The 115,343-nt window shown below is 47.4% G+C and carries 104 protein-coding genes, 2 tRNA genes and 7 pseudogenes (2 of these 113 cut by a window edge); 60 read left to right on the top strand and 53 right to left on the bottom strand.

From position 1 onward, the window contains the following. The 4 genes from ACWHX8_RS20075 to ACWHX8_RS20060 form a co-directional block, all read left to right on the top strand. Positions 1-163, top strand: partial view of a GNAT family N-acetyltransferase gene (locus ACWHX8_RS20075; RefSeq protein ID WP_447969908.1) — the 3' end only. The gene continues 881 nt to the left of window position 1, outside the view; 163 of the gene's 1,044 nt are visible here — the last part of the coding sequence; its start codon lies off the left edge, out of view; its stop codon occupies positions 161-163. Between the two features lie 46 nt (positions 164-209). Further along, positions 210-1,364 carry a sugar-transfer associated ATP-grasp domain-containing protein gene (locus tag ACWHX8_RS20070; protein ID WP_447969907.1) on the top strand — a complete coding sequence of 385 codons (1,155 nt, stop codon included), beginning with the start codon at positions 210-212 and terminating at the stop codon, positions 1,362-1,364. Between the two features lie 843 nt (positions 1,365-2,207). Further along, complete coding sequence (locus ACWHX8_RS20065) at positions 2,208-3,203, top strand: RluA family pseudouridine synthase (RefSeq protein ID WP_447969906.1); 996 nt, start codon at positions 2,208-2,210, stop codon at positions 3,201-3,203. 33 nt (positions 3,204-3,236) lie between these two features. Further along, complete coding sequence (locus ACWHX8_RS20060) at positions 3,237-3,677, top strand: hypothetical protein (RefSeq protein ID WP_447969905.1); 441 nt, start codon at positions 3,237-3,239, stop codon at positions 3,675-3,677. A 173-nt stretch (positions 3,678-3,850) separates the two neighbouring features. Here the strand turns inward: ACWHX8_RS20060 and ACWHX8_RS20055 are convergent, their stop codons facing one another. The 4 genes from ACWHX8_RS20055 to ACWHX8_RS20040 all read right to left on the bottom strand — a co-directional run bounded on the left by ACWHX8_RS20055 (position 3,851) and on the right by ACWHX8_RS20040 (position 6,690). Continuing rightward, positions 3,851-4,678 (bottom strand): hypothetical protein, encoded by an 828-nt coding sequence (locus ACWHX8_RS20055; RefSeq protein WP_447969904.1) that lies wholly within the window; start codon positions 4,676-4,678, stop codon positions 3,851-3,853. A 408-nt stretch (positions 4,679-5,086) separates the two neighbouring features. Further along, entirely contained in the window at positions 5,087-5,779 is a 693-nt protein-coding gene (locus ACWHX8_RS20050; protein WP_447969903.1) for a YIP1 family protein, read from the bottom strand. 440 nt (positions 5,780-6,219) lie between these two features. Beyond that, on the bottom strand, positions 6,220-6,438 hold the full coding sequence (locus tag ACWHX8_RS20045) for a prevent-host-death protein (RefSeq protein WP_447969902.1): 219 nt from the start codon (positions 6,436-6,438) through the stop codon (positions 6,220-6,222). 6 nt (positions 6,439-6,444) lie between these two features. After that, the gene (locus ACWHX8_RS20040; RefSeq protein WP_447969901.1) at positions 6,445-6,690 is read right to left on the bottom strand and encodes a type II toxin-antitoxin system VapC family toxin; all 246 of its coding nucleotides are present in this window, start codon (positions 6,688-6,690) and stop codon (positions 6,445-6,447) included. Between the two features lie 634 nt (positions 6,691-7,324). On the opposite strand from ACWHX8_RS20040, the gene ACWHX8_RS20035 reads away from it, so the two are divergent. Next, positions 7,325-7,400 (top strand) — tRNA-Arg (locus tag ACWHX8_RS20035). 133 nt (positions 7,401-7,533) lie between these two features. Here ACWHX8_RS20035 and ACWHX8_RS20030 read toward each other — a convergent pair. Next, positions 7,534-8,076: pseudogene (locus ACWHX8_RS20030) on the bottom strand (tyrosine-type recombinase/integrase); the annotation flags it as partial. A gap of 648 nt (positions 8,077-8,724) precedes the next feature. Further along, positions 8,725-9,429 (bottom strand): hypothetical protein, encoded by a 705-nt coding sequence (locus tag ACWHX8_RS20025; RefSeq protein ID WP_447969900.1) that lies wholly within the window; start codon positions 9,427-9,429, stop codon positions 8,725-8,727. A 192-nt stretch (positions 9,430-9,621) separates the two neighbouring features. Here ACWHX8_RS20025 and ACWHX8_RS20020 point away from each other — a divergent pair, with 192 nt between their 5' ends. From ACWHX8_RS20020 to ACWHX8_RS20005, 4 genes are all read left to right on the top strand, one after another. Continuing rightward, the gene (locus ACWHX8_RS20020) at positions 9,622-9,816 is read left to right on the top strand and encodes a helix-turn-helix domain-containing protein (protein WP_447969899.1); all 195 of its coding nucleotides are present in this window, start codon (positions 9,622-9,624) and stop codon (positions 9,814-9,816) included. A 156-nt stretch (positions 9,817-9,972) separates the two neighbouring features. Beyond that, positions 9,973-10,173 (top strand): hypothetical protein, encoded by a 201-nt coding sequence (locus tag ACWHX8_RS20015; protein WP_447969898.1) that lies wholly within the window; start codon positions 9,973-9,975, stop codon positions 10,171-10,173. Positions 10,174-10,201: 28 nt separating this feature from the next. Beyond that, positions 10,202-11,365, top strand: coding sequence for a hypothetical protein (locus ACWHX8_RS20010; RefSeq protein WP_447969897.1), 1,164 nt, complete (start codon positions 10,202-10,204; stop codon positions 11,363-11,365). Between the two features lie 465 nt (positions 11,366-11,830). After that, on the top strand, positions 11,831-12,439 hold the full coding sequence (locus ACWHX8_RS20005; protein WP_447969896.1) for a recombinase family protein: 609 nt from the start codon (positions 11,831-11,833) through the stop codon (positions 12,437-12,439). 365 nt (positions 12,440-12,804) lie between these two features. Here ACWHX8_RS20005 and ACWHX8_RS20000 read toward each other — a convergent pair whose 3' ends face one another. Beyond that, positions 12,805-15,354, bottom strand: a complete 2,550-nt coding sequence (locus tag ACWHX8_RS20000; protein ID WP_447969895.1) for an AAA family ATPase — start codon at positions 15,352-15,354, stop codon at positions 12,805-12,807. A 1,091-nt stretch (positions 15,355-16,445) separates the two neighbouring features. Here ACWHX8_RS20000 and ACWHX8_RS19995 point away from each other — a divergent pair. After that, positions 16,446-17,042 (top strand): hypothetical protein, encoded by a 597-nt coding sequence (locus ACWHX8_RS19995; protein WP_447969894.1) that lies wholly within the window; start codon positions 16,446-16,448, stop codon positions 17,040-17,042. After that, positions 17,032-17,976, top strand: a complete 945-nt coding sequence (locus ACWHX8_RS19990; RefSeq protein ID WP_447969893.1) for a nucleotidyl transferase AbiEii/AbiGii toxin family protein — start codon at positions 17,032-17,034, stop codon at positions 17,974-17,976. Before ACWHX8_RS19995 ends, ACWHX8_RS19990 begins: the two co-directional genes overlap by 11 nt. A gap of 617 nt (positions 17,977-18,593) precedes the next feature. Here the strand turns inward: ACWHX8_RS19990 and ACWHX8_RS19985 are convergent. Beyond that, complete coding sequence (locus tag ACWHX8_RS19985; RefSeq protein ID WP_447969892.1) at positions 18,594-19,010, bottom strand: PIN domain-containing protein; 417 nt, start codon at positions 19,008-19,010, stop codon at positions 18,594-18,596. Further along, a complete protein-coding gene (locus ACWHX8_RS19980) occupies positions 19,007-19,249 on the bottom strand; it encodes a type II toxin-antitoxin system prevent-host-death family antitoxin (RefSeq protein ID WP_447969891.1) in 243 nt (80 codons plus the stop codon). Before ACWHX8_RS19980 ends, ACWHX8_RS19985 begins: the two co-directional genes overlap by 4 nt. Positions 19,250-19,349: 100 nt before the next feature. On the opposite strand from ACWHX8_RS19980, the gene ACWHX8_RS19975 reads away from it, so the two are divergent. Then, positions 19,350-19,769 (top strand): recombinase family protein, encoded by a 420-nt coding sequence (locus ACWHX8_RS19975; RefSeq protein ID WP_447969890.1) that lies wholly within the window; start codon positions 19,350-19,352, stop codon positions 19,767-19,769. 255 nt (positions 19,770-20,024) lie between these two features. On the opposite strand, the gene ACWHX8_RS19970 is transcribed toward ACWHX8_RS19975, so the two are convergent. From ACWHX8_RS19970 to ACWHX8_RS19925, 10 genes and pseudogenes are all read right to left on the bottom strand, one after another. Continuing rightward, complete coding sequence (locus ACWHX8_RS19970) at positions 20,025-22,358, bottom strand: hypothetical protein (RefSeq protein ID WP_447969889.1); 2,334 nt, start codon at positions 22,356-22,358, stop codon at positions 20,025-20,027. Positions 22,359-22,971: 613 nt separating this feature from the next. Beyond that, a complete protein-coding gene (locus ACWHX8_RS19965) occupies positions 22,972-23,277 on the bottom strand; it encodes a type II toxin-antitoxin system RelE/ParE family toxin (protein WP_447969888.1) in 306 nt (101 codons plus the stop codon). Next, positions 23,261-23,545 (bottom strand): ribbon-helix-helix domain-containing protein, encoded by a 285-nt coding sequence (locus ACWHX8_RS19960; RefSeq protein WP_447969887.1) that lies wholly within the window; start codon positions 23,543-23,545, stop codon positions 23,261-23,263. Before ACWHX8_RS19960 ends, ACWHX8_RS19965 begins: the two co-directional genes overlap by 17 nt. A gap of 368 nt (positions 23,546-23,913) precedes the next feature. Further along, positions 23,914-24,203, bottom strand: a pseudogene (locus ACWHX8_RS19955) (type II toxin-antitoxin system RelE/ParE family toxin). A 1-nt stretch (position 24,204) separates the two neighbouring features. Beyond that, positions 24,205-24,456, bottom strand: coding sequence for a type II toxin-antitoxin system ParD family antitoxin (locus ACWHX8_RS19950; protein WP_447969886.1), 252 nt, complete (start codon positions 24,454-24,456; stop codon positions 24,205-24,207). 462 nt (positions 24,457-24,918) lie between these two features. After that, positions 24,919-25,251: a helix-turn-helix domain-containing protein gene (locus ACWHX8_RS19945; protein ID WP_447969885.1), complete on the bottom strand. Its 333-nt coding sequence runs from the start codon at positions 25,249-25,251 to the stop codon at positions 24,919-24,921. Beyond that, positions 25,248-25,613, bottom strand: coding sequence for a type II toxin-antitoxin system RelE/ParE family toxin (locus tag ACWHX8_RS19940; protein ID WP_447969884.1), 366 nt, complete (start codon positions 25,611-25,613; stop codon positions 25,248-25,250). Before ACWHX8_RS19940 ends, ACWHX8_RS19945 begins: the two co-directional genes overlap by 4 nt. A 343-nt stretch (positions 25,614-25,956) precedes the next feature. Then, positions 25,957-26,262: a helix-turn-helix domain-containing protein gene (locus tag ACWHX8_RS19935; RefSeq protein WP_447969883.1), complete on the bottom strand. Its 306-nt coding sequence runs from the start codon at positions 26,260-26,262 to the stop codon at positions 25,957-25,959. Then, complete coding sequence (locus ACWHX8_RS19930; RefSeq protein ID WP_447969882.1) at positions 26,259-26,591, bottom strand: type II toxin-antitoxin system RelE/ParE family toxin; 333 nt, start codon at positions 26,589-26,591, stop codon at positions 26,259-26,261. Before ACWHX8_RS19930 ends, ACWHX8_RS19935 begins: the two co-directional genes overlap by 4 nt. Before the next feature lie 376 nt (positions 26,592-26,967). Next, a complete protein-coding gene (locus ACWHX8_RS19925) occupies positions 26,968-27,639 on the bottom strand; it encodes a hypothetical protein (RefSeq protein WP_447969881.1) in 672 nt (223 codons plus the stop codon). A gap of 466 nt (positions 27,640-28,105) precedes the next feature. On the opposite strand from ACWHX8_RS19925, the gene ACWHX8_RS19920 reads away from it, so the two are divergent. Both ACWHX8_RS19920 and ACWHX8_RS19915 read left to right on the top strand, forming a co-directional pair. After that, a complete protein-coding gene (locus tag ACWHX8_RS19920) occupies positions 28,106-29,035 on the top strand; it encodes an alpha/beta hydrolase (protein ID WP_447969880.1) in 930 nt (309 codons plus the stop codon). A gap of 41 nt (positions 29,036-29,076) precedes the next feature. Continuing rightward, complete coding sequence (locus ACWHX8_RS19915) at positions 29,077-29,283, top strand: type II toxin-antitoxin system VapC family toxin (protein WP_447971937.1); 207 nt, start codon at positions 29,077-29,079, stop codon at positions 29,281-29,283. A gap of 137 nt (positions 29,284-29,420) precedes the next feature. Here ACWHX8_RS19915 and ACWHX8_RS19910 read toward each other — a convergent pair whose 3' ends face one another. From ACWHX8_RS19910 to ACWHX8_RS19900, 3 genes are all read right to left on the bottom strand, one after another. Then, the gene (locus ACWHX8_RS19910) at positions 29,421-30,788 is read right to left on the bottom strand and encodes a hypothetical protein (RefSeq protein WP_447969879.1); all 1,368 of its coding nucleotides are present in this window, start codon (positions 30,786-30,788) and stop codon (positions 29,421-29,423) included. Between the two features lie 51 nt (positions 30,789-30,839). Next, positions 30,840-31,181, bottom strand: coding sequence for a hypothetical protein (locus ACWHX8_RS19905; RefSeq protein WP_447969878.1), 342 nt, complete (start codon positions 31,179-31,181; stop codon positions 30,840-30,842). Between the two features lie 90 nt (positions 31,182-31,271). After that, entirely contained in the window at positions 31,272-32,006 is a 735-nt protein-coding gene (locus ACWHX8_RS19900) for a TenA family transcriptional regulator (RefSeq protein WP_447969877.1), read from the bottom strand. Positions 32,007-32,399: 393 nt separating this feature from the next. Here ACWHX8_RS19900 and ACWHX8_RS19895 point away from each other — a divergent pair, with 393 nt between their 5' ends. Beyond that, positions 32,400-33,395, top strand: a complete 996-nt coding sequence (locus ACWHX8_RS19895; protein ID WP_447969876.1) for a DUF2278 family protein — start codon at positions 32,400-32,402, stop codon at positions 33,393-33,395. Positions 33,396-33,538: 143 nt separating this feature from the next. On the opposite strand, the pseudogene ACWHX8_RS19890 reads toward ACWHX8_RS19895, so the two are convergent. Then, a pseudogene (locus ACWHX8_RS19890) lies at positions 33,539-33,757 on the bottom strand (septal ring lytic transglycosylase RlpA family protein); the annotation flags it as partial. Positions 33,758-34,141: 384 nt separating this feature from the next. On the opposite strand from ACWHX8_RS19890, the gene ACWHX8_RS19885 reads away from it, so the two are divergent. Then, positions 34,142-35,860, top strand: coding sequence for an ArnT family glycosyltransferase (locus ACWHX8_RS19885; RefSeq protein WP_447969875.1), 1,719 nt, complete (start codon positions 34,142-34,144; stop codon positions 35,858-35,860). Here the strand turns inward: ACWHX8_RS19885 and ACWHX8_RS19880 are convergent. From ACWHX8_RS19880 to ACWHX8_RS19855, 6 genes are all read right to left on the bottom strand, one after another. Next, positions 35,839-37,365: a hypothetical protein gene (locus ACWHX8_RS19880; RefSeq protein WP_447969874.1), complete on the bottom strand. Its 1,527-nt coding sequence runs from the start codon at positions 37,363-37,365 to the stop codon at positions 35,839-35,841. The genes ACWHX8_RS19885 and ACWHX8_RS19880 overlap by 22 nt on opposite strands. Then, positions 37,362-37,943: a c-type cytochrome gene (locus tag ACWHX8_RS19875; protein WP_447969873.1), complete on the bottom strand. Its 582-nt coding sequence runs from the start codon at positions 37,941-37,943 to the stop codon at positions 37,362-37,364. The genes ACWHX8_RS19880 and ACWHX8_RS19875 overlap by 4 nt, the downstream gene beginning before the upstream one ends. Then, on the bottom strand, positions 37,930-39,213 hold the full coding sequence (soxC, locus tag ACWHX8_RS19870) for a sulfite dehydrogenase (RefSeq protein ID WP_447969872.1): 1,284 nt from the start codon (positions 39,211-39,213) through the stop codon (positions 37,930-37,932). Before soxC ends, ACWHX8_RS19875 begins: the two co-directional genes overlap by 14 nt. A gap of 469 nt (positions 39,214-39,682) precedes the next feature. Beyond that, positions 39,683-40,906: an HD domain-containing phosphohydrolase gene (locus ACWHX8_RS19865; protein WP_447969871.1), complete on the bottom strand. Its 1,224-nt coding sequence runs from the start codon at positions 40,904-40,906 to the stop codon at positions 39,683-39,685. Positions 40,907-40,920: 14 nt separating this feature from the next. Further along, entirely contained in the window at positions 40,921-42,120 is a 1,200-nt protein-coding gene (locus tag ACWHX8_RS19860; RefSeq protein ID WP_447969870.1) for an HDOD domain-containing protein, read from the bottom strand. Between the two features lie 12 nt (positions 42,121-42,132). After that, positions 42,133-44,622, bottom strand: a complete 2,490-nt coding sequence (locus ACWHX8_RS19855; protein ID WP_447969869.1) for a PAS domain S-box protein — start codon at positions 44,620-44,622, stop codon at positions 42,133-42,135. A gap of 314 nt (positions 44,623-44,936) precedes the next feature. On the opposite strand from ACWHX8_RS19855, the gene ACWHX8_RS19850 reads away from it, so the two are divergent. Further along, entirely contained in the window at positions 44,937-45,731 is a 795-nt protein-coding gene (locus ACWHX8_RS19850; protein ID WP_447969868.1) for a dienelactone hydrolase family protein, read from the top strand. Between the two features lie 160 nt (positions 45,732-45,891). Here ACWHX8_RS19850 and ACWHX8_RS19845 read toward each other — a convergent pair whose 3' ends face one another. Both ACWHX8_RS19845 and ACWHX8_RS19840 read right to left on the bottom strand, forming a co-directional pair. Further along, a complete protein-coding gene (locus tag ACWHX8_RS19845; protein WP_447969867.1) occupies positions 45,892-46,311 on the bottom strand; it encodes an Hsp20/alpha crystallin family protein in 420 nt (139 codons plus the stop codon). A gap of 349 nt (positions 46,312-46,660) precedes the next feature. Continuing rightward, on the bottom strand, positions 46,661-46,813 hold the full coding sequence (locus tag ACWHX8_RS19840) for a hypothetical protein (protein ID WP_447969866.1): 153 nt from the start codon (positions 46,811-46,813) through the stop codon (positions 46,661-46,663). 298 nt (positions 46,814-47,111) lie between these two features. Between ACWHX8_RS19840 and ACWHX8_RS19835 the strand changes: the two genes are divergently transcribed. The 10 genes from ACWHX8_RS19835 (at position 47,112) to ACWHX8_RS19790 (ending at position 60,241) form a co-directional block, all read left to right on the top strand. Then, positions 47,112-48,086 (top strand): AAA family ATPase, encoded by a 975-nt coding sequence (locus ACWHX8_RS19835; protein WP_447969865.1) that lies wholly within the window; start codon positions 47,112-47,114, stop codon positions 48,084-48,086. A 31-nt stretch (positions 48,087-48,117) separates the two neighbouring features. Next, entirely contained in the window at positions 48,118-49,095 is a 978-nt protein-coding gene (locus ACWHX8_RS19830) for a DUF58 domain-containing protein (protein WP_447969864.1), read from the top strand. Between the two features lie 96 nt (positions 49,096-49,191). Continuing rightward, entirely contained in the window at positions 49,192-49,680 is a 489-nt protein-coding gene (locus ACWHX8_RS19825; RefSeq protein ID WP_447969863.1) for a DUF4381 domain-containing protein, read from the top strand. Next, complete coding sequence (locus tag ACWHX8_RS19820; RefSeq protein ID WP_447969862.1) at positions 49,677-50,723, top strand: vWA domain-containing protein; 1,047 nt, start codon at positions 49,677-49,679, stop codon at positions 50,721-50,723. Before ACWHX8_RS19825 ends, ACWHX8_RS19820 begins: the two co-directional genes overlap by 4 nt. Positions 50,724-51,133: 410 nt before the next feature. Beyond that, positions 51,134-53,086, top strand: coding sequence for a VWA domain-containing protein (locus ACWHX8_RS19815; RefSeq protein WP_447969861.1), 1,953 nt, complete (start codon positions 51,134-51,136; stop codon positions 53,084-53,086). Next, the gene (locus tag ACWHX8_RS19810) at positions 53,080-54,918 is read left to right on the top strand and encodes a BatD family protein (RefSeq protein ID WP_447969860.1); all 1,839 of its coding nucleotides are present in this window, start codon (positions 53,080-53,082) and stop codon (positions 54,916-54,918) included. The genes ACWHX8_RS19815 and ACWHX8_RS19810 overlap by 7 nt, the downstream gene beginning before the upstream one ends. Before the next feature lie 140 nt (positions 54,919-55,058). After that, positions 55,059-56,006 carry an ABC transporter ATP-binding protein gene (locus ACWHX8_RS19805; RefSeq protein ID WP_447971936.1) on the top strand — a complete coding sequence of 316 codons (948 nt, stop codon included), beginning with the start codon at positions 55,059-55,061 and terminating at the stop codon, positions 56,004-56,006. Positions 56,007-56,246: 240 nt separating this feature from the next. Then, on the top strand, positions 56,247-56,981 hold the full coding sequence (locus ACWHX8_RS19800) for an ABC transporter permease subunit (protein WP_447969859.1): 735 nt from the start codon (positions 56,247-56,249) through the stop codon (positions 56,979-56,981). A 91-nt stretch (positions 56,982-57,072) separates the two neighbouring features. Then, positions 57,073-59,001: a Gldg family protein gene (locus tag ACWHX8_RS19795; protein WP_447969858.1), complete on the top strand. Its 1,929-nt coding sequence runs from the start codon at positions 57,073-57,075 to the stop codon at positions 58,999-59,001. A gap of 43 nt (positions 59,002-59,044) precedes the next feature. After that, positions 59,045-60,241 (top strand): DUF4340 domain-containing protein, encoded by a 1,197-nt coding sequence (locus ACWHX8_RS19790; protein ID WP_447969857.1) that lies wholly within the window; start codon positions 59,045-59,047, stop codon positions 60,239-60,241. Between the two features lie 112 nt (positions 60,242-60,353). Here the strand turns inward: ACWHX8_RS19790 and ACWHX8_RS19785 are convergent, their stop codons facing one another. Next, entirely contained in the window at positions 60,354-60,689 is a 336-nt protein-coding gene (locus tag ACWHX8_RS19785) for a helix-turn-helix domain-containing protein (RefSeq protein WP_447969856.1), read from the bottom strand. Positions 60,690-60,877: 188 nt separating this feature from the next. On the opposite strand from ACWHX8_RS19785, the gene ACWHX8_RS19780 reads away from it, so the two are divergent. Both ACWHX8_RS19780 and ACWHX8_RS19775 read left to right on the top strand, forming a co-directional pair. Continuing rightward, positions 60,878-61,132, top strand: coding sequence for a type II toxin-antitoxin system ParD family antitoxin (locus ACWHX8_RS19780; RefSeq protein ID WP_447969855.1), 255 nt, complete (start codon positions 60,878-60,880; stop codon positions 61,130-61,132). Then, on the top strand, positions 61,125-61,436 hold the full coding sequence (locus tag ACWHX8_RS19775) for a type II toxin-antitoxin system RelE/ParE family toxin (RefSeq protein ID WP_447969854.1): 312 nt from the start codon (positions 61,125-61,127) through the stop codon (positions 61,434-61,436). Before ACWHX8_RS19780 ends, ACWHX8_RS19775 begins: the two co-directional genes overlap by 8 nt. 624 nt (positions 61,437-62,060) lie before the next feature. On the opposite strand, the gene ACWHX8_RS19770 is transcribed toward ACWHX8_RS19775, so the two are convergent. The 6 genes from ACWHX8_RS19770 to ACWHX8_RS19745 all read right to left on the bottom strand — a co-directional run bounded on the left by ACWHX8_RS19770 (position 62,061) and on the right by ACWHX8_RS19745 (position 66,090). Next, the gene (locus ACWHX8_RS19770; protein ID WP_447969853.1) at positions 62,061-62,960 is read right to left on the bottom strand and encodes a reverse transcriptase family protein; all 900 of its coding nucleotides are present in this window, start codon (positions 62,958-62,960) and stop codon (positions 62,061-62,063) included. Position 62,961: 1 nt separating this feature from the next. Continuing rightward, entirely contained in the window at positions 62,962-63,255 is a 294-nt protein-coding gene (locus ACWHX8_RS19765; RefSeq protein ID WP_447969852.1) for a helix-turn-helix transcriptional regulator, read from the bottom strand. Positions 63,256-63,307: 52 nt separating this feature from the next. After that, entirely contained in the window at positions 63,308-63,712 is a 405-nt protein-coding gene (locus ACWHX8_RS19760; protein WP_447969851.1) for a hypothetical protein, read from the bottom strand. A gap of 718 nt (positions 63,713-64,430) precedes the next feature. Beyond that, positions 64,431-64,814 (bottom strand): IS200/IS605 family transposase, encoded by a 384-nt coding sequence (tnpA, locus tag ACWHX8_RS19755; RefSeq protein ID WP_447969850.1) that lies wholly within the window; start codon positions 64,812-64,814, stop codon positions 64,431-64,433. A 208-nt stretch (positions 64,815-65,022) separates the two neighbouring features. Continuing rightward, positions 65,023-65,424, bottom strand: a complete 402-nt coding sequence (locus ACWHX8_RS19750; protein WP_447969849.1) for a hypothetical protein — start codon at positions 65,422-65,424, stop codon at positions 65,023-65,025. 42 nt (positions 65,425-65,466) lie between these two features. Beyond that, positions 65,467-66,090 carry a hypothetical protein gene (locus tag ACWHX8_RS19745; protein ID WP_447969848.1) on the bottom strand — a complete coding sequence of 208 codons (624 nt, stop codon included), beginning with the start codon at positions 66,088-66,090 and terminating at the stop codon, positions 65,467-65,469. A 95-nt stretch (positions 66,091-66,185) separates the two neighbouring features. Here ACWHX8_RS19745 and ACWHX8_RS19740 point away from each other — a divergent pair. Then, positions 66,186-66,262 (top strand) — tRNA-Met (locus ACWHX8_RS19740). A gap of 129 nt (positions 66,263-66,391) precedes the next feature. Here ACWHX8_RS19740 and ACWHX8_RS19735 read toward each other — a convergent pair. Then, positions 66,392-66,580: pseudogene (locus tag ACWHX8_RS19735) on the bottom strand (methylated-DNA--[protein]-cysteine S-methyltransferase); the annotation flags it as partial. Positions 66,581-67,005: 425 nt separating this feature from the next. Here ACWHX8_RS19735 and ACWHX8_RS19730 point away from each other — a divergent pair. From ACWHX8_RS19730 to ACWHX8_RS19655, 16 genes are all read left to right on the top strand, one after another. Then, positions 67,006-68,778 (top strand): N-acetylglutaminylglutamine amidotransferase, encoded by a 1,773-nt coding sequence (locus ACWHX8_RS19730; protein WP_447969847.1) that lies wholly within the window; start codon positions 67,006-67,008, stop codon positions 68,776-68,778. A gap of 28 nt (positions 68,779-68,806) precedes the next feature. Next, complete coding sequence (ngg, locus tag ACWHX8_RS19725; RefSeq protein WP_447969846.1) at positions 68,807-70,531, top strand: N-acetylglutaminylglutamine synthetase; 1,725 nt, start codon at positions 68,807-68,809, stop codon at positions 70,529-70,531. 35 nt (positions 70,532-70,566) lie between these two features. Then, positions 70,567-71,745, top strand: coding sequence for an osmoprotectant NAGGN system M42 family peptidase (locus ACWHX8_RS19720; protein ID WP_447969845.1), 1,179 nt, complete (start codon positions 70,567-70,569; stop codon positions 71,743-71,745). Positions 71,746-71,839: 94 nt separating this feature from the next. Next, positions 71,840-73,693 carry an OPT family oligopeptide transporter gene (locus ACWHX8_RS19715; RefSeq protein ID WP_447969844.1) on the top strand — a complete coding sequence of 618 codons (1,854 nt, stop codon included), beginning with the start codon at positions 71,840-71,842 and terminating at the stop codon, positions 73,691-73,693. 232 nt (positions 73,694-73,925) lie between these two features. After that, a complete protein-coding gene (locus ACWHX8_RS19710) occupies positions 73,926-76,517 on the top strand; it encodes a sigma 54-interacting transcriptional regulator (RefSeq protein ID WP_447969843.1) in 2,592 nt (863 codons plus the stop codon). Between the two features lie 372 nt (positions 76,518-76,889). Then, positions 76,890-78,017: an efflux RND transporter periplasmic adaptor subunit gene (locus ACWHX8_RS19705; RefSeq protein WP_447969842.1), complete on the top strand. Its 1,128-nt coding sequence runs from the start codon at positions 76,890-76,892 to the stop codon at positions 78,015-78,017. Positions 78,018-78,049: 32 nt separating this feature from the next. After that, a complete protein-coding gene (locus ACWHX8_RS19700) occupies positions 78,050-81,172 on the top strand; it encodes an efflux RND transporter permease subunit (protein WP_447969841.1) in 3,123 nt (1,040 codons plus the stop codon). 167 nt (positions 81,173-81,339) lie between these two features. After that, positions 81,340-82,599, top strand: a complete 1,260-nt coding sequence (locus ACWHX8_RS19695; protein WP_447969840.1) for an RNA polymerase sigma factor — start codon at positions 81,340-81,342, stop codon at positions 82,597-82,599. Positions 82,600-82,803: 204 nt separating this feature from the next. Continuing rightward, entirely contained in the window at positions 82,804-83,160 is a 357-nt protein-coding gene (locus ACWHX8_RS19690) for a YciI family protein (RefSeq protein WP_447969839.1), read from the top strand. 113 nt (positions 83,161-83,273) lie between these two features. After that, positions 83,274-83,660, top strand: coding sequence for a YciI family protein (locus ACWHX8_RS19685; RefSeq protein ID WP_447969838.1), 387 nt, complete (start codon positions 83,274-83,276; stop codon positions 83,658-83,660). Positions 83,661-83,788: 128 nt separating this feature from the next. Further along, positions 83,789-84,229, top strand: coding sequence for a YciI family protein (locus ACWHX8_RS19680; RefSeq protein ID WP_447969837.1), 441 nt, complete (start codon positions 83,789-83,791; stop codon positions 84,227-84,229). 158 nt (positions 84,230-84,387) lie between these two features. Next, positions 84,388-84,855: a VOC family protein gene (locus ACWHX8_RS19675; RefSeq protein ID WP_447969836.1), complete on the top strand. Its 468-nt coding sequence runs from the start codon at positions 84,388-84,390 to the stop codon at positions 84,853-84,855. 102 nt (positions 84,856-84,957) lie between these two features. Further along, positions 84,958-85,557: a DUF1579 domain-containing protein gene (locus tag ACWHX8_RS19670; protein WP_447969835.1), complete on the top strand. Its 600-nt coding sequence runs from the start codon at positions 84,958-84,960 to the stop codon at positions 85,555-85,557. A 117-nt stretch (positions 85,558-85,674) separates the two neighbouring features. After that, on the top strand, positions 85,675-86,568 hold the full coding sequence (locus ACWHX8_RS19665) for an NmrA family NAD(P)-binding protein (protein ID WP_447969834.1): 894 nt from the start codon (positions 85,675-85,677) through the stop codon (positions 86,566-86,568). Between the two features lie 109 nt (positions 86,569-86,677). Continuing rightward, positions 86,678-87,856, top strand: a complete 1,179-nt coding sequence (locus ACWHX8_RS19660) for a WD40/YVTN/BNR-like repeat-containing protein (protein WP_447969833.1) — start codon at positions 86,678-86,680, stop codon at positions 87,854-87,856. After that, positions 87,853-88,149: a MoaD/ThiS family protein gene (locus tag ACWHX8_RS19655; protein ID WP_447969832.1), complete on the top strand. Its 297-nt coding sequence runs from the start codon at positions 87,853-87,855 to the stop codon at positions 88,147-88,149. The genes ACWHX8_RS19660 and ACWHX8_RS19655 overlap by 4 nt, the downstream gene beginning before the upstream one ends. A gap of 87 nt (positions 88,150-88,236) precedes the next feature. Here ACWHX8_RS19655 and ACWHX8_RS19650 read toward each other — a convergent pair whose 3' ends face one another. Then, positions 88,237-88,536: an addiction module antidote protein gene (locus tag ACWHX8_RS19650; protein WP_447971935.1), complete on the bottom strand. Its 300-nt coding sequence runs from the start codon at positions 88,534-88,536 to the stop codon at positions 88,237-88,239. Between the two features lie 544 nt (positions 88,537-89,080). Here ACWHX8_RS19650 and ACWHX8_RS19645 point away from each other — a divergent pair. The 6 genes and pseudogenes from ACWHX8_RS19645 to ACWHX8_RS19620 all read left to right on the top strand — a co-directional run bounded on the left by ACWHX8_RS19645 (position 89,081) and on the right by ACWHX8_RS19620 (position 93,063). After that, positions 89,081-91,231 (top strand): transporter substrate-binding domain-containing protein, encoded by a 2,151-nt coding sequence (locus ACWHX8_RS19645; RefSeq protein WP_447969831.1) that lies wholly within the window; start codon positions 89,081-89,083, stop codon positions 91,229-91,231. Between the two features lie 252 nt (positions 91,232-91,483). Further along, on the top strand, positions 91,484-91,687 hold the full coding sequence (locus ACWHX8_RS19640) for a hypothetical protein (RefSeq protein WP_447969829.1): 204 nt from the start codon (positions 91,484-91,486) through the stop codon (positions 91,685-91,687). After that, positions 91,665-91,996: pseudogene (locus tag ACWHX8_RS19635) on the top strand (type II toxin-antitoxin system PemK/MazF family toxin). Before ACWHX8_RS19640 ends, ACWHX8_RS19635 begins: the two are co-directional and overlap by 23 nt. 112 nt (positions 91,997-92,108) lie before the next feature. Continuing rightward, on the top strand, positions 92,109-92,327 hold the full coding sequence (locus ACWHX8_RS19630; protein ID WP_447969830.1) for a hypothetical protein: 219 nt from the start codon (positions 92,109-92,111) through the stop codon (positions 92,325-92,327). A gap of 232 nt (positions 92,328-92,559) precedes the next feature. Continuing rightward, a complete protein-coding gene (locus ACWHX8_RS19625) occupies positions 92,560-92,763 on the top strand; it encodes a hypothetical protein (RefSeq protein ID WP_447969829.1) in 204 nt (67 codons plus the stop codon). Next, positions 92,741-93,063 (top strand): annotated as a pseudogene (locus ACWHX8_RS19620) (type II toxin-antitoxin system PemK/MazF family toxin). Before ACWHX8_RS19625 ends, ACWHX8_RS19620 begins: the two are co-directional and overlap by 23 nt. A 489-nt stretch (positions 93,064-93,552) precedes the next feature. Here the strand turns inward: ACWHX8_RS19620 and ACWHX8_RS19615 are convergent. Continuing rightward, the gene (locus tag ACWHX8_RS19615) at positions 93,553-94,593 is read right to left on the bottom strand and encodes a hypothetical protein (RefSeq protein ID WP_447969828.1); all 1,041 of its coding nucleotides are present in this window, start codon (positions 94,591-94,593) and stop codon (positions 93,553-93,555) included. A 777-nt stretch (positions 94,594-95,370) separates the two neighbouring features. Here ACWHX8_RS19615 and ACWHX8_RS19610 point away from each other — a divergent pair. Beyond that, positions 95,371-96,030 (top strand): outer membrane protein, encoded by a 660-nt coding sequence (locus ACWHX8_RS19610; protein WP_447969827.1) that lies wholly within the window; start codon positions 95,371-95,373, stop codon positions 96,028-96,030. 11 nt (positions 96,031-96,041) lie between these two features. Beyond that, complete coding sequence (locus tag ACWHX8_RS19605) at positions 96,042-96,746, top strand: Slp family lipoprotein (protein ID WP_447969826.1); 705 nt, start codon at positions 96,042-96,044, stop codon at positions 96,744-96,746. A gap of 233 nt (positions 96,747-96,979) precedes the next feature. Here the strand turns inward: ACWHX8_RS19605 and ACWHX8_RS19600 are convergent, their stop codons facing one another. From ACWHX8_RS19600 to ACWHX8_RS19570, 7 genes and pseudogenes are all read right to left on the bottom strand, one after another. Further along, positions 96,980-97,534 carry a sugar O-acetyltransferase gene (locus tag ACWHX8_RS19600; RefSeq protein ID WP_447969825.1) on the bottom strand — a complete coding sequence of 185 codons (555 nt, stop codon included), beginning with the start codon at positions 97,532-97,534 and terminating at the stop codon, positions 96,980-96,982. Positions 97,535-97,721: 187 nt separating this feature from the next. Beyond that, positions 97,722-98,120 (bottom strand): secondary thiamine-phosphate synthase enzyme YjbQ, encoded by a 399-nt coding sequence (locus ACWHX8_RS19595; RefSeq protein WP_447969824.1) that lies wholly within the window; start codon positions 98,118-98,120, stop codon positions 97,722-97,724. 50 nt (positions 98,121-98,170) lie between these two features. Further along, complete coding sequence (gene mtgA / locus ACWHX8_RS19590; protein WP_447969823.1) at positions 98,171-98,953, bottom strand: monofunctional biosynthetic peptidoglycan transglycosylase; 783 nt, start codon at positions 98,951-98,953, stop codon at positions 98,171-98,173. 575 nt (positions 98,954-99,528) lie between these two features. Next, positions 99,529-100,047, bottom strand: coding sequence for a hypothetical protein (locus ACWHX8_RS19585; RefSeq protein ID WP_447969822.1), 519 nt, complete (start codon positions 100,045-100,047; stop codon positions 99,529-99,531). Between the two features lie 121 nt (positions 100,048-100,168). After that, positions 100,169-101,761, bottom strand: coding sequence for a methyl-accepting chemotaxis protein (locus ACWHX8_RS19580; protein WP_447969821.1), 1,593 nt, complete (start codon positions 101,759-101,761; stop codon positions 100,169-100,171). A gap of 275 nt (positions 101,762-102,036) precedes the next feature. After that, a pseudogene (locus ACWHX8_RS19575) lies at positions 102,037-102,177 on the bottom strand (DUF1015 domain-containing protein); the annotation flags it as partial. A 213-nt stretch (positions 102,178-102,390) separates the two neighbouring features. Next, a complete protein-coding gene (locus ACWHX8_RS19570) occupies positions 102,391-102,798 on the bottom strand; it encodes a hypothetical protein (protein ID WP_447969820.1) in 408 nt (135 codons plus the stop codon). A gap of 466 nt (positions 102,799-103,264) precedes the next feature. On the opposite strand from ACWHX8_RS19570, the gene ACWHX8_RS19565 reads away from it, so the two are divergent. After that, positions 103,265-103,516, top strand: a complete 252-nt coding sequence (locus ACWHX8_RS19565) for a hypothetical protein (RefSeq protein WP_447969819.1) — start codon at positions 103,265-103,267, stop codon at positions 103,514-103,516. A gap of 239 nt (positions 103,517-103,755) precedes the next feature. After that, a complete protein-coding gene (locus tag ACWHX8_RS19560) occupies positions 103,756-105,102 on the top strand; it encodes a hypothetical protein (RefSeq protein ID WP_447969818.1) in 1,347 nt (448 codons plus the stop codon). 83 nt (positions 105,103-105,185) lie between these two features. On the opposite strand, the gene ACWHX8_RS19555 is transcribed toward ACWHX8_RS19560, so the two are convergent. Further along, positions 105,186-106,265 carry an AI-2E family transporter gene (locus ACWHX8_RS19555; protein WP_447969817.1) on the bottom strand — a complete coding sequence of 360 codons (1,080 nt, stop codon included), beginning with the start codon at positions 106,263-106,265 and terminating at the stop codon, positions 105,186-105,188. A 105-nt stretch (positions 106,266-106,370) separates the two neighbouring features. Here ACWHX8_RS19555 and ACWHX8_RS19550 point away from each other — a divergent pair, with 105 nt between their 5' ends. Further along, positions 106,371-107,033, top strand: a complete 663-nt coding sequence (locus tag ACWHX8_RS19550) for a hypothetical protein (protein ID WP_447969816.1) — start codon at positions 106,371-106,373, stop codon at positions 107,031-107,033. A 21-nt stretch (positions 107,034-107,054) separates the two neighbouring features. Here ACWHX8_RS19550 and ACWHX8_RS19545 read toward each other — a convergent pair whose 3' ends face one another. After that, entirely contained in the window at positions 107,055-107,972 is a 918-nt protein-coding gene (locus ACWHX8_RS19545) for an MlaA family lipoprotein (RefSeq protein WP_447969815.1), read from the bottom strand. Between the two features lie 604 nt (positions 107,973-108,576). On the opposite strand from ACWHX8_RS19545, the gene ACWHX8_RS19540 reads away from it, so the two are divergent. Beyond that, a complete protein-coding gene (locus ACWHX8_RS19540) occupies positions 108,577-110,127 on the top strand; it encodes a sigma-70 family RNA polymerase sigma factor (protein ID WP_447969814.1) in 1,551 nt (516 codons plus the stop codon). Between the two features lie 94 nt (positions 110,128-110,221). On the opposite strand, the gene ACWHX8_RS19535 is transcribed toward ACWHX8_RS19540, so the two are convergent. Both ACWHX8_RS19535 and ACWHX8_RS19530 read right to left on the bottom strand, forming a co-directional pair. Beyond that, positions 110,222-110,923 (bottom strand): pentapeptide repeat-containing protein, encoded by a 702-nt coding sequence (locus ACWHX8_RS19535; RefSeq protein ID WP_447969813.1) that lies wholly within the window; start codon positions 110,921-110,923, stop codon positions 110,222-110,224. Between the two features lie 455 nt (positions 110,924-111,378). Then, a complete protein-coding gene (locus ACWHX8_RS19530) occupies positions 111,379-112,740 on the bottom strand; it encodes an HD-GYP domain-containing protein (RefSeq protein ID WP_447969812.1) in 1,362 nt (453 codons plus the stop codon). A gap of 605 nt (positions 112,741-113,345) precedes the next feature. Here ACWHX8_RS19530 and ACWHX8_RS19525 point away from each other — a divergent pair. Next, the gene (locus ACWHX8_RS19525) at positions 113,346-114,035 is read left to right on the top strand and encodes a hypothetical protein (protein ID WP_447969811.1); all 690 of its coding nucleotides are present in this window, start codon (positions 113,346-113,348) and stop codon (positions 114,033-114,035) included. A gap of 385 nt (positions 114,036-114,420) precedes the next feature. After that, complete coding sequence (locus tag ACWHX8_RS19520) at positions 114,421-115,134, top strand: DUF2628 domain-containing protein (protein WP_447969810.1); 714 nt, start codon at positions 114,421-114,423, stop codon at positions 115,132-115,134. Positions 115,135-115,161: 27 nt separating this feature from the next. On the opposite strand, the gene ACWHX8_RS19515 is transcribed toward ACWHX8_RS19520, so the two are convergent. Further along, positions 115,162-115,343, bottom strand: partial view of a hypothetical protein gene (locus ACWHX8_RS19515; RefSeq protein WP_447969809.1) — the 3' portion only. 643 nt of this gene lie beyond the right edge of the window; only the last 182 of its 825 coding nucleotides appear in the window; the start codon falls outside the window, past its right edge; its stop codon occupies positions 115,162-115,164.

Below are 115,343 nucleotides of genomic sequence, written 5' to 3'. Positions count from 1 at the left end.
CGCTTGCGTAGAAACCTATGGGCGTGTGAATGAAGGATGGACCGATAGATGGACCAATGATTTTCGGACGATGTATCACATTAACTATTTTCGTCACATGAGCGTTGTCCTTGCGAAAAATGTCTTTGGAGGAAGGCCGGAAGAAACTTCTGTGCCTGGGTAATTCTTCTGGTCGTGCTTAGGGAAACAATGGATTCACGGAGGTCTGAATGAATTTTTCAGCAATCTTAGCGCGTGCTCGACAGGCAAAGAGTCTAAGTGGGAAAGGGCTTCTTGCTCAAGCGATTGAAATGGCTCGCCTGCATCGGTCTCCTGGGAAGATTGGTCCTTCGGAATACTTTGACTATGGGCTATTCGATGACCAGCGGTTCGACGAGCTCGCAAAACAGGAGTTTATTGGATGGAGTCGTGAATCGTTCATTAATAATACGTTCAATAAAGTTGAATGGGGCGGACTGTCTCTTGACAAGATTGTGTTTTACACGTTTATGGAGGGAGCTGGAATTCCCTATCCTCGTATCCAGGCGATTTTTGATATGCATGGCCGATTTATTAAAGGGATACCAACATTTGCCTCGCAGGACACATTGGCGACCTATCTCAAAAATCAGGATGTCTACCCTATTTTTGTCAAACCAAGTCATGGAAATTTTGGGCGAGGTGCGCACTATCTATCTGCCTATCATTCGGAGGATGAGTCGGTTGTATTTGCCAATGGCACGCAGTCTACCCTCGCTGAATTTATCGGGAGCTTAGAAACCACATTATCCGGCGGGCAAATTTTTCAGGATGTGTTCAAGCCTCACCCTGATCTCGCAAGTCGATGTGGAGCACGATCGTCGACAATGCGTGTCGTGGTGATCATCACAAAGCAAGGTCCTCAGTTATGCCGCGCGGTCTGGAAAATACCAACTGGGAGTAATATTATTGACAATTTTCAACATGGTCGCACAGGGAATTTGTTGGCTTCAGTCGATGTCAAAACCGGCGATGTTTACAGAGTGATTGGTCACGGCGCTGATGGAGAGTTCACCGAGATTTCCATACATCCTGATACCGGGATAGATCTCATGCCGCTGAGGATTCCTGACTGGGCCAAGGCGGAAGATCTGTGTCTTACTGCTGCCCGTCTTCTCCCTGGATTGCGGTTGCTGCATTTTGATGTCGCGATTGCTGACACAGGCCCGCTACTCTTAGAAGTGAACTTCCGCGGAAATTTAGATCTTCTCCAACATGCTTCAGGCAAAGGGTTTTTGTCACCGGAAGTCCATAGAGCGCTTGAAGATCATGCCGTATTTCGTCAAGAAATCGCATCGATCGTTCAACGGACGATGCGAGAACAACAGGGTTCCTCTGGGGCATAAACGGTCCTTTCTTTTTTGTACACCATTTGATTCGTTCAGTACCTGCTGTCTCGCGCTTTCTCTCCATTGCTTGGATAAATAGATCCTGCTTACAAATAGTGTCAGAAGAGCTTTGTCTTAAGAACTTGGCCCATTCCCATTCCCTCATTCATCGTATGCATTTCTTATCGTCCTAGGTTTTTGCTCTCAGCCGGGGTTCGTCCCGGCAGCCGAGGCCCTTTTGTTTCGGCAAAAGGACCCAAAACCATGAACGCCCAGGCCAGGCTCATCGGATGAGCTGAACCCCTATAGCCGTTTCACGGAACGTCCGATGACTGAGGCGTAGTTTGACGTTGTGGCAGTTTTAATAATTAACTGGAAATGAGTTGGATTCGCTATAGTGGTGGGGCGGGCAAACTCGCTGCACTCAAACAAGCCCGCCCAGTATGCGAGGCGTTCACTCAACGGACTCTAGCGAAACCTCATTCTTTCTCACGGAATGCACATGCCTGGTCAAACGCAAGAACACATGTCAACTATATGAAAGAGTCGTGGCACGGCTAGAGCCTGCAGGCGTCAGATCATAGGTACTGAGAAAAAGTTAGAAAGCTAGAGAACGTGGTTATTGTCTGATCATGAAGTGTATTGACGAAGCTTATAGATGACGGATGGAGGCTAGCCTAGTAGAATGCTCTCTAGAATTGTTCTGAAATTTTTTCTGGTGTTTAGAGACAATGGGTAAAGGCAGTCGTGATTCAGCACATTGAGCTTCAGTGATGTTCATAGAAAACACTCTAGAATAAAATGCTTCTGCTCTGATCGTACTACACGAAATGTTGATTTCAGTATTTAAAGGGAATTGTCATGCCGCACGTTGAAACGCGAACGGAAATTATTGTGACTCCTGGCGAGTCAACAAAGCGGCTTGATCATTTTCTTGCCAATCGAGACCCGTATTTCTCACGAACCGCCCTTCAACGTCTGATACTTGAGAGTCATATCACCGTTGATGGGCAAGTAGTCAAACCGAGTCACAAGATCAAGCCGGGTGATCGCATTGTCCTCACCGTTCCCCGGCCGGAACCCATAGATATCCAGCCTGAAAATATTCCCGTCGAAGTGATGTATGAGGATGATTCGTTACTCGTCATTAATAAACCAGCAGGGCTCGTCGTTCATCCTGCCCCCGGGCATTGGAGCGGGACGTTAGTCAATGCGCTATTACATCATATGGTTGAGAGTGAGGGTGGCCTTTCGAATATTGGCGGCAAGGAACGTCCTGGACTTGTCCATCGATTGGATAAAGACACGACCGGAGTGATGGTTGTCGCCAAGCACGATCAGGCGCATCGATCGCTTGCGGCGCAATTCAAACTGCATAACATTAAGCGCGTGTATGAGGCCGTTGTGTGGGGAAAACCCAAGGCCAATCATGGTCGGATTGAACTTGCGATTGGGCGTGACACGAAGGATCGAAAGAAGTTTTCAAGCCGAACGACACGCCCCAAAGCATCATTGACCATGTACCGGGTCCTCGAGCGGTTTGGGAAGTGTGCCAGTTACTTGGAATTAATTCCCGGTACGGGCCGGACGCATCAACTGCGAGTGCATCTCAATTCCTTGAATTGCCCTATTCTCGGCGATGTGACGTACGGTGGGAAAAAAGTGATGGCGGTGGACGACGTCACGGTTCCCCGTGTGATGCTGCATGCCAAGGTCTTGGGCTTTGTTCATCCAACAACCGAAAAAGAATTGCTCTTGCAAGCCCCATTGCCTCTGGATATAGTTGAGGTGATGGAAGGTCTGCGAAACGCCACGGCTTCGGAAGACCGTTGTTCGACTGATCGGATCGATACGTAACGATAGACGATAGAATCAAGGGATGTGTTGAAAATGGAAAAACCGAAAGAACTCGAATCCTCACAAGTTGTAGATATTTTAGGTGAACTCGTAGCCGCACTCGCCACGTTTTCGGCAAAAGTTCCAGCCCAGTCGTTTATGTCGATTCCCGGAGGCATCCGCCCAACGGAAGAGGCCGTGGAGTCGTATGAAGATATTGTCTATCGCTTTCGTGATGGAGCCGGGGCGACCTTTAAGAGTCTGAGCCCTCTTTTCATTGACTCACTGGAAGCGTTTGAAACCGGGAAAGTCTTTAATGCGGTTCCTCCACTTCAGCAAGCGGTGGAACAATTAATCGAGATTCACAAAGACAAAAAAATCGAAACGACGCAAGCCGGGCAGCAACGGATTCAAGATCTCTATCGTCGCCTCCACAAGCTGTTACCGGAAGCCAACAAGCCGGAAGTCGACCTTCCTCCCCCTACCTCCTATTAGTACCCGTTTCTTCTAGCGGTCGATGAAAATCTTCCAGCACTGGCTCTCCCGACTTGTCGCTTGTAGTGGAATGTCTCGCTCGAAACGCGTATCTCGTCACTCGTATTTCGTGGGGGAAATCCTTCAGTTTTTTGCGAGATACGAACGACGATTCACGAGAGACAGTTTTCTCTTCATAACACCAGCCGCTCCAACATCTTCAACGCATTTGATAGGCCAACGTCCTTTCGAAATCGTTCAAACGCGGGAACAATAAGGGCACCCAAATCGGGATCATTCGGATCGAGGGCATCCTGAACGGCATCGAGTTCTTTCTGACTGAGGTGAATGCCTTCGGATCTGGCATAGAGGATAATCGCCAACCGTATCGTGTCATTCCCTAAAAGAGTATGAAGGGTTTGGGCAATTTGAAAAGGAGCCGCCTGTTGAAAAATCACCTTCACCGTGTTCTTCAAAATGACGGGCTGCCGGTCGAGTGTGCCGTTGTCCAGAAGGTCTTTTGTCACGAGCCGGATGCGCTTCGGGACTGTGGAGAGGTCTCGTTTAATGGCAATGATGAGTCGAATGGGAAGCCGTGGCAGCGAACGGATATCTCGGACGGCGGAAAGTGGGAGATTGGGAATAAGGTGAAGCGCCGCCGCCGTCGCATCAGCGACATCGCCGACGAACTGTCCGGTAAGAAGCAGGTCAATAACCTGTTGCGCTTCTGAAGGCTTCAAGCCTGCCGGTAACGGAAGGCGTTTGAGTGCGGCTCGAATGGCTTTGGAGTCGCCAATATCAAATGATGAGATTTTTTTGCTTTTGTCGCCGATTTTTGAGCCGGTTCCTTTAGCCAAAAACATCATGAGGGCCGGGAAATTCAGATCTCGGATAAGCGGCAGGAAATCGGCAGCCTGTTCGCGTGAAATCCGTCCTTCCCGCACTCGATCTTTCAAGCGAAAGCGAAGTTCGGCAAAGCCTTCATCAAGTAAATGGTCAAACCCATCAATTCGTCCAATCATCAGTTCACCTCATTGACAGATTAGGAAAGCCAAGACAGTATTTCAGGTGTATCCTAACGAAATAGCATAGGATTGCAAGAGGTTTCTTGCGAATCCCAAGAGGTATTTAGTCCAGCCATGCAGACGTTCAACATGTGATCACACGCTTTACGGATACGGAAATTATTGAGTGCGGCTCGAATAGATGTTCGTCTGTACGATGCATGTTTCTGCGCTGTACACATGATGTGCATTCGAAAGGGAGGTATTTAGTGTCGCGATAATTGAATCGGCTGTAGGCGTATAAATTCGCAGGCAAGAGAGAGGAGCGGCAGGGCTCCGGCATGGGATGCATGATCGAGACTTTGTTGAGAAAAAAGTGGATCGATCGCTTACGCTTAAAAAACAAACACGTTGCTGCAATCGGCGCTACTTTTCTCCTAATGTCTTTTCCAGTCCAGTCGCAGGTTCTCCGCGCATATTCCCTACTCCATCCAGCTGCATTTTTTCCAATTGTTGGAGATTGCCACCGGCATTTTCTAGCTCGGAAGCCATGCGCCGCACCACAATCTCACTGCTGAGATTCGTTGTGATAAAGAAAACACCTAAAATTCCAAACACGACATATGCTGTTTTTTGAGGGAGACGATGCACTTCGGTGGTGGCCACAATCATGAGGTAAGTCCACCAGGCGATGCCAAGAATCGAGCCGAGATACGGAATCATGCTGGCGACAATGGAAATGGGGTATAAAGCTGAAGCATAGGCCATGCACCGATACGCCACCTCAAACGGTTCTTGTGAACCGATGATTTTCCACACGACAAACACAATCCCTGCGCCAAGAAAACTCAAGGCCAACGCCATGATAGGAAGAAAAATAATTCCACCGAATCCCACGGCCATCGCCTCGCCAACGGTTCCAAGCCCGAAGAGGGAAAACACCGCCATCGCCACGGCGGTCACGACGGCTATGACCAGGACAAAGGTGACCGGATCGCCAAATCCTCCCGCTTTCGGCATGCGGCGATAGAAGCCTGCAGGATTGGTGAGAATGGTCCGAACATCTTGCAGAATGGCAGTTGCCAAGGGTGGATTTTCTTGTGGGCTCGTCTCAGACATAACAATACGTTCCTCTCGCGCTGTTTTGATGAATGGCCTACCTTACTCTGCGCTTTGAGGGGGCGTCAATTTTGCCTTCCTACCCGTGATCATTGCTTTGTACTGGGAAACTAGTCGTGTAACAGAGCTTGCCTTTGCTCGCACGAGGATTGTGGGATGAAGAAGAACATCGTTGGTTGACGGTTAGATTGAGGCAGACATAAAAGATGGGCGCCGTGCCCGTAGCTCAATGAATCTATTGCTTATTGAGGGTGGGCAACTAATATGCACCAGAACTTATCGAAAAGGAATGTGGTATAGGGGTCAGGAGGCGGGGACTGGTGGTACGTATAAATATGCTCTTGGTCATTGGTTGATTGTACTGAAACGGCTATAACTCATTCGCGAAACCCTCCAGAATTTTGGGATAATGCTTTTTCCTGCCCGCTAGCGTTGCCTTGTCAGCCAACTCTCGATTCTCTGACGGCCCGCAGGATATCCTGGGTCGTGACTTTCGTTTTCACCCCGGGCACATCAAAAGGAGACGTATCTTTTTCTCGTTTTGAAACAAGAGAAAAAACCGTGCCGTCTTTTCGACGAATTTCCACTTCTTCTTTCCTTGCTATATGTAATATTTTTGAAAAATTTTGCCGTGCTTCCGAATACGTAAATACCTTCATGTTCTTTTACTCCAATACTTCGATCTTGAGATCGTTGGCAACTTGCTTCATACGTTTATCTAGTGTGAGGAGTGGACATGACAAGTACAACGCACACTGTAAAAAGTACGCATCATAGGCATAAATATTATATTCGGCAGCTAATTTTACGGCATGCCGAATATCGGCAGATACCAACCGGACAGGAATCGTCCTGATAACCTCGAACGCCAACAATACTTCCTTAAGCGTAAGCTGCTTTTGTTTCAACATGGCTGTTGATGTTTGTCAAGTCTTCCTACGTAACTTTACCATGTTAAGTATATAATCCTAAGACATCTCTCAATCTTTCCATGAAAACCAGTTGGAGGCGGACACATGTCCAACAAGGAACAACATCAGTCACCGCTTCGAGAAAACCCAAATACGCATAGAATAAAGTCTAATGTTGAGAGTGTTGAGTAATGCTGATATCGAGCTGCAATATTCCTTGAGCACGTGTTGGATGCCAGAAGCCTCGGGTCGGTTCAAAAAAGTCCGTCCAGCAAGGCCACAGCCATTTTAACGCGCGGAGCGTACTGGTTATACGTGAGCACGGCAAAATGGCGAGAACGCCGCTGGCGGCTTTTTTCAACAGACCCATGTTATATCAAGGGGCAAGTTGAATGCTTCATAAGGGGCCTTCTAAAGCTAGGATTTTTTAGTGAGGAAAAGAGATCAAGATGCTTGTTTATAGTCCAAAGATGACGAACCTTATTCTATCTACTGGTGGTGAGGAAATAGGAGATCGACGGATCTCGCCGCTTTCGAAGGCGGGTTAACTCTTTATCAGGCATCAACCACTGGTGAGTATAGTACGAAGTCTCGGTTGACGGGTTGAGTTGAGGAATGTATAAAGGATGGCCACGCGCCCGTAGCTCAATGGATAGAGCATCGGTCTTCGGAACCGAGGGTTGGGAGTTCGAGTCTCTCCGGGCGCGCCAATAAATCAAGCACTTGTGAGTGATCGCTCTTCACCTCGAGTAAGTTACTCCCGGTTTTACTCCCGGTTCCAATTCCCAAGTTTCCTAAACTTCCCCTCTCAATAGATTCTTTGATATGTCCTGGCGATAGATGCGCATATCTGAGAGTGGTATTAATATCTCGATGTCCCAGTATTTCTTGAATGGTTCGGATGGGCACGCCATTCATGGCCAGGCGAGATGCCGTCGTATGACGCAAGGTATGCCAAGATGCTTCTTGAATCCCGGCTTTTTTTAACGCTGGCTCAAATGCGCGTCTGAGGAAAGCCCGACTGTCCATGGGGTGTAGTGGGTTCTTCAGGCCAGAAAACACAAAGGGAGAATGGAGTAAAGAATTCATCGATCGTAGTATCGTCAGCGCTTCCACTGTCAAGGGAACATGGCGAGTCCGTCCACTTTTAGACAATGGAATGGTCAGCATCGTGGCCTCGAACGAGATATGACTCCATCGGAGGTTAAATTGCTCGGCTCGACGTAAGCCGGTTTCCAGAGCAAACGCCACGACCTTCCAATCATCTGGGTCTAAATGATGGTGGAGGTTGAGCAGTTCTTGATCAGTCAAAAACCGTGTTCGATTTTCCTCTGGAAAAAATTTGACTGAGCTCACAGGGTTTACCTCGAGATTTCCTTCCTTCATCGCTACCATTAATACTCGGCGCAAGAATGCCATATATCGGTTAATGGTTGCGGGGCTCCACTGACCTTCAGAATAGAGTTTGGCTTGCATGTGGCGACAATTTTCGATTGAAATTTGTCGTAATGTACGAGTTCCTAATCGAGACTTCCAAAACCGACCATGGATACACTCATTTTTTTTATTACGATTGGTTGATCCTTCCAGATACCGATCAATCCACGCACCCAGTGTAATATCTTTTTTCTCTTCAAATTGTTCAGGAAAATATCTTTTCTCACGTATTTCAGCTTTTAATCTGCCATAGAGGGCTTTGGCCTGGGTTTTATTGTCGGCTAAAAACCATTTTTCCCGTCCTCCAGGATACACTCGTACCCACCACTTGCCGCCCTTAAACACAACTCCTCGATCTTTTCCGTCTTTGCGTGCCATCTAATCTTCTCTTAAATAACGCGGCTAGAAATTACCCTTTACGCGACAAAACTCCACACTTTGTGGTGAATTTTTCGCTTAGCTTCAGAGTTTTGACCTTTTTTGTTTAATTATTCTTATTTGAGAGGGCCTAAATACTCCTAAATCATAAAAAATCAAATATTGCTTTTGTCAGCACACCTTTTAAGCCACAAAGGAAAAGGGGGGAAGGTTTCACAATCAACGTAGTGACCCCTTTGTGGATAATGAAGCCGGTTGCTTAGCTGGAACAAGCTTCCCAGGCTTCAAGACTATTTTGTTCGGTTTCCCCTGTTTTGCCCTTCGTTCACGAACTTTTCTCTGATTCACACGATTTTGACAGGGTGGTGAGCAAAAATTCTGTTGAAATCGATAACCCAAAAAGAACCGATGGCATTCATTGCATGCGTGAATATTTTTTTTGAACACCTCCAACAGCTGGATGGCATGAAAAAGGAAAAAATCATGTGGGTCTTTACCATGGGATGGAAGGACCAAGGGTTTTCCGATTGGACTTTCTCGTTTAATAATGGGCGTGATCTTAATTGGGGGGAAACGGACCTCTCCTTCGTTCACCAACGCTTGCAAGGCCTGCAGAAGTGTCTTTTGAATTTCAGGCACGACTCCGGAAGTTTGTTTAATAAACGGAGACCACGTTCTTTCAGTCTCCCTGGCAGGATATTCAAAAAAGTCTTGGTCGGCCAGGTCACGGTCAGATGATGGCCGACCGCAATAAAAAAAGACTTCCAACTCAGACTTCAGGTCTAACCACTGTCCTTCAGACAGTGTGCTGACATCGGTTTGAGCAAATCGCAGCAACCATATCAAAGCCGATTCATCAGTCCATCCAATTCTCGATGAGGCCTTCTTAATTTCTTCCCAAAATTTCTTTTCAGCTTTTGTCATAGGCTTCTTCGTAATTTACTGGTTCCAAATTCACAGGGGCAAGGGTTTGTTCATACTGTATTGACATACTAATAATATTAAGAGATACTTGTTCATTGGCTACGATAACGTACTATATTAATGAATGTAATGACTCTATGATAAGCGGTGTCTGAATGTCAAATTCCATCACAACCGATATAGGAGGCTCACATGAAAGATCTCGACAAGCTCATGACCTGTGAGGAAGTGTCCCAGGTCCTTGGACTTCGTGTTTCCACAATTCGACGGATGATTTATGAAAAAAGAATTGATGTGGTAAGGCCGACACGGCGTGCGGTTCGAATTCCAGAGTCATCCGTACGAAAGATTCTGAACGATGGGTTTTCTGCGAGGATTCCGTCTTGACAGGATTCAGATTGGAAAATCTTCATCAATTAAGTTTTCAGATAGATTCTGCATATAGTTTCTAATAATTTTTCCTGTCCTAGAATTTCTATGAATACGAAAGGGCAAATCAAAAGGCATCGATTAAGTAATCTGATGTGGGAAAGAATGTTTCCTGTGCCTGATCCTTTTGATACACAAGAGGAGTGGTTGCGTTTCCATCATGATGATTTGGCAGAGATGACAACGACGCAGTTACGTGAGGAGAAGGAGCGCATAAAAATTCGCATGCTGTATGGCACGAAAGCACCATCATGGTTTAGCGGAAGATTGGAAGCCATTGAAAGAGAGATGAATGCGCGAAATCTTAAAAAATAGTCTAACGAATTTTCCGGAATGAGGAAGCATGACGATGGAGCCTGCTGGCATTCAAACGTCTAAAAGTCAGGGCCCAGAGGAAAAGAAGAACGAGTTGCCCTCTTTGTCAGATCTTATAGAAGAGTTAGAATGCGTCCTTACGACTTACATAAACTTTCCTGACCCTACCTTTGCTACCCTCTGCGCCCTATGGGTGGTACAAACTTACTCCTTTCATGCTTTTTCTTACTGTGGGTATCTTGCGCTACGTTCCTCAACCCCAGGTTGCGGGAAAACCCGTTTGCTTTCCATTCTTCGCCTATTCTGTTCTGGAAAGCCTTCTATCTATACCAATGTCTCACCGGCAGTCCTGTTTCGAATTCAAAAAAATGTTCTGCTGTTAGATGAGGTCGACAAGCTACGAAATCAGGACAAGGAAAAAGCCGGTGATATCCAAGCAATTCTGAATGCAGGATTTCAAAAAGATGGCGTTGTCGCAAGAGTTGTGGGACGTGAATTTCAAGTTAAAGAATTTCCTGTGTATGGGCCAAAGGCACTCGCTGGGATTGAGTCACTGGCAGACACGCTGGCTGATCGAGCTTTTCATATTCAGATGAAGCGTGAAAAAAACAGAAGTCAACGGTTTAACGAGAGAAAGTTTGAGGAGCAAGCCCGTGGTTGGAGAGAAAACTGTCAAAGGTGGGTTGATGAGCGATTTAGTTCCATAGAACAGTCGTATCAAGAAATACCTTATGAGCTAGATGTGTTGAAAGCTTATGAGGCTCGATTTCAGGATATCTCAGAGCCATTATTCATTCTTGCTCAGCTGGCTGACATTGAACGTACTGACAATTTGAAAGATTGTGAACTAGAAGGATATGAATTTATCCTTTCTAGACTATTAAAAGGATTAAAACTCATTGCAGCAAAACGACAACCCTCGAGTCGTGAACGACAATTACGAGCATTCTTGAAAATGGTTGAACCTCATCTAAATGGGAATCCGTCTGTTTTTCTGAGGACAACAAATCTACTAGAAATGTGTATACACTGTGATGAATTAGAATGGATAGACACATCAAGAAAATTGGCAAATTTTATAAAATATTTTGAGCTTTACCCAACTAAAAGACGTATGGACACTGAGGTGATTCGCGGATATGACATAACGGCGGCTTGGGTAACAGATTGGCGAGAACGATATGAACACTAACCTTATTCCTTATTCCCCCAATGTATCCGCCACACTGCCACATTGCAGTGCAGGAGCGGCATTACAGAGTTTTTCGAGCTGCTACAATGAATTGAGTGTGGCGTTATAAAAACTAAGAAATCACCAATGTTAACAAGTCATGTGGCAGTGTGGCGGATCAATACCCGGGCATACAGAATTTGGAGGAGGCTGGGCCCATGCTAAGTAACGAAGAGCTTTGTAGAAGATTTGTTGAAAAGATTGGAAAGAGCCGAGAAAGGCTCGGGACTCCCATACCGGACTGGGAAAAACACTGGAAAGAAATTGCGAACGCTACGCGGGGGCTTGAATTAGAGGATCCTGGCCTTGAAAGCGTGAGAGCCCATTTAACTAGTTGTGATCAAGCATTTTTGCGAGGAGATTGGTCTGATTTTAAAAAGTATTCAGAAAGATTAATGAATTTCTTGAAGGATTAGCTGTGAATAAATGAGAGTGGCTATCTATGCAAGAGTCTCAACAGGTGAGCAATCTGTAACTATGCAGCTATTAGACCTTCGAAGTTATTGCCAGCAACGAGGCCTTGCTATTTATCAAGAGTATTGTGATGAAGCAGTAAGCGGAACAAGTGATAATCGTGCTGCGCTTAATGTTCTTTGGGATGATGCTAGAAAACGAAAGTTCGATGCCGTCCTGTGTTGGCGCTTTGATCGATTTGCTCGGTCGACCAAACATCTCATCGCGGCCTTAGAAGAATTTCGACATCTTGGTATTGATTTCATCTCCTATCAAGAAAATATTGATACAAGCTCTCCACTGGGAAAAGCGGTCTTCACCATTGTTGGCGCAATTTCAGAACTAGAGCGCAATATTATTGTGGAACGAATTAAAGGAGGCTTGCGAAAAGCCAAAGATCAAGGAAAGAAATTAGGCAGGCGTCCTATAATTGATGGGCGACTCATAGAGACAATCCACAGCATGAGAAATCAAGGTATATCGTTGAGAGATATTGGTAAGACTTTGAAAATTTCTAAATCCCTTGTCCATAAATCCTGCCAAAATTTGAACTCCTCAACAACAAAGATTTCAACGACTTAGCAGTAGGCTACAACCTGTCTTTAAAACAAATGATTTGGGGACGATTCGATTGGCTTAAAGTTGCGAATCTATTAACTGTAAATGTTTTGTATTTTATAAGACCTGTCCCCTGTATGATTTTTTGAGATGAAATTTTGACGAGATAACATTGAAACTCCAACTGAATGCGATGGCCGGAAACGGCCGAGACTGTGTGGAAACTCGAAATTTTCTGGATTCAGGGGGTCCCTCACCCCTTGCTCATCCTGAGATCGTCATATACAAGCGATCCTCGAAGGCTAAATTTTTAAATCCAAATTGTATACGGAGTTTTCACACAGCCTGGGCCATAAACAAACATTCAGCTATTAATAACGGTTAGAACATCAAGTTGTCAGTTTCTGTAATTTTTCTGCCGCCTCAAAATGGATTTGATCCAAAAATTGAATGACATTCAAAGTTTGCTCAGCAATTATCTTAAGCTCCGACTCTGGCAGATATTCTATGTGTGTTATATCTTGTACCGTTCCGTGGTTTTCTGGATTAACCTTGTTTTTGATCTGATGAAGTACCAACTTCAAAGTGTCCTTACAAACAACTTCTCCGGCAGGGGCGAAAGACGTAAAACTATAGCCATCGAGTTTCTTGATAAGATCATCCAGCATAGCTGGCTTATGTTTGTCTCTTCCTCGCAGACGCGCAAATTTGAAAGATATAAATGCTTCTAAAGTCACACGGATGTAATTCGGCAGATAATCTTTTGCACTCTCATAATCTATATCATCATTCACGAACGCCTTTATTTTATCTAACTTGTAGAAATAAGATGTTTGATAATTTTTCAGGACATTTGGCAGGGATGAAATATTGCCTTTTCCAAGATAAAAATCTGCTTTGCCTTTGTTTTGATCGGAATTAATAATATTGCTCATAAATTTCAAGAAAATAATATTATGGCTAAAAACGAATGCCTGTTTTGTACCACTCCAGCTCATAACTTTGTTACCATCTTCTCCGGTCGATTTTGCTTTCGGCAAAAGGAAATCCTGAATAACAAGAGCCGTCGAAAGGAGCCTGTTTTCATCAAGGCTTGAAACGGGATCATCCACGACAATCATATAATCTTCTTGATTTTCGCTTTCGTTGTCGATAACCTCATATTGATATTTGCTCAAGAAATAAGCAAAAGCGAGAGTTGTTTTTTCTCCTTCGCTCAAGGAATACTGAATTCCCTTTCTAGGAGACACGCCTGTGTAATATATCGTAAGTTTTCCCTCGTCATCTTTATTGATTGTAAAGTTTGTAACACATAGTCGCGCTAGGAACGCATTAACATATTCTGACTCTTTTTTGAGGTTGGATAGCTCGGCAGTTTTCTGCTCTTCCTTTTCAGCAATCACTTGCTTGGTTTTTTGCAAAAGGTTATTAAGGAAACGATACAGTGCTATCCCGCCGGTATGCTCCCCTATTACGAGCCTTTGACCTTCTTCTCGAAGCCCGTCCTCTTTCCGCCATCTATTAGCCTTTTCTTCAGCCTGCAAATCAAATCTCTTCCAAAATAATTTGGCGCAGATTGCTCTGGCGGTTTGTGCATCAAAACGGGAATTGGTTAACTTTTCCAGAACAAACTCTTTGAACGATAGAAGAGTCGCAGCATCCATTTTGAGTTGTCGAAAAATACTTAGCATCTCTACAATTTTATTCAAGTCTTTTTCTGAAGGCGTAAAATCAATAGCATCCCTTTTGGTTTTAAATAATTCTTTTCCCGCCTGCAAAAGTTTTTCCATCGTTTGAAGGTGCAAACGCTCAAATGCTTCTTTTTCTGCATCGGAAGGAATATCCTGATAGCCATATCGCACAAGGATCGTTTGCAATCTGGCGAGATCAAGTTGGTTTCTTTGCGTCTCCTCCAATGCACTATCAATGGATCGAATTATGACTGCGATTTCCATCTTTAGCGCGGCCAGTTCGTCATTAAAAAAGGCGTCATAGGACTCAATAAGTTCTCCAATATTGAGAAGAGCGCTATCGCATAAAGGACAAGTGCTCTTGTCTTTGTTATGCTTTAGAAGGCTGGAACCATCCTCAAACCAGTTTTGTGTGGAAGTATGTTTGAGGGCGCGGTCTTTATAGGTTTCAATTTTCTGCTGAACCTTTTCACGCGCCGCTTTTGATATGGATTTCTGAATTGTCTCTTTCAGGGTATCCGGAAACTCTGAATCAAACCCTAAAATTTGTTTGAGAAAAACAATATCTTTTTCAAGCGTTTCTTGATCTTTGGAAATCTTGAATTTTGAAAACTGCTCTTCCAATGCCTTTTGGAGATCTTCTTCACTTTCATCTGGCACTTGATCTGGGCAGTTAATCAAGTCCAGACCTTGAGGCATTCGGTTGCTAGAAATATTCTCGTTCCATGTTTTAGAGAGAGCATTTTTAATATCTAGCCCTAGGGCAACCAAAGCTTCTTGATAACCCTCAATAATGCCTTTCCGTTTATTTTCCGCATCTATATCACTGGCAATAGTTTTTAAAGCCTGATTTGAGAACTGCTCTTTTGTGAGTACACCGCTTTTGAAAGATTTTACTTTTGCTTGCCTGCCGTCATAAACATGCTCAGCCACGAAGGCAGAATTAAAAACATAAAGCTTTTGTCTGTCTTTGGGGAACTTCGCTACCTTGCTTTCGCATTCAATTTCAATCTCTACATCTTTCATTGGATCAGAGGCCATGTCCTGCGCAATACGTTTTTGCTCCAGCTCTTCAAGTTCATAAGAAAACAGGCCTATTACATTGGAAAGTGTAGTTTTTCCGCTGCCGTTATAGCCGTAAAGCAAATTGATTCGGTCAAACTTCAAGCCTGACGGTTCAGTTGGCCATGAAAAATCTGAGAAAATCCCCAAATTATGAATTTTTTTTATGCGTTCAATTCCGTCCATATCTCTCTCAATCACAAGTGGGTAATTAATCGCGTTAAAATGCCCGCTTTGGGTGCAGGCTGTGTGAAAACTCCGTATAAAATTTGGATCTAAAAATTTAGCCTTCGAGGATCGCTTGTATATGACGATCTCAGGATGAGCAAGGGGTGAGGGACCCCCTGAATCCAGAAAATTTCGAGTTTTCACACAGCCTGGGTGGAGATCGGCCATTATTGACCTGACCACCCTCTCCCACTATGAGCCCAGTTTTTATTCCTAACTGAGCAGGGAGCAAACTTGTGGCCCGCTGATTAAGAGTTAGCTGCTTCTACTTTGGATGATTTTCATGAGGTACGCATAGCTAAATTTCTTAAGGCATATTACTTTTATTTTACTCCCGGTTTTACTCCCGGTTCGGTCCCGGTTTTGGTCCGGATTCTGAATCTATCTCAATCATCAATCATAGCACTTAAAAATAGAAAATCTACTATTTTTACGAAGGCTTAAGAGCCTTAATCACTCATCATCATCATTAGTCGTATTACCTTCAGATGCTTCTTCGGAACCGAGGGTTGGGAGTTCGAGTCTCTCCGGGCGCGCCAGTTTATCGTGACTTTAGAGGGAAACCTCTAAAAACGTAGGCTGTACAAGCTAAAATTTCGTTTCTACACCTAATCCCCTACGCTATCCGCCTCCTAATCTTCTGATTTGTAAAGTTATTAACTCATGCCAGAAGGCCGCGTGTTTTACACGGAGATGCATGGCATTCTTTTTCGGAGGCTTGGAGGGCAGATTCCCTCAAACTCTCTTGCATGGATTTTGAGAAGCCCGGCCCTTTGGACGGGGAACTTCACTTTTCGTAGTTTCTAACGCGGTCGCGAAGGTCCTGTCCCCCTCTACGTTGGGGTAATCAGAAGACTGGTCGGTCAGGATGCAGTTTGGCCTTCGGAAATGAAAGGGTGTCTAGTGTTTGTAATAAGCCGAAAGTTACGTGTGCGATTGCTCGGTGTAAGTAAAAGGTGGTGTTATAAGTCCTAAAATGCATGAATTTTAAATTAAAATATTTGCATTTTATATTGGTTTCCTGTATGCTTGAGAGTAAGGTGAATGACATGACAAAGCTAGATGAAGTGAGAAAACATTTGCGTCCGGGACAGGTCTACCGGCGGGCCCAGCTAGCTGAATGGTCGAATGCCGTGGATCGGCATGTGAAGCAGTTGCATGAAGACGGAACTCTAACCAAGCTTTCTGGTGGGCTCTATTACTGCCCGAAGAAAACCGTTTTCGGGGAGGCCCCGGCAGAGGATGAAATACTGGTTGAAGCGTTTCTGAAAGATCACAGATTTTTGTTGACCTCCCCCAACGCCTATAACGCATTAGGTGTGGGAACTACCCAGCTTTATAATGAAACGGTGGTCTATAACCATAAGCGTCATGGTCGCTTTACGCTGGGAGGGCGCATGTTTGACTTCCGGCTGAAGCCACATTTCCCGAAATCGTTGAGCCAGGAATTCCTGCTCGTCGATTTGGTCAATAACCTGGATCGATTAGCGGAAAACCAGGATGCGGTGCTGGCTCGGGTAAAAAAGAAAGCGGCGTCTGCAGATCGGCGAAGTTTATCTAAAGCCGTGCGTGAGTATGGCGGTGTACGGGCCAGAAAATTCTTTCCCATTGTACTGAGGGAGGCAACAGTGCACGGTGCCTCCTAATTATCTTCATCATCATCCCGATTTCTCTGACCTGATCCGTATTGTCGGGCAAGAGCAATCTCTTGATCCAGTTCTTGTCGAAAAAGATTACTGGGTGATGCATTGCCTATATGGGTTGCAGCAAATGGGGCTCACCTTTGAACTCAAGGGCGGCACTTCTCTTTCGAAAGGCTTTGGGATTATCAACCGGTTTTCAGAGGACATTGACCTCCGTATCGATCCCCCTGTGCAGAGAAAGGTTAAGACCGGTCATAATCAGAACAAACCGGCTCATTGTGAAAGCCGGAAGACATTCTATGCCTGGCTGGCAGAGACCATCATCATTGACGGTATCGTAAGGGTATCACGCGATGAGAGTTTTGATGATGACAAATATCGGAGTGGGGGAATTCGTCTGATGTACAACAATGAAGTTGGATTCTTGACTGGGTTGAAAGACGGTATCCTACTTGAAGTCGGATTCGATGATGTTATCCCGAACATCGCCAAAGACATCAGTTCTTGGGCCTATGATTATGCGGTAGAAAAAGTTGAAGTAAACGATAATCGCGCCAAAAGCGTTCCCTGCTATCATCCTGGCTATACATTGGTGGAAAAACTGCAAACTCTCTCAACCAAATACCGTACCCAGCAAGAAAGCGGGGCATTTCCCATCAACTTCATACGGCATTATTATGATGTGTATTGTTTACTTGATGTACCGGAGGTCCAGGCCTTCGTGAGCACGCCGGAATATCAGGCGCATAAAGACAAACGTTTTCGCTCGGGGGACAATCCCCTTATTACAGAAAATGAAGCCTTTCTTTTACGGAACCCTTCGATCCGCAAGGAATATGAGGAAGCCTTTCAGAATATGAAAACTCTCTATTACAAGACCCCACCCAGTTTTGATCAGATCATGGACAAAATCCGGGAACATGCAGACAGGTTATAACTTTTCTCCCTTATCTGATTTTCTAGGAAGGCAAGAGTCCCCTACTGTTCGGAATAGTCAGACGCGTCCAAAATGAAGACGTTGAATACTTTCCCGGAAAGACCGCGAAGTTAACCAACGATTCTTGGCGTTTAGGGAGATACACGAGATTTAAAAATGTTCCCTGAAGAATCCTGTTCCATTCTTCAAGAATTTCAAACAAATAGTCCGAGTCTCTCCGGGCGCACCAGCATCATTAACAGGTTGATATTAAAGCAAAAATGGTATTTAGCAGTTAAAGACCCAATCATCCTTTTCCGCTTGGGTCATGATTTGTTTGACCTTTTTTCTAAATTGTGCGGTTTCAATAACGGTAGTCATGAATTTCCTGCACATTTATATGGCATCCAATGGGAACTATTTAGTCAAGGAAAAAAGAACTCAATGGGAGTTATAAATTTATGGTCAATGTGTGAATGCGGGTGTCAACGAAGTGCTCTGAAGAATCGTGGTCCTTAAAGACCATTTCATACTAGCCATGCTTCATATTTATCGAAAAGGCTGTCTGGTGGGGGTGTTTGCAAGGTTCGAAGATATAGTTAAAACATTTGGGAAGACGGTAGTCATTTCTCAGGAAATTATTCCCAGGGATTGATCAGCATAACGCCTGTTCCTTCAAAATCAGAAACATTTCGGGTCATAATATGAAGGCCATGGCGCGTGGCTGTTGCAGCGATGAAGCCGTCACTAACAGGAGTCTGCTTTCCTTTCTTCTGGGTAACGGCAAGGAGCTCTCCCCATAGTTTTATTATTTCAAGATCGATATTCAAGATATTTTGCTGATATTGAGTTTCCAGTAAGGCGAGTTTGTGTTGTAGGTCACGCTTCTTTTTACTTTCCTTAAGCAGGTGGATCCCTTTGGTGATTTCGCCAACAGTCAAGACGGATAGAAAGCTATCCTCGGCTTTCAAGGCTGAAACACGCTTGCGAACCTTTTCAGACCCACCCTTCCGCCATAATTCAGAGACGACACACGTATCAAGTAAGACTCTCATAGTTCAGTTTTTCTAGATAAAGATCGGTCCCGTTTGAAGTCTACCCCTTCTAGATCCATGTTTCCTAAAAGCAAAAATTCAATAAAATTGGGTTTTTCTCCCGTCAGATGCTGGTAGTCATTTTCAGAGATCACAACCACTCTCTCTTCACGGCGAGATACTAACTGCGGACCTTCTAGAAGAGCTTTATTTACCAGTTCACTAAATCGGTTCTTGGCTTCAGCAAGTTTCCATTCCATGTCTGTCTCCATATATAGCTAGATTGTCTAGATTATTATAGCACGGCCAGGAACGTCCGACAAATTTTCTTTTTGATTCGACAATTTGTTTGAGGTCTCTATGGAGAATGCCGTTCTGTGTTGGCGTTTTGATCGGTTTGCCCGCTCAACCAAACATCTCATCACGGCCTTAGAAGAATTTCGCCACCTTGGAATTGATTTCATCTCGTTTCAAGAAAATATTGACACAAGCTCTCCATTGGGAAAAGCTGTCTTCACCATTGTTGGCGCGATTGCAGAGTTAGAGCGCAACATTATTGTGGAACGAATTAAAGGAGGCTTACGGAAAGCCAAAGATCAAGGTAAGAAATTAGGAAGGCGTCCTGTAATTGATGGGCGACTCATAGAGACAATCCACAGCATGAGAAATCAAGGTGTATCGTTGAGAGATATTGGAAAGACGTTAAGAATTTCTAAATCCCTTGTCCATAAATCCTGCAAAAATTTGAACTCCTCAACAACAAAGATTTCAACGACTTAGCAGTAGGCTACAACCTGTCCTTAAATCAAATGATTTAAAGGCAAAGTTGAACAGAATGTTAATGTCGGTCAGACCTACGGTTTACGAAATTGTGGATGCTATTTTCCATCTGTTAACTACAACTCAATCCCAATCGCAAGGTACGCGAATAGAGTATATACGCAGGCCGAATATCAACTAAAATTACCAACAACTGAATTAAGAAAAACATTTCTCTTTTAACGGAATGTCTTAAATTTAAAATATACTAGGAAATCAATGACGGGAAATTCTTCTTTTGCGAGGCCAAGTGTCATACTTGGACATTTTCAAATATATTGCTTGGGTAGAGTCAGAAAGATCCCTGAGTGTGCGTGAGGAATGGGAATGAGAATACCTGCTAAAAGGTTCACCCTTTTTCTTCCAAGCATCTCTGATACCAAGTTCTGCAAATAGCTCCGTCCCAGTTAATAAAATTACCCAATGCCTTGGCTCATGCTTTATAGGCTTTCTTGCCCAACCTATAAACTCTCTTAAAAGAGCTATTTCATCATCTGAGAATTTTTCCTTCAGTACAGAAATGGTAATTACAGAATCGGGAAGCAATTCTGCAGCTATTTTAAGCTGGGAAATGTCTTTTTCTTTGATAGTGTTTTTGCCAAAAGACTTTGCTTCGCCGATAATCAACTTAGGGTCACTATAGGAATCATGTCTATTATCGTCCGCGGTCCAAAGTGCGAAATCGATCTCACATTTCTTATCACCAGAAACAAGATCTAAGGCTGTTGAGTAATTGAATGCTTTATCAAACCCCCTCGTTCTTAATTCGCTCAGTGCTTTTATCGTTAATAGGGCGCAATAAGAACCCCGTGCGTAGTTCGGGACGGCAAATGGTCCAATTACTCTATACTTCCAGTTTTCATTTTTGTTTCTTAGATCGGCCTGTGGAAAATCATAGTCCTTTAAACATCGCTCACACCTCACCACATAGGCCACTTCATTTAAGTCGTGCCAGTTTTTGGCACCGCAATGACTACAATCAGTCTCGAGCCCGAGTCTTATCACATTGCGTTTGATATATTCTGAAATATCTAACTTAGAAATACGTTTTGGGTTGAGTTGGCTTATTTGACATTGCCATTGTTTTATGGAAGCTGCTCTACCAGTGAAATATTCTTCTTGAATGACAGAGTCACCTTCACCTCCTTGGCGTCTCGTGCTCATCGCATGATTGTTAATGAACCTAACCATCTGAGGATCGTTTACCAGATTTAATCCCCAGAAACCTTTCAAACTATTAAGCATTTGCTTCGCAATTCGACCTGGTTCGGACAGATTAGCTATAATGTGATGTTCCTCAAGCCATTCCATAAAAGCTTGATCATTCCTTAGAAAATTTAGTGGTTGTTCCAAATCTTTGTGGTCCTGCATAAAAACCCAACCCTCTCGACTTATGCAGAAATTCTCGCCTCCCATACCAAGGCGAGGCCAACTTCGATCAAAAGTATTGTGTGGAATCACCGTGGCTATTTCATGATCGCTGTAAGAATTAGGCACAATTACATTTGCCCAACGACATCTTGAACCACTGAATCTTTGAGCAAAAAATGGAGAGAGAGTTTCGAACTTCGAATAAATATGACCATTCTTTACTACTGGGAGGCGAACTTGCTTTTCTGATACCGACAATTTCATTCTTTCATACTTGGGCCCGTGTATGTCGTCAAATGGGGCATGCCAGATTGGATTTCGACACAGCTTGAAGCGCCACGATTCTTGGGGTAACTCATCAAACGCAGGCGATATTATTTCTTTGGCCTTACTCTTAGTAACCGATCTTGCTATTTCCACTGTCATATAATGCATGACCTCATGGGGATTATCTTTCAGATGGCGGTGATTGCGACTGATTAGATTTCTTAAAAAATCAGATAAATCATCAAACCATTTTATGGGGACTGGGAATACAGGGGATGGTTCAATTCTTAAGTTCCATAGGTCTATAAGGTCTACGGAGTTATTTGGGTCAAACAGATAAATAATTGGTTTATGATGCCAGTACCTCTGCTTCTCAATATGATTGAAAGTAATACGTAATGGAGAAATCACCCCATTACTAAATAGTTTCAACCATGTTTCAGCGCAAGAATCCACTTCTTCAGGACTAAATACATCGCGAAACTCATCTGATAGATATTTTGTTCCATTGCCTTCTGGATAAACACCTATACAGGCGTGTGCAAAAAGATCATTCTTGCTGGAAGCTATAATAGCCGGACGTTCGTTTTTGAGAGTAAAACGCCGTTCGTTTTCATATGTGTGTTTCAGTATGTCAAAAATACTTTGTCCAAAATGTGGCTCATTCAATCCTTGATCTTCTTTTTCCATAAATTCGTTCAAGCTAACCACTGCACGATTAAGCGAAGTATCTGATTTGAGGGCGGCTAGTCCAGCTTTCTCTAGAAGACCCTCTTCGGCTTCTACATAGACATCTGGTTCGAAGAATCGAATATATCCCTTCGCTATTTCATAACCCCTTAAATATTCAAGACCATCGGATTTCCATTCTTTGGGAGAAACCCGAAAAATAGGGATTATCGGGTTATACATCCCACCCCAAAGACAGGTATTTATTCGCATTATTTTGCATATAGACGACTTATCTGAAGGCTTGACGAGAAACCCGATTCGAGTAGGTCTTAGGCGTAACTTTGCGTGGAACTCTGTCATGGAATCATACATAGAAGACTTAGACCTTTAAATTTTGGGAATTTTATTTACAGAGTAAAAGCGTAATGAAAAGGACGATTTAAATTTATAGCTATAATGGGACCAAGTAGTTACCCTGATCCCGGTTTTACTCCCGGTTCGGTCCCGGTTTTGGTCCCGATTCTGAATCTACCTCAGTCATCAATCATAGCACTTTAAAATAGAAAATCTACCGTTTTTACGAAGGCTTAGGAGCCTTAATCACACTTCATCATCCTTCGTCGTATTGTCTTCAGGTGCGTCTTCGGAACCGAGGGTTGGGAGTTCGAGTCTCTCCGGGCGCGCCACTACTGCTTTACCCTCCTTCACTCTTTCCAAAAACATAAAGAGAGCAGTTTGAATGTCTTCGATTTGCTGTCAGGGTAATTCCTGGCGAACGCACTAATCTGACGACTGCCCTACACGGAAGTGAGAATGCATGTACGTTTCCTGGCTGAGAAGTCCAATGAAATGTTTATAAATGGCTGGGAAAGTTCATGCGTTGGTGCAGTATTCGCAGCACATAGATATGGGAATTTTTAATCTGATAGACCAAGACATGTTTGCGCACAGTAAAACATCGATGCTCTTCGGTTAACAATGGATGTCGGTAACCCAGAAAGGGATTGTCTTTGATAACATCCAGCGCATGACAAATGGAGGCATCGTATTCTTGCAGTTTTTCCCCACCCCATTCTTGAGCGGTATAAACCAGAATATTGATAAAATCGCTTTCTGCTTCTTGAGTGAGGGAGAGGGTGTATTTATTCCGGGAGGACATCAGATTTGGGCTTGTGTCCTACTTGAATTTTCCGTGTAGCGGTTTGTCGTAGCTCGTTTAGAACGTCCGGCGTGAGTTCGCGGTGTTGCCCGCTGGCTACCTGATCCTGTCCGACCTTGATAGCGGACAAAAACTGGTTTTTGCGTTCGTCTTCCTCGCGCATATGGCGAACCGCATCACGAACCAACTCGGTTTCATTCATATAAAATCCGGCATCGACCTTGGCTTTGATGTAGTGTTCATCTACGTCTGGAAATCTAATATTCATAGTGATACTCTTAGCGTGATACGATTATAATCATAATACATACCTAATCATATCATGATTAAGGCATGTAGGGAAGGAAAATAGCATTTACAGTTATTGAAGGCTTCTGATCCTTGGCTGGTGGATAAAGTAGTTCGCTTATAGCCGTTCCAATATACTTCCGTCTGTACGGCGTGTGTTTTGCGCTGTGTTCATGATGTATTTCGGTTGGAAGTTATTTGGTTTCGCTATAGAGTTGAAAATCGTTTCTTATTATCAATGTCATTCTTTGTTGAGCTTCTTCCTGAATAATGGGGAGAGGCTTTTTTGTTTCTACAGTCTTTTGATTAAACGGTTTCTGAGTGACGTGCTCAGATTTTGTGGAAGTTCTACAAGTGTTTGGTGGGTTCCATTCGCTCATGTAGGACGCGAATAATCATGAGATGGTCGTCATGGAGTTGATAGTAAATCATATGTCGTTTAGCTTGAAGCATTCGATATCCTGCCTGAACATGGTCGCAGGGTTTCCAAGTTGCGGGTTGTGCTTCAGTTGTTCTATCACTTGGGTGAGGTGATCATGATAGGTATCCGCTTGGGTTTCTCCCCATTCTTGAAAGCTGTAGAGCCAAATCTCTTCAAGGTCGTTTTTGGCAAGTGCGGTTTTGCGTATCTCGATCATCCTACCGCTTTAAACCCGCTTTCTTTTTCGCCGACTTCCTAATTTCTTCCATATCGAGCCGTCCTGCATCTCCGCTGTTTTCACCATCAATGAGGGCTTGTCGCAGTGCAATGACTTTTTGTTCATGCTCTTCTAATAACCGTAACCCCTGACGGATCACTTCACTCGCAGACCCATAACGCCCTTCTTGAACTTGGGTACTAATGAACTGATCAAAATGCTCACCAAGAATAATACTGGTATTTTTGGCCATAGTCTCACCTTCCTTTCTATATTAATAGATACCATAATATGGTATGTCCTGCAAGGATTTCTTCTCCTTGACGAAGATCATGAAATTACAGAAAAGTAAAAGAAAGGCTTAGCATTCTGGGGATCGTTATAACTCAGGTTCCAGAGCGTATAGCTGTTCTCGCATGGATGGCCGCTCTATCTCCCGAGGTGATGATGGTAAAGGGTGGTCTAAGATCGATTGAAACGTCTTGAAGAATGCAGTTCCAATCTTCCAAAATTTGGAAGAATTTGTTCGAGGTGGCTTCGTTCAGGCGCGTCAGTATCTTTAACTAGTCGATGTTCGAAGAGAAAATGGCTATTTACCGGTGCGTGTCCAATCATAATTTTTAGCAACCAAATCTTCTCAAAGGCCTGTGAACAGAGGCGAATAGGCAGTTCGAAAAAATCTCAAAAACTGTTGAATAGACAGTAATCATTTCTGTTAAGCAAAGACCACCTCTTGAGGCTTTTCGCCTCTGCGTCTTGGTCTGACCTTGACGGTCACTTTCTGATCAAGCTTATTCAGAAAACTCATCAGCCGCCCTTCGGAAAACCGGTGAAAGCGAGCATTTAACAATTTGGACACTTCCGCTTGGCCAATCTCCAAGACTTCCTGCACGTCCTTTTGTTTGCTCAAGCCACGGTCTTGCAGAATAAGAAGAATTTGTGCTCCAAGCCGTGCTCGTAGAAATAGTTCATCGGCATCCTTCCGGCCTAGATCAGCAAAGATATTGCCGGAACTTTCCTCAAATTCGATTTTGCCTTTTTTCTTCATGTCTCGTACTCCTTTTTAAGGTCACACGCATCACGATATCGTTTGGCAATCAGATCAATGTCCTTCTGGGACGTGGCAATCCCGGTCTTGCTCTTTTTCTGAAACGCATGCAACACATAGAGCCGTTTCCCAATTTGCACTGCGTAGACAAGTCGATAAGTATCGCTTACGTAATCATCCCTGAGTTCAAACACACCGCTCCCGACACTCTTAAATGGTTTAGCATGCGGCGGCATCAAGCCGATCTGAGCCAAATACAATTCGCCGCCTAATTGATCCTGCACTTCATCTGGCATTTTCTTTAATTGCTTTTTACTGTCCCCTACCCATATCACAGGGCGGATCGATTTCTTTTCCGGCAACGATGCACTCCTTTACTTCATGGTATGACAAAATTGTCATGTACGCAAGAAAATGCCTCAAATATAAACATTTATTAGTTAGGGGCTACGTAGGCTGCTAGTGTTCTTCCTTGAAGAACTTGGTTCCATTCTTCCAGAATTTCGAACAGAGAGTTCGAACTTTCTCCTGTTAGACGCGTTAGTATTTCTAACTATTTGAATTTAAGGGAGTAAGCTGACATTTAACGGCTGGTACCCAAACATGCATTTGAGTAACGAAATATTTGAGAATCCCCATGAGTAAAGGCGAAAAGGGAGCTCGAAAAAATAGGGAAACTTTTTGATCCTCATTCCACAGCTTCACTTATGCTGCCGTAATATTTTCCAAGGCTTTTTTCACAACATTGGGCCGTTCGTTAATCACCATGAGATAGGCTTTAGCCGGACCTTCCGGATGCCGGTTGCCTGATTCCCATTTCTTTAGTGTGGAAAGACTAAATCCATAAGTTTCAGCAAAACGCTCTTGTGTTAAACGGGTCTTTTCACGTATGGCTTTCACGTCGATGTCGGCTGCGATAATGTAGTGAGCGCGGCCTTTGGTTTTGTCACCGCGCATATAGTCAATGGCGTCATTGATTCCTGCCATAATTTCATCACCAGCTTTTGTCATGGCTTCATCTCCTTTTTCAATATTTGGATGCCTTTATAATAGGCGTGTTTTTCTGCATCCGTGATATTGGCCTTTTCGTTTTTTCCGTACACCGTGAAAAGAAATACAGGGTTTTTCTTATCGTAGTAATAATAAATCAACCGAAAAGAACCGCTTTTGCCTTGTCCTTCCCTGGCTACACGAAGCTTTCTTACGCCGCCGGTCTTCGGAATAACTTCACCCGCTTTGGGGCTTCTCGCAATTGTGTTAAGCAAATCATCCTTTTCTGCTTGGGTCATGATTTGCTTTGACTTTTTAATAAATTGTGCCGTTTCGATAATGGTAATCATTAATTTCCTGTATATTTATATGGTACCCATTGAGAACTATTTGGTCAAGAAGAAAGTTCTCAACGAGAACTATCCATTTGCGCTTAAGGAGTGAGAGTGGATTTTAAGGATCTGTCCTGAAGTATCTGGTTCCATTCTTCGAGAGTTTCGAACAACGAGTTTGAACTTACTCCTGCCGGGCGCGACAGCCTTCACGAATGTTTCATGTTTCCGCGTCAAGGTGCTACAACGCGCAGGCGGACTACCAATCCCACTCATATGAAAAAGCAAGGCTGTCCGTCATCGTCAAATGACGAAGGCGGACTTTCTTTTTCCTGCTGCTCCCTCGTTTCCCTTTAAAAAAGTATGAACATCAGTAGATCAGTAGCTAAGACTCCTATTGAGGTTTCTGTGTTCTGTTGCCGTCTGCCTCACACCTGCGTGTGCAACCGCTGCGGTCCATGAGTGAAAACAATTCACTCACGGTCACTCCATACTTTCTGGCTCGGGCCGACAGGGTGCGATTGATGCCAGGACTTGGGGGAGGCACCGGTTCGAACTTGAAACCACCGATGCCCCCTGATCCAGGCAGGAAATTACCGAGACCTCCGGGTTCGGTGTCAAGCAATACAAACGACGTGAAGTAGCCATAACTATGTTCTCCATCTAGAGGTGTAAAATGTATGTAGTTAACTGGGCCATTCCCCCCATCTGGATAGATAAAGAAATTAAGCTCAGGTCCACCGGGTGGGTCAATTTCTGCATTATAATCCAGCTGCGTCACCTTGTTGTCGTACACCCTTATTCCAGGCAAATGGGGAAAGGCTGTGTCGTCTGAAACAGAAAACTCCACGCCATCAATAACGACGTCAAACGCAAGCAGACCTGTATCGGCGAAGTAAGTCACCGATGGCTTGGCGGGTCCATCCACTTCATAGGTCCCGCTCCCCGTCTGTCCTGCCAGTGGACCCTCGTCAAACACAAACGTGAATCCAACCACGGCAGCGGCGGCAGTCCCTGGCAAAGCCAGACATAACAGGAAAGTGAGCAAAATCGTTCGTGTGGTCATGATACCCTCCTATCGTTGATTAGCTTGATTATTAAAAATGTGTCAGCGTTATTCCATGGCTGGAAAGATGACACGTATATTAAGGTGATCGTTTAGGGATTACGCAATCAATAAGCCAATACTGATGGGCGCGTAGACGAAGCACCAAAGTTCTAACGAAATTTGTGGAAGTCGTGTTCATCAAAATCAAAGAGTCAAGCACACGTGTATCCATTTTGATACGAGGATGTATCGGAATGGATACCTTGGAGAAGTCTTTTTGAAGATGACATGGCAAACTGTTTGAGAATTTAATTGTGAGAAACGTGAGGTTGAGAGATATGAAAAGTCCTTACAAATAGTTATTGCTGTACGACAGAAATTGTGAAATTTTTCGATTGTGTATCTTGTCCCCTTGCTTCTTGTCCGAAAATGTTCTAATACTTCCGCCTTTCTCAAATCGATCATCGCGTTAACGAGGTTTGCCATGCGTCGTCTTTCAATTTGGATTGGAGTGGTTATTCTTATTCTGGCCACTGGAGCGACGGTTGGCGGCAGTTGGCTTGGGTGCGACCAGGGTATTCATCCGGTTCGTGTGCCCGATAAATACCTTCTCAGTGAATTTGCGCTTCCGTCACCTGTACACATTCGATTTCCGAGTCAGGATGGCTTGCAGCTAGCCGGGTGGTTTTTTACCGGAAACAGCCGGGCGACTATTGTGCTAGTGCATGGACGTCGGGGATCGCGGGCGTGGATGCTGCCCGACGCCGCCTATTTACACAAAGCCGGCTATTCGGTGTTTCTCGTGGACTTACGTTATCGCGGGGACAGCGAAGGAGAGCATTCCACATTCGGAGCTATGGAAACCAAAGATGTCGAAGCTGCAATTGCCTATTTAACTACGCGCTCAGATGTCGATCCCGAACGAATTGGCGTACAAGGCACGTCGTTAGGCGGCGTAACAGCGATTCTGGCTGCGGCGAATACACCTGCAGTGAAAGGGGTGGTTGCCGAAAGTCCGTTCAAGGACTTGCACAGCGCGATTGATTATGCGTTTCAGCATGAAAAAGAAGGGGTAAGCCTACCTAAATTTCCGTTCTTAACGATAAGCAAACAAATCTGCCAAGCTCGCTTGGGTGTTGATTTTGAAGAGATCAATCCGGCCTCTGTTATTGCCAGCATCAGTCCGCGTCCGGTGTTCTTAATTGACACCACGTTGGATGATCTTATCCCTCCAGGTTCCGTCGACAGGTTGTATGAAGCGGCCCGGAATCCCAAAACCCTCTGGAAAGTTAAAGCGCAACATGGAAAGGGCTGGGAAACTTCCCCGGATGAATATGAACACCGTGTCGTGGCATTTTGGAAGCATACGCTTCCTCCCCTTCAAGCCAATCGTTCCTCGACAGCAATGAATTGACAGCATTTCGTGGTTTCTTCGATTGACAAAATACCTATGTCATTAGAGCACAAAGTGTCTTTCGCTTGCTGACGCATTTTCCAAATCTCGAATTCATCGAAGTGAACGCTCGCATAGCCTTTGACGCGTCACGGCTTTTGGCCGAATCCTCACTTCGAATCCCTGATGCCTTGCATCTGGCCACCGCACCCGTGCAACACGTTGACTGGTTTGTGACGAATGACCGGGCATTGACTAGACTCCATTAATCTTCCACTGAACGTTGGGTTGTTCTCTTACGATAGACAGAAGCAGCACGCGAATTCTTTTGGCCTAGATTCAATTCCTACCTGCTATGTATATAACGATGGCGTGTTCTTTGATTGTTGAATAAGATTGCTTTCGACTATGAAGAGCAAATACTTGTGGGGCAGCGTAAGTGGATTCCTACAAGAACAAACCCTCTTAAAAGAAGGTCTGCATCCACCATATTTACCTTAAAATTGAAGCTAGGGCTTTTCTGAATTTGCCATGTGCGCCAGTCAACAAGCCCTCCAAATTTAACGAATAACCCTTTCGGCAGTTCTAATTTAGTGTATTTTTTAAATACGGGTCCTAGCCAATTCACGGGATAAACATTGTACCACAGGTTGAGTTTTAATCCGGTAAACGTAAACGATTCACGTTTAGAAAGGGTATCTGATACGTCTCGTACAGCATTTCTTATTTTGTTGGATATCCCGGATCTTATATTAATGCGCCACCAAGGGATTTTCCCCGGGCTTTGATAATCATGGTCACGAAATCCAAAAGTGAGAACTGCTCCCTGTGTTTTAAATTCAGATCCAAAGATCACAGGCAAACCATTGTTGAGATTGAATACTTGACCAACTGATGATGGTCTTCTCCAAGTAGACCGATAGTAGCCAAGCTTGAAAGTCCAAAGATTGTAGTTGCTATAACCCTTTCCGTCTAAATGAAAATCTTGTACAGGAATATTGGGGTTTTGTCTGGCCTCTATATTATTGGCAAGGTCAACAAGGTCAATTGTATATTCCAAATCCTTAAATGTTGTGCTAAACCGAACGCTTTCTCCCGTTTCTACATTTTGCACGTCACCGGGTGGTATAGTGATGTTCCCCTGTTGATTGATCGATACGCTTGCATTTCTATCAATAAATTGAAAAGGTCTTTCGGCTATAGCTCGCCCGAAAAATCGTTCTTTTGTGAGTTGCAGGTCGCTGGAAGAAAGGAGATCAACTGCAAAATTCGAAAATGTGTATTCGGAATCGTTCTTGCCCTCACAAAATAATTGATAATCTGATGAGCATAGGAATGTTTGTGCAAGACCTCCTAGATAAGAAAGTGTTTTAAGTCGTATGTCGAGGACTAAACCTTTAATTCCTGTATTGCTTGTCTTGTTTGAATTCAGAAGGTCTTGTTGATCTGGAGTGTCGTTCAACGGCAGTTCGTAGGTGAGAGTGAGAAGCTGATCTGTTTTATAGCCTAGAGCCAAACGAGTTCCATAAGTTTGTAGTCCTTTGGTTTCAAAGTCCAGGATATTGTCCAGCCATCCCGGATCCCATCGCGATACATTGTATCGACCATCGACCGTTAGGAAGTAGTTACTAGATAATTCTGTCGATTGAAGATTTTGGTTATCTGCCTCTGTTTCTTCTTGTCCATTTTCTGACTGTTCTTCTTCTGCATAACTAGTAATTGTCCAAAATGTCAGTATGAACGTAAGAATGATTACTTTTAGAATCAGTTGCATCACTCAACTCTTAGGCGTCTTTCACTAATATTAGATAAGTTTTTGGTCACTCTAGGGCGTCGCCGGTATTTCTTGTTCTCCGACGGGTTCTTGGCCTGTGCCGACGGATCCCCATTTGAGGGTGGTATGGTATTGAACCGACACCGGGCGCTCGTTTCGAAGCGTGTCGAGTAGGGCAACCAGTTCGGCTTCATGAAAATAAATATTCAAGATGCCATTGGGCCATTGAGTGTTTGCAGGCAGCGGTTGGCCGTCTTTGATGATTCCCACATATCCAATGTATTTCCCTGTGGGATCGTTGAAATACACGAACCCGATTTGATTGCCGCCTCCTCCGCTATACCCGCTAATCATCAAGACCCGATAGGTGCTAACTTCGTGTGTCACAACCATAATATGTCCTCCTTGTTATAAGAATATGAAAGAAAAATGAGATGAAATATTTTTAATATTCATTTCATGAGCCTGCTGTGTTGATCGGCCTTAGGCCGTTGCCATCCCCGCATCAAGTCCTAGGGCGTAGAGGTCATAACTTTTTTGTATGGCGTGTTTGACTCTTTGTACCTTCGATTCCTCCGGTGAATCCCCGAGCAGATTGTAAATAAGGTCTAAGGCGTCTACGGGGTGTGTTTCTTCATATGCCGCGTGAGCTTGAATCCACTTCATGGCCTTTTTGCGCTGTCTCTCGGCAAAAAAGAGTTTATAGTTTGGACTTTCCCAGACCATCTGCGTCCATTCCGCTGTCACGCCTTCGATCGCATAGCTTGTTGCCGCCATGGCTTCGGCTAATCCGTCATCTTGGCAAACATGCCAACACCAATCTGTCACAGCGATGGCTGCCTTTGAACGCTGGGCGCTAAACAATTTCTTTCGTGGAATACCCGAGCACTGAGCCCAATCTTCATACATCTCGACGTGCCGTTGCTCGATGCGAAGATTATTGATCAACCAACCACGAGTTGTGTTAAGCCCTGGTTGTTCTCCGTAGGAACATTTCAAAAGATTGAGAGCAAGAAATTGTGGGAAACGTTCGATTAGCGGCCAGAATCCCACGAGCAAAGCCCGATGTTGAATTTGTGGAATGGTCCCATCACTAAATCGGAGCCAAGCCTCATGCTTCGCCGCAGCTTGTGCGTCTTGTTCTGTCTCCACGACGATATCCTGAATCCACTGTGGGTAACGGCCTGAATTGATGGCGGTTTCGACGGCTTTCAACATCGCGTTCCTCTTGCCTATCTGAGGTCCATACTGACAAAGGGGCCATGTCAGTTATGACGGCCTTGTCACGGTGATAGCTTCGTTAAAGTTGAGTGAAGCAAAAGGAAGGCCAGATTGGGTGACCGAGTGGATGACGTGAAGGATAGTGGTTTTTCATGCCGTAACGAGATGTCATCCTAACAACGATCTCAAGTTTTTCCCTGCGACGCGATATCTCTTCAGATACGTCGTCGTATCTGAAGAGATATCGATACCGAGCGACAGTTGGATAAACTTTCATAATATGCATAAAGAATTCATTCGGTATGGCACTTGCCTTTTCTTTATTAAAGAATCGTGAGGTGCTTACCAACATTCATTGGAATTGTACGACGATGACAGAGGAGAGGAATCATGCCCCTACATCAATACGGTATTCTCAAAGGACGACCAATTCAAAAGCGTTTGGGCATGGGGCAAAGCCCCCATTACCAAATTCATCTTGTTGATGAGGAGACGGACTATCGCATTGCCATCAACGTGAAATCGAAACTCAGTCCGTCGGAATTGTTATATGTCGTGAATGATCGGTTTCAGCACCCGTTGCTTGCAGAATTGAAAACGCAACCCATGGGGTTTACGACTCTTTCGAGCCAGCCCAATGGCTTGGCGTTGGATTTTATTCGAGGGAATCTGCTTGATCGTGCTGCACTTATTGCCCTTCCCCATGATGTGCCTGGGCCAGATAATGATTTGAATGAAAAAATTGATGCGCATGTGACGCGGGCGCTTGCGGAAGAAGATTCCGTCGTGTATGCGTTTGGTGAACGATGGGGTCCCGAGGCTAACAGTCGGGATAAATATTTTGGATTTCGACCAGGGAACGGCATTCACGATATTCATATGAATCAGGGGAACGTTGGCCGGTTTGTGAAGGATGATGGGGTCTGGCAAGACGGGGCACTCATGATTCACTTTCCCAGCGAGGATCGGTGGGTAGCGATTTTTCTGGCATTTCAGTCGCAGTCGTGGCACACCGACGATCAGACCGGGCATACGATTCCGATGGAACCTGGGAAAGATCCGCAAGGACAGATCAACATCATCGCGGCGCAGGTGAATCCCGAAGGGGGCGATGTAGGAAGAGAAACCGTCACGCTATTGAATCCAACGCCAAACCGAATTGATATCTCAGGTTGGGAAATTTTGGATAAGAACAAGAAGCGTGAGACGCTGTCCGGCGCCATAGAGCCGGGTGAAGCCGTGCGCGTGACTTTAACGGGGAACGGAGCTCAACTGTCCAACAAAGGCGGTATCATTACTCTGGTAGATCAGAATGGTATGAAGATCGATGGCGTGTCGTATACGAAAAAGGACGCTGAGCGGCAGGGATGGACACTGGTTTTCTAGGAACCTGCCCAAGATCAGACAGTTTTAAAGACTGTTCAGCAATATCTTATTCGTCATTCTATATGTGAATCGGAATCCTGCGTCATCAAGCCTTACTGGGATTTTTTCTTTTCAAGGTATGAAGAGCAAGAAGCGAAGTCTTCTCATTGTGTCGATTGTGGTTCTTTTTTCAGTTGAATGGTTTCGACACGTACCCGGGCCAATCCGTTTTCCACGTATCCTAATCGTGTAGCTGCCTCCCAACTAAGATCGATTATCCGTTTTCCGGACTCGGCATTATGCATACTCGGAAACGGCCCACGATCGTTCACTCGTACGATAACGGATCGAGCAGTTTCAAGATTCGTGACTTGGACATTTGTGGGCGTAGATGACTTTCGATGTTCCGACTGTTAGCTCATAAGCCCCCTTGATCACCCACACTGTTCCCTTTACTGTCCTCGGTACGACATTGGCTGTCCCTTTGATTATAGAACAGCCCGGCATGGCCACTCCGACCAATAAGATCAAAAGGTGAACGAAGGCGAAAGGCCGTATGACCGATACCCATAGATGGTGACGTGTCGGTGTACGTACTTGGCCGTTATGTATCAACCATCCCCACGACCGCAAGAAGTTGTTCACAAATGATCTCCACAATGCTGCGGGCTCTCGTTACAATACCATGTTGCGCTTTGGTTTTTGGGAGCAAGGGAAACGGCTCCGTAACGGCAGCTTCTCTTGCGTCATGAAATGATCTTCATCCTATGCGATTTTTGAAACAGGATTGTCGGACTGAATGGGCGCATTGGTTTATGCTTGGGGCCCTAAGCATCCTCGCATTCTTCTACAACTTGCCGTCATCGCTGTTTGGCGTGACGGAAGGCCTGTACGCGGCTGTGGCGGAGACGATGGTGCGCACGGGCGACTATGTCCATCTTACATTGCATGGCCAACCATATTTGAACAAACCTCCGATGTTTTTTTGGTTTCAAGCGGTGTCGACAAAGTTGATGGGCTGGAATGAAACGGCCTTGCGGTTTCCATCGGCTCTTTTCAGTTTTGGAACGGTGGTCGTCACGTATTGGTTGGGGCGAACATTGTTTTCGCCAACGGCCGGCTTCTGGGCGGCATTGGTCATGCTTACCAGTTATGTCTCACTGTGGTTTGGCGGAATGGCCATTATCGATCCGGCGCTGACTTTTTGTATGACTGTCGGCATCTTGGGCTTGGTCCGCGCGTACTTCCAGGAAGGAACATCCTGGTGGTACGTCATTGGATTTGTGGCCTTGGCCTTGGGGGCCATGGTGAAAAATTTCCACGCATTGATTCTACCGGTTCTCCTGTTTCTGACACTTCTTGCGATTCGTCGAGATGCCACGCCGTTTATGCGCTCTTCTTTTTGGATGGGTGTGATGATCGCGGTTGGATTGCTGGCATCCTACTATGTCTATTTGGGACAAGAATTCTTCCAGCATTATGTTTTGAAAGAAAATTTACTACGGATATCGAGGTTAGCGGGAGACACGCAAGGTAGCGTACTCGATGCGTATTTAGGGAAGCGTCCAATTGTGTGGTATGCCATCGTCATATGGTTCGACTTTTTCCCATGGTCCGTTCTGCTTCCCTCAGGACTCGGCGTGCTCTGGAAACAGCGTCCATTGTCGCATTATCCACGAGAAACATTTTTACTGTGTTGGGTGTTGGGGTACTTTCTGGCCTTTTCCTTGTTTCCGGAAAAACATGAACGGTACTTAATGCCGATGGCCCCGGGAATCGCGGTGATGGTTGGATACTTCTATCACCGGGTACTTGAGCGACGAGACCTCAATCTGTCGGAATCGGTCGTGTTTCAACGTATGCTCGGATTGGGAAGTGTTCTGTGTCTCGCCATAATTTTTGCTTCCCCCTATCTGCTGAACAAAAAATGGAATGTGCCGCTAGACCTCTTTCCATGGGTGTATCACGCAGCCATGCTTGTCGGCGTTGGCGTATTGATGTATTCGGTGTTCAAAGCACGAACAACAATGGCGTTAAAGATGCTGGGAACGTTAGCCGTTGGTCTGATGATGGGTGTTATCGTCTTTGTCATGCCGAGCATTCATGCGGTCGCATCACCGAAGCTCATGATGACTGACGTGCAGTCGTTTTTGAAAAATCCCGGTGATCCGATTCAGACATTTCAACATTGGAATTGGCGGAGCGATGAAGATTTGTATTATTGGCAGCATGTGCATAGGCATGCACGGATACTCGGAGAAGGATTAGGTTTTGAGGATGCGCTGGAGACCCTACGTCAAGAAGTGGGACAAACCGGCGAGGTGGTTATCCTCATGACGGCTGAACAATATCAAAGCCTGATGCGTTCGGCGCCAAAGTTAACCATTTCGATTTTACGAGCATTCCAAAGACCGAAAAAGGACATTCTGTTGGTCTCGATACAATTGACGGTGTCCGGCACCGATCATTCTGCATCGTCGTCATGAGAAATGTTCCGCAAGCCGTTCACCGATAATCTTCGATTTGGAGCGCGTTTCAACGCCTGCTCAAATTCTTTTTTGGCCTGTTCAGGTTGTTTCAATACGGTATAGACTTCTCCCAACAATTCATGCGTGGGTTTGATTGGAATCGGAGGTCCGTAGTCATAGGGTACGCTCTCTTCCAAGGCTGCGGCCTCCTGCAAAACCGTTAATGCCAGTTGAGGGTTTGATGCGTGAAGGAGAATCAACCCTTCAAGCTCTTTCGCCATGCTGTGCACTGCCACGTCATCTTGAGAGAGAGACGCTGATTCTTGAGATTCAAGTCGAGTATTCAACTGCTCGAGTATTTGCCTGGCTAGAGACAGATTTTTCGTCTTGACCGCACTCATCCCGATGGCAAAGAGTTCACTGGCGGCAAAAGACAGCCGTAGTCCGCTTCGATCTTCGTTGAAATGACTGGTCTCCCATTCCTGAGTCTCGATGGTATAGATGGCTCGCATGGACGCTCGATATTCTCGGGCATAGCGGGATGGAGACTGTTGGGCATCTTCTTCAATGATGGTTAAAGTACGCTTAGCTTCCTTGTGCTTTCCGATTTGGAGGTAGGCGTACATGAGCCACTTCAGCGTGTGGTAGGGCCTGGCGAGTATTGTGAGACCTTGCTGCGCGATTCGTGCTTCGCTTGATGCCCACGAGGCTTCATTGGCGGCGATGACGTCCTCCCACATCCCTAAGGCCATGAAGATGTGCGATGGCATATGTTGCGCATGCGAGGCGGCTGGAGCGAGTGACGAATAGATTTGAGCTGCATGTAAACCCAAAGGTGCGTGAATGGGGTCATCATAGGAATGAATTAAATAATGAACGGCGCCTGGGTGTTTGGGATTGTTCCGAAAAACATGTTCCGCAATGGCTGCCGCTCGCATATACGTTGCCGTGTCGCGTTTGCCTTGCGTATTCCCCAGCAAGGCTAAGGCAGAAAAGGCTTTGGCTTCGAGGTCATGAGGAAACTCTTCAGAGAGTTGGCGCATCGCGTCGGCATAGGCCTGGTCGCGCGCCTGTTTGTTTCCCGTTCCATACAGAGCTTCAACTGCCCGTAGGTATCCTTGTTCTCGCTTTGTCGGGGCTTTGGCTAACCGAGCGTTCGGGTCTGAGGCAAGTCGAGAAAGTATGGCGCGACCTTCTTTGAGATTTTGTTCGCCCCATAGTGGGTGATTTTCAGTCATCGCTTCCCCCCAATAGGCCATGGCAAATGTTGCATCGAGTTGTTGCGCCATCTGAAAGGCCTCTTTCGCATCATCATATTGAAAATTATGGAGAAGGAGGACTCCGCGAAGAAACCATGGTTTCGCGTCGGGGGCTCCCGATGTCGGAAAATCAATCTGTCCGAGTCCAACGATGGATGGTTCTGTTTTTTCCGATGAGTCAGCGAGGACAACAGTTGCAGTTGCTACCCATAAAAGTCCAGTCAGTCCCAGGATGGGCAAGAAGTGATTCGACCATCGCTTCATGGAGCCACCTTTGAAACATTCGATTGTGCATCTCGAACAAAACCTGTCCGGTTGGGCATGATGACGGCTGGAAGTGTGTGAGCATTCATGATGGTGGATTCTTCGATGATCCCGTTACGAAACAGTATCCAAGCGACTACGGCGTAGACTTGTTGAGAAGATAAGGACTGTGGGGCGTTCAATGGCATGGCCCGATAAATATAATCGTATAATGTCGTGGCAAACGGCCAATAGCTTCCTACGGTCTTTAAAGGCTGATCGGTCTTGAGTGTGCCGTGACCTCCAATGAGGATTGGCATGGGACCTTCTACTCCTGTCGGGCCATGGCAGGGTGCGCACATGTTCTCATAGACAATTACGCCTTCTGCGGCGGTACCCTGTCCCAATGGGAGGCCATCCCCATTCGGCGCGATATCGATATTCCACGCTTGAATCTCCGCCTGTGAGGCCGGTCGGCCAATATTGTATGTTGGCGTATGCTCAAACTCGGCTGCAACAGAAGCAGGCGCCGAGACAAAGATACACATGACAGTGAGAAACCACATGGATGTGGGAAGCCATCCGTCAGACGTGAACATTTTCAACATGCCCTTTTTGAGTAATCTTCCAACTTTGAATCGCATTGTTGTGATAGTAAGAGTTGAGCCCACGAACAGCCACAAGATCGGCAAGGGCCGGTTGAACATAGCCGGTCTCGTCTTGGCAGCGACTCTGAAGGATTGTTTCCTGTCCGTGCCACTCCCAGGCCAATCGAAAGCGTGTGTGGCACATTGGCAGAACGGGTTGTTGTAACGCAGCGGCTTGCCAAGACTGTCCACCATCCGTACTGACATCGACATGGGTAATCCGGCCACGTCCGGTCCAGGCCAATCCTCGAATTTCGACGAACCCGGGTTGTTCCAATTGTTGTCCGCCAGAGGGGGACGTGATGACCGACTTGGCTTCCATGTCAAAGGTAAATTGGCGAGCCGTTCCATCGGACATCAGGTCTGTATATTTTGACGTTTCTTCCCGAGTCATGGCGGGGCCGGTCATTAGTTTAAGGCGACGTACCCATTTTACGCAGGTATTACCTTCCCAGCCCGGAATAAGCAGTCGGAGTGGATAGCCTTGTTCCGGGCGTAATGGTTCACCATTTTGTGCATAGCAAAGCATGGCCTCTTTGAGAACGGCTGCAAGCGGGAGACTGCGAGTCAGTGCCGCGGCATCACTCCCTTCGGCCAGTACCCATGTGGCTTCTGGTTGAATGCCGACTTCTTGAAGGACAGTCGATAACGCTACGCCGGTCCATTCACTTGTACTGGTCAGGCCATGAGTTTCTTGAACGGTGCGTCCTTTCGGAGCGTTCCATTCTTTCCCAGAATTTCCAGAACATTCAATAAACGCTAGGCGAGACTGGGCAGGCAATCGTTTGAGTTCCTCTAGCATAAACATCATGGGCTGACGAACGAAGCCATGTACCAAGAGGCGATGTTTCTGAGGGTCAATGTGAGGAACGCCATTATGATGCCGTTCAAAATGGAGAGCCGAGGGTGTGATGATTCCGGATAACTGCTGAAGCGGGGTCAGTGATCGTGTGGAAGAGGTCAACCGTTGAGCCCGTTCAAACACCGCCCGTGTTCCATAAGCAGAAGCTTCCGTGCCAGGAGTACGAGTCGGGTCGTTGGGAGAAGATGCGCTAGTTGCCGATGATGGGGCTAGCATGTGGGCTGCCGCAATTCCCAATGTCGACGAAGCGGTGATCAGAAACGTTCGACGATCAAGAGGAGAGTCTGTTTCCGATTTATCTGGATGCCCAGTGTGAGATTGTGGGTCTTTGGCGGATGGAGCATCGTTCTTCTTACTCATACAGAATCTCCTGACTGTCCTGTCGAGACCTTATGATTCTTTCATTATAAGAACCGAAAGGCTGTGACTTCCACTGGAAGTGTGAAGGCTCCAACGAACATACGGGAACCATTGCGGATATAGAAGATGAAGTCAAGTGGGAGAGGCCGAGGTTAGGAACGAGAAACAATGTGAATTGTTTACGATAGATGGTCTAGCAGATTCATTGGCGTTATAGCCGTTCCAGTTATGCCGAATCAGTTACATGTCGATCCACTGAATGCTGCTTGACCCTTCGTTATTGAACCGTCAATTGTATACAGGGCATCCAGGCGGGCATAACTTTCCTCTATGTTTGCGCTGTGTACATGATGTACATTCGGTTGGAAGTTATTTGGTTTCGCTATAAACGATGCGTTTCATAAGGCGAGTCTCTCGTGAGGCAATGGCAGGAGATTCTTGACCACAAAGACCGACAAAAAACGAAACATCAGTCCGAAGGCGACATGTTGGAGACAGCCAACCGTTCCATTGACGTAGAATTCGTGTCAGAACTAGGTGAGTCATCTTCGTGCTTCTGTAAGGGCATGATGACGTGTATCGGTGAGGTAATGTGAGAAGTCTCCGCTATTTGATGTAATCGTCTGAGCATCCATGGTGTCAAGAGTTGGCCTTTGGGAATCAAGATCTTTCCGGTTGTATCGGTGATCGGTTCTCCGACAATCATATTCGGTTCGAGTTCTTCTAATTCGAGTGTGCTCACGGATTGTTGTTGCTCGGGGACAAAAACGGCATAGAGCGCTTGGAGGACGTCAGGGTCATAGAATCCTGTTCGACTTTGAAGTTCTTGGAACGCGTCTACTCTTGGAATGTTTTTCGTGCGAAGTGTGTCAAAGTCCAACGCGACTTTCAGGAGCCGGGCCCCTAAGGGAATGTCATACCCCTTCATTTCGTTTCTAGGTGTTCCCGAACCATCGAAATGTTTCAATTGATATTCAATCATCATTGAGACTTCTTTCATGCGTGGAATTCTTGCGAGGAGATCTGCTCCAGTTGGAGGGCATTGTTCATAAGTTTGTGTTTCTTCCGGCGAGAGGGATTCGCCTTTGTTAATTTTTCCGAATAATGTGTTGGGAGCAATCACGTAACCGATTTGCGACAGTGATGAGGCTATTTCGAATTGCCAGATGTTTGGTAACTTCATATATTCGGCAAGACCTTGCACATAGCGCTTAATCCGTGACGCCTTCCCAAAGGCCTCAGGGGCCATAATGGCCAATACATCGGCCAAGGCTTTCAGGCTTCCGGTGAGTGTTTCTTCTAAGAGTTCCTTTTCCGCATGCATGAGGTGATACTGTTGAATGCCGTCGGAAACCGCTTTGATTAATGTTTCCGGGGGGCAGGGTTTATTCAGAAACCGGAAAATGGCTCCTTCATTTACGGCATCAACCACCGCAGTCATATCCGCTTGTCCCGACAGCATCATGCGAACACTATCCGGGGCAAGGGCTTTGACCATGGCCAGAAATTGTGTTCCGTTCATTCCCGCCATCCGGAAATCTGAAACGATAAGAGGAAATGGTCCATGGGTCGCTACCATCGAAAGTCCTGCATCCGCTCCCTCGGCAATTTCAACCTGAAAGAACTTGCGAAGACTTCGTTGATATCCCTCTAACACCAACGGTTCATCATCGACAAATAGAACCTTTTCCATGATCCATGCTCCTTTTACGACACCGATGCTTGGCAACTCTCTCGCCATGACGATAGGTGGTCGGTAAGACCGAGGCTCTCAATATAGTCGTCCTGAATGGCTGGCCCTTCACGATGTTGACCGGGGTGTTCTTTCTCTGTGTGCAGGGCATTTGCGATATGTACAGCCGTTAACGGGGTAAACTGGTGGGTTTCGAGCCTTGTGGGTCGATGATGGAATGCTACAGCTTCTACCACTGGATGTCGTAACCCCCAGAGTCCAAGAAGATAGCCTCCTAATTCTGCGTGCGATGCCGACATGATCTGCGTTTCGGCTTCGTGTAGTGATATCTGTTGCGTGTTGGATAGCTCAATCGCTTCGGCAAAACAATCGGGAAGTTGTGTGGCAAGAAGAAGAACGCCAACATCGTGCAGCATGCCTGCCGCAAGGGTATCGGAAATGACAGAGTCTTCTACTCCCTCGGTTTGCGCAATCTTTCGAGCATATTCTCCAGTTTGAATACTATGTTCCCATAAGGATTCACCAGAAAAACAGGTGGTGGCTTTAGGTGTGAGTTCTTCGAATACCTGAACCGTGAGGACTAGCGTCTTGAGCGTTTCGATTCCAAGGTAGGAAATGGCTTGACTGGGGCTCGAAACCTGCCGTGGCAAACCAAAAAACGCTGAATTCACGAGTTTGAGTATCTTGGCGGTCATGCCCATGTCTTTCTCAACGATCGTGGAGATATGCTCAAGGGTTGCTTCTGGATCTTCAAGCGTGTGGACTAACTCGGCATAGAGGGAAGGTAGGGTCGGAATGCTGATCATTTGAGAGGCCAGTTGTTTCAACGTGGGATCTTCAAGTAAGGCACTCAAGGCGCAGGTTCGAGAGATGGTCGCTTTGAGCATGTCAGCGTCGCACGGCTTGGACAGAAATTGATGTGCCGGTCCAACGGCTTTCAGAATGGTTTCCTCCTCTGCCTGTCCGGTCAACAGCAGTCTCGTCATCTGCGGGTAACGTGTTCGAACTTCTGTGAGCAGTTCTACCCCGTCCATGCCTGGCATTTTCACGTCTGAGACGATGACATCGTAAGGCGCCTGAGCAAGACGCGCTAAGGCGTCCTGGCTACTCGAGGCAAAATCCATATCCCATTCTTCTCGCATCGATCGGAGCATCCGCTGAAGACCTTGCAAGATGTTGGTATCATCATCTACGAATAAGATTCGTCGTTTCATGGTTCTGAACTCTTAATTTTGTGCTACTGAGTTGCGTGAAGCTTCCGTGTTTGTTGGGGCGATCGGGAGCCGAATGATGAATGTGGTCCCTTCGCCGATGATTGATTCCACCGTGAGTGTGCCCTGATGTTTATTCACCACGACGTCATGGGCAATGGCCAAGCCTTGACCTGTACCTTTTCCAACGTCCTTTGTCGTGAAAAACGGATCGAAAATTTTGTGTTGAACAGATTCGGGAATGCCAGGCCCGGTATCGGAAATGCGAACCTCCACATACGGGTCGACCGTGGCTGCGGAAATACGAATCGTGCCTTTTCCCCCGTCTTTGTTCTGGTTGCTGACTTCGGTAATGGCGTGCGCCGCATTCACGATAATATTCAAGAACACTTGATTCAGTTCACCGGGAAGACAGGGAATGACCGGTAGATCATCTTCAATCTGTACATCCACTTCCGCCACATACTTCCATTCATTGCTTGCGACCGTAATGGTGTTTTCGATGGCGTGGCGCAAGTCTGTCGGTTTTTTCTGGGTATTCCCTGGGTGAGAGAACTCTTTCATGGCACGAATGATTTTCGCGACGCGATCCACGCCATCAAGCGATTGTCCGATGGCTTTGGGCACTTCGTCGGTGAGGTATTCGAGGTCGGCTTCTGTAATGGCGGCACGGACAGTCGCGAGCAACTCGGGATCTAAGGCTCCGGCTTCTAGGGCCTGGCGAAGAGATCCGTATGCGGTCAGTACGCCGTCAAGACTTGCGAAGCTGTCTTTGAGGAATTGGAGATTATCGTTGACAAACTGAATAGGCGTATTAATTTCATGGGCAATGCCGGCAGCCAAATGGCCAATGGATTCCATTTTTTGCACAAGGCTGAGCTGAGTTTGGAGCTGTTTCTTTTCCGTTAGATCCGTTGCCAGAATGAGATGCCCCGAGATTTGCTGATCTTCTCCCATAATCGGCGTCACAAACACTTCCAGTATGCCTTCCTGTCCTTCGGGTTTGGTATAGGTGACTTCGTTCAGACAAATTGTTTTCTCAACGGTCAGACAATCTAAGATGGCCAGGCAAATGGGTTGCATATCAATCGGAATCCCGGACTCCAAAAATGGTTTCCCCAATACCTGATCTGCGGAGAGTGAAAAAGTATTCTTTGCGGCGTTATTCCATCGCATAATGCAATCGTTTCGATCTATGCCAATGAGAATTGAGGAAAGGGAGGCGAGTAATTTTTCTGTGAACAGAAACGAGTTCTTCAGAGCTTTCTCGGCCTCGAGGCGGTCTGTAATATCCTTAAAGACGACAACCGCCCCGGTTGGCATGTTTCCGTTAAGTATGGGAGTACTCGTATATTCAATTGGAAAAGACGTTCCGTCTTTGCGCCACAGTATTTCGTCTTCTGCATGATGGGGAAGTCCATCCCGTAAGGCTGCAAAGAGTGGACATTGGTCCTGAGGATAAGAAGATTCATCGTGGTACGAGTGATGTACTAAGGCATGCATGGGGTGCCCGATAACCTCGTCTGTCTGATAGCCCAACATTTTGGCGGCAGCCTGATTGAGAAACGTTGTGCGACCATGGGCATCTAAGCCGTAGATGCCTTCTCCGGCTGACTGGAGGATGTTTTGATGGTGTTGGCTTAGTTGTTCGAGAGCCTGTTCGGCTTGCTTTCGTTCTTCAACTTGTGATGCTAACGCGGTATTCGCTTTCGTGAATTCAGCCGTGCGTTTTTCGACCTGTTCTTCCAGTTGTCGAGAGGCACGACGAAGTTGCTTGAGGACTAACAGAATGCTACCAATGCCCAAGGCAATGATGCTGAGAAAAATGAGAAAGGTTTCTTGTAAATTTGTTTTCGACTGAACAACGGCGTATTCAAGAGGATGGATGACCTCTAACACCCCTCGCACATCTCCAGATTTCCAATCCGTTTTAGGGCTTTGGGGGTGTGTATTGTGACAGGCCACACAGGTGTCGTGCATCACGTCAGCCGTGGCGTATCGCAAAACATTTTGACCGTCTAAGACCGTAAATTGATAAAAAGGTTCTTGCGGGTTTGCGCTCAGTTGGCGAAGAGCGTCTCGTGCAAAGTCATCGGTCGGTCCTCCATTACTTCGCGATGGGAACGGGTAGTCGCTATAAAGTCGTACACTCCCGCCACTTTTCGTTTCTTCAAGACGTTTGCCTATTAAAATACTCAATGTGGCCGGTAGTGGAATCGCTCCTTCCTGCTCAGTGTAGTTATGAAGAACAGCAATGCCAACATGAGAGGCTCGTGCGACAACTTCTGATGAATATAGGGTACGAAATTGCCTTAGTGCCTCGGTATATCTTTTTGTTCCCGCCAGCGCCATGGATTGCACTAAACTCTCTGAGACTGTATTAAATTGCCAGAGAATTCCTACGCTACCTAGCAGTAAAAAAGTGATTAACAAGAGAAAGGTACGATCTCTGAGCAAGGTCCAAATACTAGAGGGGTTCGTATTTGTGATATGGTTCGATCGCATGAGCTAAGGCATTTCTTTGTGAGGGAACGGTCCTATTTTGATGAGAATGTTCATGGTGATATTCTGACCTCTTATCGGTATCGAGCAATGAAAATTGAAGCGTCATGCCTGCTGGACGGCGTTATCACAAAGTCGCGAGTATCAGGGTATCCGCAATATGATAATAAGATATTGATTACATTGTAGATTTTCTCTATAGATAAAGTGTTCTATTGGTAGCCTAGCTAGTCAAAGTACGACCAAAAAATGACCAGAAATACGACAATCCCGGTCACTAACATTGTTCATATTTTTTTAGAGGAGGCGTGAGATCTATGTTCATACGGCAGGTGTTGTTTGTCAGTATATTGCTGTGCGTTTGTACAACTTTGGTTCAGGCCAAAATCCAGGAGCACACCATTCCCTATACTCACGGGGAAACGCAGCTTCAGGGATACCTCGTCTGGGATGATGCCGTGAAGGGCACACGTCCAGGCGTACTCGTTGTCCATGAATGGTGGGGACTTAATGCCTATGCGAAAGCGCGTGCCAAACAATTAGCGACAATGGGCTATGTCGCGTTTGCTGCGGACATGTACGGAAAAGGCAAAGTGACCGACCACCCGAAACAGGCTGGAGAGTGGATGAAGGAAACGACGGCGAATGTCAAAACCTGGCAAGATCGAGCGATTGAGGGGCTTAAGGTTTTTCAAAAGCAGGAAATGGTGGATGTCAAAAACATTGCCGCCATCGGATATTGTTTTGGCGGAGCTACCGTCATGCAGCTGGTCTACAGTGGTGCGCCGGTACGAGGCGTGGTCAGTTTTCACGGAGCCTTGCCATTACCAAACGAGGGTCAAGCCATCAACACGAATGCCAAGGTGCTTATAGCTCACGGGAATGAGGATCCGTTTCTCAAAGAAGAGCACATTCAACAATTTCGCAGCGCGTTAGAACAGGCTGATCTTGATTGGCAGATGGTCATCTACGCGGGAGCCCGACATAGTTTTACGAATCCGGCAGCCGATAAAGTCGGGATGGATGCGCTGAAATATGATAAGAACGCAGATGAACGTTCCTGGAAGCATATGCAAGTCTTTTTTGACGAACTGTTTGGGGGATCTAAATAGCGATTATCAAAAAGTGACGTCGTAAGAGATGCATTGAGATTATATGAGGTGTACCGTCATGGAGTCATTAAATCTACTTGATGGCCAGTTGGCAAATGTGTAGTGGAGAGATGAAACGAATCCAGGAGCCGCACGATGCGGCTCCTGGGTTTGATGGGAGTTATCGGACCGCAATCTGGCGAGGTTTTGCGTCTTCCCGTTTCGGAAATTTCACGGTTAAGATTCCATCCGTAAAGGCAGCATCAGCCTTATCCCATTGTAGGTTTGTCGGCAAGCGAAACGATCGTTTAAACGAAGCCGAATTGACTTCTCTCACGTGATACCTTCGACTGGATTTCTCATCCTTGTCATTGGTTTCTTCTCGTTTCCCTTCGACCGTGAGTACGCCCTTATCCACTTGAACATTGACTTGCTCGGACTTCCAGCCTGGCAAAGCCAATTCTATTCCGAAGGTATCCGTATCTTCCCAGGCATTACCTGCTGGTGCCCAACTGGCAACATCGTGATCAAAGGCCCGAACGGCATCGTTCAGTAATCGGTCAATTTGAATATCAAATGGCGCATATCGTGTGAGTGTCATGGCACCCTCCTTTATGTATTATTTGTGATCGGTTTTCCTGTTTGTTTATCTCGCCGGCTTGATGAATAGATAAGTCGATATTGAAAAAAGTCAAGTGAAGAACATTCGAAAAACTATTCATAGAAGAACGACACGTGAGAGTCGTCGTCAATGACAACATCTAATAATTGGAACAACCCCGTAAAAAATATAGAGAGAATAGATAATATTGTTGATCTGATATTGCTTGATTGGATATGTGAAAACGGAGAGGGAAAATTAAGAAGGAAACTGGTGGGTGGAGAAAATAGGTTTCGATAGGTGGAAGTGCTGGCCCCATTTCCATGGGGCCAGAACGCTCAAGACGGCACTAGGGTATTGAAGGGGTGATGGTCTCCGACGGCTTGAGACCGGGATCTGACGGAGGCTCATGTGTGTCCTTCGCTGCACGGGGCTTCTGAATCTTGGAATCATTCGGCGTGGTAAGTGGCTCTGGAATGAGTGCTGGGTAGCCTGTATCCATGCGATGAGACCTCCTTGTTAATCGATTGCGAACAGTCGACATTGACCCATCATTAGTATTGTCGGCTGTGGGAAGCCTTGTGTAAAGGAAAATACTAGCGGCAGCAAAAATTTCTGCGACACACAAAAATTGTTAAATTTTATGTCCTCTTGACTCCTTCTCTCCTAGTATTATCTGGTATACTTCAGAATAGTTCAGATAGCAGACTGCTTGATGGTCCCCGTACTATCGGGGATGTCTCGGGCTCTTACTTAAATTTAACATATACGATAGCACTTCTAGGTTCACATCAAGACCCATGTCGAGATTTGAACGCGAAAACATTGACCAGCTTCTGGGGTACCTGAATCAGCAGATTATCGGGCAAGAAGGTCTTATCCTTCGCTTGCTGATTGCCCTGTTGGCAGACGGACATCTTCTTGTTGAAGGTGCTCCCGGTCTTGCTAAGACCACAGCAATTAAAACATTGGCTTCAGGTCTAGAAGCCGATTTTCACCGTGTTCAATTCACTCCAGACCTTTTGCCTGCGGATATTACGGGGACAGATATTTATCGCCCGCAGGATGGTTCCTTCACATTTCAACAGGGTCCGGTGTTTCATAACTTGGTGCTGGCGGATGAGATCAATCGAGCCCCGGCCAAGGTCCAGGCCGCGTTGCTGGAAGCCATGGCGGAGCGTCAAGTCACGATCGGACGCACAAGTTATCCTCTCCCTGAACTCTTCATGGTCATGGCGACGCAGAATCCTATTGAGCAGGAGGGGACCTATCCCCTTCCTGAAGCCCAGCTTGATCGATTTCTCATGTTTGTGAAGGTGGGATATCCTAATGTGGAATCAGAGCGAAAAATTGCCAAACTTGTCCGTCAACAGGCTCAAGCGATATCCATGGGGAGCCAAGGAATGCAGTCTCCCATTCCTCAAAAAGTAATTTTTTCCGCTCGTCAGGAATTATTCTCTCTTCATCTGGCCGAAAGTCTCGAAGAATATATTGTGCAGTTGGTGGTGGCGACTCGTAATCCCACGCCATATAGCGAAGAGCTCGGACGATACGTGCGATATGGGGCCAGTCCTCGTGCGACGATTGGTATTGAGCGATGTGCCCGCGCGCATGCCTGGCTGGCTGGCCGGGATTATGTTTCTCCAGAGGATATACAAGCCATTGCGCCAGATGTGCTGCGTCATCGTATCTTACTCTCGTTTGAAGCGGAAGCTGAAAACATCAGTACCGATCATGTGATTGCGGAGATACTCGCTCGTGTGGCCGTTCCCTGATCAAACGATTTCCAAGCCGGAATCTTTCTCTGTGAACACGCGTGATTCCGGGACAACCGTACAGCTGCGTGAATTGATTCATGCGCGTCATGCGATTACCGCGTTAGGCATGGGTGCCAAAAAAGGCGTGCGTTCGCTCTTAGCTGGCGGTGAGCGTTCGCCGTTTAAGGGAAGAGGCGTCGACTTTGATGAGGTCCGACGTTATCAAGCTGGGGATGACGTCCGGCATATGGATTGGCGCGTGACGGCACGGTCAGGCGAACCGCATCTTAAAATATTTCGAGAAGAGCGAGAGCGTCCCGTCTTTGTCGTGGTCGATTATTCCCACTCCATGTTGTTCGGGACGAAAGTTGCGTTTAAGTCGGTTGTAGCAGCTCAGGCTGCCAGCCTGTTGGCGTGGGCTTCTCACCACCGAGGAGACCGCACGGGCGCGGTGGTGTTTTCAAATTATGGTCACTTAGAGCGGCGCCCGCGTGGAGGAAAGTCCGGAGTGCTCCGCGTATTAGATGTCTTAGCGAGACATCATCACCAAGCACGAGAACCCCAACAATCCCAATCTTCCGCAGAGGAACAGAATCATGCTTCCTTTGTCTCTGCGTTAGCTCGAGTGACACGTACGGCTCGTCCGGGAAGTTTGATCTTTCTGCTGAGCGACTTTCGAAACTTGGATTCGCAAGCCCTTCCGTATTTGACGCAACTGAGCATCCATCAAGACGTCGTGAATGTATTGGTGTTCGATCCACTCGAGCGCGATCCGCCTGCTGCAGGAGTGTACCGTGTCACGAATGGCACTGACTTCGGAGTGTTAGACTCTCGTTCGACGTCGCTTGTTCAGGGATATCGCCGCCAATTTCGTGATCGATGGGAAAGTGTGGAACGCCTAAGTCTGCAACATGGTATGGGGTTTTTTTCGATTGGTACTCACGAATCTATTGCTGAAGCTGTTCTGCAAGGTCTTCGGAACGTTGGCGCCCGTCGAAAACATATCCCTGTAGGAAATAAAAAGTGAAAAATGTAAATCGCAAAATATAAAATGGGATTAATGTCTGTGTCAGCCTTCTTTACTTTACATTTTATACGTTGCATTTTTCATTGAGTCTATCTTATGGATCCGTTGGAACAATTACGTGATCTGCATATGCCTGACCCCGTTTCTCTTTGGCCGCCGGCCTTTGGATGGTGGATCGTGCTGCTTCTCGTTTTCCTTTGTGTCGCTATCGGGTTGTGGTTTAAGCGGTATCGACAGGCAACCGCTCCTCGTCGAGTCGCCTTAGCAGCGTTGCTCGACTTACAAACGTCATTTAACGAGACGCACGATACCACCACGTTGATGGCCGGGCTTTCGCAATTGCTTCGACGATACGCATTGGTGTGTTTTGGTCGTCAGAATGTTGCAGGGCTCACAGGAGTCGCCTGGCTCAAGTTTTTGGATGAGCAGGGAAAGACACCGCTCTTCTCAGGAGAGCAAGTTCAACAGGCCTTGACGGCTGTTCCGTATGGTGCGCAGGGATCGGTGGATGCTGAAGAGATGGCTACTCTCGTCAAACGTTGGATTAAGCAGACTCCCGTGCCGTCGAGAGGAAAGTCCGTATGATCTCACTCGCTTGGGCATGGGTGTTGGTGGTATTTCCGCTTCCCTGGATCGTTCGACGTTTTGCAAAACCCGTTGAGCATCTTGAAGAGTCTTCACTGCGCGTGCCATTTTTTCAAGAAATCATGCGTATGGAAACTGGCGGGAAAACCATAAAGAAGGAAGCGATTTCGTCAACGAGGTTTTGGTTCGGGATAGTGATTTGGACCCTGTTACTACTTGCTGCTGCGCGTCCACAATGGATTGGTGAACCGGTTGCCTTGCCTGTGAGTGGCCGCGATTTAATGATGGCTGTGGATATATCTGGCAGCATGGAAATTCCAGATTTTACGTTAAAAGGTGAACAGGTCAATCGCTTGATGGTGGTCAAAAACGTCGCCGGTGAATTTATCCAACGCCGACGTGGTGATCGTGTCGGGTTAGTCTTATTTGGGGCGCAAGCCTATGTGCAAACACCCCTCACATTTGATCGTGATACGGTCCAGGCCATGCTGACGGAATCGGAGATCGGGTTAGCGGGAAAAGAAACAGCTATTGGAGATGCCATTGGTTTGGTGGTGAAAAGGCTCAAAGGCCAATCGCATGAGAACCGTGTTCTGATTTTATTGACTGATGGCGCGAATACTTCAGGTGATATTCGTCCTATTCAAGCGGCCAAATTGGCTGCAGAGCAAGGTATTCGCATCTACACCATCGGTGTGGGTGCCGATCAGATGGAAGTGTCTTCGTTCTTTGGCAATCGAATGGTGAACCCTTCGAAGGATTTAGATGAAGAGACATTAAAGAAAATTGCTGAATTGACCGGCGGCGCATATTTACGGGCGAAAGATTCAATGCAGCTTGATGACGTCTACCGACAATTAGATCGTTTAGAGCCGGCAGCGCAGGAGGCTGAACTTTTTCGGCCAACGGATGAGTTGTATCCTTGGCCTTTAGGTTTCGGGCTTTTGCTCTCTGTCTTGATGACGCTTAGTCTCATTCGAATGCCGGTATTTGGGCCAAAGAGGTCAATATCCAAACCTATTTCCACCTCACCTGTGATGTGAGGGATTTTTAAACAGTGGGTAAGTAGATAAAGTGGGAAGTCGGAATTACAGGTGCTAGGCCACGGTATTCGATGAGGCAGAATACTTCGGCATAGGCAATCTTTGTTGGTGTCCAGATAGAAAATGGACGCCGGAATTATAGGTGCCCTAGAGGCCACGATAGTTGATGGGGCAATGGCTGATATTGGGCAATCTTTGTTGGGGAACAGACTGATAGAGAAGATGGATATACCGGGATTACAGATGGCCTAGGCCACGGTTGTTGATGAGACAGAAGGTTTCGGGTTGGGCAATCTTTGTTGGGGGAACAGGTAAGTAATGGAGGGTGTGATTACAGGTGGCCTAGGCCACGATAGCTGTGTGGGCAATTGACTAGTGTGAGGCAATCTTTGTTGAGGAACAGGTAAGCAATGGAGGGTGCGATTACAGGTGGCCTAGTACATTTTTTGCGGCCGTGGTGGTTTTTGGGATTCCTGCCGTTAGGTGTGATGCTTTGGCTTCTCATACGTCAGCGCGTAGGGGCACAAGGATGGGAAGTGGTGTGTGATGCGCATTTACTTCCGCATCTACTCGTTGGAAATACTCGGATATCGTCTCGTAGTCCGTATATCCTTTTGGCGATTGTTTGGTCTTTGTGCTTGTTGGCCTTAGCCGGTCCGGTATGGTCGAAGTTGCCTCAACCGGTATTTCGTGCGCAATCCGCACTTGTGTTGGTGGTTGATCTTTCACGATCGATGGATGCACAAGATATTCAACCTTCGCGTCTCACTCGTGCGAAGCACAAAGTGCTGGATATTTTGAAGCGTCGGCAGGAAGGTCAAACTGCCTTGGTCGTCTTTTCGGGTGAACCTTATGTTGTCTCTCCGCTGACGGAAGATGCCAATACGATTGCCGCCATGGTTTCTTCGCTCGATACCAGTCTGATGCCGGCTGTCGGGAGCCGCCCGGATCTTGCCTTGATCCAGGCCCATGATCTGTTGGAACAGAGCGGTATCTCGGAGGGCACGATCTTGCTCATGACTGATGGGGTTGATATGAGTGACATTCAACCTGTCGTGAAGAAAGTGCGCAGCCAACAGCATCGAGTTTCCGTGTTAGGGGTCGGCACATCTACTGGTGCTCCTATTCCACAGAGCGACGGGTTTCTCAAGGATGAAAATGGAGCCATTGTCCTCCCGAAACTGAACTCACAAGAACTTATGGAGGTTGCCAGGATGGGGCAGGGTCGGTATGCCACCATACGTGTCGATGATCAGGATCTTGACACGGTGCTCCCATCTGACTGGACGATCGAGAAGCAACAAGCCGATCACACAACATCACGGACAACGGATGTATGGCGTGAAGAAGGTCCATGGATTGTTCTGGGAATTGTGGCACTTACGATCCCGGCGTTTCGTTCGGGATGGCTCGGTATTGTCTTCGCGATGCTCCTGTTGACTCCGTCTCCAGGGCAGGCCTTCTTCGGGGAAGAGTGGTGGTCTCGACCGGATCAACAAGGTGCTCAGGCCATGAAACAGCATGACCCTCAAAAAGCATCAACGTTATTTGAAGACCCGTCATGGAAAGGTGTCGCGAATTACCGGGCAGGAAAGTTTGAAGAAGCCGTGGAAAGTTTCAGTCACGATGATTCGCCCGATGGACATTTTAATCGAGGCAATGCATTGGCCAGAGCGGGAAAACTCCAAGAAGCCCTGACAGCCTATCAAGCCGCGTTGCAACAGGCACCGACCCATGAAGATGCTCAACATAACTATGAGTTGATTGAGAAGTTGCTGAAACAACAAGACAATCAACAAGACTCTGATTCGAAGGGAGACCCTTCACAAGACAATCAATCTTCGGAGTCGCAACAATCAGAGGAAGGTCAAGCTCAAAAGAGTAAAGATCAGCCAGGTCAGCAAGAGGGGAAAGAATCCTCAGATAATGCACAGGCAGGGAAGCAATCTGATGCAGGATCCCAAGAGGACAAAGATAAATCATCTCAGGATATGGAAGAACAAGTATCTCAATCGCCATCAGGTTCTTCCGGGGAACAACAAGAATCAACCCCCGACATTGCGCAACAAGGGAATTCGGAGGTTGATGGCGAGGAGGACGAAAAACAAGAGCCACGTGCTGGCAATCTTACGGATGAATCCACAGAAGACCTGAGTGATGGTGAAACGGAACAGAAGTCTATGACAGCAGCCGGGTTGTCTCGAGAAGAAAAGACGGAATTGGAATCTCAACAAGCGACGGAGCAGTGGCTTCGACGTATCCCTGATGATCCAGGAGGTCTGTTACGTCGCAAGTTTCTTCTCGAACATCGCCGTCGGCAAGAAGCTGGTCAGGGCCAAGTTTCAGGTGGGAAAACATGGTGATGCGACGCGTCTGGTCCTTATGCATTTTTCTTCTGATCATGCTGGCCCTTGCGCCAAGCACCTGGGGGCAGACGGTTCGAGCCTATGTCGACCGCAATCCTATTTCCATCGATGAAACGGTACGTCTGATCGTTGAACAGCAAGGATCATCGTCAGGTGATGCCCCCGATCAATCAATGCTCCAAAAAGACTTTGATATTTTGGGAACGTCGCAAAGCAGCCAAACCAGTATTATCAATGGACAGTCCTCAGTCTTGCGGCAATGGATCATGACACTGGCGCCGAAGCATGACGGACAGATAACCATTCCATCGATTACCGTAGGCAACCAGCAGAGTGCCCCTCTCATTTTGAAGGTTCAGCCACCATCTCAAGGGTCGGCCAATGCCGCCGAAAAAGATATTTTTCTTGAAGCCACGGTTGAGCCGCAACGCCCCTATGTGCAAAGCCAAATCGTCTATACCTTGCGCTTGTACCATGCAGTTTCGATTCTTGAGGGCCAGATTGAAGACCCTCAAATGAGTCCAGCAGTCGTGGAGCGAGTTGGAGAAGACCGTTCGTTTGATACGGTTCGAGATGGTCGTCGGTACCAGGTTGTCGAGCGCCGGTATCTTATTGTTCCTCAGGCGAGCGGTTCATTGAAGATTCCTCCAGTGTTGTTTACGGGAAAGGTTCCTGACGGTCGAAGGTCGCGATCGGTGTTCGACGATATGTTTGGAGACGGTCTTGGTTCGTTAGGGAGAAAATTTCAATCCGCGAAAATTGTACGAGCGCGGAGCCAAGAGGTGACGCTGCAAGTTCAGGAGATTCCTCCTGGCATGAACAGTGATACCTGGTTGCCGGCCCGAGAGTTTTCACTCACGGAAACATGGTCTATCGACTCATTGGAGGTGCAGGTCGGCGAGCCGGTCACAAGAACGATTACAATGCAGGCAAAGGGACTCACCGGAGAGCAATTGCCGGAGTTGTCCATTGCGGACAATGCGCAATTGAAAGTCTACCCAGAACAGCCGACTATTACCACGGCGTTTGATGGATCATGGGCAGTCGGAAGTCGAGAGCAAAAACTGGCATTGGTCCCAACGCACCCTGGGCACCTGACCATTCCGGAAATTCGTGTTCAATGGTGGAATCTGGAACGGCAGCGGATGGAGGAGGCAGTACTTCCCGCACGTGATCTGACCGTATTGGGTTCGGTCTCTTCTCCCAATGTGTCTGCGGTTCTTGAGGGCAAAGGTAACAGCAATGTGAGTGAGACGATCGCGCCAGCTTCCCCTCTTGAGTCCAATGTCGCGTTGCGTAATGAGCCTGATCATTCATCTCCCTCTTTTCCCCCGGTGAGTCAATGGCCAATCATGACAAGCCTCTTCCTCATGCTGTGGCTTCTCACCATTATTGGGTGGTGGTATGACAGAAGAGCGTTTCGCGCCAATCGGAGGTCGTTGAAGACCCAAGACGATGAGCATGTAGGTCGTTCTCTTCGTTCGGTCAGAGAAGCCGTCAAGAAGGCGTGTTTGGACAACTCGCCGAATCACACTCGAGAGGCGATGCTTCAATGGGCTTCAGTGACGTGGGGGAGCCGGGTTCATCGAAATCTTGGGAGTATTGCTCGGAACCTTTCAGGCGAAGAATCGCTTCATGGTGATGCACAACAAGCCATTTGGGAATTAGATCGGAATCTGTACGCGGCTCATCCAGAAGCGTGGGATGGAAACCAATTTTGGAAACATGTCGAACCGGCACTGAAACATCTAGAAAAAGGTACTGGAACGAAATCTTCTCAGCAAACGCACGAGTTAGCTTCGCTCTATTTACCTTCTTCTTCGTCATGATGTTTCGCATGACATTGTATGGAATCAGCGGTATAAGAAGAAAAGAGAGTTCGATCGTGACATCGCGAATCTATCGTGGAGAACGGTGATCGGAAGAAAACGTTATAGCCTAGCCAAGAGGGTAATTTATTATGGGGACGATGGTTGATATCACGAGTTTGCGGAAAGAGTTTGGGTCAATTGTCGCCGTTGATGGCGTGTCATTTACCGTTGGACAAGGAGAAGTCCTTGGATTTCTCGGTCCAAATGGTGCAGGAAAATCCACGACTATGAAAATGATTACGGGGTTTCTGACACCAACGGGTGGAACGGCCAAGATTTGTGGATATGACATTTTAGAACAACCATTAGAAGCCAAGAAGCGAATCGGCTATTTGCCAGAAGGTGCGCCGGCTTACCAAGATATGACTCCGGGAGCGTTCTTGACCTTCATTGGAGCAATGAGAGGGTTTGGTGGTGAAGATCTTCGAAGGCGAGTCTCCGATACTGTTGAAAAGGTCAATCTTCAAAGTGTCATGGAACAATCCATTGAAACGCTCTCAAAAGGGTTTAAACGCCGACTGGGGTTGGCGCAAGCCATTTTGCATGATCCTGAGGTGCTGATTCTTGATGAGCCGACTGATGGATTGGACCCCAATCAAAAACATGAAGTTCGTACTTTGATACGGGCAATGGCCACGGAAAAAGCTATTATTCTTTCAACGCATATTCTGGAAGAAGTTCAAGCCGTTTGCACGCGTGCCATGATTATTGCCAAGGGAAAGGTGGTCACCGATGGAACGCCTGCCGACTTGGAAGGTCAATCTCCGACGCATAACAGCATTGTACTCACAGTTCGAAGTGGCGATGTCTATGCTATTCAAGCGCAACTGGCCAAGATTGATGGTGTGAAGAAGGTTGAAGAAATGGGACAGGATGGCGAGTTTACACAATTTCGAATTTTTCCAGATTCTGGTCGATGGATTATTGCCGATGTGGGTCAATGCGCGCGTGAACAACAGTGGGAAGTGGCAGAGCTGCAGGTCGAACGTGGCCAGCTGGATGAAGTCTTCCGATCTTTGACCGCTCCCAAGCAAGCACTAACCTAATTAGTTTCTCGTATCTCGTGGAAAAAGAAAACGTATCTCGTTGTTCGTGAATCGTATCTCGTGGAAGAAAAGAATATATTGTGGTCCTTGCCTCTCAGGTCTTGGGCTTACTGACTTTGCCTTTTACGAGATACGCTTCACGCTTGCGCGCCGGAGCGCTACAGCGCGCAGGCACGAGCGACGAGCAAGGAAAACGCTGATGGCAACATGAAAGACTTATGATGTAGAAAGGGCAATATTGTGGGAAGAGTACAGGTGATTCTTAAACGAGAGTTAGCAGGATATTTTGCGACACCGATTGCCGCAGTGTTCATTGTCATTTTTCTCTTGTTGAGTGGAGCATTTACGTTCTACTTGGGGAACTTTTTTGTTCGTGGACAGGCTGATTTGATTCCCTTCTTTGACTTTCATCCATGGTTATACCTGGTGTTGATTCCGGCTTTAGCGATGCGACTCTGGGCCGAGGAACGTAAGGAAGGCACCATTGAATTGTTGCTCACCCTGCCGGTCACCATGTGGGAAGTGGTCGCGGGAAAATTTCTTGCGGCGTGGGTCTTTACGGGCATTGCGCTCGCCCTCACCTTTCCCATGTGGATTACGGTGAACATGTTAGGCAACCCCGACAATGGAGTCATTGCCGCTAGTTATCTGGGAAGTCTTCTCATGGCTGGAGGGTTCTTAGCCATTGGGTCGTGCATGTCCGCGTTGACCAAGAATCAAGTCATCGCCTTTATTCTCAGCGTGGTGGTGGGGTTGGCCTTTGTGTTAAGCGGATTCCCGATGATTCTGAATCTGTTCAGTGGATGGACGCCACATTTTGTCTTAAACGCCGTGAGTTCATTTAGTTTTTTGACGCATTTTCACTCGATTAGTAAGGGGGTTTTGGACCTACGGGATATTTTCTTTTTTGTCTCGTTAATCGCGTTTTGGTTATTTGCGACAGCCACCATCATTGATATGAAGAAAGCGGAATGAGGGAATTGTGAAACGTGGAACGTCCAAAGAAGATGTAAGGACTCTTGACGTGTTCAAAAGCCCTAATAACAAAGAACAAAGGTAGAACCATATGAATAAAACACTGCTGACCGGGACAGGCCTTTTGATTGCCGCGGTGTTGTTTGGAGCCGCAAATATGATGAGTAATGCCGCGTTGAGTTCAGCACGTTTCGATCTTACTGAACATAACCTCTATACCCTTTCCGAGGGAACGAAAAACATCATGCAAGGGGTGGAAGAGCCCATTACGCTGCGCTTGTATCTGTCGAAAAAACTGGCCACGGGATTACCGGGCATTAAAAGTTATGCCAACCGAGTCGAAGAGATGCTTGAGGAGTTTGAGCAGGTGTCAGGCGGAGGAATTCGCTTACAGGTCATTGACCCTGAACCATTTTCGGAAGAAGAAGATCGTGCCGTGGCCGAGGGGCTCCAGGGTATTCCCTTGGAAGGTGGGACGAAACAGTTTTATTTCGGAATGGTGGGAAGCAGCTCGACGGATGCGCAGGAAGTCATTCCATTTTTTCAGCCGGAACGCGAAGAGTTTTTGGAATATGATCTCGCGAAATTGGTGCATACGTTAGCCAATCCCAAGAAACAAGTCGTGGGTCTGATGAGTAGTCTTCCAATGGAAGGAGCTCCTCCGAATCCCATGATGCCTCCTCAACCTGGGGGCGGGACTCCATGGATGGTCTTGGATCATATGCGGCAGTTGGTCGAAGTGCGCACCATCGAGCAAACTGCGACAGACATTCCGGAGGATGTGAGTGTGCTCATGATCGTGCATCCGAAGAATTTACAAGATGAAACGCTCTACGCAATTGATCAATATGTATTGCGTGGTGGACGTGCCTTAGTATTTGTGGATTCGCATGCCGAAGCGGATCGAGGTATGGCGACGCCCAACAATCCCTTTGGAGGGACAGGGCCAAAAAACTCAGACTTAGGGAAGGTATTTGATGCATGGGGGGTCGAACTTGTGAAAGGAAAGGTTGTAGGTGATCTGCCTCTGGCCAAAAAGGTGCAAATTCAACAGCAGGGACGGATGCAAGTCGTCGATTATCCTGTGTGGATTGGGTTAGAACAGTCTCATATGAGTCCCGATGACATTGTGACGGCGCAAATACCGAATCTCAACCTGGCCTCACCCGGTATCTTGAAAAAGAAAGACGATAGTGAAACCGAATTGATCCCGCTTCTCCAATCTGATGAAGCCGCCATGCAAATTGAGGCGACACGTCTTTCTATGATGCCGGATGTCGCCGGTCTTTTAAATAGCTATAAGCCCGGTGGAGAGAAGTTGACGCTGGGAGTACGTATTCGAGGGAAGGTGAAAACAGCCTTTCCCGATGGAAGGCCGCAATCAAAGAAAGTCGATTCAGAAGACGAAAAGTCGGATACATCATCTGATTTGTCTTCTCAGGAACATCTCACGGAATCAAAAGAACCGATTAATGTCATTGTCATTGCCGATACGGATCTCCTGCAAGATCAATTTTGGGTTCAAGTGCAAAACTTTTTTGGGCAGCGGCTTGGTATTCCGAATGCGGGCAATGGCAGTTTTGTCACGAATGCCATCGACAATCTTGGCGGGAGCAATGATTTGATTAGCGTCAGAAGCCGTTCTGGATTTTCTCGGCCGTTTACGCTTGTGAAAGCCATTCAACAGGAAGCTGAGCAAAAATTTCGACAAAAAGAGCAAGCGCTTCAAAATCGTATGAAGGCGACGGAACAGAAAATTCAGGACATGCAAAGCCAGAAACAAGAAGGCAATACGTTAATCCTCAGTCCTGAGCAGCAAGAAGAAATTGCTAAGTTTCGTCAAGAACTCGTGCAAGTGAGAAAAGAACTTCGTGGCGTACAGCATGAGTTGGTCAAGAACATTGATGGGTTAGAAGGATGGGTCAAATTTCTTAATATCGGGTTTGTCCCACTGTTGATTGGCATTGCCGGTGTGTGGGTCGGTGGCCAACGACTTCGTCGGCGAACGTCTAAGAAATAAACGTAGCATATTTAGGAGTGTATACAGTGAAGAAGGATGTCGTATGAAACCAAAAACGTTGTTGATGCTGACGAGCATCACCCTTGTGGTTATTCTAGGAGCTGTTCTGTTGAGTCAGGAGCGGCAGGATAGACCTGAGCAGAGCGGTGAATTGTTTTTTCCTGACCTGATGAACCGTATTAATGAGATTCGTGAAATGACCATCGAAACGAATGATGACACGGTGACGCTTGTCCAGGAATCAGGCACATGGAATGTGAAGGAACGTGGTGGTTATGCTGCAGACTTTGAGAAGATCAAACCCGTCCTGATTGGGATGGCAGAACTCCGCATTCGTGAACCGAAAACGAAGAATCCGGATCTGCATGAAAAACTTGGTCTTCTGGATAAGGATGCTGAAGGGTCATCTTCAACGTTGATTACTCTGAAGACCGAAGGTGCCAATGCTGCTGCTTCCTTGCTCCTAGGAAATGAACGTCCAGCCAAAGGTGTTCCGAGTGAGGGTGAAATGTATGTACGGAAACCTGAAGATCCACAAACGTGGTTGGTTGTAGGGAATCTTCCTATTCTAAGAGCACCGGGGGAGTGGTTGGAAAAGGAGTTGTTCAAGATTGCCAGCAAGCGCGTTCAACGAGTGCGTGTGACGCATGCGGATGGAGAAATATTGACCGTCTATAAAGATACACCCGATGCGCTTGATTTTAAAATAGACGGTCTTCCCAAGGGTGGAAAAGTCAGTTCGCAATTTAACGTGAACAATGTCGCCACAACATTGGCGCAACTCACGATGGATGATGTGCAGAAATCAAATACACTCGAATTTTCTCCAAAAAATGGAATCAAAGCTGTCCTTGAGACCTTTGATGGGCTGCGACTGACGGTTGAAACAATGCCAAAGGATGATGTGACCTATAGCAAGATTGTTAGTGCGTTTGATCCGGCTCTCGTGTACGAAGAGCCGATCAAAGAGTCGTCGGAACAAAAAGAACGCATTGATGCAGAATCGGATAAGGATAGCGAAAAAAACACAACGGAAAGCGACAAAGACGATAGCAAAGATCAAAGCGATCAAACAGAAAGCAAATCCGAATCGAAAGAATCAATCCTGAAATCTGAAGAGGATGTTCAAACAGAAGTCGCCGAGATCAACGGAAAACTCAAAAATTGGATCTTCGAACTCCCGAAATTCAAAGTTGATAATTTTGCGAAAAAGAAACAAGATTTGATTGCAGCGGACTAGCTTGTCGCTCTAGCGCAACACCTTGTCCCTGCACACTCATGTGTATTGGGATTCGCTATAATTCTTCGAAAATCACAGGAAAAAATCTCATGGATTATTTCAGCAGGAAAAATTAAACAGATATTTGGTCTCCAAATATGACCCTTGTGGTTGCCGGACGTCGGCTTCTTTTGCGTTTGACAACAATTTCAACCTCACGATCTAGTTTGTTCAGTAAACGCAAAAGGCGATCCACGGAAAACCCACTCAGGCCACCACGGGCAAGGTCTGAAACTCTGGATTGAGTAATTCCCAAAATTGCCCCCGCCTGTTTCTGTGTTAACTTCCTTTTTTTGATAATGGTATTGATCTGGCTGACCAGTTTAGCTTTGGTTTCCATTTCTTCTGGGTTATCAAAGCCCAAATCGGCAAAAACATTACCTGAACCTCTTGTAACCTTCGCAGTCATAGATTTTTCTCCTTCTTAATATCTTCTTCTGCCATCTTGAGCCTTACTTTGATAAGGTCGATATCCTGCTTCGGAGTGGCAATGCCTTTTTTGGATTTCTTTTGAAAAATGAATATCTTCACTATAGATCAAAAGCATGCTACACTACACCAATAGTATGATATATTCATATTATAGGAGGTAATTCTATGGCAACTGTAAGAAAGACGATTACCCTGACCGATCAACAAGATCAATGGATCAAGGCACAGATCGAAGGTGGTGATTTTACCAATGACAGTGAATATATTCGCGACCTTGTCCGCCGTGATCAAGAACGAAACGCCAAGTTTCGCGCTTTGAAAGCGGCGATCCAGGAGGGCCTAGACAGTGGCGTGAACAACAAGACAGTGCGTGATATTTGGGAAGATGCCGAAGCACGATATAAAACGAAACATGGCTGAGTATCGACTGAGCCATCGTGCCGAGTCCGACCTAAACGAGATCGCCGACTATACAATTGACAGGTTTGGCATTAAACAGGCCCGTCGCTATCGTGACAACCTCGAAACATGTTTTCAATCCCTTGCAGAAAATCCGCTAATTGGCCGCAGTGCTGCACAGCTCGCGCCGAAGCTGAGGCGTTACGAAATTCAATCGCATGTTGTATTTTATACTCCAACTGACACAGGAGCGTTGATTGTGCGTGTGTTGCACGAGCGAAGAGACGTTGCCGAGCATATAAAGCCTTCTGGTATATCCAAATAATTTCTAGCTAAATAGCCCAGTACAATGGAGACGCTTCAAGCATCGGAAATTCGTTTAAACGGCTATCAAACACGATATTTCTATTTGTGGAGAGTTGAATTTCGAATAAGACTAGAAGACGAAGCTCATCAGGAAAATGCTTGAGCGAGCTTTAAGTAATGCGCAGAAGCTAGTGGAAGTTCAAAAATTCACTATAAGGCTAAAAACGATTTGATAAAATTTCACGTGCGGTTAAGAATCTAGTGAGTTTTAAAATAGCCCACTATTAGTCAATGGTCCGTACCTTTCTACTCTCCATAATCCTGACTAATTGTGTGTGAATTATGTTCTTGTAGTTTCTTGGGATTTTCTTCAAGACAGGGGGCTACTCATAGCAAGACGCAACAAAAAGAGAATGTCCTCTTTTCCATCACGCTAACCTAGCACAATGATACGCTTCAAACATCGGATGTTCATTGAAACAACTATAACGCACGATATTTCTGTTTGTGGAGACATTGAATCTTGAAAATAGCCTTAGTAGGAAGTCCCCCCAAGAAGTAACTTCAAAACCCTACTATTAGTCAACAGAAGATTTGGCCCTATTTAACTCCAAAACCTGTCTTCTTGGATTTTTTGAAAACTTTACCCATTAGCTACTTTTATTTGTTTGGCATGACATTCGCTACCACGGATTCGTTCCAGAATCTTTTTCTTGGTTCCTGAGTCTTTTTCCTTGACTAACTCCATCCGCAGTTTATGGATCTTAAGATGTTGTACGTTTGGAAGACGAAGCTCATTATTCTTAATGATGACTCCAGTAATCTTTCGTACTCTTTTTCCTTTATAGCTCTTTTCCTTGTGGTACTGAAGTCCTGTATTTTTTATCTCTTGCTTAACTGCCCACACCAAACTACCCGGAACTTTTGGGCCAGAAATAGTTAAATCATCAATGTACACAGTAAGCTGACATCCAGCTTTCTTAACTATCTCGGTAATACGATCCCACATTCTTTTGTGGGCTAAAAAAGAAAGAATGGGGCTAAGTGGACTGCCAGTTGGGAGATGTCCCTTGAAGGAACAAAGGGTCATCAATATCCCTGCTACGTCACGGTCGCAGTGCATCTCTTCGTGAAAGAACTGGAACACTCGACTAGCGCGCGTCGAGGGGTAATATTTTTTTATATCCAAAACAGCGATCTCTGGTGCGCTAACGTGCTCTTTGGCATTCGTCACATAAGACCTTCGTTTTACGGGGCAAAACAAATAATTTGGTGGAAAAATGCGGTTCAATAATTTTTCAATACGCTTGTGTATCCGACGAAGTTTCGGTTTGGGTTCTTCAATATGGCGTTTCTTCTTATTTGGTTTTGTTGGGTCGGTAATATCAAATTCGGAGTAATCATTGTCAGCAGATTTAAGGTGTGCTTTTAATTCAGAAGGGGCTATTTCAAGAATAGAAGCCAGACGGGCTTTTGATCGAAGTTTATAGAAGGGTGATTGATCACAAACATATCGCCCACCAGCTTTTTTCTTAGAGGGCATGCTAGGCAACACTCTTCGCGGAAATCCAATCTAAAATTTTAATCACTTTATTCGAAATATTCTTTTTCGTCTTTTCTAATTTTTCCCCATTATTGAGGTTCTCCGAGAAAAAAAGTATAGAAGAACTGGGCATATTAAACACTTCGGAGTATTTCTCAATTACGTCTAGCGTAGGCGTCTTTTTCCCTGATTCTATTTCTGAAAGATATGAATTTGAAATTCCCAACTTATCAGCTAGATCTTTCTGATTGAGATCGTGGAACACTCTAATAAGTCGAAGCGCTTCGTTTAACATCGTAGTTTTTTCATTAAACAATAAAAAAAGAAAGTGCCGAGCTTATGAACTTTCAGCTTTGAACAGTCGGACCACCCAGACAATTAAACGTCCAAGGATGATCAACGTTTTCAAAACTGTGGGGTTCTTGAGCCATTTGACCCAACCGCCCCTCGTCCATAGCCGCTGTCTTTGAGTCGACTGTTTTTTGGTAACATAAGTTGCCATTAAACACTCCTTTGGTTATCGATGCCGCAAAATGCGACATCGCTCCTTTATAACCAAGGATTAGAGAGACAGCGGTTTGCACTCGGCACTCTCCATTGATCCGCGCATCGTATACTCCTTTTGCGATGTGTACTCTAGCGATGTGCGACGCCCCAAGGACTGTGGCCTCTGGGCAATTTGTAGGGGCTTTCACCCCCTCGACCCACTGATAGTGGGCCACGGGATAAGGAGAATCTCTAAATCGACTCATATAACTAATATATCATAAAATTCTCAATTGTCAAATTAAATTCGCTATAAGCGAATATTAGATTGGGCTTGTACGCAAGGATTTTCAACTTAATACAGATCTGGCTTCATCAACGCATAGAAGTCGAATCCTGACCCCTGACGAATCAATTGATCATATCCAGGTGAATTGCCTCTAAAGAGTCAGATTCTTGTTAAGTCGACAATATACGGTTGAAGTTTCTTAAACAAAATATGCGGTGAGGAATTTAAAAAAAAGAAATTGGTGTGAGGACTGCAGAATAGACCATTTTCAGGGAGAAACCCAACTCTGGGAAACAGGGTTAAAACTTGTTTTTCCCCGGGAGGGGCCTTGGCAGGATCTTCGTATGTGCTTGTTTTGTTGGTGGTTCGTACTGAGATCTAATCTGTTGGACCCTGATCCACATTTGCCCCCATCTTCTTTTCAAACACATCATTATTATTCTCCAAAGATTCACCTCTTAATCTTCTAGCTCCGAAAAAACTTAGGAAGATAAGGGGCGATATTAAACATGACTCCTCCGCCATACGTTGGGCCAAAATCCTTTGATCCAGATTCGTTAAAGTTAATCATGTCGTTCCAAGTTTCAAATGTGAAGTGACGAATGCGCAGAGTCAGCAAAGATATAAACTTCTCTTCCAGGGAATCACCCCGAAAGTCAGTAAGTAGATACCCACGGGCTTACGCCGCGTGGCACTTAAAATTCAAATGCAAGCTGAAGGTGTCCCTTATCTACTTGCTCTTGATGAGCTACGTACCGCCGGATCACCGCCTCATTCAACCCCACGGTCGAAGAGAAGAACCCGGGGGACCACAACACGGCTCCCCAGTAAGTCCGCTTCAGCTCGGGATACCGGAGGCGAAGTTGCCGACTCACATTCGCTTTCATCTTGCCCACAATACTTGAGACAGCATATTTCGGAGGAATCACCAGCACCACATGAATGTGGTCAACCTGCACACTCCATTGTTTGACCTCCACATCAGGGTGATAGTGCTGGATTTTCGATATATGCTCCTCCACAAAGAGCTTAATCACTCCCCGCAAAATGCGTCGCCGATACTTCGGAATCCACACCACATGGTACTGATGCTGCTACGCACCATGAGCACTGAGTCGAATCTCCATGCACCAGTGTCATCCAAGCCCTCTCATATGGCAAGGAGGCCCCGCTTCCAGCGGGGAGCGCTTGCACCCACGGGCTCACGCCACGTGGTCCTCCGCTAGTTTTGATAGAGCAGCATGAATGCACGCCAACGAGGACATGATACTGCCGGACTTCACAAGCTTAACTTCGCACTAGCATCGCACCCGCCAAGACAACCGCTAATCCTAAAATCATTGTCATCCGGCCTATCCATGGTGCAAATCGTACAAGAACCTGATCACACCTGGTCCACTTTTCGGGAACTTGTTGTTTGAGGGCTCGTACTTTTGGTCCGATGATTCGATCATGCGTGATGGATGTCACGATCAACAGGAAGATTAAGACAAGTTTGATCATCGCTGAAAACGGCCAATCTGAAATTGAAGCAGAAAAATTTACGTGATTGGATAAAAGCATTGCTCCCGTGGTTACAAGAATCACAATGGAAACCCACACCAAAATTCTGAATCGAAGGGCGACTCCAAGAAACCAATGTTGAGCCTGTGTAGGGTCAGTACTGCACTTGAGAAGTGGAACGGTCACGAATAACAAGAACTACATCCCACCTACCCAGAAAATTGCGAGTTAAGTTGTAGAGTTTTTCTTGTCCCCTAACTTTTCCTGCAATTCTTGATAGACTTGCAGGAGTCGTTGATCTTCAAGTCGGTAGGCCAATGACAAGAGGATGAGTCCAAAGATTAATACCAATATTCCCAGCGCTACAATCCCGATTCCCAACATCATCCCACTCCCCGTTCCAAACCCGCCGTCCATGGCAAACATCACAACAAAGGTGATGGTGCCAATCACCACAATGCCCATCCATAGTATGGTAATCACGGCAGAGGACCATGGCGTACGTTTGATCAATTCAAGCAGAAGACCTTTCCCATCTGATTGAACTTCAATTGTCCCTTTCAAGGGCCAAGCGGTCCGGAATCGCATTGAAAAGAGGTGATAGTAGGGCCGAATGATGATGAGATTCTGGTCTCGCAGGTAACGGGCTAATCCATGAGGGAGTTCTAGTAAGCCTGACTTTGTAAAGTGCTTGTGAAGATTACTTGATCCTGACAGTGTAATGGAGTCACGTCGTCGCGCAAGGCGACACCCGTAGCGACTCGCGGAATCACGAAGACTCGTGAATTGATACCAATCGCCAGAAATAATGGCGATGCACAAGATTGTTCCGAAGACTCCTGCTAACACCATAGTCAGTGAACATAGCACAGACCCTAGAAATGCCTAAAGTAGACAATCCTGATCGGTGCATTGACTTGGAACATGAGGCTCGTCTACTATCACTCCGCGGGGTGGAGCAGTCTGGTAGCTCGTTGGGCTCATAACCCAAAGGTCGAGGGTTCAAATCCCTCCCCCGCAACCAACTAATTCTGAAAGCCAAAGGCTCTGTCGTAGAAATACGGCAGGGCCTTTATTACTTTCGAGGTACCCTGAATTTCAGTGATCGGTTCTCCATCAGAACCCTGCCTGCTCTTATCCTGGACTATAGTTATTATGCAATTGGAAAATTCCAATCATTGAATAAAGAATATCGAGCACCTTCACGTTCTAGTAATCTCTGCTTCCGCTCCACTCCCCAACGATAATGAGAGAGCTTCCCGTCCTTTTTGACAACGCGGTGGCATGGAATAATGACTACCAGCGAGTTCGTCGAACAAGCGTGTGCTACGGCTCGAACGGCATATTTGAAATCATCCGTATATCCAAAATAAAAATGGTTGAACGAACGACTTTTTTCCTACTTCTCGTTGTCGTTGAGCATATGCGTTTTGAGGTTGCATCAAGGGAACTCATCACAATTTTATGTACGATGGCGTATTTGAAAAAATACATTTCTGTTTTACGGTATATATTTCAATTTTTCATGAAAAATTCACTTCCACTCGTTTGACAATGTTACGATTAAATTATTAGGGTGAATATTCCTTTCTGTAGTGACTATCCCATTGAAACATGAGCCATTCATTCACACGGCTTTTCTTAAGGTGTGCTTTCCTTCATATTCAGGATAAGCACGGTATGTACGTGGTAAAAGTATTCAATAGAACAACGGTTGATTGGCGAATGACATACTATTCTTCAGGTTTGTGAGGGTATCAATAACGTATGTGCGGCATTCTCGGGCAAATAAACTTTTCTGATAATCCTGTGGATCCCGAAGGGTTGAAGGCCATGAGTGCCACGATGACGGATCGTGGCCCTGACGGGGCGGGGATCTATACCCAAGGAAGATTAGGGTTTGGGCATCGACGCCTGAAGGTTATTGATCTCACGCAATCGTCGCAACAGCCCATGGTCGATTCACAGTTGGGCCTTGGTATTGTGTTCAATGGGGCGATTTACAACTATAAGGAATTGAGAAAAGAACTCGAACAAAAAGGCTATACGTTTTTTTCGCACGGTGATACCGAAACGATTCTCAAGGCCTATCATGCGTGGGGTGAAGCATTTATTCACCGTTTGAATGGGATGTTTGCGTTTGCCATTTGGGAGCGAGATTCAGAGCGGGTCCTGCTGGCGAGAGATCGTCTCGGGATTAAACCTCTGTATTATACCGAATCATCGACACAGTTTCGGTTCGCGTCCACCTTACCGGCACTCTTAGCCGGAGGCGGCGTCTCCACGGACATTGATCCTATCGCCCTTCATCATTATTTGATGTTTCACGCTGTTGTCCCCGCTCCCTATACGTTACTCGCAGGTGTCAGGAAATTAGAGCCTGGCACGATGATGGTGATTGAACCAACCGGAGAGCGTCGACATCAGCCATATTGGCAACTCTCGTTTGACCCCCGTGACGATGAAAAAAATCTGACCGAACAAGACTGGGAAGATCGTGTCTATGATGGACTACGGACGGCTGTCCGCCGCCGACTTGTTGCGGATGTCTCGGTTGGCGTTCTGTTATCTGGGGGGCTAGATTCAAGCCTCATCGTGGGACTTTTGGCTGCTGAAGGGGCCACAGGGTTGAATACGTTTTCAATAGGTTTTGAAACCGTCGCGGAAGAACAGGGTGATGAGTTTTTCTATTCTGATATTATTGCCAAAGAATTTTCGACCCAACATCATAAGCTTCCCGTCGACTCGAACGACGTCTTACCGAATCTTCTCAATTGCATCCATGCCATGTCCGAGCCCATGGTGAGTCATGATGCCATCGGATTTTATCTGCTCTCTAAAGAAGTCTCGAAGCATGTAACGGTGGTCCAAAGTGGTCAGGGCGCCGATGAAATTTTTGCCGGCTATCACTGGTATCCCCCAATGTTGAACAGTCACAACCCTGTCATGGACTATCGGAACGTCTTTTTTGATCGTGAGCAAGAGGAATTCTGCCGAGTCGTACATTCGCGATTCCACCAAGAGGATCATAGTCAGCGTTTTGTGGAAAAACATTTTTCACAGCCAGGAGCATCCAGAGCTATTGACCAAGCCTTACGGCTTGATACCACGATTATGTTGGTGGATGATCCGGTCAAGCGTGTTGACAACATGACGATGGCGTGGAGCTTGGAAGCTCGAGTCCCATTTTTAGATCATGAAGTCGTTGAACTGGCCGCTCGAGTTCCGGCGGAAATGAAAATTGCGCAAGGGGGAAAAGGTGTACTTAAGGAGGTGGCTCGTCGGGTGATCCCTTCTGAGGTGATTGATCGACCCAAAGGGTATTTTCCGGTTCCCGCCTTAAAATATCTCCGAGGACCGTATTTGGAGATGGTGCAAGATGCCCTCTCGTCGAAAGCCAGTCAAAGTCGCGGATTATTCCAACAAGCCTACGTTGATCAAGTATTTCAACAGCCTGATAAGCACATTACGCCACTGCGTGGCTCAAAGCTCTGGCAGCTTGGGCTGTTAGAGTTGTGGCTGCAGACTCATCAAGCCTAACCAGATTAATTTTCTTAAAGAGTTTTTTATGCCTCGTCAACGTCAACGACCGATCGGACCGACCGTCAAAAGTTGGGAAGTTGGTCCAGCGACCTATCAAGGCCGTCGGGTTAAGCCAAAAGTCGTCTTGGATTGTGGGTGGGGTCGATTGATCTTTGCCCATACCTTTGTCGAGCCTGAAGAGGTTGCGGCCACGCTCTTGAAAGAGCGTGCTGGGCGACGCGACATCGCCTTTTATTTACGAGATCCCCATGTAGTCTTAGCGCTTCGTCCTCATAAACTGTTTCTTGATCCTTCCCATACGTTTCGTCTCTGGCTGGCTGACTATCAATCGGTCTCGAATCAGAAGCAAGGATTCGTCATCAGCCCTGTCCGGTCTCAAGTTGATGTTGATTCGCTGAATAGAATTTATTCGGCACGAAATATGGTTGGCGTTGAGTATGACTTTCTCATGAAACATCGTCGCTCCCGGAAGTTATGGTATCTCCTTGCCAGAGACCAGCTGACGAATGAGGTGATTGGTGTGATTATGGGCGTCAATCATTGTGCAATTTTTGATGATCCAGAAAAAGGCAGTAGTACATGGGCTCTCGCGGTTGATCCGCAAACGCACCATCCTGGAGTGGGAGAGGCGTTGATTCGGCAGGTGGCAGAACGTATGAAAGCTCGAGGGTGTCATTACCTGGATCTTTCGGTATTGCATGATAACCATGAGGCCATTGCGTTGTACCGGAAGCTTGGGTTTCATCGCATTCCTGCTTTTGCCGTCAAAACACGAAATCGGATCAATGAGAAATTATTTTCAGGCCCATCGCCTGATCGGCGGCTCAATCCCTATGCCATGATCATTGTCAATGAAGCCAGACGTCGAGGTATTGATGTCGCGGTGCTGGATGTCGAGGCCGGGTATTTTAAACTGACGTTTGGCGGTCGCTCTATCACATGTCGAGAATCATTATCCGAACTGACCACAGCCATTGCCATGAGCCGGTGCGCCGATAAAACCCTTACGCAGCGATTATTGAAAGAGGCCGGATTGTCCGTTCCAGCGCAAATGGTTGCTGATGGACGGAAAAAAAATCATGAGTTTCTTCGACAATACCAATCTATTGTGGTGAAACCGCTGTTGGGAGAACAAGGAAACGGTGTGAGTGTCGATGTCAGTAAGAAAAAGGAAATGGACGCGGCGATTACTCATGCTAGAACGTTTGGCGATGAGGTGATCTTAGAGCAATATGTGAAAGGGGAAGACCTGCGCATCGTGTTGATTAACTATCAGGTCGTTGCGGCAGCAGTCCGACGTCCGCCCAAAATTACCGGAACGGGGAAGCATACGGTTACGCAGTTGATCGAAAGGCAAAGTCAGCGGCGAGCGCGAGTGACGGGTGGAGAAAGTCGTATCCCCTTGGACCGTGAAGCCAAACGGTGCGTCAAAGAAGCCGGATATCGACTCAGTGACATTTTGCCAAAAGGCAAGGCTCTCACCGTGAGAAAAACGGCCAACCTGCATACCGGTGGGACGATTCATGATGTCACGGAAAACATTCATCCTGATGTAGCGGGAGCTGCCGTGATTGCGGCCAAAGCCCTGGCTATTCCCGTCGTTGGGTTGGACTTTATTGTGACACATGTTTCAAAATCCGAGTATGTCATCATCGAAGCCAACGAGCGGCCTGGTCTTGCCAATCATGACCCACAACCAACGGCTGAACGATTTATTGACCTGTTGTTTCCTCAAACCAAGCATCGATGAATGTCACGTAGCTATCTGTGACAGCAAGGGAGATTATGAGTAAACTCAATATTGATACAGACTATCTCACGCGGATGCTTCAAGGTTTATTAGCCACGCCAAGTCCGACAGGATATACCGATCAAATTGTGCACACGGTATCAAATGAACTCAATCAATTAGGGATTCCCTTTGAACTCACACGGCGGGGAGCCATTCGTGCCACGATGGAAGGGAAGGTCCGTACGCCGGATCGAGCGATTGTCGCGCACCTGGATACGTTAGGTGCCATGGTCAAATGGCTCAAGAGCAACGGTCGACTGGCCATTGTGCCGATAGGAAGTTGGTCCAGCCGATTTGCCGAAGGCTGTCGTGTGACGCTGTTTACCGAAACCGGTATGTATCGTGGGACGATTTTGCCGTTGAAGGCGTCGGGGCATACGTATGGTGACGAAATCGACACGCAGCCTGTCGCGTGGGCCAATGTCGAAGTACGTCTCGATGAAGCCGTCTCTGATGGTCCAGTATTTATCCAACCGTTATCAACCGAGCAAGATCTCAAGAAACTTGGAATCAATATTGGCGATTTCCTTGCCATAGATCCGTCAACGGAAATGGGGCCCAATGGATTTATTAACTCGCGACATCTAGATGATAAAGCCGGCGTCGCGACAATCCTGGCTGCAGCCAAAGCTATTCTTGATTCCGGCTCGACACTGCCGGTGGATTGCCATCTCCTCTTCACAATTTCAGAAGAAGTGGGGTCTGGGGCATCGGCCGTTCTGCATGGTGATGTCGCTGAAATGGTCACGATTGACAATGGGACCCCTGCCCCATTCCAAGCGTCGAGTGAATTTGGAGTGACCATTGCCATGGCCGATTCTGCCGGGCCTTTTGATTATCATTTAGTTCGTCGTCTCATTGCACTATGCTCGGAGCACAGTATCCCGTTTCAGCGAGACATTTTTTGTGATTACCGAAGTGACAGTGCGTCAGCTGTGGAAGCGGGAAACGATATTCGAACGGCACTTATAACCTTCGGTGTAGACTCTTCCCATGGCTATGAACGCACGCATCTGAGTTCACTGAATGCGATTGCCGAATTACTGGCTATCTATATGCGGAGTGAACCGGTGTTTTGGAGAGATCGTGATACGTTAGGGACGGTCAGCGATTTCCCCACGCAGCCGATTGAAGAAGCGTCTTTTCCTACGGCTTACGAGGAAGGACGATAATCTCCAGTACAGAAGACACACTCATGTGTGCCCCACGCGTCCTCATGTTTGCCATCTTTCACCATAGTGGGAATATGGGGCCTGGTTCCAGTTCATGAGAATCAGAAACTTTTCTCAATTTATTCCTTATGGCATTGTAGGGCGTGATGTCGTCATCTTCCCCCATCCTGATACCACCAACCCACAGCTGACACTTCGAGCGATTGCCACAGGAATGATCTTAGGAGCCCTTCTGACTCCGTGTAATATTTATAGCGGGCTGAAGATCGGTTGGACGTTTAATATGTCCATTACTGCGGCCCTCCTCAGCTTTGCTTTTTGGAAAGTGTTTGAAACGACTGCGCATACCAGAAACTGGGGGCTCCTTGAAAATAATATCAATCAAACCACGGCCTCCTCGGCTGCATCGATTATCTCATCAGGATTGGTTGCGCCCATCCCGGCTTTAGCCATGCTGACTGGTGAGCAATTGCCATGGTCTCTATTATCGGTTTGGGTCTTTTCCGTGAGTCTCATCGGCATTGTCGTCGCGATCGGTCTACGGCAACAGATGCTTCTTCGTGACCAATTGCCGTTTCCTGCCGGAGTGGCCACAGCAGAAACCGTCAAGGAAATCTATGGGAAAGGGGGAGAAGCCCTTGCTCGGGTCAAAGTTCTCCTGACGGCTGGAGGAATAGCCGGACTGTTAAAATTCATCAACGAAGCGATTGTGACGATTCCCAAAATGACTGTTGATTGGGCCATTCCGTTGAAGGGAATTCTTAAGAGTACGGGGATCTCTAAAGCCTCGCTGAGTAATCTTGGATTCGTTCTTGACCCCTCCCTCTTAATGATCGGGTTTGGGGCCATCATCGGCATTCGCGCAGGGCTCTCTCTCCTCATTGGTGCGATTCTCGCTTGGGGGATTCTCGGCCCATGGGTTGTAATCCAAGGGTGGATTCCAACAGAACACCTTCCTGAAACCGGCTATTGGTTTGGTCCAATGGTGGAGTGGTTACTGTGGCCGGGGGTTACCATGATGGTTCTGTCGTCCCTAACATCGTTTGTGTGTTCATGGCGAAGGCTGTTCGTTCAGACTCGAGGAGATCGTATGAGCATGGACAATCGTTCTATTCAACAGAATACGTATGAGGTGCCGCGTCGGTGGTTTATGTTAGGTCTTGGTGTTTCCTTGGTATTTGCGGTGTTCACTCAAGTGACATTCTTTCACATTTCATGGATTCTCGCTGTCTTCGCTGTCCTGTTGACGTTTGTCTTGGCCATCGTAGCAGGTCGGGTTTCAGGAGAAACCGGGATTACGCCTATCGGTGCCATGGGAAAGGTGACCCAACTGACTTTTGGGCTACTAAATCCAGGCAACGTGACGAGTAATTTGATGGCCGGCAATGTGACGGGAGGGGCGGCAGGCCAATGTGCGGATTTGCTTCATGATTTGAAAACAGGATTGCTGATCGGTGCCTCTCCCCGTTTTCAAGCACTGGCGCAGGTTTTCGGAGTGTTGACTGGATCGCTGGTGGGCAGTGCGGTGTATCTAGTATTAATTCCAGACCCGCAAACGATGTTGCTAACAATTGAATGGCCAGCGCCTGCGGTGGCAACCTGGAAAGCCGTGGCTGAAGTATTCCAGCAAGGCATTGAGAGCATTCCTCCGGGAAGTTTGATGGCGATGTTGATTGCCGGTTTTGTGGGAGTAGGAATGGTTCTTCTTACCGAAAGTCTGTCTCCACATATCAGTACATGGTTTCCCAGTGCCTCGACGATGGGGCTGGCGTTTGTGATTCCTGCCTGGAATTCACTATCCCTTTTTCTTGGTGCACTTCTTGGTGCATTCCTGATGAAATATACTCAAACCTGGTCGGAGCGATTTCTCATGGCGTTGGCGGCGGGGCTTGTCGCTGGTGAAAGTCTGGCAGGTGTGAGCAGCGTCTTGCTGACATTACTGTTTTGAGGCGCGACGGTGTGCATGGTTCTGAAGCACGCCATTGCGTGTATTCCTTTATTATTGAAGAGATTGCCAAAGCTGCCGCTACGTCAAGGAAGGAGATTTCTGACGCATGAGCCTACAAAGCTCTTGGCAGTGAATGGTCTTTCGAGGAGGATCCGGTGTTGCTCTAAGCGTCATGGCGATCGAGTATCATGTAGTTGCAGAGATGTGAGGCCCAGGTTCATAATACTAGCATATGAAATCCCTTTCATTTCCTCGAACCGTTGACCTAGAGATCGAGCAGTACCGGGCCTTGTTGGAGGTTTCGGAAGCCATTGCTGTTCATCGAGACCTGGATGAACTTTTTCGTGATCTTGCCCATCGACTTCCGCAAGTGGTCCACGTCAATTTCGTAGCCTTGTCGCTTTACGATCCGGTATGCCACGCCATGCGATTGCACACCATCCAGGCCAATATTCCCGCCGATCTCGTGGGCGGGCATGAAGAGCCGGTTGACGAGACTCCTGCAGGTGTCGTTTGGCAAACCCAACACCCCATCCTTGTGCCGGATCTTGCTCGAGAATATCGCTGGCCGAGGGTTCTTGAGCGTATGAAGGAAGACGGAACGAATTCGTTCTGCATGGTTCCGCTGACTACGGCGCTCCGGCGCGTAGGAGCCTTGGGATTTTCGAGCCTAGAAGTTGGCGCCTATGCTGAAAATGATCTGGCCTTTCTCCAGCAAATAGGGAAGCTGGTCGCGGTTGCAGTGGATAATGTCCTTCATCACCAAGCCTTGGCGCATGATCGAGACCGGATGCGTCTCTTACTCGCGGTTTCAGAGTCTATCGCCTCGCATCGCGATCTTGGCGAGTTGTTTCAGGATCTGGCCCAACGATTGCCGCCCATTGTTCCATTTGATTTTATTTATGTCGTGTTGCATGAACCCACACGGCACGTCATGCGCCTTTGGCTTTTTGTCTCGTCGCACCCCAACACCATCAGGCCTGGGATAGAGTTGCCCGTAGATGACACTCCTGGTGGATTGGTGTGGAAAACACAACATCCCGTGATGATTGAAGATGTGACACGTGAACACCGGTTTTCGGCATTGATGCAGCTGTTCCGTGAGCATGGCATGGAATCCTTCTGTGTCGTTCCTCTCACAACCGCGCAGCGGCGCCTGGGCGCCATGGGATTTGGGAGCCTGCGAAAGCGTGTCTATCAAGAGGGCGAGATCAATGTTATGCAGGAGGTGGCCAAACAAGTGGCGGTTGCCGTGGATAACGTGTTGCACGCCGAGAGCGCTCAATTCGCTGAACAGCACCTGCAACACGAACGGGACAGTATGAGGCTTCTGCTCGAAGTTAACAACGCGGTGGTCTCGCATTTGGATTTACGGGATGTATTTATCGCAGTCAGTGCGTGTTTACGAAAAGTTATTCAGCACGACGGATCGGCGCTGGTGTTATACGATGTCCATACTCGACGCTATCGCGTGCATGTGTTGGACTTCGTAAAAGACGAGGAGTCCTTCGAGGAAGGCCTCGCCTCACCAGATTGTAAATGTCCGTCGGATGGGGCGATTACGAGTGGACAGCCGGTGATTTACCGGAAGCATGATTTAGAAAAATTAGCCAGGGAATCTGAGGTCACTCAACGGCTGCTGGACCAAGGCATTTGTTCGCTCTGTTCCGTCCCTCTGTTGTCTCATGCCAAGGTACTCGGCACGTTAGATGTGATGCGGTCGCATGACAGAGATTTCACGTCAACGGAAAGTGAGCTTTTGAATCAGGTTGCGCAACAGATAGCCATTGCCGTGGAGAACGGTCTGGCGTACCGGGAAATTGCAAAACTCAAGGACAAATTGAAGAAAGAAAAACTGTACCTGGAAGATGAAATCCGGGCCGATTACAATTTTGAGGAAATTTTAGGGGAAAGTTCTTCGCTAAAACGGGTGTTGAATCAAGCAAAAGTTGTTGCTCCGACCGATTCGACTGTTCTGATTCAAGGTGAAACCGGTACCGGTAAAGAATTAATCGCGCGCGCGATTCACAGTATGAGTGAACGGCGGGATAGGACCTTTGTGAAGTTGAATTGTGCCGCGATTCCGACCGGATTACTCGAAAGTGAACTATTTGGACATGAAAAGGGCGCATTTACAGGCGCTATTGCCATAAAGGTCGGCCGGTTTGAATTGGCTGACCGCGGTACGCTCTTTCTTGACGAAGTCGGAGAAATTCCTCTCGAACTTCAGGTGAAGCTACTTCGTGTGCTGCAAGAGCAAGAGTTCGAACGGCTGGGGAGTACAAAGACAATCCGCGTCAATGTCCGGGTGATTGCTGCAACGAACCGCCATTTATCCCGCCTCATTGACCAACGGCAATTCCGCGATGATTTGTACTATCGCCTCAATGTCTTTCCCATAACCATGCCTCCGTTGCGTGATCGCGTGGAAGATATTCCCATGCTCGTCCGACACTTTGCTCAAAAGTTCGCCAGACGCATGAAGAAATCCATCGAGACAATTCCGTCGGAAGCCATGAATACGCTCCAGAAATATCCTTGGTCTGGAAACGTACGCGAGCTGGAAAACTTTGTTGAACGCGCGGTTATTCTGACACAAGGGACTGATTTATTCGTTCCGCTGAGCGAATTGAGCCAAGCTCAACAGCCGTCGTCGCGTTCATCGTCGACGTTGGTGCAGGCCGAACGCGAACATATTTTGACCGTTCTCAGGGATGCCAACTGGGTTATCGGCGGCAGGTCTGGTGCAGCCGCCAAGCTTGGCATAAAGCGAACCACTCTTCAATCTAAAATGCAAAGGCTTGGTCTCTCTCGCCCTTCCTAAGCTCGTCTCTTCTCCAGGTAGTGCCGGCATTTCCTTCCTCTGGGTTAAGCAACATACAGACGCCGAGTTTTCGGCATGTGCCGAAATATCGGCAGTCAGTATTATACAATTTCTGCTAGTCACGATAGCGTATTCTTAAGAGTGGTATCTCAATCCCTTTTTTTACAATGACTTAACACCTCTGTGCTAGAATATTTCTTTTGGAATAGCCCTTGCGATCTCTTTGAATGAAGGCGCAAAAGGGAACAATACTCATGAGTATTTTCTATATTGGTAAACGAAGCGGAGATAGAAAAGGATGTCAAGGCAACATAATTCATGTCGGGGTATGGTGATGGATTCATACATCAAAAACCCAGGAGGGCATAAATCATGAGCCGTCGTGGTTGGATTGGATCCTCTCTACTCCTTCTCGTCATCCTTGCTATCGGCATGAGCCTGACTGCGTGGAAATACGCATCCATACAGGAATCCAAAGCCAATGCAGCCAATCAACCGGAACCGATTGAATCGGTGGAGGCTGCAACGGCGCGCGAGTATGCTTATCAAGCGACGACCACCTCGATTGGAACAGTCTTGGCCCTGCGTTCCATCACTCTGCGTAATGAACTTCCGGGGACGGTTCAGCGGGTGAAGCTCGTTCCGGGACAGGTCGTTGAGGCAGGTACGTTGCTGATTGCCCTTGACGTGTCTGTCGAGCGAGCCGAATTGAAAGCGCAACTGGCGCAGGCATCACTTGCGAAGGCGGTGCTCGACCGCAGACGGTTCTTAAGTCACGATCTTGCCACGTCTCAGGAAGAGGTCGATCGTGCACGTGCGGACCGTGATGTTGCGATGGCGCAGATTGCCCGCACCAAGGCCATCATTGCTCGTAAAACAATCCGCGCTCCATTCCGTGCGCGCATAGGGATCGCGGATGTGCATCCTGGTCAATATCTCAATGAAGGTACAGAACTCACAACGCTCCAAGGGGTCGACAATGCTGTGCATGTGGATTTCACGGTCCCGCAGCAGGTTGCGGCAGGTCTGCGGGAAGGTGAGCATGTTGAGGTGTTTGTTTCTGGGACCTCATCTCCGATTCAGGCTCAGATCGTTGCCCTCGACGCACGGATTGACCCTGCGACACGTAACGCCATGGTGCGCGCGCGAATCACGCATGTAGCGAATATGCCTGCACCAGGTGCCTCAGTTCGCGTCCAAGTTCCAATCGGTCTGCCGCGTATGGCCGTCACGGTTCCTGTGAGCAGTCTGAGAAAGGGGCCTGAGGGTGATCAGGTGTTCGTCATTGCGCCAGATAAAGAAGATAAATTTCGAGGGTACGTTCGTAAGGTTGCAGCCGGCGGGATGGTTGGAGATGAGATTGTGATTTACTCTGGGCTGTCCGCCGGCGAACGTGTCGCCGCTTCAGGTTCTTTCAAGTTACGCGATGGCGTGTTGGTTGCGGTGATCAATGATCCTGAGGATACGAATCAAGAAAGTCAGGTAATTGGAAGTCCCTAGGCCAAGCGAATTAATGCGATCTGGTAGATAACATGCGCTCGTTCACGGACATTTTCATTAAACATCCTGTCTTAGCCGTGGTCGTCAATCTTGTGATTGTGCTTGTGGGCTGGCGATCACTGACTACTCTTCCAGTACAACAGTACCCGAAGATTGAAAGTTCGTCAGTGATCATCACCACGGTCTATTACGGCGCAAGTGCTGAGACCATTCGTGGATTTTTGACGACTCCGATCGAGCATGTTGTGTCGGCAATTAGCGGTGTTGACTATGTCGAGTCAACAAGCCGCGCAGGCATCAGTACCGTTACGGTGCATTTAACACTCAATCACGACAGTACGGCGGCGCTGGCTGAGGTCACGGCGCGTCTGCAGCAAGTGCGTGCGGAACTTCCGACAGATGCGGAGCCGCCCGTCATCGAAGTCCAACGTGCCGATCGGCCCTATGCGTCGTTCTATTTGAGTTTCACCTCTTCAGAGCGCAGTGTGCCGGATATCACGGATTGGCTCTTGCGCACATTGCAGCCGCAACTGGCGACGCTCTCCGGAGTGCAGCGTGTGACGATTGAAGGTGGACGCCAGATCGCCATGCGCGTGTGGATCGACCCCGATCGCCTTGCGGCGCTGAATCTCTCGCCCGGCGACGTACAGGAAGCCTTGCGGCGCAATAATTACCTGGCTGCCGTTGGTCGAACAAAAGGCAACCTTGTTCAAGTCAATCTGCTTGCAAACACCGACCTGCGTTCGACTGAAGAGTTTAAGAACCTGATCATCGCCGAACGTGGAGATGCGCTTGTTCGTTTGAGTGATGTCGCGCGAGTCGAGCTGGGTGCAGAAGAAGCCGAGATGGTTGCGAAGTACAACACTGCGGAAGGGGTCTATTTGGGGGTGTGGCCGCTGGTTGGTTCGAATGAAATTGAGGTTGCACATGGGCTGCGCGCTGAGATGGAACGCATCCGTCCGACGTTGCCGCAGGATATCGACATGCGTCTCGTCTGGGATGGGACCATGTTCATGGAAAATGCGCTAAAAGAGATCACCAAGACGCTCGGTGAGACGATTTTGATCGTGGCGCTCGTTGTGTTCTTGTTCATGGGGTCAGCGCGCACCGCGCTTGTGCCGCTTGTGGCCATGCCGGTCTCGTTGATCGGGGCGGCCATGTTTATGGTGTTGTTTGGTTTCAGTCTGAATCTCCTCACGATTCTGGCGATTGTGCTGGCCGTAGGTTTAGTCGTTGACGATGCGATTGTCGTCGTTGAGAATGTGGAACGGCATGTACGATTGGGGAAGTCTCGGGTCGACGCGGCGCTTGCTGGTGCTCGCGAATTGCTCGGTCCCATTATTGCCATGACGATTACTCTGGCAGCGGTGTATGCCCCAATTGGATTTCAAGGTGGCTTGACCGGTTCCTTATTCCTGGAGTTTGCCATCACACTTGCTGCAGCGGTTGTGCTCTCGGGCATCGTGGCCGTCACGCTCTCGCCAGTTATGAGCTCGCGTTTTGTCCATCCACAAGGGAAGGAAGGCAGGTTGACGATATTGGTCAACCGTGGTTTTGAACGTGTGCGCCGCGGGTATGCGAGATTACTCGACGGTGCCTTGGAGATCCGCTGGGCAATCGTGCTGGCTTCACTACTTATTATGGTTGCAGCGTTGCCTCTGTACATGTTCTCGCGTCAGGAACTTGCGCCAGTGGAGGATCAGAGCCACATCAGTCTTTTTTTTGAAGCTTCGCCTGATTCCACTGTGGAAGCTAGCAGTCGTGATTCGTTAAAAGTGGTACACGCGATCACATCGTTTCCCGAGGCTGAGTTCATGTGGTCCCTCACGACGAATTGGGGAGGGTTCGGCGGTATGGTCACAAAGGATTGGAGTGAACGCACACGCTCAACAGAAGAATTATTCGGTGAGGTGTTTGGTGCAGTGTCGCAGGCTCCAGGTCTGCGAGTCTTTCCTCGTCTTGACCCGCCGTTACCCACCCCTGGTCAGTACGATATCGAACTGGTCTTACAGAGCGATGTTCCGGCGGAACAGATGCTTGAGACAACGGCAGCCGTACTCAATGCAGGATGGCAAAGCGGCAAGTTATTGTATGTGGATACCGATTTGAAGATCGATCTCCCCGAGGCGCGTGTTGTGCTTGACCGTGAGCGTCTCGCCGATCTCGGGCTTGACCTTGCCACAGTTGGACAAGAGCTCGGCACACTGCTCGGCGGCGGGTACGTTAATCGATTCAATTTCTTTGATCGTAGTTATAAAGTTATTCCGCAAATCGGTGATGTTGATCGCGCCACTGTTGGACCCTTGCTTGACGTCAAGATCAAGACGCCGTCCGGCGAATTGGTGCCGGTCTCCACGTTTACGCATATCGAATCGAACACGGCGCCGCGCACGTTGAATCGCTTTCAGCAGCGCAATGCGGTTCGGATCTTTGGCGGTGTGAAGCCTGGGGTCACAAAAGAGGAAGGGTTGCGTGTGCTCGAAGATGCGGCGTTGGCGGCGAAAGGTCCGCGTCTTGTGCTTGATCACGCGGGAGAATCTCGGCAAATCCGTCACGAAGGATCGGCGCTGACCGTGACGCTTGGGTTTGCGGTGCTGCTCATTTATTTGGTCCTTGCAGCTCAGTTTCATAGTTTCCGAGATCCGCTCATTGTGTTATTGGGCTCTGTGCCACTCGCGATTTCTGGTGCATTGGTGTTTAGCTTTTTGGATCTCACCACAATCAACATCTACTCGCAAGTCGGGTTGATCACCCTGGTAGGCCTGATCGCGAAGAACGGGATTCTCATCGTGGAGTTTGCGAATACGCTACAGGAGCGTGGGCTCCAGAAGATGGCGGCGTTGCGCGAGGCATCGCTCACGCGGCTGCGGCCGGTGCTGATGACTTCTGCGGCTACGGTGTTTGGGCACCTCCCGCTCATTCTGGTTTCGGGGCCTGGCTCTGCGGCCCGGTATAGCATCGGGACGGTGTTGATTACGGGCATGACCGTCGGCACCTTTTTCACGTTGTTTGTGGTCCCTGTCTTCTACTCGCTGATTGCCTCTCAACATCAGCCGAATGCCATGCATGAAGATCTTGAGGCCGAGGGAGTCCTGCTGGAGGGAAATCATGAAGCGAAAATGATCACGACAGGAGGCCGGGAGTCTCTTGTCTAGTTCCGATCTCACTTGTGGGCGAGTGCTTTATAAAGTTCAGAAAGTGAGACACACTGATGATGAAGTATAGGATCACGCTTCACATATCCGTAGGAACGGCTCCTTTTTGTTTGGCTATGTGAAGTCCCTTCCTGGTTTTATAGTCTCTTACTCGAGAGGCGCTTTCAATGAGTGACGGCACGATTAAGCGGGGACACGAAGTGGTGGATGAAATCTACCGCTCTGAATCGCGTCAGGTCCTCGCCACGTTGATCCGGCTACTTGGAGATTTTGACACTGCGGAAGAAGCTCTTCACGAAGCCTTTGCCGTGGCCGTAGATCAATGGTCGCGTGATGGCGTACCGGCGAATCCACGGGCATGGCTCGTATCGACAGGCCGTTTCAAGGCTATCGACGGCATGCGTCGGCGCGCTCGGTTCGACGCGTCCCTGGCAGAGCTCGCCAAGCAATTAGAATCCCAACCCAGTACACGTCACGTTGAAGAATGTGAAGACGAGAGCGTCGAAGACGATAGGTTACGGTTGATCTTTACCTGCTGTCATCCCGCCCTCTCGTCCGAGGCGCAAATCGCGATGACGCTACGCGAAATTTGCGGCCTCACGACTGAGGAAATCGCATGTGCGTTTCTCACCAAACCTTCCACCGTCGCTCAGCGGATTGTCCGTGCCAAGGCAAAGATTCGTGAGGCGCGCATTCCCTATGAAGTCCCGTCAGAGAAAGAGCTTCCGGATCGACTCGATGCAGTCCTGCGAGTTATGTATTTGGTATTCAATGAAGGGTATTCTGCATCGTTTGGTGAGTCGCTCACGCGGCATGATTTGTCTAGTGAAGCCATTCGCTTGGGCCGATTGTTGATCGAGTTGCTCCCCGACCCTGAAGCGTTGGGGCTGTTAGCGCTCATGCTGTTACACGATTCGCGGCGTAGGACCCGGACCTCGCCGACGGGCGAACTCGTTCTTCTGGAAGATCAGGATCGGTCACTATGGAATCGTGAGCAAATTACGGAAGGGCTTTCATTGGTACAGCAAGCATTATCGAAGGGGATGGTCGGTTCGTACACGCTTCAAGCTGCGATTGCCGCGATACATGCACAGGCGAGCCGCTCGGTCGAGACGGATTGGACTCAAATCATCGGACTCTATGACCTGTTGATTCAGGTTGAGCCATCGCCTGTCATCGAATTGAATCGTGCGGTTGCCGTGGCGATGCGCGACGGTCCATTGGAGGGGTTATCTCTTATCGACGCCATCTTAGCCCGTGGAGACCTGAAGAACTATCATTTGGTGCATGCCGCACGGGCAGATCTCTGCCGGCGGCTCGAGCGAACGGCTGAAGCTCGAGTCTCTTATGAGCGGGCCCTGAGCCTCACGAAACAGGATCCCGAACGGCGGTTTCTTCATCGACGATTGGCGGAGTTGTTGAGGTGAGATGACCTTTCGGGGCCAAGACGTTGATCTATTTTCGAAGCATTTCACCTCGTTCTGACCAACTACATTTAGTGCCTGATTGTAGTCACCATACCACATACTTCTCGAGTCGTAATGCCTGTCTGACTTCATGTCGATTTTGGCGTTTTCAAACGACTACCTCATGAACACGTTTTTTCCTAACCCTATCGGAGTTTCTGAACTATGAAATACCTATTACTGATTTACGGAGACGAACACGCCTTAAACGAAACCGAACGGCAAGAATGTTATGAGGAGTCCACGCAACTCGCCCATCAACTCAAGTCTGTTGGTCAGTATGTAGCTGCCAATCCGTTACATCCCACAACCATGGCCACGAGTATCCAGGTTCGCGGCGGCAAACGACTCGTGACGGATGGTCCGTTTGCAGAGACGCGTGAGCAGTTAGGTGGGTACTTTCTTGTTGAGGCCAAGAATCTGGATGAGGCTCTCGACATTGCCGCACGAATTCCCATGGCACGTAAAGGGACGGTCGAGGTACGGCCGGTGATAGAAATACCAGGATTACCAACAGAATAATCTTGGGCTTATTGCTGGAGTGAGATGGCCAACGTGAAAATTTAAGAATTGAGAAAGCCAATGTCGATTTTGGAAAGATCCAACGACTATGAGATGTAAGGAGCATGGGTATCATGAAATACCTATTGTTGGTTCATCATGACGAAGTCGCATTCAACGAGCTCGGTGAGAGTACGAGAAAGGAGATGCTTGAGGAGTCAGTGCAGCTCACGCATCAGCTTCATGCCAATCGGCAATATCTCAGTGCGTCACCCCTGCATCCGGCCTCAACGGCGATGATTGTTCAAGTACGAGGTGGCAAACAGTTTGTGACCGATGGTCCCTTTGTGGAAACCCGTGAGCAAATCGCAGGTTATTTCCTCATCAATGCCCATGATCTCAATGAAGCCGTTCGTATTGCCACGCGAGTTCCTGGGGCACGCATTGGGACGGTTGAAATCCGTCCGGTGATGGAGATCACGGGTTTGCCGACTGCCCAAAGCTCACGATGTGATGGGTGAATGTTTGGGAACGACGTATTCCAGGGGGGATGTCGATTTCTTAGATCCTGCTTCGACAAAGAGGGAGAGTTACGTGTCAACTCATAGGAATAAGACTCAACCTACACAACGCGAAAGGAGGTAGGGCAATGCGATTCATGATTATTGTGAAGGCTACGAAGGATTCTGAAGCCGGCGTGATGCCGAGTGAACAGCTGCTCTCCGAAATGGGTACGTTCAATGAAGAGCTGGTGAAGGCTGGCGTGATGCTGGCGGGCGAGGGGCTCCAACCGAGTTCGAAGGGGGCACGTGTGAAATTCTCCGGTGACAAGCGTACGGTCGTCGACGGCCCCTTTACTGAAACGAAAGAATTGATCGCCGGGTATTGGATTTGGCAGGTGAAATCAAAGGAAGAAGCCATAGAGTGGGTGAAGCGTTGTCCCAATCCTCACGCTGGTGAGTCTGAGATCGAAATTCGTCAGATCTTCGAGGCTGAAGATTTTGGTGATGAGTTCACTCCTGAACTCCGGGAGCAAGAGGAGCGCGTGCGTGCTCAATCCGAGAAACTCACGAAAGCAAAGCCAAAATAGTTGCAATGTGCCCTAGAGAGTAGGAGTGATTCAATGCAGTGCTTGAGTTATGGATTCTCTAGAGAGAATGTGTTTAGTGCATAGAAGAATCAGGCTTAATTGATTGATGTTATGTGAGAACCTTTATTTCGAACATTGAATCAAAAGGAGTTTTGACAATGACACCACCACAGGTCAAGCCTATTCCAGAGGGGATGCGCACCGTGACGCCACACCTGATTTGCGCCGACGCAGCCAATGCCATTGAGTTCTACAAAAAGGCGTTTAATGCCGTGGAAGTCGTGCGATTGCCAGGCCCGCAGGGAAAACTCATCCACGCTCACATTCAAATTGGTGATTCGGCGGTCATGCTCGTTGATGAATTCCCCGACTGGGGTTCATTTGGGCCAACATCTCTCAAAGGTTCACCGGTCACGATTCATCTCTATGTTGAAGATGTTGACGCGTTCGTCGAACGTGCCATTGCTGCGGGCGCGAAGCTGACGATGCCGCTGGAGGATACATTCTGGGGCGATCGGTACGGCAGGCTCGAAGATCCGTTTGGGCATCAGTGGTCAGTCGCCACACACATTCGCGAGGTCAGTCCGGACGAGATACGACAGGCAGCACAGAAGGTATGTGGATAATTATTGAATGAGCGAAGTCACGTATTTATATGTACCTGGTTATTTCTGTAAAACGAAAAAACCCATTCATTATGCAAATCATTCAGCTATAAGGAGGTAACGATGCGTTACATATTGCTGATTTGTCTATTACTCTGCTTCATGGTGTCAGCCTCTCTCGTTTCCGCAAAGGACGCAGGTCAAGAACAATCGATGGATCCCAAGGCCATGATGGAGATGTATCAAAAGCTGGCCACACCCGGTGAACCACATGCGTTGTTTGCCAGCTTAGCGGGGAATTGGACGACCACAATGAAGACGTGGATGGAACCCGGTAAACCTCCCATGGAATCGACCGGCACTGCGAAAATGACCATGTTACTGGATGGACGATTTCTTCAACAGGAATTCACCGGCGAGATGATGGGACAACCCTACTCCGGTGTTGGGATTGATGCCTATGACAATATGACCAAAAAATATGTCACGATGTGGATCGATACCATGGGCACGGGAATTTTCATGATGGAAGGGACGGCAAGCGCCGACGGCAAAACCATTACGCTGAAAGGACAGCACCCCGAACCGGGCGGAGGCCATATGACGCATCGTGCGATTTGGACAATCGTCGACAACAATACCCAGACGTTCGACATGTATGGGACTCATCATGGTGGCGAAGAAATGAAAGTGATGGAAATCACGTATACCAGGAAGCCGTAGATGGGTGAGCGATACCCTATGGAAGCATTCAGGTGAAGAATGGATTGGGTAATCAAGCCGACCCATATTCTTAATGTGTTGTGCTGAAATAGAAAATAGCGCACCAAGGAGATTGACATGATCACCGTTATGGGAGCGACCGGGCAGACCGGAAGTAAAATTACAGAGAAACTTCTCAAAGCAAGCGAGAAGGTACTTGCTCTGGGTCGATCAGTGCCTAAGCTTGAGACGATGAAAGACCTCGGAGCAGATGTGCTTGTCGGTGATGTGGCGGACGTTGGGTTCCTCACAAAGGCTTTTCGAGGTGCGGATGCGGTGTACACGTTGCTTCCACCCGATCGGCAGTTATCCGATTATCAAGCCAATCAGCAAGAAAAGGGTGAGGCTATGGTGAAAGCCATACGCGAGAGCGGTGTTCGTTTCGTCGTCTTTCTAAGTAGTCTCGGCGCTGATCTGAGTCAAGGAACAGGTCTGCTGACAAGCCTGTTCGCACAGGAAGAACGTCTCCGGCAGCTTGAGAATATCAACATACTCATTCTTCGTCCTACCTCATTCTTTGAAAATTTCTACGACACCTTAGAGTTCATTAAGAATCAAGAAATTATTGGGGATTCCATCGCACCTGACCTCGCCATGCCAATGGTGGCGACGCAGGATATTGCCAGAGTTGGGGTAAGATCCCTCCGGGCGCGCGACTGGAAAGGTGTCGTTGTACGTGAGTTGCTCGGCCCGCGTGACCTGACGTATGTCGAGGCTACACGCATACTCGGAAAGCGAATTGGCAAACCAAATCTTGGGTACGTTCAGTTCTCCGATATCGAAATGGTGCAAGGGCTTGTCCAATCTGGTCTGTCCGAAAGTTTTGCTCGTCACTATGTAGAAATGACGCAAGCCTTCAACGAGGGGAAAATTATACCCAATGCAGGACGTACGTCAGAAAATACAACTCCCACTCAGTTCGAGGACTTTGTTGACGAACTGGCGCCTGCTTTTCAGTCCATCGGTGACTGAGGGAGATTCAAGCAAGAAGAAATTTTACTCTTTAAGGGAGCATGCCTAAATGTGTCGTCGTCTTGAGATGTATATGAATTTCATCGTAGATATGAGAAAGGAGTAAAGTATGAGTAAGGTACGAGTACTTGTTGGAACGCGAAAAGGCGCGTTTGTCCTGACGTCCGATGGAAAACGCAAACAATGGAATATTGAGGGTCCATTCTTTGGAGGCTGGGAGATGTATCATCTGAAAGGGTCACCTGCCGACCCGGAACGGATTTATGCATCGCAGACGAGTGATTGGTTCGGGCAAATCATCCAGCGGTCCAACGATGGCGGGAAAACGTGGGAAATGCCCGGCGGTGAGAAGATGCCCGATCCATACGAACCGCCTGCAGGGATGAGCAACAATTTCGTCTATAACAGTTCCCCGGAAACCGGAAAACCGCTCACGACCCATCAGTGGTATGACGGCACACAACATCCCTGGGAATTCAAGCGCGTGTGGCATCTCGAGCCATCCTTAACGGACCCTGATACCGTCTATGCGGGTGTTGAAGATGCAGCCTTATTCCGTTCATCCGATGGGGGACGGTCATGGCAGGAACTGCCTGCCCTTCGCGACGCCAAAGGCCATCTGTGGCAACCAGGCGCTGGTGGAATGTGTTTGCATACGATCATTGTTGATCCATCAAATCCGGATCGGATGTTTATTGCCATTTCGGCGGCAGGCGCATTTCGAACCGATGACGGCGGCAAGACGTGGAAACCGATCAATCGTGGGTTGAAGTCGCAGATGGAACTGCCAGACCCGAATGCAGAGGTGGGCCATTGTGTCCACAGTATCGCCATGCATTCTTCAAGTCCGAACGTGCTCTACATGCAAAAGCATTGGGACGTTATGCGTAGTGATGATGCTGGAGAATCGTGGAATGAAGTCAGTGGAAACTTGCCGAGTGATTTTGGATTTCCTATCGCGGTGCATGCGCATGAGCCAAAGACGGTGTATGTGGTTCCCATTAAAAGCGATTCCGAGCATTACCCGCCAGAGGGCAAACTCCGTGTCTATCGTAGCCGGACTGGTGGCAATGAGTGGGAAGCGCTGACGAATGGTTTGCCGCAACAACACTGCTACGTGAATATCTTGCGTGATGCGATGTCTGTTGATGCGCTTGATCCGTGTGGTGTGTATGTCGGAACTACCGGCGGTCAAGTGTATGCGTCTGCGGATTCCGGTGATAGCTGGATGCCCATTGTTCGAGACCTTCCCGCTGTACTCTCGGTGGAGGCGCAGGTTGTGCCATGATCCGTGTTGTCTTGCCTGCTCATCTTCGGACCTTGGCGCGGATTGAGGGAGAGGTGAAGTTACACGTTGATGGTCCGGTGACGATAGGTTCGATTCTTGAGGCACTCGAAGCAGCTTATCCTATGCTAAGGGGAACGATTCGCGATCATAGCACACGCAAGCGTCGACCATTTGTGCGGTTCTTTGTGTGCGAAGAAGACTGGTCACATCTGCCCACGGAGACTCCACTTCCCGATGCCGTAGTTCGTGGAGAAGAACCATTTCTGATTGTTGGCGCTATGGCGGGAGGTTAATAATGCGCTTACGTCGATGGATTTGTCTGGCTGTACTAGAACAAGCAAGTTGCATTGCATAATTTGTAAGAAAAGCGTCCCCGTGAATCAGCCGTGAATGGCTTCGGCATGTAATTTCAGATTCAAGGCTTTCATGACTTTTAGAATGGTATCGAAACTAGGGCTTCGTTCCCCAGAGAGTGCTTTGTATAGGCTTTCACGAGAAAGCCCTGCATCACGTGCGACTTGGGTCATGCCTTTCGCGCGAGCAATATCGCCGAGTGCTTTGGCGATGAATGCCGCATCACCATTGGCCTCTTCAAAGCAGGCTTCTAAGTAGGCGGTCATTTCTTCAGGGCTTCGAAGATGTTCCGCCACATCGTAGCGAGTAGTCATTGTTTTTTTCATCATCGACTTCTACAAGTTTGGGCGTACTTCTCAGTCTTGCGAATTTCAACCACAATTTAACTGTATCCAACTGGCTACATTCTGGCAACGCTTCCTGAGAATACGACGGAAGGAAAGGCCGATAGGAAAATCAACTCAAATCCTGGTCCACTTTTTTAGATACCTTCGAGCTCAATTGGTCAACATCAACATAAGAAAAATGTGTGGGGGAATCATCAGCTCTCAATTCATTTTTTCTATTTTTCTTTTTACTGACTGACCCGCTACACTATAGCGAATCCAAATAAGTTCCAAACGGAAAAATACAACGAACTCCGCGCGGTACAACGTGAACATGAGGAAGGTTATGCCCGCCTGGATTATAGCGAATCCACATACGCTCCAGCTAAGCCATGAGGACTTTCAACGCGATATCCATGTCAAGAGTACGGAAGTTCATGGAATCGGCTATAACTGACCATGATTGACGATTCAATCACGAAAGGGCAATCAACATTCAATGGGTGACCTGTAGATTCGGCATAACTGGAACGGCTATAGAGGTATGAGAGGCTTTCATCAGTTCAGGCAGGGACGGCTTCATTTATGCTGCCTGTTTGTTCTACTTCGCGCAGCCGTAATCACCTTGTTAATCCTGGCGGGATGCGGTTCACAAGAGGACTCTCAGGATACATCCAAGCCGACAGCATTTGTCGCGTCGGCTCCCACCTATTTGGAAACTGGCGACCTCGACGCAATCCTCTCTCACGGGTATATACGCGTGTTGAGTCCACCCCGCTCTGACGTCAATTACCTCCCTCGTCAGGGGTCTCCTGATGATATGGCGAATCGGTTGCTTGAAGAATTGGCGTCCGACTTGAATGTCAAACTCGTGCGGGTCAGGGTCGAAAACCATAGTGATCTGCTTTCTGCCGTATTGAAAGGCGAAGGAGATGTGATCGTCGCACAGCTCACGATTACGCCCGAGCGTCAGTCGAAAATCGATTTTACCGTTCCTGTGGCCATCGTTCGTGAACAAATCATCACGAGAGGATCTGACACAAATCTCAAACGGCCATCACACTTGAAAGGCCGAACGATTGTGGTGCGGAAGTCTTCGGCCTTCTGGCAGACAGCTCAACAACTGAAGAAACAATATTCTGGAATCACCGTTCAAGAAGCGCCAGAACATTTAGACACAGAACAAATATTAGACCGCGTCGCACGTGGCCTTTATGATGTCTCCATAGCCGACAATGACCTCATGCGTACGGTGCTCACCTACCGGTCAGACTTGCGAGCGGCGTTTGATGTGACCGATGAACGGCCTGTGGCGTGGGGCATTCGTCCAAATTCATCGGCCTTGCTGGATAAGCTCAATACGTTTTTGTCCGCAGCGAAGCTGACGCATTCCCGTCCGACGTTATCGACAGACGATTTGGGGAATATCAAACAACATGGCGTGCTGCGGGTGCTCACTCGAAATAATCCAGCCACGTATTTCCTCTGGCGCGGAGAACTCTTAGGATTCGAGTACGAACTCAGCCGGCATTTTGCCGATACCCATCACTTGCGAATGGAAATGGTGGTTCCTCCAAGTCGACAGGATCTTATTCCATGGCTGCTTGAAGGGAAAGGAGACGTGATTGCCGCATCGATGACGATTGCGCCAGAACTCAAAGCAGAAGGAATCGATTTTTCTCGGTCATACCTTGAAACTTCTGAAATTGTCGTGTCTCGGGCTGAGGAACCGGAAGACCATCTCAAAGAGCTTCAAGACCTGGCAGGTCGGACGGTCGTCGTTCGACGAAGCAGCTCGTATTGGCTCACGCTCGAAGCCTTGCAGAAACAAGGCATAGAATTAGAATTGGCGGCAGCGCCGGAAGAATACGAAACTGAAGAAATCATCGCCCGCGTCGCGGAGGGTGAGTATGATCTGACCGTCGCTGATAGCCATCTCTTGGATATCGAACTCACCTGGCGGGACGATATTCGTGCTGCCTTTCCTTTGGGAGACACGAAACATCATGGTTGGGTCGTACGAGATGCCAACCCCGAACTCTTGAAAACTATCAATACCTTTCTGAAGAAAACCTATCGCGGAGTCTTTTACAATCTTACCGTGCAAAAATATTTTGCCAACGAACGAGACATCCGCCGTCACGTAGAACATCGCGCTAGCCGATCCGGGGAGCTTTCCCCCTACGATGAGCTTGTCAAGCAGTATGCGGAACAGTACGGGTTCGACTGGCGGTTGATTGTGGCCCAGATGTATCAAGAAAGCCGGTTTAATCCCGATGCCCGTTCCTGGGCCGGAGCCGTTGGGCTTATGCAAGTCTTGCCGCGAACAGCCAAGGGGCTGGGATTTCAGGATATTTGTTCACCAAAGAAGGGAATCCACGCAGGCGTGAAATATTTGAACTGGGTTCGAAACCGCTTTGAGCCGGAACTTTCGGTCAAGGACCGGATGTGGTTCACGCTCGCGGCCTATAATGTGGGACAAGGCCATGTCCTGGATGCCCGCCGAGTAGCCCGCCAGCAAGGCCTGAATCCCAATCGGTGGTTTGGCAACGTCGAACGAGCCATTCCGTTGCTATCAAAACGGAAATTCTCGAGAAAGGCCCGGCACGGCTACTGCCGGTGTTCCGAACCCGTCAAATATGTGCGCGAGATCAAGCAGCGCTATGAAGCCTATGTCCAAGCGACAGGACCGTAACGATAAATTTCCACGCTCACGTATATTATGCCCATCAGGCGATCGTATCCTATCCTCATCTTTCATAATCTGTCTTGGAATTGATGTATTTTATAAAACTAGATTTGACCGTGTATTCTGGCATGAGATGAAAAGGCTAGATAATCATCTAGAAGGCTCCGCTGAAGAATGGGAAAGTTGAAGGGGACGCAAAGATCTTGCAATCTTTTCACACATAAATAGGAGCCGTAATTAAATTGTACGGAGGTCGAGATGCTAAACACTGTTCGTGCCATTATACGAGAGGGGCGAATCGAATTATTGGAGAAGGTTCAAGTCCCTGAAGGGACTGAATTGCTTGTCACCGTCTTGCCGCAGGAGGACGTCGATTTTTGGGTGAACGCAAGTCAAAGTTCGCTCGCTCAGATCTGGGACAATTCAGAGGATGATGTCTATGCCGAGCTTCTTAAAGCCTGAAGTTGTCCTTGTGCGATATCCCTTCTCTGATCTGACCGGGACCAAGGTCAGGCCCGCTGTAATCATTGGTACCCCTCACAACTCGCAAGACGTGTTCATAGTTCCTCTGACCAGTAAGACTACGTCACTTCTGCAGGGTGAATTTGCATTAGCCAATTGGAAAGAGGCAGGCTTAAATGTGCCCAGTGCAGTCAAGCGTGGAGTGTATACCGTGCATGAGAGTTTGGTAATGGAAAAGGTCGGGAAGCTTTCGATGCAGATGTTGTGAGTCTTGACGCATCGTTGCGGAATTGGCTGGATCTTCACTGACTGGAGTAGCGAGAACTACAAAAATAAATCCGTCGCCTTTTTTCTTCTTTTTAAACTATAAAACTAGACTTGACCCTAAGAAATCATTAGTACCCCTCACAACTCGCAAGACGTGTTCATAGTTCCTCTGACCAGTAAGACTACGTCACTTCTGCAGGGTGAATTTGCGTTAGCCAATTGGAAAGAGGCAGGCTTAAATGTGCCCAGTGCAGTCAAGCGTGGAGTGTATACCGTGCATGAAAGTTTGGTAGTGAAAAAGGTCGGGAAGCTTTCTGAAGCAGATGTTGTGAGTCTTGACGCATCGTTGCGGAATTGGCTGGATCTTCACTGACTGGGGTAGCGAGAACTACAAAGATAAATCCGTCGCCATTTTCCTTTTTTAAAGCGATAAAACTAGACTCGACCCCAATATAATTCATCATACTCTTGACATGGCATAAAAAGACTAAATAATCATCTAGAAGGCTCCGCTGAAGAATGGGAAAGTTGAAGAGGACGCACAAAGATCTTGCAATTTTCTCACACATAAATAGGAGCCGTAATTAAATTGTACGGAGGTCGAGATGCTAAACACTGTTCGTGCCATTATACGAGAGGGGCGAATCGAATTATTGGAGAAGGTTCAAGTCCCTGAAGGGACTGAATTGCTTGTCACCGTCTTGCCTCAGGAGGACGTCGATTTTTGGGTGAACGCAAGCCAAAGTTCGCTCGCTCAGATCTGGGACAATTCAGAGGATGATGTCTATGCCGAGCTTCTTAAAGCCTGAAGTTGTCCTTGTGCGATATCCCTTCTCTGATCTGACCGGGACCAAGGTCAGGCCCGCTGTAATCATTAGTACCCCTCACAACTCGCAAGACGTGTTCATAGTTCCTCTGACCAGTAAGACTACGTCACTTCTGCAGGGTGAATTTGCGTTAGACAATTGGACAGAGGCAGGCTTAAATGTGCTCAGTGCAGTCAAGCGTGGAGTGTATATCGGTTTGGTAGTGAAAAAGGTCGGGAAGCTTTCGATGCAGATGTTGTGAGTCTTGACGCATCGTTGCGGAATTGGCTGGATCTTCACTGACTGGGGTCGCGAGAACTACCAAAATAAATCCGTCGCCATTTTTCTTCTTTTAAAACGATAAAACTAGACTCGACCCCAATATCGACCCCAATATCATACCGCACTTCTGCAGGGTGAATTTGCATTAGCCAATTGGAAAGAGGCAGACTTAAATGTGCCCAGTGCAGTCAAGCGTAGAGTGTATACCGTGCATGAGAGTTTGGTAGTGAAAAAGGTCGGGAAGCTTTCTGATGCAGATGTTGTGAGTCTTGACGCATCGTTGCGGAATTGGTTGGATCTTCACTGACTGGGGTAGCGAGAACTACAAAAAATAAATCCGTCGCCTTTTTATTCTTTTTAAAACTATAAAGCTAGACTTGATATCCATATATAATTTTTCAATTTCCATATAACTCGTCTTCTATACCTAACGTTCCCAGTAAACAGCGAACACTCGCTGTCCTTTTGTAAAGAATGGTGCACAAGAGCGTGTCCGATTTCACTGGCTGGTCATGGTGTATTTCCTGTGAGCAAATAAAAGACATATGCCGCTGCCAGGGACGCAGAGACTGCCGCTAACCAAGACAATGTGGATGGCCATACGCGCTGAATTAATGTCGGCTCCTGGTCTCCAAGATAGATAGCAGCATTCGGTATAAATCTGCTATGTAGCCAATATAGAAAGGTAAGAAGAACTATGACGATGGCCACAAAAATGCCACGATGAAAGAGCGAGTCGATTGCCGGAATTACAACAAGCATCGCGAAGAAAATCACCTGATTAAGTGTCAGACCAAATTTCTTGTATGTGGTAACCAACCCTTTCTCAAAGGGCCTAAGACTTCTTGCAATGGCTTCCGCCTTTCCGATTACCCAGGATTCATTAATTCCTTGCACTCGTATTTCGTTTTGACCAAGCGAACTTAGCTCAACAATAACAATCTTGTTGATACCGTGAGCTTCTGCCTCTTGAATCGTTATCTTCAGGCGCCCTAGTTCTCTGGGAACATGCGCGTCTTTCTGGAAATCTTCGAAATATTTTGTAACCTCGTTTCCTCGATTGACGTACGTGACTATCGGTCGACCCATAACGAAATCCTTGCGGATTAGCTGCACCAACTCCCTAAGATCCTTTGAGTAGAGACGGATTGCACCAAGCGCAATATTTGACGAAAAGAATTGCTCCGGGATAGGCGCCGCACCTGCGGCCCGTTGGTCTGTAGGAGGTGTGTCGTGGGAGTACGCTTCAAACGTGCCCGCGGTGCCGACCCCTGAACTCCATTGACCTCGCAAGTACCCTTCGGGGGTTAGTATTGCATTTAGCTGGATTGTTCCCGCCCCGTCCCCTTCTGGTACTTGGATCGGCGTGCCGGTGAGGCGCAATGTCCCATCGAATAAACCGGTGACATTAAAAATAGTCAACCCGAATTGGGCATCCATAAGCCAAATTGTTCCGCTTATTCTAGAGCCAGAATTATCAAACTCCGCGAAAAAGTTGCCGGTATTTGTGCCGTAGATACGACCTGCCCATAGTCTTCCGAGTGTAGCCATCGCTTTCTTCTTAGAATTCACTAACCAAAAAGTATCCGAATAAGATACGGATTTTTGATTTCCTGTCCGTATAACATATCATCGCTTTTTCTAGATTTTATTTTGGGGTCATCCATTAGCCTTCCTCTCCTTCTGGAGCTCTTGCTCCAAGAAACTTTTTTATTTCTCCTCCTCCACGTATGATGGCTGAGGTTCAGACAGTTAAGACCGTTGTCTGATTGGTGTCTGCAATTGTGCCCGTCCATTAGCGTGGTTCCGAAGGCTGGGGCCTCGTTCATTGGTGGCGCCTAGCGACCCCGTTTAGAAGTATTCCTTATGCCCTTCCTGCCGTCGGGGCTGAACCGCTTGCCATTCACCCTTTCATCATCCTTCCAGGAGGTCTGCCATGCCAAAACAAGGCCGGTCGTCACGTTCAAAGCACTCTCAGGAGCACGCCCTCTCGCCGTTTAATCCTCAATTTTGGATATCAAATCTAGTTTTGTCATATGAGTGTTCGCTAAATTTCATACTTACTCTACGTATTTCGCTATTAAAATATACTTTTAAATTTGGGTAGACGGGAGAATCTTCGCAAATTCGGATTAAATGTCAAGTCACGCTACTTTTGGCCCGTCTCGACGTTTCTATCGGCTTGAAAAAGATCTGGTGAATTGGTTGTCATCGGAAAGAGAATCCGGGTATTGATCCGTTCGCGAGGTCTTTCCTACTTGCCGGTGCAGGTCAAACGGCTTTTTAATTCAATTTCCATCACGAGTGAGTTAGTTGGTATGATAGGGAATGATGATGAAGCTTGAAGCCAAGAAGTCCATCGTTCCTCTTGTGACATGGTTTGTCGTTATCAATTTTTGGATCGTTTTGTTGCTATTTCCTAATGCGGCTTTTTCGGAAAGTTATGTCGCTGGTCACATTGGAGTAAATTTTGCCGATCGTCTAGATGATGTTAATGGAACAGGAAACTTGATTGGACTGCAGGCTCAGGACTTTGATTTGAAAAATTCTCTCACCTATGGTGCCAAGGCAGGACATTTCTTCAATGATAGCTACTATGGATTGGAAGGAGAGGTCTTCCATACCAGCCCCCATATCAAAAATCTCGGCAATATACCCGGTATCCATTTTCGAGTGACCTCAGCCATGATCAATGGAATCTTGCGGTACCCCGGCCTCACCTTCCAACCGTATATTGGGTTTGGTGGGGGATTGGTCCTTGCCCACATTGATGATTCGGCAACCACGCGAAGCGAATCGGACGTGGCAGGAGGGTGGAATGCGCTCGCTGGGTTACGCATATTTCTGACCCCGACCGTTGCCCTATTTACAGAATATAAGTATACCGCAGCGACTGTGCAATTCGATGATACATTTGCCGACAATCAGGGATTTGAAGCCGATTATCGAGCCCAGCATGTTCTCATGGGATTATCCTATCATTTTTGAGGGAGGGGAACATGAGAGGTTCGTGGGTATGGTGCATGGTTTTATTGGCAGCTTTGATGGGGGCTGCAGGTTGTGCAGAGTCAGTACATCAAATTCAGCGCGATCCGATCCGAGCGGGAGTTCCCGCTCAGTTGGAAGAAGCAATTGATCAATCGATAACATTTGAAAAATTAAAAGCGGCTCCCGCCAATTTTATGGGAAAGGTGATGCGAATTGGCGGAATCGTTCTCCGTGCCAAGCGCACAAAAAATGGGACAGAAATAGAGATCTTACAGCTTCCCCTGGCCGCCCTTTCGGCTTTTGAGGAAGATCGTACAACCTCTGAGGGGCGGTTTCTGGCCGTACAGAAATCCTTTCTTGATCCGGAAACGGTTGAGCGGGATTCACGGGTTATTGTGATCGGAGAAGTGATGGGTGACGTCACCAAGCCGCTTGACGAAATCGACTACACCTACCCTCTTCTCGAAATAAAACATCTTGTGCTGTTGGATGAGAGAATGGCTTCCAATTTTCAGTATGGATCTTACTATGGTCCTGGTTATTATTATGCCCCTTATTGGGGAGGGCCGTATTATTGGAGATCACCGTATAGGTACGGTGGCTATTATCCCTATTACCCACGTGGACGATTTTTCCGAAGAGTACCCCGTCGGTCTCCGGCACCATCTCAGCCGGCTCCTCAAAACATCCCTCCGCAATTTAAGAAAAATAAGTAAGGCATCGGCTGTTGGATCCAGACAGGGGTTGATTCCATGGGCTCTCGGTTTTGCGATGAGGCTGCGTTGGTGATCGACGTCTCAGGGGGACACAGACGGCTCAGCCATGCCCACGCTGGCGAGGCTTGGCGTACTTTCCCGTCACGGCCGAAACGCCTTTTATCATGTTTATTCACATGATTCATTGCCAAGTTCATTTGAAAAGAATCGACTGACAATAAGTAGGCGACAGATTAGATTTGCCGGATCACACGACAGGGATTTCCCGCTGCGACGACGTCGGCTTGCACATCTCGGGTGACCACGCTTCCTGCACCAATGACTGCACGATCACCAATGACGACTCCAGGGCAAATGATCGCCCCGCCTCCAACCCACACATCGTTCCCAATGGTCACGGGCTTGGCGAATTCCAGGTCAGAACGCCTTTCTTGAATACTCAAAGGATGGAGGGCAGTGTAGATGTGCACGCCAGGGCCGATTAGGACATGGTTTCCGATTGTGATTGGCATGACATCGAGGAGAACGCAGTTAAAGTTGAAGTAGGCATGTGCGCCGAGGCAAATGTTGTACCCGTAGTCACAGAAGAATGGAGGAGTGACAATCGCGTCGGTTTCAGCGTGAAAGAGGGCCGAAAGCAATGCTCGGTGTTCGGACTCCGGTGCGGTTGCCGGTAAAGTATTGAGTTGTTGGCAGAGGAGTCGTGCCTGTTGCCGTTCTCTCACGAGTTCCGGATCGGTACCGTTATAGTACTCTCCCTTGAGCATTTTCTGCTTTTCAGTGGACATTGAATGCCTTGGTCTTTGCGAAATCAATCACCATAATCAATGTATTGGTCAATGGACGAATTATAGCAAGGTGGAGGTTGGAGAACATTGTAAGGGGCTTGTCTAAAGAATAATGATGATTGCTAGCATGCTTAGGATGATTGCGATGTGAAAAATCAAGCATGTGGATATGCAGAAGGGCCTTATTTTAGACCCCTGGCACGAACCCCACCACCAATTGGCGTTCCCGTGGGCCGTCTAGTTCAACGAGCAAGACGGATTGCCAGGTCCCCAAACACAACGCCCGGTTCATGACGGGTAAGGTCAACGATGCACCGATCAACGAGCCTGCCATATGTGACCAGGCATGGGAAGGATCGTGGGCATGTCGAAATCTGATTGTGGGAATAATTTCTTCGGCCACGTCGAGAAAATCTTCTTCCGTCCCTTCTCCTATTTCTCCTGTCGTGAGAGCGGCGGTGGTGTGAGCGAGAAAGACGTGACACAAACCACTTTGAACATCCTTCTCTTCAATCATGCGATTCAGTTTTGAAGTGATGTCTACAATATCTTTTAATTTTTTTGTTTTGACTTGAAACGTATCCATGATTTCCCCTTTGGTTATATCCTCCCGCAAACATCTCGATGACTCTCAGGTCAACGAGTAGACATTCGTCGCAAAATCAAATTAGTTTTCTTTTCCACATAAGATGTCGTTTCTGTTGGTTGATGGCGCAGCGGGCTGGGAATGACTGCGGCTAAGCGAGCACCTTCTTCTCTTGAGAGGCGGGAAGCTGGCTTGTGAAAGTACCGTTGTGCGGCGGCTTCAATACCAAATACACCGGGTCCCCATTCAATAATATTCAGGTAGAGTTCAAGAATCCGCTTTTTACTCAACGTTGATTCTAGCATCCAGGTGATGATGAGTTCTTTTATTTTTCGAATCGGATCCCGGGACGTTGAAAGATATAAATTCTTGGCCAATTGCTGAGTAATCGTCGAGCCGCCGCGAACGATTCGCCCTTGTTCCCAATTGGTTTCCAGAGATGCCTGAATTTCATGCCAATCGACTCCGGCATGCGAATAAAACGTTCCATCTTCCGATACCAGAATGGCCTTGCGTACGTGACGCGGGATGTTTGGGAGCGACGTCCATCGGTGATCGATTGTGAGCGTGGCGCCTTTCTCGCGGGCTTCATCGATTCGCTGCCGCATGAGTGCGGTTTCGGTGGGGTTCTCTGTGGGCAATTGCACAAGTGAGAGGAAGGGGAACGTCAGTATTTCAAATATGACAAAGAGTCCAATAACACCCAATAGCACTTTGAAAGGAAAGGTACGAAGCCACCGAAATCGATGGGCACGTGGCTTTCGGCGAGTACCGGTTTTCCAGAGAGAAACATTTGGACGGACTTTCGTGGTTCTTCGATTCGATCGCTTCATGCTATAGCCGTTCCAGTTATGCCGAATCTACAGGTCACCCATTGAATGTTGATTGCCCTTTCGTTCTTGAATCGTCAATCATGGTCAGTTATAGCCGATTCCATGAACTTCCGTACTCTTGACACGTTGGATATCGCGTTGAAAGTCCTCATGGCTTAGCTGGAGCGTATGTGGATTCGCTATAATCCTGGCGGGCATAACTTTCCTCATGTTCACGTTGTACCGCGCGGAGTTCGTTCTATTTTTCCGGTTGGAAGTTATTTGGTTTCGCTATAGTGTTCTGGACTTGATCTCACTCTCGCGACGGATGCGAGATGATGATGATGCCCTGATGAATCGGTGAACACAAGGGGTCTGGAGGTGCAGAATGGGAGAAAACAAAATACGGGATATTATTTGAGGCATGTCCCGGTCGTTATGAAGTTTGCCGTCAATGTGAACCATTTCGCCGAACGTCTAGGCTTAAGTAATGCCTAAGGCGTTCGGCGGTGTGTGATTCGGGCCAGAATGAATGTCAGCTTGCTGTCACAACATCCGGATGCAGCGTTTTGACCGCATGTGCATCTGTATCCGTGTTATTTCATAACTCGTCCACATTGTCCATTGTTACAAAATGCGGTGAATCCGGAATGACAGGTGATGCAGGTTTTGGTTGCCAGTGGTCCTTTGGCAGAGGTGATGTCTTTTCCTTCTTCCGTGTAGGCCCCATAGACAGGTGTGCCAGCTTTGTGTCCGGTCACAAAGAGAACTTTCAAGTCCTTGAGATGTAGAATGAAGTTCTCACCTTCAGCATACTTCCCTTTTCGCCCCGTATAGGCCTCCACACTCTCAGGCTTCACGAGCACTTGAGCTTTTCCCGGCCCTTCGGGTCGGATGGCACAATAGGTTGCGACGGTTTCTTGATAGATCGGCGGAAGTGCGCTCACGTCGGCATCACAGCCCGGCAGTCCGCCGACTTGACTAATGACCGTCGTCATCGGTTTCCACTTCTTCCAATCTGTCGGGAATTGAGCATCTGAAGCGAATATCTGTTGAGGAACAAATGCCATTCCCATCACGATGACCAAGGCCGTTACTGTCTTTGTTAATCGCATATATCCTCCTGTATGGCGATGTGTATGTGTCTCTCCATAATTGTTTGGGTTGTCTGTATCATGCAATGTGCCAGAGACCTGCCACTGCTTTTTCGTTGCTCACTTGCTTGCAATTGGGTGCTTATACGTGAAATTGGCGAAGTCCGTCTTTGAGTTGATCGGCGTGTTCATTGAGTTCTTCGGAAGAGTTAGAAATCATATGCATGCCTTGATCGACCTCAGTCGTTGATTCCACCACACTGTGGGCATGTGCGCGAATTCGTTCGATCATCTCCGACTGCTGTTTCGTTGCATCGGCGATTTGAGTCGTCATTTCGACAATGGAACATGTTAATGTGTTGATCTCCTCAAGGGCGTTTCCTGCACGTTCGGCTCTCGCCGCATTGCTATCCACGCTCTTTTTGGTACTTCGAATTAACGAAATCGATTGTGCGATATCGGTCTGAATCGTTGATATCACTCGTGACACTTCTCGAGTTGATGAGCTGGTTTTTTCTGAGAGCTTTCTCACTTCTTCGGCCACAACGGCAAAGCCACGACCGGCTTCTCCTGCACGCGCCGCTTCAATCGAGGCGTTGAGCGCTAACAGATTCGTTTGTTCTGCAATGTCTTCAATGACCGTATTCACGTCTCCGATTTGATGGGAGCTTTCTCCAAGTCGATCCATCGATTGACTGATTTTGCTCACTTCATCGGTGATGAGATTAATTTCGGAAATGGTTTCATTGACCACGTCATGTCCGTCTTGCACCTTCTGTAAGACGTATTGGGCATGGGTGGCAGCTCCCTCACTGTGCGAGACGATGTGTTGGACGGCCAACGCATTCGCTTCTACAGAGTGCGCGGCTTCTTTCATATTGGTGTGCTGTACTTGAACCAACGTCAGGAGTTCCGCAGATTTGTTATCCATGATCTGTGCAGAACGGCTGGATACTTCAGCATGCTGTCGTGCGGCCCCGATGGTTTCCTGGAGTTTTGCGACAAAGCCATTAAACTGACGTGCCAAGTCCCCAATTTCATTGCGGGATTCGCATGTTATGGTCGTTTGTAAATTCAGGCTCTGGGCGACGCCTATCATGCCATTGGAAACTTGAAGCAGCGTTTTTGCGAATTTTTTACTCACGAAGAATGCAATGACTCCTGCGCCCAATAGAACCGCTAATGAAATTGGTAAGGTTTCACCAAAGACCCGCCATCCTAAGCCTTTTAAGGATTGCGCGGAAAAACAGGCGACTACCATGCCGCCATTTTTCACTGGCAATGCTTGCCGAATGAAGAGAAACGATACATCTTCATTCAGGTATGTATCATTATCCCATTGATCAGGCGTAATGGCGCCCAGGGTTGAGGTAATCAATTCTGTCGACACACCCTTCGTCGCGTAACGGTGGGCAATGGGTTTCGGGGGAATGGCTTCTGCAAACAGCGTTTTCTCGGATCCTGCGCTGACGCCAGAAATATCGAGAAAGAGAAGATCTTTATGAGCGGCATAGAGATCTTGCGCAGCCTGATTGCGCAACGTCATCACATTACCGCCGTCAATACTTTTTCCCGAAAGTGTGAGAATTGGCTGGAGAGAGACGATGGCTTTTTCAGTTAAATGGCGCTTTTCGGATGATACGTCACTGAAATATTGCACCATTCCCATGCAGACAATCGGAAATACCGCGCATCCGATCGTGAGTAGTCCAATCTCAAGTTTAATACTGCGCAAGTGATGCCTACCCTTGGCTCAGAACCTGGAGTTTTTATTCGAGATCATAGTGAATCTCAGGTCATTTCTTGACACTTCATGGCCTGTGATTGAGTGGGGGAGCTCAAGCACGTGTTCTGTTTCAACTCATCATTTTTTTCTTCGGTACTGAAATTGTGAAACTTTAATGTTTTGAAGGATTTATCGACGGAAAGTTGAATGTGGCACAGTTTGCCTGTTGCTGAGGATTTCTGACTGTGAAGGTGAGGAGGGCTATGAACCTTGAGACTTCAGAATTATTCGTCGCGTACCATGTGGATAAACAGCACATCGCGGAGTTTGGGCTCAAACCAGGTGCTTTTGGGAGGCATAACCCGATTGCCATCGGATACGGCCATCAGTTCTGCCACGGTGGTGGGGTATAACCAAAAAGCGACAGCTCACAGTCCACTATCGACTCTCGCGCTCAGGTCTTGATGCCCAGTACTCCTCAGCCGAAATCAATGCAAGGGCCAGATGGTGTTCGTGTTGAATGTTGAGCAGTGCTGTTTGGAATAGAGTTAGGGTTACAGGAAGGTGCGACGTGTTCGCGTAGTTGTCATCGTAGATCTATCATATCGCGAAAAGTAATAGGACATTCACTGGCGAGATTATATGGGCTTTTCGTTCATGAGTTCAGCCTCACATTCCCATCCGTCTCCAGACAATCCATCGACGGTATCAACAATATGACTGGCCTTTACCGTTCCATCGGTCTTGATAATGGCCTGTCCTTTTTGGGTCGTCAGATCCATTTCTTGAACGCCTTCCAACGATTGGAGTGCGGTACCAACTGCGCCAAGGTACAATTCGCAATTGTTTCCGCTGAGTTTCAATGTGACGTTGGTGGGGTTGTTTGTAGACTCTACGTTTCCATCACCACACCCGACCGTTCCGACCATACAGAATACTATAGCGAGCAATGGAGAGAGTCGGGCGCAAGCCTTCTGAGTCTTCTGAAACAGTTTCCCTTTACTTCTTTTTTGTTGAGTCATGAGATTCGTCAGGGTCTTGTTCATGGTCTTATCATACCCTATACATGACGGTGAGTGAAATTATGAAAAACACGAGATATTGCCTCATAAAAACATCATGTATTATAGCCGTTTCAGTTCTACCGAATCCGTTACACGTCAAGCAACTGAATACTGATTGTATATGTGGATTCGCTATATTCCGCAAGATTTCACAAATTTTCATGATTATCGCGTATCTCAATATGTTTCATTGAGGGTGCCAAGGTACGACGGTTCACCAGGCCAAGAGCATGAACAATCATTCCCTACTTGAAACATTAGGAAGTTATGTGAAACGGCGATAACCAACAAATTCTCTTGCGTGTACTTTCTGTGTTTTCCCCCATGTTGAATTGATCGTATTTTGTCGTGTAGAACACGTATAGTTGTTCAGGCTTTGTTTGGACATTGCCCGATAATGTGCCAAGCATGAATCCAAGGTTAGTTAGGAGAGGGAAGGGTCAGAGCGATGATGTTTTATATCCGAATGTTATGGGTGATGATGATTGGGAGTAGCCTCTTACTCGCCGTACCAGGCAACACCACGATAGCAAGGGTCTTGGGCCATGCGGTAGGACACCTATTTTCTGCGTTTCTGATGGCGTCAATTCCTCTCGTGGGCTATTACCTTCTTTATAAGGAAATTGGTGAGAAGGAAGTGACTCTGATTTTTCTGGCCGCTTGGTTGTATCTGGTGATCTCACAAGCCTTGGGCTTTTAACTGCTCAGAAGGAATTTTCCAGAACTGACATGTAATGGATCGTTGCTTTCAATATTCATATGATGGGTTATCAGCTTACGGCATCCCTTTACTACTAGAAAGAACGATCTAAATGTGGTATCTATATGCTATATGTAACTACTATTAGTAGTATATGATGAAAATCTTCCTCTGGCCTTATCGAACTCTAATTTCCATCATCAGATTTCCCTTCCTTCAATCAACAAGTGAGGCGACCCATGAGTGTCTATAGAGTCCTGTATCTGAGATCCTTCCTTTTGCTTCTCATGCTGATGTGGATGGGTGGTTGTGCCGGTACGCTTGAACATGTGGATTTAGACCCCAAAACGGTTGGGTATCAAGCCCCGGTCCCGAAGGCCGGTACACGTGTTGTGGTATGGGGAAATCATTCGCTAGCAGTGGACAATGCCTCCATGTGGCTCCATCAACGGGGGCTGATTGTGCTAGATCGTACGAAGCTACAGCAAGGATTAAATGACAAAAGGGGTCGACTCACCGGCAGCTCAAAAGATTGGGCGAATATACTTGAAGCCGGGAAAAATATCGGAGCCGATCTCGTGGCATTTGTTGAAGTCTCGAATATTAAAGAGGGGCAGAAATTTACGTTGTCGCAGGTCCGGTCTGCTCCGACTTTTTCACTGACGGTGGAAGTCCGAGGTGTGAATCCCGAAACCGGCGATATTGTCACGAAATCGAAAGCGTGGCAGACTGGCCCGACAGAAAATTCAGATTTTGTCATTGAAGATTTAACGGCTCGTGCCCTCGTTGGCGCGTGGAAGTCTGGTACACCCGAATATAAAGTCTTGGCATTTGATGGAGAAGAAATTCAGGAAGACGTTGTATTAAGTCAAGAGCCTCCTCCTCAAGCGATTATCTCTCAACGCGTACCTACTCGCCAGGATGAAAAATTTACGGAAAAAGAAGAGCCTGTCTCATTCTTGAATCAGGATGCTGTCAATCAAACAGAGGTGAATCCCGAATCATCGCGTGGTCAGTATCCCGGTTCGACTATTCAGACAGGAGACGCGAGCCGTCATCAAGAGTTAGAGGGGACTGAGGCAGACAATCTTGTGGCCTCCTCTCGTCAAAATGCGGTGATTGAACTTTCGAAAAAACGTCCACCCCAACATTCTAAGAAGAGTCAAACTGTTGAGTCGACGTCTTCCGAACGCTCAGATCTTCATCGTGATGTTGATTCGACCTATTTGAGGGAAATGGAATCAGCTTCTTCTACGGAGCAATCTTCTCAGTCTGGATCGGATGATAGCGTGGGAGCGCAAATCGCGAGTGGTGCGTTGTCGATTCTCTATACTCCAGTCAAGCTTGTCTACGCAGGGCTTGGAGGAATTTTCGGCGGCTTGGCGTATGTGCTCACTGGCGGAGATGAAGCAACGGCTCATACTATCTGGACTGCCAGTGTCGATGGCGACTACTTTCTCACTCCTTCGCATTTGAGCGGAGATAGCTCCGTAGAATTTATGGGCAGCACACAAGCGAAGCCCGTGGTGAACATTCCAGAGTCAGAGAGTCCTTATGTCGCGCATTCCTCAGATGTGAAAAAATAAGGAGTGATAGAGGCTAGAGAAGGTCGTTCATGCAACCGCATGAACAGATGTCGTGTTTCCTCTGGTCTGCTTGGATGTGTCAATTATTTCAATGTCGTTCTTCTGGCAAAGAACGATTGATACGGTTTAGTCCCAGCTCCCTCAGAGTCCATGAGGATTCCCATCCAGCGTGTCGTTTCGCTTCCTTCCAACGCAATTTTAACAATCATCGTCATGGGGACAGAGAGAAGCATGCCGACGGGTCCCCACACCCAACCCCAGAACACCAGGGAGAGGAACACGACTAATGTCGAGAGGCCTAACTTCCGTCCCATGAGTTTTGGTTCGATGACATTGCCAAAAATAATATTGATGACGACATACCCGAGTGTGACGAGTAGGGCGCGAGCAAGGCCGAATTGAATATACCCCAAAAGCACGGCTGGGACAGCTGAGAGGATGGACCCGAGGTTGGGGATGTAATTGAGCAGAAAGGCCAAAAGACCCCAAACGACAGGAAAGTCGATTCCCAGGATCGCGACCCAAATGGTCACGGTGACTCCGGTTCCGAAACTCATAATGGTTTTCATGCCGAGGTAACTATTAATAGCGGTCGTTAATTTGCTGAATTGAAGGAATGCTCCCGTGGGATCGCCGAATGCGGCTTGGACTTTATATCGAAAACTCGATGCCTCGAGTAGAATAAAAATGACGGTCAAGAGAATGAGAAAGGTATTCGTCAAAATCGTGCCGAGCCCTGAGAGCATTTTGGCGACCAATCGCATTGAGGCTCCAGGATCAATGTACCGAATGATCGTCTCTTCGGATAATTGGATACCCATCGATTGTAACCACGTGATGACGGGGCCAATTTCCTCCATAAGACGGGTTTGGTATCGGGGTAACGCTTTTGAAAAGTCTTGTAGGGAGGTTCCGATCAGGGCGCCAAATGCTAAACTCAGTCCGATTGCACCCAGGACGACCAGAAAGACGGCAATCGGGCCGGGCACGTGTTTGCGTTGTAACCAGAACACGGGCGATGCACTGATAATGGCAAGCAATGCCGACACAAGCAGTGGGACCAGGATGGCCTCGGCGGCTCGCATTCCAGCAATGACAATCACAAATCCTGCGGCTGTCAGTAATATTGACCAGGCTTGAGGTTGAGTTGACTGTTCATTCATGCGTCGATTACCCAGATTGTACGCTTATATCATGACGACTTTGATCTTTTTCATGTCGTCAGGTTTCTTCAACATTTATGATGTGGGCATAGGGTTGCCAGGAACATGATTGACCGTCGTCGAATGGAACTCTCAGCTATAGCGAAACCAAATAACTTTCAACCGAATGTACATCATGTACACAGCGCAAAAACACACGTCGTACAGACGGAAGTCAATTGGAACGGCTATAGCAAGCGCTTTCAGCTGTTGTTCATGTTTCTGACAGGATTTCTACTTATAAGTTGTAGTTCGGACCCTGCTCCCAAGCTGTCGTCTCATGAGCTGCCAGTCATGCCTCATGTATCTTCAGACAGGTCCTGGATTATTGCTCCGCCACTCAAAGGTGATGAATACGGGGATTGGTATTTTCTTCGAGCGCGTGTTACCGCTCATCATATCCTCTTTTACCAACTATGTCTTCGTGATCGAAGGTCTGGAGATGATGGATGGGCATTTTATGAGAAAACGTTTGACGAAAAGCAACGTGAGTATCCGACTGTCGTGTTGAACCGGAAAGTAGATCAAAAAGCGGTGATGAAAGAATTGATTGGAATCATGTTGACAAGGGAAGATCTAGAGCAAGCAAAGCAGGAAGAGCTTATTCTTCATGTGAAAGGGGAATTCGATACCATGCGCGTTCGGATTCAGACGGCCTATGCCCGGGGATTTCTCGAATTAGTCGACGAGTATATTGGCGAGTCTTCCTCGTTGAGCCCTGCCCGGTGATTGATTGTGCTGATGTCTTGGTCAGCGTCTAATTTCCTTCAGACGTTGTTGGAGGTAGCCATTTCTGACTGCCCCATACAAATCAAGCGTCCCCTCTTCTACCCCCTGAAATTTCTCTAAATTCAGAGATCGAAGATTTATGGTTTCTCCAACTTTCATTCCAGCTTGAATGAAGGTGATTGTATCATCGTGTTGGACGAGCCGTGGCGCATCGGCAACCTCAATGATCGGGAGGACCAACCAATTAACAGGATCGAGAAACGTATCGCCAACGAAGCCTACGGCATCGCGAGTTGTGAAGGATCCCAGGAATGGTAACACAAGATAAGGACCGGGCGGAGTACCATATGCGCCTAATGTTTGTCCCATGTCCTCCAGAGGCGTTTTCATATCAAACATGATTCCTGCTGGGTCGAATAGTCCTCCAACTCCTAACGTCGAATTGACTAAAAACCTTCCCAATTCTATGCCGGCGCCTTGGAATTTGCCTTGGAAGATATTATTGAAAAACCGTGGTGCTGATCGGAGATTTTGAAATACATTGGAAATACTGCGTTGGACCTCCGTGGGCATAATGAAGTTATACCCTTTGGCTACTGGCTTTAATATATATTTGTCGAATTGATAATTAAATTCAAAGGCTAAAACATTATACGATTCCCAGGGATCGTACTCCTCAATCTTTTCGGAATCCGGTTCTTCAAACGGGTCGTATCCGAATTCATCAAACACCTCTTCTGTGTCAGATGTCAGTGGTTCAACTGTTGAAGGCGATGACTCAGACGACAGAGGTGCCAGGGCATTAGAGTCCGAAGCCATTCGTTGTTTCGTTTCTCCCGCACATCCGCCGGTACCAAGAGTCACCAGGCCTATCAGTACGACAAATAGCATTCTGTTGACTAGTGATGCGGACAGACGTTCCAAGAAATGTACCTTCATGAGATTGTTCGCCTTCTGCATGATGAATAATGGACGCTCAATGTCTGGAGTCTTCTTATCGGACAATGTGTTACAGAATTGAAGGGGGACTGTATCAAAAAAACCTTATGAATCCAATCATTTCTAGCTATGCTTTTCCTCTTTTTCACGAAAATGATATTCCTGGATTATGATTTGGAATATGTCGCGTGTCTTGTGAGTCGGGTGTCGATAAAGCCTTTCGAGAAAAGGTCTAACGCCAAGGCAATAGGCATAGGAACCGATGGACGCTGAACCGTCCGTCAGGAAATCTTCCTTCCGATCCATTTCGGCCTTACAACTTACGAGCACTATCATCGCATTGTGTTGAATTACGATAGGCTGCTGATCAATGAATCAACCATCGTTAATTTCTCTGACAAGCCTTGAATTTTTGCTGGAAAAAGACATGAATCAATCGTGTGTAGCTGTCACTAATGTAAGAGAAGTATGTGGAATAAGCTATGAATCCAGACTGGCACTTCGTTTGCTGATCTTTGCACTATCACTCGAGGTAAGGTCGGCGATGCGAATATGACCCTAATCCCCGGGGTCTTTTGTGGATGTGCGAGAAAGGATGTGACTCATGGCACGAAACTCAACATTGCAACAGTGTTCTGACGCGGGAGAACAAGGCCGAGGCCAACTCGATCTCACGCCTGGTGCGTCAAGTCATTGGGATGGACATATTCCATTATATTTAAAAGAAATTGGAAAAGTGGCGTTACTTTCTCGTGAAGAGGAGGCGAAGCTTGGGCAAAAAATTAAGGATAGCCGACGGGCCGTCTCCATACGAATTTTTTCTCTTCCCATGGCCATGGCCTATTTTCAGGTTCTGCTTGCACAAGTTCGTGAGGGTGAATGTACGATTGGAGATATTGTCCAATTTCCTGAAGTGACTGTTGGGGAGGATGGTGAAGCCGAGGCACTTTCACAAGACGAACGGACCACGTTGTATGCTGAAAGTATGCACTGCCTGGAAGATATTGTGCTGCTCTCGCAATCGTTTTTTGCATATCTTGCGACAAAGAGAAAAACCGCAGCTCTCGGACGGGGTGACATCCTTAACGTCGAACAATCGCAACTCAAAGAACTTGAAGGACAGATTGTTGAAAAAATCCTGTCAATATCATGGTCGCCTGTCATTCAAAAACAGACTGAAGATCGAGTGCGAGCCATAGCGAGTGAATTGTCGACATCTTTATCCCTCGTGTCGCACTCCAATCCTCAAAGTGTCCAATCTCGCAAAAGCCGTCATTCCGTGAACGATGAGATGACCCAGACAGTCGAGGCAAGTAAAGAATCATTGAGAATTCAGTATCTCGAAGATGAAGTGTTGTATATGTCGAGTGATGAATTCTTGAAAGCTGTCAGCTCCCTTGATAAAGATAAAGTTAAGCTGGAACATGCGAAAGAGGCCTTATACGAAGCCAACCTTCGTCTGGTCGTGAGTGTCGCGAAGCGATATATGAACCGAGGTCTGGATTTACTCGACCTTATTCAAGAAGGCAATATTGGATTAATGCGGGGCGTTGAACGTTTTGATCATGAACGGGGATATAAATTTAGTACCTATGCAACCTGGTGGATACGTCAAGCCATCACGCGAGCCTTAGCTGATCAATCGCGAACGGTCCGAATTCCCGTTCATGTCTGTGATGCCCTCAATAAAGTAAGGCGTATTAGCGACAATTTGACGGGTCAATTAGGCCGGCAACCAACTATGGACGAAATTGGGGCCTATGTTGATCTTCCTCCCGACAAAGTCTTTGCTTTACTTGAGGCTGGCAAAGGGTCATTTTCGCTTGAAACCCCGGTCGGAGAAGATGAGGGCGGTCAGCTTGATGAAATTCTCGAGGATCCTGCTGCCGTATCACCGTTATTCTCAGCAGAACGATGTGATCTCCAACGACAGGTTTCATCCGTGCTGGATACATTGACCCCACGAGAGGCGTATATCATTCGAAAGCGCTTTGGCATTGGCGAACAAGATGATTCGACATTGGAGGAAATTGGTCAAACCTTTTCGGTCACACGGGAACGGATTCGACAAATCGAAGAACGGGCCCTCAATAAATTACGAGAGCCCGTTCGGAATACGCTTCTACGAAATTTCGTGGAAGGTGTGATCCCGTAATACGTATGCTGGGAGCATCGGACCTCATATATTGTTTGAGAGGTAAGGGGGCGATGCTCGTGACGTGGGGGCTTTTGAGGGAGATTTGACGCGATCAAACTGAGTCAATGTGGAGTTGACGATCATCTCCGTCTTCAGGGGGCTGTGATGGTGAATCAGGAAGCCCTTGTACGTTCGTGAGGTCGGCTGTTTCGAGGTTTGTTGCCTGCACGGTTGCACCGCGAAGATTGGCTCGGTTCAAATTCGCGGTGCCCAAGTCTGTATGCTTTAATTCTGTCCAGGAAAGATCCGCAGCCGTGAGGTCTGCGCCATACAGATGCGCATGACTTAAATTGGCGCCACGAAGATTCGCAAATTGAAGGTTGCATCCACGAAGGTCGGCATCTTGCAAGTCTGCCCAGATCAAGTCAGCTTGCTGTAGGTCTGCCCACCCTAACAATGCGCGCCGGAAATGTGCTCCCCGTAAGTTTGCATGCTTAAAGTTCGCTCCCCGTAAATTCGCTCCTTCAAAATTCGCTCCACGCAAATCTGCGCCCTGAAAATTTTCCCCTTGTAAGTCTGCATGATTAAAGTCGGCTCCAGGTAAACTGGCGCGTGCGAAATCGGTACGTAGGGCGTCACGTATGGGTTCACTCAGGACATCTTGGGGAAGAGCGTCTGAGGCGGATTGAGTTTCTTTCCACTGATCATGCGCTTGGAGTAGTTGCTGACGCTCGTGACGGTAGTGTGCGCGGATCGGCGCGGGACGAGATCGTGAGGAGTCACTCTTGTTATGGCTTGAGCGTCTATTCATCATCTAAGTGATTGAAAGTGTCGCGATGGTGATATACCGATAAAAACCTGAGATCTCAAGAATTGATCCTTGGAAGTTGTTCTCACGGGTAGGAGTATTCTCATGGTATACCAAGTAATAGCCCTTAGGTCTAGTCTTAATATTGTCCTTTGAGTGCGGGAAGCAGAGATTTCTATTTTTGGTCTGTTGAAAAAAGCCGCCAGCGGCGTTCTCGCCATTTTGCCGTGCTCACGTATAACCAGTACGCTCCGCGCGTCAAAATGGCTGCGGCCTTGCTGGACGGACTTTTTTGAACCGACCCGAGGCTTCTGACATCCAACACGTGCTCGAGGAATATTGCAGCTCGATATCAGCATTATTCAACACTCCCATTTTTCGCTCTGCATAGAGAAAGCAACGTACCGTGTGTGATGGTTTTTTCTCGTTATGTGGTTTCGTTGCTTCGGGGAAGAGAACGTTTAGACTTTGGATTTGAGATGGACTTGGATGTGTTCAGCCTTTTTATTGGTATGGACGAAAATGGCCATTCGACGTGGGCTTAAGTGCTCTAATATTTTGGGAGGAAGGTCCTTCGGTCGAATCGTTTTTGTGATAAACAGAGAGGGTTCTTCCGCAAGATCGACAACCACGGCTTCATGTTTTGGGGTGTCGGCGACATAGAGCAACAGCAAGGGTTTCGTCGGTGCATTCATGTTGATACTGGTGACGATTCCATACGATCCGTCATTCAGTTCGACAATGGTTCCCGGCGGGAAGAGGCTAATACTTTGAATCATGGCGAGAATGATTTCAATTGGAAACTTTCGTGTACTTGGCTCTTGGTTGGTTTTGAAAAGGCGCGACAGGGCTTCATGTGGGGTCATGCTTAAGAGAGGATTGGCCGCATTGCACAGGTCATCGAATTCATCGATGACCATAATGATTTTGGCAAGATATGAAATGTCGTTGTCTTTCAGGCCTAATGGGTACCCCGTTCCATCTAATCGCTCATGATGTTGAAACACGGCCTCGATGCTCGCTTCAGGAAAGTTTGGAAAGGTTTGAAGAAGTTCCCCGCCTTGGGCTGGATGTAACGGCAGAGTTTGTGGGTCGACTTGTGTCATAATGCCGGAGCCTTCGAATTTGACTTTGACAGGGAGAAAGCGTTGTCCAATATCATGAAAGAGTGCAGCTAGAGCTAAGTCATTCAGTTGGTCTTTAGACAAACCTAAGGTGCGGCCTGTAATCATTGACAATATGCATACATTGAGGGCGTGGTAGGAAATACCTTTTGACATCCCATGAGAGCTGACCACATCCATTAAGGTCATCGATGAATTGAGGTCCGCTAAGACCGCTCCGAGATTTGAGACCATGGTCTCGGCTTGTTTCAGTCCCTTGGCTTTCCCCTCACTCACGCCCTTGAAAATATCTTTGCTTTCTCCCAGAATCCGCCAGTAGGCATTTTCGACTTTTTTAAATTGTTGCCGGTGTTCATGGAATCGGCGCCGGCGTTTTTCTTTTTCTTTCGTGATGGCCTTTTCGTCAACGGGCAATTCGATTTCTACGTCGTCAAGGGGAAGAAGTTCATCGACTTCTTCTTGGTCGGAGTTTGTCGGGAGGGTGAGATCCTCTTCTATCGTTTCGTCATCGGGGGGGGCTGAGAGGTCGGGGTCATAGTAGAGCTTTAGGTTCTTAATGCCTCGAATGGTGACAAGTTCTTTGTGTGAATGAATCTTAAAGGTATTCTTCGTGAACGGATGTCGCCACCACGAGCACTCTAATTTGACATACAGGCCGATGCGAAGATCATCGAAATTGGTAAGTGGAATATAGGCCATAATGGAACAATGCAAAAAGCGAATACAAGCTCATGAATAGGAGGGCCTTTGTTTATCTTTCTGTATCGGAGTCATGAAAAGAATCTATAGTCACCAGTGAGCAATAGCGAGAATTAGAGCTATAACATGCAATAACGAGCAAAAGTGGGCAGCATGTGTACTCTTTGGTATAGTTTGGATCCATCGTGTGATTCACGCTGTTTTAGTCGACAACATCAACAATACGGTTATGGCGGAACCCAACATTTATTGATTTGCTTTTTTATACAATCTCTCTGTGTGATACGCGCACTATTATAGCGAATCCAAATAAGCTCCAGCTGAGGTTAAGCAACTATAGCGAATCTCAATTCGGTCCATTTAATGCCAAAAGACTTTCAACGCGGTGTCAAAACCTTCAAGGGTTCGGAAGTTCAGTGAATCGGCTATAGCCCAGCGCGGTACAACGTGAACATGAGGGAGGTTATGCCCGCCTGGATGACCTACAGACGATTGACGCTTCTCGAACGAAGGGGTAATCAGTATTCAGTTGTTTGACATGTAACGGATTCGGCATAACTGAAACAGCTATAACATCATAAATGTAAAAATTTTGGGAATGTAAAATGGACAACGGGTCTGTGTGGTTATGGGTCATTTTTATTGTGGGTTTTGTGATTCTTTTTCTATGGGTGAGTCCAGTATTGAAGCATTCGGGGGACGAGGGAAATAGATGGTCGACTCTAAAAAGGCGAATCCTTGGATGGTTTCATGCTGTCGATCAAGAAGAACTTGTACAGCTGCGTCAACAAGTAGAGCTTCAATGTGCTGAGCTGTCTGATCGGGTAGACCGCTTGGAATTGAACGTGGGCCATCAAGGGATGCCTGAAAATTGGGCGACAGAGGTGACGAATCGACTCTGTCAATTAGAGTTGTCAAAAGAGTCTTCTCGTAAGAAGGGGGTTCCCCGATTGGCGGGATCGAAGTCCATACTGTGTCTTGGTGTGAGAGTCACGTTGACAGGTCAGATATGGCATGGACTTGGGAAGGTTAATCCGCAAGATCTATCTGATTTGCACATTCGTCAATACATCCAAGGACCGTTTTGTCGAAATTGTCTTCGTTTATTAGTCGTTGATGGTGCTGAAGCGAACGAGCAATCTGTTCGCACTCAATGCCGGTACTGTTCGCTGGTTTGGCGAAAAGATTCTGATGCTCTCATTCCTCTGAAACAGGTTAAGCGGGATATCTATGAGTATCTCGATACGGCGTCTCGAAAGAGAGAAAGGGGTGAGCATGAAGACGAATTCACGTGAGACCGTCTAATCACGATGCTATAGCCGTTCCAGTTATGCCGAATCTATAGGTCACCCATTGAATGTTGGTTGCCCTTTCGTTATTGAATCGTCAATCGTGGTCAGTTATAGCCGATTCCATGAACTTCCGTACTCTTGACACGTTGGATATCGCGTTGAAAGTCCTCATGGCTTAGCTGGAGCGTATGTGGATTCGCTATAACCCAGGCGGGCATAACCTTTCTCATGTTCGCGTTGTACCGCGCGGAGTTCGTTGTATTTTTCCGGTTGGAAGTTCTTTGGGGTCGCTATAGAAGCGGACTCACGAGTTTCGAGAGTATTCATCGTCACAACGGAAGAGTAGGAGGAGAAACTTGTGTGTCCTTAGGTGGGATGGTATAAACTCATGGAGATGCGTGCCTGTCAAACCTGTGAACAACAAAATCCAGACGAAGCAAATTTTTGCTCACGATGTGGAGCAGCATTTGCTGAATCGCCACCAGAAGCAGATTCCCATACCCAGGATCAGCCAGAAGTTGACTCCGATCCCGCTGGTGTCAGCGAGGCAGACTTATGGCAGTCGGCTGTTGGCATAAGTAAATCCATTCAATTCAACGTCAAAGATGGTTGGTCCTGGCGGCCGGCTTATCAGTATTACCAAGAAAAATTTCGCCTGTTTCAAACACCAGAGGGGCCACGTTTTTCCTTGAGCTGGCATTGGCCTGCGGCCCTCTTGGACTCGTTTTTGTGGTTTCTCTACCGCAAAATGTACATGTTTGCGTTTCTGTATGCGGTTGGTCCCGTGCTTTCCTCGTTGGCATTTGGCGACTGGTCTGTAGGAATTGTCTGGCAGATTGGGGCAGGGGTCAGCGCCAATTATTTATATTATTGGCATATCAAGGACAGCATTGAGCGGGTTCGAAAATCCCCTGATCTTGATGCAAGAAAACAGATGCAGGTATTGAGGGAAGAGGGAGGGATTCAACCCTATGTCTTATGGCTAGGCGTGGCGTTGCATTTATTTAAATTTGGGTTGATTCTTGCGTTGATGAATCAGGACCTCCCTGTGAGTGAGCAACCATTGCCAACGGAACGACCGGCAGACACGAAGTTTTTTTAAGTGGGTTTGATAAGAAAGGTTGGGATCTTAATTTCTTGAGGGATGATCCGACTGTTCGGTTTGCCAGGAAAGCCACGCTTTGAACCATTCATAATCACTTTGATAGGCCGTATGTGTGGCTTCAAGCCGACTGCCTTTTTCTTTGAGCATGGTGTAGGTGCGTGGCCAGTTTTTTGTCCACCATGACTTAAGTTCTCCTGGTGGATAGG

The organism is Nitrospira sp. M1 (assembly GCF_965152605.1).
The sequence above is the reverse complement of the archived record's forward strand: the minus strand, read 5'-3'. Positions and strand labels throughout refer to the sequence as shown.

What these genes read in the sequence shown, in the direction of transcription:
- ACWHX8_RS20070 (WP_447969907.1), top strand. Translation starts at nt 210, where the DNA reads ATGAATTTTTCAGCAATCTTAGCGCGTGCTCGACAGGCAAAGAGTCTA.
- ACWHX8_RS20065 (WP_447969906.1), top strand. Translation starts at nt 2,208, where the DNA reads ATGCCGCACGTTGAAACGCGAACGGAAATTATTGTGACTCCTGGCGAG.
- ACWHX8_RS20060 (WP_447969905.1), top strand. Translation starts at nt 3,237, where the DNA reads ATGGAAAAACCGAAAGAACTCGAATCCTCACAAGTTGTAGATATTTTA.
- ACWHX8_RS20055 (WP_447969904.1), bottom strand. Translation starts at nt 4,678, where the DNA reads ATGATTGGACGAATTGATGGGTTTGACCATTTACTTGATGAAGGCTTT.
- ACWHX8_RS20050 (WP_447969903.1), bottom strand. Translation starts at nt 5,779, where the DNA reads ATGTCTGAGACGAGCCCACAAGAAAATCCACCCTTGGCAACTGCCATT.
- ACWHX8_RS20045 (WP_447969902.1), bottom strand. Translation starts at nt 6,438, where the DNA reads ATGAAGGTATTTACGTATTCGGAAGCACGGCAAAATTTTTCAAAAATA.
- ACWHX8_RS20040 (WP_447969901.1), bottom strand. Translation starts at nt 6,690, where the DNA reads ATGTTGAAACAAAAGCAGCTTACGCTTAAGGAAGTATTGTTGGCGTTC.
- ACWHX8_RS20025 (WP_447969900.1), bottom strand. Translation starts at nt 9,429, where the DNA reads ATGACAAAAGCTGAAAAGAAATTTTGGGAAGAAATTAAGAAGGCCTCA.
- ACWHX8_RS20020 (WP_447969899.1), top strand. Translation starts at nt 9,622, where the DNA reads ATGAAAGATCTCGACAAGCTCATGACCTGTGAGGAAGTGTCCCAGGTC.
- ACWHX8_RS20010 (WP_447969897.1), top strand. Translation starts at nt 10,202, where the DNA reads ATGACGATGGAGCCTGCTGGCATTCAAACGTCTAAAAGTCAGGGCCCA.
- ACWHX8_RS20005 (WP_447969896.1), top strand. Translation starts at nt 11,831, where the DNA reads ATGAGAGTGGCTATCTATGCAAGAGTCTCAACAGGTGAGCAATCTGTA.
- ACWHX8_RS20000 (WP_447969895.1), bottom strand. Translation starts at nt 15,354, where the DNA reads ATGGACGGAATTGAACGCATAAAAAAAATTCATAATTTGGGGATTTTC.
- ACWHX8_RS19995 (WP_447969894.1), top strand. Translation starts at nt 16,446, where the DNA reads ATGACAAAGCTAGATGAAGTGAGAAAACATTTGCGTCCGGGACAGGTC.
- ACWHX8_RS19985 (WP_447969892.1), bottom strand. Translation starts at nt 19,010, where the DNA reads ATGAGAGTCTTACTTGATACGTGTGTCGTCTCTGAATTATGGCGGAAG.
- ACWHX8_RS19980 (WP_447969891.1), bottom strand. Translation starts at nt 19,249, where the DNA reads ATGGAATGGAAACTTGCTGAAGCCAAGAACCGATTTAGTGAACTGGTA.
- ACWHX8_RS19975 (WP_447969890.1), top strand. Translation starts at nt 19,350, where the DNA reads ATGGAGAATGCCGTTCTGTGTTGGCGTTTTGATCGGTTTGCCCGCTCA.
- ACWHX8_RS19970 (WP_447969889.1), bottom strand. Translation starts at nt 22,358, where the DNA reads ATGTATAACCCGATAATCCCTATTTTTCGGGTTTCTCCCAAAGAATGG.
- ACWHX8_RS19965 (WP_447969888.1), bottom strand. Translation starts at nt 23,277, where the DNA reads ATGTCCTCCCGGAATAAATACACCCTCTCCCTCACTCAAGAAGCAGAA.
- ACWHX8_RS19960 (WP_447969887.1), bottom strand. Translation starts at nt 23,545, where the DNA reads ATGAATATTAGATTTCCAGACGTAGATGAACACTACATCAAAGCCAAG.
- ACWHX8_RS19950 (WP_447969886.1), bottom strand. Translation starts at nt 24,456, where the DNA reads ATGGCCAAAAATACCAGTATTATTCTTGGTGAGCATTTTGATCAGTTC.
- ACWHX8_RS19945 (WP_447969885.1), bottom strand. Translation starts at nt 25,251, where the DNA reads ATGAAGAAAAAAGGCAAAATCGAATTTGAGGAAAGTTCCGGCAATATC.
- ACWHX8_RS19935 (WP_447969883.1), bottom strand. Translation starts at nt 26,262, where the DNA reads ATGACAAAAGCTGGTGATGAAATTATGGCAGGAATCAATGACGCCATT.
- ACWHX8_RS19930 (WP_447969882.1), bottom strand. Translation starts at nt 26,591, where the DNA reads ATGATTACCATTATCGAAACGGCACAATTTATTAAAAAGTCAAAGCAA.
- ACWHX8_RS19925 (WP_447969881.1), bottom strand. Translation starts at nt 27,639, where the DNA reads ATGACCACACGAACGATTTTGCTCACTTTCCTGTTATGTCTGGCTTTG.
- ACWHX8_RS19920 (WP_447969880.1), top strand. Translation starts at nt 28,106, where the DNA reads ATGCGTCGTCTTTCAATTTGGATTGGAGTGGTTATTCTTATTCTGGCC.
- ACWHX8_RS19910 (WP_447969879.1), bottom strand. Translation starts at nt 30,788, where the DNA reads ATGCAACTGATTCTAAAAGTAATCATTCTTACGTTCATACTGACATTT.
- ACWHX8_RS19905 (WP_447969878.1), bottom strand. Translation starts at nt 31,181, where the DNA reads ATGGTTGTGACACACGAAGTTAGCACCTATCGGGTCTTGATGATTAGC.
- ACWHX8_RS19900 (WP_447969877.1), bottom strand. Translation starts at nt 32,006, where the DNA reads ATGTTGAAAGCCGTCGAAACCGCCATCAATTCAGGCCGTTACCCACAG.
- ACWHX8_RS19895 (WP_447969876.1), top strand. Translation starts at nt 32,400, where the DNA reads ATGCCCCTACATCAATACGGTATTCTCAAAGGACGACCAATTCAAAAG.
- ACWHX8_RS19885 (WP_447969875.1), top strand. Translation starts at nt 34,142, where the DNA reads ATGCGATTTTTGAAACAGGATTGTCGGACTGAATGGGCGCATTGGTTT.
- ACWHX8_RS19880 (WP_447969874.1), bottom strand. Translation starts at nt 37,365, where the DNA reads ATGAAGCGATGGTCGAATCACTTCTTGCCCATCCTGGGACTGACTGGA.
- ACWHX8_RS19875 (WP_447969873.1), bottom strand. Translation starts at nt 37,943, where the DNA reads ATGTTCACGTCTGACGGATGGCTTCCCACATCCATGTGGTTTCTCACT.
- soxC (WP_447969872.1), bottom strand. Translation starts at nt 39,213, where the DNA reads ATGAGTAAGAAGAACGATGCTCCATCCGCCAAAGACCCACAATCTCAC.
- ACWHX8_RS19865 (WP_447969871.1), bottom strand. Translation starts at nt 40,906, where the DNA reads ATGGAAAAGGTTCTATTTGTCGATGATGAACCGTTGGTGTTAGAGGGA.
- ACWHX8_RS19860 (WP_447969870.1), bottom strand. Translation starts at nt 42,120, where the DNA reads ATGAAACGACGAATCTTATTCGTAGATGATGATACCAACATCTTGCAA.
- ACWHX8_RS19855 (WP_447969869.1), bottom strand. Translation starts at nt 44,622, where the DNA reads ATGCGATCGAACCATATCACAAATACGAACCCCTCTAGTATTTGGACC.
- ACWHX8_RS19850 (WP_447969868.1), top strand. Translation starts at nt 44,937, where the DNA reads ATGTTCATACGGCAGGTGTTGTTTGTCAGTATATTGCTGTGCGTTTGT.
- ACWHX8_RS19845 (WP_447969867.1), bottom strand. Translation starts at nt 46,311, where the DNA reads ATGACACTCACACGATATGCGCCATTTGATATTCAAATTGACCGATTA.
- ACWHX8_RS19840 (WP_447969866.1), bottom strand. Translation starts at nt 46,813, where the DNA reads ATGGATACAGGCTACCCAGCACTCATTCCAGAGCCACTTACCACGCCG.
- ACWHX8_RS19835 (WP_447969865.1), top strand. Translation starts at nt 47,112, where the DNA reads ATGTCGAGATTTGAACGCGAAAACATTGACCAGCTTCTGGGGTACCTG.
- ACWHX8_RS19825 (WP_447969863.1), top strand. Translation starts at nt 49,192, where the DNA reads ATGGATCCGTTGGAACAATTACGTGATCTGCATATGCCTGACCCCGTT.
- ACWHX8_RS19820 (WP_447969862.1), top strand. Translation starts at nt 49,677, where the DNA reads ATGATCTCACTCGCTTGGGCATGGGTGTTGGTGGTATTTCCGCTTCCC.
- ACWHX8_RS19815 (WP_447969861.1), top strand. Translation starts at nt 51,134, where the DNA reads ATGGAGGGTGCGATTACAGGTGGCCTAGTACATTTTTTGCGGCCGTGG.
- ACWHX8_RS19810 (WP_447969860.1), top strand. Translation starts at nt 53,080, where the DNA reads ATGGTGATGCGACGCGTCTGGTCCTTATGCATTTTTCTTCTGATCATG.
- ACWHX8_RS19805 (WP_447971936.1), top strand. Translation starts at nt 55,059, where the DNA reads ATGGTTGATATCACGAGTTTGCGGAAAGAGTTTGGGTCAATTGTCGCC.
- ACWHX8_RS19795 (WP_447969858.1), top strand. Translation starts at nt 57,073, where the DNA reads ATGAATAAAACACTGCTGACCGGGACAGGCCTTTTGATTGCCGCGGTG.
- ACWHX8_RS19790 (WP_447969857.1), top strand. Translation starts at nt 59,045, where the DNA reads ATGAAACCAAAAACGTTGTTGATGCTGACGAGCATCACCCTTGTGGTT.
- ACWHX8_RS19785 (WP_447969856.1), bottom strand. Translation starts at nt 60,689, where the DNA reads ATGACTGCGAAGGTTACAAGAGGTTCAGGTAATGTTTTTGCCGATTTG.
- ACWHX8_RS19780 (WP_447969855.1), top strand. Translation starts at nt 60,878, where the DNA reads ATGGCAACTGTAAGAAAGACGATTACCCTGACCGATCAACAAGATCAA.
- ACWHX8_RS19775 (WP_447969854.1), top strand. Translation starts at nt 61,125, where the DNA reads ATGGCTGAGTATCGACTGAGCCATCGTGCCGAGTCCGACCTAAACGAG.
- ACWHX8_RS19770 (WP_447969853.1), bottom strand. Translation starts at nt 62,960, where the DNA reads ATGCCCTCTAAGAAAAAAGCTGGTGGGCGATATGTTTGTGATCAATCA.
- ACWHX8_RS19765 (WP_447969852.1), bottom strand. Translation starts at nt 63,255, where the DNA reads ATGTTAAACGAAGCGCTTCGACTTATTAGAGTGTTCCACGATCTCAAT.
- ACWHX8_RS19760 (WP_447969851.1), bottom strand. Translation starts at nt 63,712, where the DNA reads ATGAGTCGATTTAGAGATTCTCCTTATCCCGTGGCCCACTATCAGTGG.
- ACWHX8_RS19745 (WP_447969848.1), bottom strand. Translation starts at nt 66,090, where the DNA reads ATGGTGTTAGCAGGAGTCTTCGGAACAATCTTGTGCATCGCCATTATT.
- ACWHX8_RS19730 (WP_447969847.1), top strand. Translation starts at nt 67,006, where the DNA reads ATGTGCGGCATTCTCGGGCAAATAAACTTTTCTGATAATCCTGTGGAT.
- ngg (WP_447969846.1), top strand. Translation starts at nt 68,807, where the DNA reads ATGCCTCGTCAACGTCAACGACCGATCGGACCGACCGTCAAAAGTTGG.
- ACWHX8_RS19720 (WP_447969845.1), top strand. Translation starts at nt 70,567, where the DNA reads ATGAGTAAACTCAATATTGATACAGACTATCTCACGCGGATGCTTCAA.
- ACWHX8_RS19715 (WP_447969844.1), top strand. Translation starts at nt 71,840, where the DNA reads ATGAGAATCAGAAACTTTTCTCAATTTATTCCTTATGGCATTGTAGGG.
- ACWHX8_RS19710 (WP_447969843.1), top strand. Translation starts at nt 73,926, where the DNA reads ATGAAATCCCTTTCATTTCCTCGAACCGTTGACCTAGAGATCGAGCAG.
- ACWHX8_RS19705 (WP_447969842.1), top strand. Translation starts at nt 76,890, where the DNA reads ATGAGCCGTCGTGGTTGGATTGGATCCTCTCTACTCCTTCTCGTCATC.
- ACWHX8_RS19700 (WP_447969841.1), top strand. Translation starts at nt 78,050, where the DNA reads ATGCGCTCGTTCACGGACATTTTCATTAAACATCCTGTCTTAGCCGTG.
- ACWHX8_RS19695 (WP_447969840.1), top strand. Translation starts at nt 81,340, where the DNA reads ATGAGTGACGGCACGATTAAGCGGGGACACGAAGTGGTGGATGAAATC.
- ACWHX8_RS19690 (WP_447969839.1), top strand. Translation starts at nt 82,804, where the DNA reads ATGAAATACCTATTACTGATTTACGGAGACGAACACGCCTTAAACGAA.
- ACWHX8_RS19685 (WP_447969838.1), top strand. Translation starts at nt 83,274, where the DNA reads ATGAAATACCTATTGTTGGTTCATCATGACGAAGTCGCATTCAACGAG.
- ACWHX8_RS19680 (WP_447969837.1), top strand. Translation starts at nt 83,789, where the DNA reads ATGCGATTCATGATTATTGTGAAGGCTACGAAGGATTCTGAAGCCGGC.
- ACWHX8_RS19675 (WP_447969836.1), top strand. Translation starts at nt 84,388, where the DNA reads ATGACACCACCACAGGTCAAGCCTATTCCAGAGGGGATGCGCACCGTG.
- ACWHX8_RS19670 (WP_447969835.1), top strand. Translation starts at nt 84,958, where the DNA reads ATGCGTTACATATTGCTGATTTGTCTATTACTCTGCTTCATGGTGTCA.
- ACWHX8_RS19665 (WP_447969834.1), top strand. Translation starts at nt 85,675, where the DNA reads ATGATCACCGTTATGGGAGCGACCGGGCAGACCGGAAGTAAAATTACA.
- ACWHX8_RS19660 (WP_447969833.1), top strand. Translation starts at nt 86,678, where the DNA reads ATGAGTAAGGTACGAGTACTTGTTGGAACGCGAAAAGGCGCGTTTGTC.
- ACWHX8_RS19655 (WP_447969832.1), top strand. Translation starts at nt 87,853, where the DNA reads ATGATCCGTGTTGTCTTGCCTGCTCATCTTCGGACCTTGGCGCGGATT.
- ACWHX8_RS19650 (WP_447971935.1), bottom strand. Translation starts at nt 88,536, where the DNA reads ATGAAAAAAACAATGACTACTCGCTACGATGTGGCGGAACATCTTCGA.
- ACWHX8_RS19645 (WP_447969831.1), top strand. Translation starts at nt 89,081, where the DNA reads ATGAGAGGCTTTCATCAGTTCAGGCAGGGACGGCTTCATTTATGCTGC.
- ACWHX8_RS19640 (WP_447969829.1), top strand. Translation starts at nt 91,484, where the DNA reads ATGCTAAACACTGTTCGTGCCATTATACGAGAGGGGCGAATCGAATTA.
- ACWHX8_RS19625 (WP_447969829.1), top strand. Translation starts at nt 92,560, where the DNA reads ATGCTAAACACTGTTCGTGCCATTATACGAGAGGGGCGAATCGAATTA.
- ACWHX8_RS19615 (WP_447969828.1), bottom strand. Translation starts at nt 94,593, where the DNA reads ATGGCTACACTCGGAAGACTATGGGCAGGTCGTATCTACGGCACAAAT.
- ACWHX8_RS19610 (WP_447969827.1), top strand. Translation starts at nt 95,371, where the DNA reads ATGATGATGAAGCTTGAAGCCAAGAAGTCCATCGTTCCTCTTGTGACA.
- ACWHX8_RS19605 (WP_447969826.1), top strand. Translation starts at nt 96,042, where the DNA reads ATGAGAGGTTCGTGGGTATGGTGCATGGTTTTATTGGCAGCTTTGATG.
- ACWHX8_RS19600 (WP_447969825.1), bottom strand. Translation starts at nt 97,534, where the DNA reads ATGTCCACTGAAAAGCAGAAAATGCTCAAGGGAGAGTACTATAACGGT.
- ACWHX8_RS19595 (WP_447969824.1), bottom strand. Translation starts at nt 98,120, where the DNA reads ATGGATACGTTTCAAGTCAAAACAAAAAAATTAAAAGATATTGTAGAC.
- mtgA (WP_447969823.1), bottom strand. Translation starts at nt 98,953, where the DNA reads ATGAAGCGATCGAATCGAAGAACCACGAAAGTCCGTCCAAATGTTTCT.
- ACWHX8_RS19585 (WP_447969822.1), bottom strand. Translation starts at nt 100,047, where the DNA reads ATGCGATTAACAAAGACAGTAACGGCCTTGGTCATCGTGATGGGAATG.
- ACWHX8_RS19570 (WP_447969820.1), bottom strand. Translation starts at nt 102,798, where the DNA reads ATGAACAAGACCCTGACGAATCTCATGACTCAACAAAAAAGAAGTAAA.
- ACWHX8_RS19565 (WP_447969819.1), top strand. Translation starts at nt 103,265, where the DNA reads ATGATGTTTTATATCCGAATGTTATGGGTGATGATGATTGGGAGTAGC.
- ACWHX8_RS19560 (WP_447969818.1), top strand. Translation starts at nt 103,756, where the DNA reads ATGAGTGTCTATAGAGTCCTGTATCTGAGATCCTTCCTTTTGCTTCTC.
- ACWHX8_RS19555 (WP_447969817.1), bottom strand. Translation starts at nt 106,265, where the DNA reads ATGAATGAACAGTCAACTCAACCTCAAGCCTGGTCAATATTACTGACA.
- ACWHX8_RS19550 (WP_447969816.1), top strand. Translation starts at nt 106,371, where the DNA reads ATGATTGACCGTCGTCGAATGGAACTCTCAGCTATAGCGAAACCAAAT.
- ACWHX8_RS19545 (WP_447969815.1), bottom strand. Translation starts at nt 107,972, where the DNA reads ATGAAGGTACATTTCTTGGAACGTCTGTCCGCATCACTAGTCAACAGA.
- ACWHX8_RS19540 (WP_447969814.1), top strand. Translation starts at nt 108,577, where the DNA reads ATGGCACGAAACTCAACATTGCAACAGTGTTCTGACGCGGGAGAACAA.
- ACWHX8_RS19535 (WP_447969813.1), bottom strand. Translation starts at nt 110,923, where the DNA reads ATGATGAATAGACGCTCAAGCCATAACAAGAGTGACTCCTCACGATCT.
- ACWHX8_RS19530 (WP_447969812.1), bottom strand. Translation starts at nt 112,740, where the DNA reads ATGGCCTATATTCCACTTACCAATTTCGATGATCTTCGCATCGGCCTG.
- ACWHX8_RS19525 (WP_447969811.1), top strand. Translation starts at nt 113,346, where the DNA reads ATGGACAACGGGTCTGTGTGGTTATGGGTCATTTTTATTGTGGGTTTT.
- ACWHX8_RS19520 (WP_447969810.1), top strand. Translation starts at nt 114,421, where the DNA reads ATGGAGATGCGTGCCTGTCAAACCTGTGAACAACAAAATCCAGACGAA.